The organism is Chitinophaga sp. YR627, assembly GCF_900114995.1.
In the GTDB taxonomy this organism is placed as follows: Bacteria; Bacteroidota; Bacteroidia; order Chitinophagales; family Chitinophagaceae; genus Chitinophaga.
In genome coordinates this window covers 115,343-230,685 of sequence record NZ_FOUX01000008.1, presented here as the reverse complement: position 1 = coordinate 230,685, position 115,343 = coordinate 115,343, and the positions used below count along the sequence as shown (strand labels likewise).

The window sequence follows — 115,343 nt, the reverse complement described above, 5'->3', positions numbered from 1 at the left end:
CCTTTGAACCGGAAGCTTTAAGCATTAGCCAGATTACTGAATCAGGTTTATATACAGAAGAATCCACCCTTTTCAAAAGAAAATTATACCCCTACCAAAAGGAAGGATTACAGTGGTTACAATACTGCTGTATCAACAGAATAGGTGGCATTCTGGGAGATGACATGGGATTAGGTAAAACCGCCCAGACCATTGCACTGATTGCCTGGCTGATAGAGAAAGATATTCTGGAGAATGTATTGATTATATTACCTTCTACCCTCATGGAGAACTGGAAAAGGGAATTTGCCTTCTTTACACCATCTATCAAACCTTACGTGCACCATGGCTCTCAGCGTACGGGTAGCAAATTTACACTGGCAAAGGAGAAGGTGGTCATCACTTCCTATTCCATCCTCATGAATGATCGTTATCTGTTTGCCCAACAGACCTGGGGATTATTACTGATGGACGAGGCCAGTCTGGTTAAAAACCCGGATGCCGAAAGACGGAAGGCGCTCACCGAGATTCCTGCCCATGTAAGAATCGCCATGAGTGGCACCCCAGTAGAAAACTCTCTCATGGACCTCTGGTCGCTGGCTGACCTTGTGAATCCTGGTTACCTCGATACCAGACAAAATTTCGCTAAAAAGTATATTTCAAAGGACCTGACAGCCACATTGAATAATACAGGTATCAGTGAACTGCGTGATACAGTCTCCAGAATTATGTTACGCAGGAAAAAAGAGGAGGTACTGGATTCTCTTCCTGAAAGAATTGATATTCATCAGGTATTGGAGTTGAATCCCGCTGAAACTAACTTATATGAAGGTCAGCGTATACAGGTACTGAGTCAGCTGAAAGGTATGACAGAAACAATGATGAGTATCAATGTCCTGAAACAGATTCAGCTGATGCGTCAGTATACAACTCATCCATTTATGAAGGAACCTGAAAAACTCGCAACCGCATCATTCGGCGCTTTACGTGACAGCAGTGTCAAATTTTCCCGTATGGCACAATTGCTGGATGAGATTAAAGAAAGAAACGAAAAGGTGCTCATCTTCACAGAATACCTGCACATGATTGATGCACTTAAACGTACACTTTCCTTCCATTATAACTGTAAAGTGTATACTATAGACGGACGGGTGGCCATCGCACAAAGACAGGAGAACATCGACCTGTTCTCCGCTCAAGATGGATTTAGCATTATGGTACTCAACCCACGTTCTGGCGGTATGGGATTGAATATTACCGCTGCCAGTCATGTTATCCACTATACCCGGCAGTGGAACCCTGCGCTTGAAGAACAGGCCTCTGCCAGAGCATATAGAAACGGACAAACAAAAGCTGTTAATATCTATTATCTGTACTATGCAGATACCATTGAAGAAGTCATTGATAACCGCCTCAGAGACAAAAAGCAGTTATCCGGAGAAGTAATAAGTAATACTGATACAAGGCAGAATATGGCCTTCTACCTCGATGCGTTAGAAAAATCCCCTTTATAAATCACAAACAATGATGAATATGGAAAATGTTCAGAGAAACAATCAAATTATTAAGGAATGTTTACCCTCTGCGGCACGACTGATCTTAGGTATGAGAGATACCGGCTATACCTTTACTTCAGCAGTTGCTGATATTGTGGATAATGCTGTGGCAGCGGGTGCGACTACCATCAGCATACAACTTGAAATTACCCGCAGGGGAAGACTGATTTTTATGCTGGCAGATAATGGGCATGGAATGGATAAGAATAGTCTTGAAAATGCCATGCAATATGGATCTCAACGCCGTGTTGATCCATCTTCACTGGGAAAGTTTGGACTTGGTTTAAAAACTGCTTCTACATCTTTTTGTAAAAAATTGACAGTCATGTCCAGAAAAGATGACCAGGTGAATATTTTGCAATGGGACCTGGATCTGGTGGAAAAAAAGGAAGAATGGCTGCTGGTAGTACCGGATCTGACAACCTATGAAGAACCACTGGAATTCCTCAATGAGGTAACAGCTGGTAGTACTGGTACTGTTGTAATATGGGAAAACATTGACAGACTGATCAAAGCTGATAATGAAAGATATAAAAAGGAGCAGGTGATAGCCAGACATCATGAACTGGAACAACATCTCTCTGGTGTGTTCTACAATTTCCTGGAAAAGCAGAATGATTTTCCGGATATACAGATCCTGATTAATGGGAAAAATGTAGCTCCATGGGATCCTTTCTGCCGCTGGCTCAATACTGCTGAAAACCCTACAAGACTTGAAGTACACAATCAAAAGCCGCTCAAAAGGGTGAATGAACAAAATGAAACCATTGGTGAGATTGCCGTGAACGTGTATATTCTACCTACTAAAAACGAACTTTCCAAAGAGGAAGTGGACCGGGCCAGATATGGTCTGGATAACCAGGGTTTTCATATCTTCAGAGAAGGACGTATGATCTATTCAGGTGGTTGGCCAAACAGACTGTTTGTAAAAGATCCTCACCTTAACCTGGTAAGAGTGGAGTTGAATTTTGATCATCGGCTGGATGATTATTTTCAGATAGATATCAAGAAGTCCAGAGTAGATCTGCCGGCAGAATTGAAGGATCAGTTGAAAATGATGATAAATCCTGCCAAACACGAAGCAGACAAAAGGTACAGAAGAGATGGGCATAAAAGGAAAAACGGGAATAGTGTTTCCCATGAGAATTCGAGCAACTCTATCAAAGGGCATCATGATGATACCACTTCGGGAGTAGCTGTACTAGATGTTAATAATGTAACAGGCGAAGTAGATATCAGAAACAAGTTTGATACTTCCAAAGTGAGATTGCTCATAGATCAGGAAACAAACAAGCTGGTACAATCAAAGGATACCCTGGAGGATGGTGTACTATGGGCACCTGGTCTGGTGAATGGCAATTTGCATGCGGTGTTTCTGAATGAGAGCCACGAATTTTATAAAAAGTTTTATCTGGCTAACCGTGATAAACCTGCGCTCATTCTTGCTATGGATGCTGTGTTGTGGAGTTTGAGCGAGGCAGAACTAAGTGTATTCACAGATAAGGTAAAAAGAAACCTGGAGGATTATCGGATTAATGTGTCCAGAATTCTCCGTCACCTAGCGGAAGATCTTCCGGAACTGAATTTGCCTGAGGATATAAATGATACTGAAGACGAAGAATAAAAGATAAAAACAACCTATATGAAACAATACTTACCAGATAAATATGGCTTTAAAGATTATCTTTTGGATAATCTGACGGATGCCCGACAGGAGGAATTGATATTCTGGAAAAAAAACATTCCCATGCCGGTAGATCTGATCTACGGCATTTATGAAAAGAGAGGCATTTTGCTGGCTAAATATCTGGATCATGTCGGCACTGCTTTTCTATATACTTACGTGCAACGGGCAAAGGGGGATCGGGACTGGAAGTCCGCCCCGAAAAATGCACCGGAAGAGACATTTAAGGATAAGCGGGCTGAATTGAACAGTGACTTTAAACAGTATTACAAACAATCGCAGGTAGAGGATATGTTGGCTACCCTGGCTGATGTATTCATGCTGGAGGGATATTCCTGTACTGCTGAGCGGATGGTGGAAGCGATGATGCATCAAGGGAAAAAGTATCAGCGATTGTATATCCCAAAAGCTGCAGATGAAAGAATACATGTCTTCTTCCCTGAGCTATGTGCTATACTTAAACAAAATCAGAAGGATATGTTTTCCAATGTGGTGGCGGATGAATTGCAGATTTACAGAATGGGATTTGCAGATGCCTTTGCAGGTATTTTCAACAAATTGATTGATTTTGTACTGGATTTCTATCAAAAAGGGATATTTAATACCAGCCATACGACGATCTCTATTATCCAGGATCCATCTGCGCCTGATACTTTAAGGCCTGAATATGGGGTAATCCATGACGGCTGTATTTGGGAACCTGCCTATGTGCAATCTGCTGTCGGGGTAAAATTGAATGAAAACCATCCTTTTGTTGCAGCTGTGCTAAAAGGAGGGAATCAGTCTGAGGCGCTGGTCTCTTCCATGTTGCAGGTGATGTCTGAAATAGAATACAAGACACCAAGAGATACAGAAAAAAAGTTGCTGGAGAAGTTCAGACAGGAGGTGTCCAGGGAGCTAAGAATAAAAATGGAGAGCATATTATAAAAGCAGGGATACGTTCCTGCTTTTATAATATGAATTTTCCTGCCTTTGTTGTATGAGCTTCAACGGTATGAGTGCACGAATTCGGCAACTACCTTGTTGAAGATACCACCACTGAATTTCCAAACTGTCTGGCTTGGGCATTAGACGAGGGAATTTTGAACACATTACCCCCTGGTGCATCAAAACCTATCAATCTTAGACATTCCCTTGCTGTCAGTATTCTGGGACGATCACCATTCTTGTGAATCACGATTTCAGATCCATTCTAATGGTATCTGGTAGACAGCTTTCCTGTCACATCATCAGAGCCAGATACACTGAAGCCAAAACCATTGCCTTTGGCAACATGTTTTTCCCGGTATTACTGCAGGTATTCCGATAAGCTCGGAATGAGCAGGCTAATCTTTTTTCATTCGTATATACTTCCTCATTCACGTCTCTATTTTATGAAGGAGAGTATCGTGATAGTGTCATTAATATTTAACTATAGTTTTAAAATAGAGCTGTAACTGCCTAATCAAATTTTATAATAGTTTTTGCTAAAACATGCATGAATTTCAGATAAATCGTCTTAAAAAAGTTCGAAACTTATCCCTCTTTTTCCGCAAAACAAAAAAACCTTCAGATATATTCTGAAGGCTTTTTGTTATTATAATAATTTCTACGTGATTAACTCCGCTTAAAATTAAAATTTGAAGAGCCTATTAATTAAGGCTGGTCATGAAATCATACGAAATCTCCTCAGAAACATGAACCGCTTTCCTTTTTTACGATACTCTCTTATAGAAGAGATAAGCCATTTCGAATAGTAAGAAAAGTCTGCATCATTATATTTAGAAAAAAGTTCAAATACTTCACCGTGCCAGTCTACTACAATATAGGAGTAATAGTCATCAACTTTTCCTGTTCCCCATAAGAGACTATCTGTGGTCCTATACAGCTGGTATCCAATTCCTTCCGCAACGTACTGTTTATACTTATCGTCATTCCATTTGCAGTCGCCATCATAGGATCTAAAATACATATGCATTTGAAAGACGTCCTTGCCGTTAGAATATCTATCATCTTCTCCCGTTAAATTATCACCTTCTATTAATTTAAAACCCTTAGGAAAGGTTGCTTGCCCTAAAGCAGACATTGTGTAGAGCAGGAAGAGAACACTAAAAAGATATTTCATATATTGGTATAAGTTAGTTTCTCAATATATCATCTACAATTGAATTTTAGTGTTATCTATTCTTTTTCCTCTGGAATACTTGCCAACTCATTGTCACAAGGTAGACTGATAAGATACTTTAAAACAAAAAACTGTTAGCGCATCTGCTGAGTAGTTTATATAACTCTATGTAACATAACCATCCACGTTAAACTATTCTCATCCCTAAATTGAGTACCCTGTTTCCTAACCGCTGCACCCTTCCTCAATTTGTAACTCCCTTTTCCCCAACATGTAACCGCTTTGTCATCCTATATCACAACACGTAGAAACAGACAATTAGTTGAATGTTATCCATTTTAGACCTTATACTTCTATTCTATATGTGTGTGGCGTGATTTCCACCATCAATCATTTTTACATGTGATTTTCAAATAGTTACAATATACATTTCTATATCTCACTTATTATTCGCCGTAACCCGTCTGTTACGCTTCCACACCTACTAAAACCAATAATTCAATCGCGTTAATTAGTAATCAATCTATTACGAGATTAAGTACAGTACAAACCATTCGGGATGGCACCACAGTCATCAGCTACGGCATACTTATTGGCTAAAACATCAATGCGTTTATTTTCTATATATTTTTTTACGCAAATATTTGGTAATACCTATGCTACAGCAACTTACAAATTTGCCGGACAATGAACTGATGGCCAGAGCAAGAAAACTGAAAGATGAAGAAGCAGCAGGAATATTGCTCGAAAGATATAGTCATTTACTGGCAGCCGTCTCTTTACCTTCTTTGAATAGTTACGGTAATACACCGGACGACTTCTTCCCTTCGCTTTTGCGACGACTGTTTTACAGTCTGCAAACGCAGACCATTCCCAAGCTGGGCGAATGGATGCAGTTCTTCATCAAGTCACAGGGGAATAGAACAACAAAGAACACTTTCTTTTTCCCTTCCTCAGCATCGAGTGATATCACGCGGCTGGAGTATAAAGTGGAAAAAGCAAACACAAACCTCCTGCAGAAACAACAGCTAACATCCACTATGGATGCAGCGTTTGATCAGCTGGATGTAGCCGACAGGGACTTGCTACATGAGTTCTATTTCGAGCAGAAAACATTCGCAGAAATAGCTGCAGAACAGGGCTACACCATCGAAGAGGTCAGAACAATGGTGAAGAATGCCAAACAGGAACTGGCGTCTCTTTCCCTCGCCAACCTGGAAACAGTCAAGGTAAGACAGGAAAAACCTGCAGTAGAGATTACACCTGAGCCAATTGTAACACCGCTGTATGCAAGAGCTGCAAAACGGGAAAAAGAAAGCGATCAGGGCGGAGCTACACTGGAAATACAGGGACAGGTCATCACTTCCGTACACGCTAAATCTACAAAGCGGAAAAAAGAAATAATTCAGGAAGGAGCAGTACTGGAAATACAGGAAGGCGTTGTTAATCCTGCCCCGGCAAGATCTACGAGAAGAAAAAAAGAAACGATACAGGAACACGCAACACTGGAAATACAGGAACAGTCTGTTAGTGTGCCGCCTGTAAGATCAACCAAAAGGAAGAAAGAAATCAGTCAGGAACAGGAAATACAGCAGCAACACACGACTATAGTATATACAGTACCTGAGACACAGGAACCGATGATTCAAGGATACGAAAAACTGGGAAAACGGACACACCATAGAAATCTGGGATACATAAAAATTGAAAAACAAGAACAAGTTATAACTCCGGGATATGCAAAATTTGGACAACAAGGACAAGATATTAAAGATCTTCAGCAGGGTTCATTGTTTTAATAAAGATCAGTTGCCACGCTACGTAGATGGCCGTTTAACACACGTTGAAAAACACCTGCTGGAACAGCACCTCGTCAATTGTGAACTTTGTAGTGATGCCGTCGAGATTCTCCAAAAGCCCAAGTTCAATACGCAGTACCAATCGATGGGTCAGAAAGTACAACAATACATTCGTAATAGTACCGATATCGCGCCCCAGCTGCATGAAACAGAACGTTACCAAAAGAAAATAGAAATTACAGAAAGCTTTTTAACTTATTTCTGGGGGGCAGTAGCAGGTGTGCTTGTACTGGGTCTTTTCTACATTATCCAGAAACAGGTAAAAAAAGAAAACAAACAACACTCATTTGCCAACATAGAAAACATTCATACCCCTGCTGCCAGCACTGAAGTTCCGGCAACAATTGGTAAAGCCCATGCCGTGCCTGTGGCTACGCTTCCCACAAACACTGCCCGGCAACTACCGAAAGACACAGGTAAGGTAGCAATGGCATCCAGTGTGATAGCAGATGAAGATACAGATCAGGATAAGGTGCTTTATAAAACGGCGATGAATTACTACCATGACGGCAGTCTTGATGAAGCGATGTCCCGTTTTACACAGCTAACCGCCGATTCAGGCAGTCGTTACAGGGAACTGGCACACTATCAGCTGGCGATGTGTTATAAGTTCAGGCATCAAAAATCCAAAGCGCGTCATATGTTCAAAGAGCTGGTAGAGATGAATGGCCGGATGAAAAAAAGGGCGCAGTTAGCACTAAACAAGCTTTAACTATTGTTCGTGATACAGCAAACAAAGAAGCTGTCTGCTATTGTGAAGCAGCTTCTTTTGTTTATTTATTCAGTACATACAATGTCAGTTCATCTCTGGACAAGACATATAGTTGTTCACCACTGATGTGATAAGACAAGACTTGTCTTTTATCCACAGGAATATAAAAGCTACCTGTGTACGTACCTGTTTCAAGATCATAGGTATCCAGTACAGGGTATTGTCTGAATGCGTTTTCATCTTCATTATCTGCACGAAGGTCAGATTCTATAAACAACAGACGATCATTTGCAAAGGCCCGTTTATTCACTTTTGCGCGTGGTGCGGATGCATACAGTTTTTGCATGCCTCCGCTTCCCCTTTGAGTGATCTGGACGTTGCTATTAAAGACGGTATCAATGGTGGGCTGTTTATATTTTAATTTCATTTCACCATCTATACAGTATATGCCATTCTCAAAATAAGGTATGTAAAACAGCTGTTTCTTTTTTGCATCAGCACATAAGATACCGTCGCTGGAGAAACCAGCATCTGACCTTTCAGATAATACATCAGATTTGAGTCGCAGACCGCTGCGGGTGTTGATACGTATAAAGAAAGGTCGCGCACTACCAGCTTCAAAACCTCTTATTACAATAAGAGAATCGGATAACATCAGCGATTTTATAAAAGGTGCGGGCGACAATTTTATGGAATCTATCCCTGGTTGGTGTGTGACTTTCAAAAACATCATACCACTATTATACTCATGCACAAAGATATAATCGGCGTGAGCGAAAAAATTTACCGGAGGTCTCAACTGCCTATCGATGCCGAGTGCTATCGTATCGATGATATGCAGGTCTTTATCCAGACGATACACCTGTTGATGCGCCGGTGTTGATAAATAAAGGGCATCATCTGTACCAAATAATCGCTCTGCTATGATTGGCAGTCTGGATGAAGTTTGTTGATAAACATTCATTGTCAGCCATTGCCGGTTGAAACCATTCTTTTTATCATTAGGCAAACCGGATACAGTCACGAGTATTACCAGGCAGGTCAATGCAGCCAGCATTGTACAGCTAATAAGTATTAAGGTCCGTTTCATATTTTATAAAAGCTAGCTGAACGGAGACTACCCGCCAGTAGTCTCCGTTGATGAATAGGTGACCGGGCAGTTCATCGCTATCCGGCATCGTTGCGTCGCATTTCCTTCAGCGGCATTGCTACTGTGAGCTGCGCCGGTAATGATCAGAGATCAGTCAGAAATACTTCCCAAACGTATGTATTACCAGCTGACTGGAAAGTAGTAGCACAGCAGAAATAACCATCCCCACTGCAATTGGCGGACGTGTTAGGGTCTGCTGCATTTTTCACTGTGTTACCGAAAGACAGGATGAGGTTACCACCATAAGTAGCGGTACGATCTGCCGGCAATCCTGGAATAGTGACAGTTCTATAGCAAACATCCTGTGCCTTTTTAATAATTGTTCCTGCGTTGGTAGAGAGGGTTAATCCAACGGCAGCAAAAGCCACCAGGGCAGCAAAGCTGATCTTCATCTTTTTCATGACGTATGGTTTATTTTGTTAGGAAATTAACACAGCCAGATAGACTGCCTCTGCTTATTCAGGAGCAAAGGTTCCTGTTTTATTGATCAATAAAAGCGTTAAGGCAATGATATACTTCGTTGCTGTGAAATATCGAGTTTGCTTTGTAGTATCAACGCGAGTGCCGTCAGCAAAGTCAGCATCAGATTCACCAACAGGTGTTGTTCCCAGGTCAGCAGTTCGATGATTCCGCCACAGCTACAAGGCAGATCATAGGCATACTGTAACATGATATACACATATCCTGTGAACAATGTCATGGCAAATAAAGATGCATATAAACCAGCTACGCGCGTCCGTTTAAAAATCAGTAATATAGCTGTGATGAGTTCACCGGCTGGTACTAATACTGCTACCAGCGGAGAAATGTGTTGCAAGAAAGGAGAACGGCCTGCTTCAAAACTAAACTTATCATAGTGTATCACTTTATTAAGGCCAGTATAAATCCAAAGTAAAAGTAATACAGCTATAATTGCTTCAATAGCTAAATTGAAAGCTCTGGTTTTCATAAATAAAGATGTAATGAAGAATGAAAAACAGCTGGCGGGTCTAGTATTTCATTGGATTTGTAATGGAAATTTATTGGGCTGACAAGTCAACTGCACGTGGTTATCTACCAGATAAAAATAGTAAAAGCTGCTGAGAATTACAACAGTTTTTCACATTAAATGTACATTTCGATCCGGATTATTTTTTGCTTTGTTTATCGGACCTTTTTTCCAGCTGACCATCCGGCAAAATGGTCCAGTATTCTTTAACGGTAGCTGAAGGTCCGCCGTTATCAACACCTTCGTATGTTTCAGTAGTAAGGACAAACTCCTGCTTACCTGTAAATGCAAAAGAGGTATGGTCTTGCGACTGATCGTCCATATCACATGACACTTCTATTTCCTTTTCACTCAACTTATTAAAAGAATGGCTATTGATGATATACAATTGTGATTTGGCACAGTTATTATCACTCTGATGCACAATAGCAATCAGTAGACTATCCCCCAGCGAATCGACACTTGCCAGCGTAGATGTTACATTAAATAATGCGTAGTAAGCAGTATCAGCGTGGAAATATAATACCATTTGTTTGTTGGTCAGTTCGGTTCCGGCACTGATACCATCCAACAGGACCTTAGGTTCCTCTTTGGGTATAGTTGCAGGTTGTATTGCAGCGATTGGTGCTACAGTAGAATCCTGAGGAGGGGCAGCGACAGTAGACTTATTCTCCTCTGATACACAGGAAAGTAAAAAAAGCAGGGAAGCAAAAATGATATATTTCATAAGTCACTTAGGTTAGGGATCGTCCTGCTAAATTGATAAAAAAAGCGGGGCTTTACAATAGAAAGCTCCGCTTTTTTTTAAATATACACTCAACATACTTAATGGATCGCTACAGGGTTTATATTGACCTGTGTAGAACCTACATATAACGGTTGTCCGAGTACGAACAGGAACTCCCACACTTTATCTCTTACCAGCGCACGGCTGTCTATCAATTCCAGATTATAAATTCCACGTTTCGCGAGCATAAACTGATTGACCGGAAACTCTTCATTGCTCTTCGGGTTAGGATATACTTCGGAGGCCCAGGTATCTCCGCCAAAAGCAACTATTCCCTGATCTGCCAGCCATCTGGCGGCTTCTATACCGATACCTGGTTCTACTTCCAGGAACTGTTTATTATCCTTTCCTATCAGCTCCAGCCAACCCGTATTAAACAATACCACATCCCCTTTCCGGATGCTTATCCCCTGTTTCTTCAGGACCGCCTGAATATCGGCTATCGTAAACGCTGTGCCGCCCGGTACGATCGGCTTTCCATAATAAGCAACCATATCCAATACAATTCCACGGGTGACAATAGGTGGTACTTTTTCAATACCCAGCTTTTTCACCCCTTCAACAGTAACGAAGTCGGCGGCCCTGTTTCCGTTATAATAAACGTTATCTATACCAATGTGACCGATACCGTTTAACTGTGTACCGACACCTGTCCACCCGTTTACCAGTTCATCGTTAAAGCTGAACTTATTAGGTCCCAGTGTCTGGCCACCTTGTTCGCCGGGCTGAATATTATACAGATGAAAGCTGCGGTGTCTGAATGCAGGCAGGTTTTTATCAACCGGCACAGCCAGTGGATAAGTCTTCCCTGTCTTCACCAGCCTGACTGCCTTCATAACGATCTCCTGATTCAAGAGATTAAGCGCTCCTATCTCATCTTTCGCACCATAAGCAGACGGATACCAGGCAGTATCTCCTGCTGTGCCTTGTGCATATAATGATGCACTTGTCAATAAGATTCCGGCTAATCCGGCTATGTTTATAAAGTGTTTTGTTTTCATGATTGCCTATTTGAAGTTTTCTATTGCGGTTATCCACATACAATTACTGATTGTAGATATTCTCGCTTATTACACCAGCGTCGTCAATAATACAACCGGCGGTTCCTGTAACTTTTCAGCCGCCATTTCAACGAATGCTTTGATATACGGCTGTTGATTATGTGCGTCCAGCCCTTCCTGACTTTTCCATATCTCATAAAAAGTAAACAGGTTCTTGTCCTCTATTCCCTGGTGCAGGCTGTATAGTTCGCAGGCGTCCTCTTTACGCGTATGTACGACCATATTCTGCAATACAGCGCCTACTTCCTCTCTGTATATATCTTTTGCTTTGATAACAGCTGTTAAATAAATTTTCATGATACCATTGCTTTTTGACTACTGATTAATTAACAAACACAAAATTAGACTGCCTGTGACTATCAGTAAAATAAGACGATTAATATCGCAGTATTATAATACTGATACTTTTCGCTCCTTCTGCTTTCATTATATTTGATAACAATAACCTCTTTTCCTTTTAACACCTTCACTTCATGCAACCGAAAAAAGCCACTGCCTGGAAAAGAAATAGAAAGTTCGGCGATATCATGGGCGGATGTATGCGCACAAAACTTGACAGCGGCATATTTCAGCGGATTCATAGTCTTACGGCGCCAACGCCAGGTACTGAATTACCCATATTCATACAGGATAATCCATCTAAAGCCTTCTATTATCCACTAAATATTGAAGAAATTAAAGCCATATTAGCCATGCCCCCAACAGCACATACACAACCGTTGACGCATATCTGGCTTGCGAAAGTCAGGAAGGTGTCGTACCTCTCAGGCGAGATTCCAAGGGGCCATTTTATCCATGGTAGCAGGGTATATCTCATTAAACTTTATGCTGTCTCAAAAGATAATCGTCTGTACTTCGGACGACAAAAACCGGACACAAAAGTCCTCTCCTTTTACGCAGAACACAGTACAGACCTACGTAAGGACGGAAACGGGTACTACCTGCAATTCAATGAGGTAACAGTAAGAATGAGCTACCGGAAGGTGTTGTTGCACGAAATCGGTCACTGCGCAGACCTTGTGTATAAAGGAGGATGGAGCCCTGCCAATCGGCGGAAAACTGAGAACTTTGCAGATGATTATGCGACCACCTGGGAAAAGAATCAATAAAAAGATTTACACATTTTAGAAAAATATTTGGTGATTCGAGTTCACTACTATTATTTTGCACCCGGAGAAATGGCAGAGCGGTCGATTGCGGCAGTCTTGAAAACTGTTGACTGTAACAGGTCCGGGGGTTCGAATCCCTCTTTCTCCGCAGAAAGTTAAAAGCCTTCAGAGTGATCTGAAGGCTTTTTTCATGGCAGATGATCGAAGCGAGGTCTTAACTAAAATGATTGTGACTGTCAAAGGTCCGGGGGGGCGAATCCCTGTTCCGTTTTGCCAACAAACGTTATTCGGGATCAAGTGAATTCATTCATGTCGCCATTTACTCAAACGTTCTGAACGTTTTCTGAGTAGCGTCCTGTTCCTCTGGTATATATGTAGGCATAATAGGCTGGACCATCTCTCCATTGTCACCAGGAGGTTTTAATCCAAAGCTCGACCAACCTGAGCTCCAATACAGTATTAATTCCTTCCAATATGGAATATCTTTGCCGGGTAACTTTTGTTGTGCAAGGTCAAACACTTTCCTTAATTCATCCCTATACTCAGCATAATAGCATTGATCTTCTTCGTCAAACACCGGCATGTAGAGATCCAAATGATCTGTGATCTCATTGAGCAGATACAACCGGAGATCCCATCCATATATAATAGTATCTGACCCATAAACAGAGAGTACCGGACGATCAGCCAGACCTGCCTGACTAACTAAAAATCTATGTGAAGTAAGCGGTAGTAATTTTGGTGCTTTCGCATACCAGTCGGCAAAAATGCGTTCTTTCTCTTCTACAGACGCTGGCCTGGCGCCCCAAGACTCTAGCCATACACCTTTGGATGGTGATACATCCTCAAATATGGTCCGATAAGGCCAGTCCAGTTTAGAAACGATTTCATCCTCATCTTCCAGCCAATTGTAAAAAAAAGACCTTTGATAAGTTTGGGTTTCACCTCCTTCTTCATACTCATTTACCTCTTTCCTGTCTATGGTATGCAGAATGTGTAAGAAGGCTCTATGCGCTGGCATAAACGTGATGCCATACTTTGCTTCGATGGAATCAATCTGTTCATTAGTCATTCCGATCCATTTTGCCCCTTCTACCCATTCAGGACAGGGATATCCTTCAGTATTGTTTGAGGATTTGCTTTTACTCCAAAATGTTTCCGTTCTTTCCTTCACCCAGTAAAAAAACTCATTATAGTCTTCAGGAATGAGCAATGCTTGTTTTTTATGCATAAGGGACTTAAAAAAAGTGAGGATATTGATAGGGATCAAATTTAACATGACTAAAAATTATTCTCTAAGAAAATTGATTTGGAAGGTGTGGGCTTTCGATATTTTATCTTTTACTTATCGTGAATGTGAATTAATCCATCAGCATCCAAAAAACAGGCAATAATTATTGCTCCTGAAAAGCAGTATAGAAAACAGTATCAATAAAGAAAAGTGTATTGGATTTGACTATAACATTTTCGTCGTGTATATCCTCAAGGATCAAACCTAGTTCCTTGTTATAATAGTTATTAGTGGGCAGTCCTTTTCTTAATGTATTTTCAAAACCGTTGTATGTCAGTAGTTTCTTAACATCTGATAAGTCAACTACATCGTCTGCTGTCACAAATGGTTGTCTTAAGACGGCAAAGAAATCATCTCCAATTTCAATAAATCCAAGAAAACTATAAGCTGTATTGGGGAAAAGGAGATTGTGAATCACTATGCTGTTAAAGAACTCCAGCCAGGTAGCATAGTAAATTCCATCATTGATTTTAATGACACTTTTTGTTTCTGCCTCAAAATAAACTTTTGCTTCACCTCCTCTGGCAAGAAATTGGGATTCGCTTGGGGCTTGTTTTATTAATAGAGCGTTTTCTGAGGCATATTTCCTTAAGAATTCGACCTGCTCTTTTTTTGAGATTGATTTACTTTCGAAATCTCTCTTAACCGTTGTACTTGTGCTAAAGCTTGAGCATAGGATATTTCTGGTTGCTGTGCAATTATCTGTTGCCCCCTCAATGATAACTCCGTCAATGATATTTTTAAGTTTACTTCTGGTATCATTAATATTCATTTGAAGTAAAATTACCAAAAAAATAGAAAACACGCGAATACGCTATTCAAATGAATACAAACATTTGTAAATCAAACAAATATATCCATAAATTTAAATATACTCATTGTGAAATGAAGCTATTTTCTCCAGATCTGATAAAAATAAGTTCGAAAGTTGTCCCCGGTAGCCCGCAGAAGTTAAAAGCCTTCAGATGAAAGTCTGAAGGCTTTTTTGTTGGCGGTAATCTTTGATTAAATGATTTTGACTGTAACAGGTCCGGAGGTAATGGAGCGAGATTATTTGACCCGCAATTAGGAAGATGGAATGTACCTGACCCAATGCCAGATCAGGGTGCGGGCTGGACACCATACCGTTACGCATTTAACAATCCAATGAACTACCTTGATCCTACGGGTCTGTATGAGGTAGATGCGCAGGGGAACATTACATTTACGTCTGCTGACGAAATATCTAAAATATGGAGTACCTGACAAATCAGGGACAGGCTGCATCTGCTGAAAATGTATCAAGCTATGTTTTAGACGCAAAGAACGGTTTTAGCTGGCAACTAAAAGAAGTTACCGTGAAAGGAAACAGTTATGCCGTGTGGAACGATGCACGAATGGACGCATATACGCAGGTGGCCAGCGCCCTGGATATATTCTGGGCAGGCGGAGAAAGGACTGCAGAGGATTCAAAGAGGAAAAAACGCGCACCGGCACAGCTGTCTGAGAAAAAGGTAGCGGCAAAACCAGCCGTAGCTGCAAGCGAGGCTGCAGGTCCATCTGTTCAGACCCCGGGTGACAGGACCCGTGGAAACCTGAATATCGACGATATCGGATTTTCCACAAAGAGATTTCTGGGCTGGTCCGGATTATCGTAAATTTAACCCCTCTTATCAAGTTTTTAGATGGTAATAATATGAAGTCAAAATTTGCAGTCATTTTTTTCGCAATTGTCTCTCTGTTTTTTTCATCGTATAGCAGGGCTCAGACAAATGTTCCGGAAGCAGAAGGCATATTAACGCTTAAGACGTTTTATGCCAAATACATAGTCACTTTTTCAGAAGAGACGGACGAAGTTAAACTGACTAAACTGAGAAAGCAGTTTTGTACGGCAGGACTCCTGAAGAAATATAACAAGATGAAGAGCGATATTGATGCAGATCCGCTACTTAAAGCACAGGATTCTGACCCTGCTGCAACTACCACTTTAAAAGTCCGCAAGGACGCCGCTAAGGCAGATACCTACGTTGTAGCATATCAGGATATGTTCACTAAAAAATGGATCAACATCAAATTACACCTCATAAAAGAAGGGAATTTCTATAAGATAGACGCCATTCTTTAATGGAACAATAAGGGCCGGCATAAAACTAAGCTGGCCTATTCTCCCTGCCCCTACTTCCACTGCCGTAACACCCTTATCCTTACTCAACACACTGATTTCCTGCTGCCCATCCAGCACCCTTACCACCCTCCGTCACTGTAGCGTCTTCCTTCACCGGTATATAGCAGATAATCGAAGCGAGGTCTTAACTAAATGATTGTGACTGTCAAAGAATACAATAAGCTTCATTACGAATACCTTCAATTGATCAAAGTCTTCCCTTTCCACCCCAAACGATCACTTTGCCATCGTTTGTAAGAGCCGCAATGTGAGAACAGCCGCAAACAATAGATTTTATATTTGCAAGACCTGGAGGCGTATCAGTTTGTCCGTTGGCGTTTTGTCCCCAGGCTACTACTGTACCATTTTTCCGAAGTGCCGCCGAATAAAAGCGCCCCACAGCGATCTGCTTAACACCGGTTAACCCATCCGGCACACGACTCTGCTTATAAAGATTAGATCCCCACGCCACTACAGTACCATTTTCTTTGAGTGCCACCGAGTGAAAGCAGCCTGCAGCAATGGCCACTACATGATCAAGCCCGGCTGGCACTTCGGTCTGCCCATCACTGTTATATCCCCAACATACCACTTTCCCGTTTGTAAGCGCCATGCCATGAAAATCACCTGATGCAATAGCTTTAACACCAGCCAATCCCGGCGGAATCTTCAATGGCTGATCAACAGCCTTGCTGTTGCCTGTAGCACTCCACCCCATGACTGTTCCATCCTTTTTCAAAACTAACGTCTGATTCATACCTGCAGCCACCGTTTTTACATCAGCGATCGCAGGCGGAACGGTCATTTTCCCGAAACTAATGTACCCCCAGGCCACAACAGTTCCATCACTCTTCAAGGCTACTGAATGATAAGCACCAGCGGCAATAGCCACTACATGATTCAGTCCCTCTGGAAGAAAGCACTGGCCTTCTTTATTGGATCCCCATACTGCAACCGTACCATCCTTCTTTAAAGCCATCATATGATTGTACCCCGCCGCTATTGTAGTAACATCCTTTAATCCATGTGGTATCTGTGATTCATTGTTTAAATCGGCACCCCATACCACTACTGTTCCGTCTTTTTTTAATGCAGCGGTGAAGCCATTGCCGGCCGCCAGCATGGTTACCGTGGAAAGGCCGGGAGGCACAGGGTGCATAATTGATTTCTGGGCCTGCAAATCCAACGCAATTACACAGAAAGTAAGCAACGCACAGAAAGTATATAGTATTTTATTCATACGTGGAAGGTACAGGTTTTTTATTTCCTCAGGACTCTCCTGATGCCATTTCAGACTCCTACTTAATAAAGCCCCTAATAGCATGATATGTTTAAGGGAGATACAATTTAAGTTGAATGATAAATTCATAGATTTCTTTAAAATCCGACACAATATCGTTCGAACTTTGTCCCCTGTCGCCTACAAAAAGTTAAAAACCTTTATCTAATATCGCTGCTCCCACCAATCAAAATTGTAGTGATACCCATCCTTTATTATACTTTGTTCTTTTGATAATGATGGCGTTTTCAAACGCTCCAACTTTGTTATCGTCTTTAAGGATGTAATAAATTTATTCATGTCAATCTTCTGAAAATTCTCACAATCCCCAAAACTTAATTCAGTTAGATTAGTCAGTTGGCTAAAATCAAATTCTATGGACGCGAAATTATTGTTGGTCAGATAAATACTTTTCAAAGAGTGAAGTGTCGAAAAATAGGGAGGTATCGTCTTTAACTTACTAAATGACAGATCAAGTATTTCTAAATTTTTAAAAGGGAGCGTATCAGTATTAATTGTCTCAAAGAAACTTACATCGAGATTCAATCTATGTAAATTCTTTGCCGCTGTTAATGAGTTTGGGAAATTTAATGAATGCCCCCATCTAAAGTCTCTGAGGCTATCTAACTGTCCACAATCAATATCCAGCGATTTAACTGTTTTATTGTAGATATCAAATATTGCTAACCTTTTCAAACTCCCGATGCTGCCAGGAATAACAATCAAGTTCTGGCAATGCAAAGTCAAAGAGGTCAAATCAGGTAATTTATTGAACTGATCGGGTATGACCTTTGCATCATCTGATTGTATAAATAACCTTTTAAGTTTTGAGTTTTCAAAAATCCCCCCAGGTAATTTTTCAGTCTTGTGTATCTTCACTCCGAAATCCCCCAATTGCGGAAGCGATGATAATTTTAAATCCTCTTCTTTCAGACTATTGATTTCCAGTGTTAAATCTGTTAATGATTGTAAACTCCAGACCACATTGGGAATCTGAACCAGGTTCTCACCATAAATAGTCAATCTCTTCAGTTTTTTAAGCTTACTTAATTCATCTGGCAGTTTAATATATTTGCCTCCATAACCATCGATAAAAAGTTCCTCAAGATTGACAAGTGCCTGGATCCTTCCATCTGGAAGTGCTTTCGTGTAAGGATGATTAGAGTTGTTAAATGAAAACGCTAATTTTTTGACTTCTAATGGCCTTTTTAATGCTTCTTCGTAGTTGTAAATGGTAGTATCAAGGCCACCATATTTAGCCAATGTCGTCAGTGGAAATGATAAAGCCGTAAGGCTCATGCTAATTTGTCTTATAAAGACCCGCCGGGAATGTTTTTTTTGAGTCATTATGTTTAGGGTATAGGTATAGTAAAATTATACATTCTGCCTTAAATCTTTACATACTGTTTATTGGAAACCATCCTTCCCGGGCCGCAGATTAATCAATAGCCTTATCACCCTGAAGGCTTTTCCATAAAAGATGATGAAGCTATTTCTGAACTAAAATGATTATGGGCCCCTCTTATCCAATTAAGAAAGTAAAAGCTCACGCTTCGTGTGAGCTTTTACAGGAGGATAGCAGGACTTATTCTTTACTATCCCGGTTGTCATACAGTTGTAGGTTAAGACCCCGGGACTGCATTGGCAATCACCTGACGGTCGTTTAAAAATTCTTTTAAATCGGTAAGCCGATCGGTATTAATGAGGTCTACACCACAGTCCAATAACGCAGTCCACACTACTGGGTTTTCCGGCGAGGCCCACAGCCGTACCTTTTTGCCATAGCGATGCGCCTGCGTCACGTAATCACAAAGTATACGGCGTTCATCTGCAGGAAAATCCCCCCGGCCTGTCCATTTCAACAGACGTGCGTATTTGCAGCTGGCCGTTTGGTAGAGGTTGGCCGCCAGTGTATCATTCTTCACCTGCATCAGATCCTCATCTATAAAAACAAAACGGTTCCGCTGTGCTTTTATAGATGCAATCGGCTTGTGGCCGGTGATGACGATGGTAACCTGGCGTTGAATCACCTGTCCGTCACGATATTCAGAAAGCATTTCGTGGTATTTCCCCAATAATATATCCAGGGCCCGATAAGTACGCTCGCTACCCGACTTGATATCAATCATGAGCGTTATCGGAGCATCAGGGATGATATTTTTACAATCAGTTCCATTAATACAATTGAGTAGCGGTGCCAGATAAAGATTCTCGAGCGTTTTATGCAGGCGTAATTGTGGTATTACGTGGGCCACGACCAGTTGATTACGCCACAGGTAAATATCTGCTTCGATAAAGGTATAGCCATTTCCCAATGCTCCATACAAAGGTCGCTTGTGATGATAATCATTGTGCGCATAACCATGATGAAGCGGAAGACTCTGGGCGGCAACGGGAGAGACTGCCAGTTTTATCGCCAGCGTTAGTGTAAGTCCGAAGAGCTTCAAATAATCCATATAACATTCGTTTCTGATACAAATGAAGCAGTAATCACAAAACGCTGACGGGACAATCAGCGAGAAGCAGGCAAATAACCCGTTAAGGCGGACACACTTTAAAAAGGAAGTGATAAATTGTATACACGGTTGAATGTTTATGGTATAATATTTTCCAGCTCAGGATAAGAGCCATCCAATCGTCACATTGCTACTTTCTTTTCACTTAGAACAACAAATAGGGGTACATTAAATAGCCTCACCAATTGGGTGGTTTTGCCAATAAAGAATTGACTGGCATTGAGAAGATGGACGTAGCGGAAATAACTGCACCTATTATTACTGATATGGCGAAACATGTAATGATCAAAGTCCAGGTAATCCCCAGTTTTTTATGATCACTGTATTAATGGGAGCCTTCCAACCATCGGAGAAAATCTGATGCATTTGCTTTGCTGATGACTATTGATTCGGGCGTCTTCACAACAAGTTTAGCAAGCAACTTTCGGGGGAAAATCTTCTCTACATTGACAATAGCAAGCTTATTGATAACAAATTGGCGATTAGCGCGATAGAACACCTCCGGATCAAGCATTCTCTCCAGTTCATCAAGCGTTGAAGAAATGAAATACTGGTGATTTTTTGCTGTGCCGATTTGCACTATCGTATTTTCTAAATAAATATAAGCAATATCGTTTACGGGAAGAGGAATGATATTTTCCCGTTGTTCAACAAGTATAGATTTCTTGTAATTGTTTTTTAATTGTTGACTCAATTTTTCAATAGTAAGTGTCGCCGCGACTGATTCAAAAACTGATTTCAGCATTTGATATTTCTCCATTGCCGTTTCCACCGAATCCCTGGTAATCGGCTTTAATAAATAGCTGACTGCATTTGTTTTAAAGGCATCAAGCATATATTCATCATAGGAAGTGCAAAAAATGATAGGCGTTTTGACTGCGACTTCTCTAAAGATGTCGAAACACATTCCATCCGCCAGTTGAATATCAGAAAAGATCAGGTCTGGCAAGTTATTTTCTGTCAAAAACTTAACACTTTCTTCTACAGAATCAAGGATTGCTATTACAATATTTGATGGATCCAGATTAACCAATATCCTTTTCAACTCTCTCGCGGTATTGATTTCATTCTCTATAATCAAAATTCTCATATATCGGCAACTTTACAATAAACATTGTTGAACTTTTCTCAATTATTAAATTTCTGGAAAACAATAGCTGATAGCGGTTTAGCAAATTATTTAGTCCAACTCCCGTTGAATAATACTGTGATTTCATCGGATTAAGATTATTGCTAATAATGATAAACGATGAGTCATTATAGATCTGTATCCTCAAAGGTTTGATAACAGATGCTACATTGTGCTTAATAGCATTTTCCAGCAGAAGCTGTAATGTCAGTGGTGGTATCAGCGTCTGCATTAATTTCTCTTCAAGGTGAATGTCTATTTCAATTGCATCTCCCAGTCGTGTTTTGATAATGTACAGGTAGGACTTAATGAAATTTAATTCGTTTTCTATTAAAACAACATGCAACTTGTTATGAACCAGCATATATCTATATACACTGGCAAGATCAGCAACGTAATCTTTAACTTGTTGTTCCTGTGTTATTGAGATTAAAGTATTTAACGTGTTAAACAAAAAGTGAGGACTCATCTGCTCCTTCAAATTGGACAGGTCAGCCTCCAACTGCGCTTGCTTTAGCTTTTCTAATTCGAGAATACGATTTTGTCTTTCTCTCAATAGCTGTAAATAAAATACGACAAGGAACTGTACGGCGCTAAGTAGTACGCACCTTAATATCATCAGGTACCAGTTCAGGTCTTCTATGGCAACGGATAATGAGGAATTTTTTGATAACTTACTGAAAACAAAATCGAGTAAGATAGAAGCGAGGAAAATAGCTATGGCAACAAATATGATACTGAATAAGTAGGCAAAATATCGTACTTTATTGTGAAATAAAGCATATCGTCGATGCAACCAAAGATGTAGAAAAAAGGCAAGCAATCCCGCAGTGAAAGTATATCTGATTGTCCGTACCGCTAAATACAGACCGCCTGAATGAACATCATTTCCGGTCAATTTAATAGGCACTGCGGCCAGGCCTATTCCCAGTGAGATGATGAAGCCTAACATCCGGTATTGTTTCCACATAAAAAGTTAGCACATTACAATTTTTAAAAACGTGTGACCTGGTCAAATTGGTAATTTCTAATTATAACCGCTTTGGAACCATTTACCCCTATGTCGGTCTAAAAATTAATTGTTGTGCTTCGCCCTAACCAGCAAATGCCATGTTCAATGGCAAACGAACAGTACGTAAAGCCCGTAGAAGAATTTCATGCCCATTGACATGCAGAATATGATTTTGGCCATACAGGAATGGATGGGACTGGTAAACAAAGGTAATTTAGGGTCCATGGTGATTGTCCACAGCAATAGAAAAAGCCTTCAGAACAATCTGAAGGCTTTTTCTATCGTGTATGACCGATGTGCGGTCCCGGTTAAAATGATTTTGACTGTAGAGTCAGGAAGCACTACCATTCTCTTTGCCTCAATGCCTCTTCGATATCTATATCGATCTCAAAATGTTGTATTATTCTTTGTACAGTCTCGCCTATAGAATCTCTTGCAGCAGTTTCAAGCTCGCTCTCGTTCTCAAAGAATTCGTCTTCCAGATTATTAATTTTTACGGTCATCTGGTCAAAAGCGTCCTGGATCTGAACCCCGGTACGCTCTCCTTGTTCAATAAATGTAACCGCTTCTTTAATTGCTTCTTTTACCTTGTCAACGAGGAACCCCGGAAAATACTGATCAGCATACATATCCGGTAAATACTTAAAATCGCCGGGAAGTTTTGCGTTATTCATCAAAGTATAATTTTTGTCCTAAAGATAGCGGTTTACATGTAGAGCATAAAAAGAGTATTACCTGATAAGTTCGAATTTCAGATGCGTGTGTCCTTGCTGCTTAAAACAAAGAATGACTATTAAGGTCTGTTATAAAAGAAATCTCTTAATTCTTTTACATATAGCGCTGGCACACTCAACGCGGCAAAATGACTACCTTTTTCTATAATGTTAAATCGTTGCACATTCACTTTCCTGTTAGCCCACTCTATTGGGAAAGGCGCTTCTCCTGGAAATAAGGATACCCCTGTAGGAACTTCAACCTTCATATCTGATTTAAGTCCGCCTGTCCAGGTAGCCCTGCCTTCCTCTGCATAAGTACGGATGGAGGTATTAATGGTTTGCGTAATCCAATATATCATGATATTGGTGATCAGTTCATCCTTTGTGTAATGATCGTTAAGATTTTCAGGTTTCCCGGACCAGCCATGGAACTTTTCAATTATCCAGGATGCCAATCCCACAGGAGAATCATTTAAGCCGTAGCCCAATGTTTGAGGCTTTGTTGACTGAAGAAGGTTAAAGGCACCTTCAGTAAAAAACCATTGCTGGATAAAGCCGCCAAACTCCTGTTCCGGTGCCGACATCGTTGACCAGTCTTCCTGTCCGTTTGGATAGCCAACATCTGTTATATGAATAGCAGAGACCAGTGAAGGATACTGATTGGCCAGTGACTTGCTGATTGTTGCCCCCATATCCCCTCCCGCAGCAAAGAATGTTTGATAACCCAGTACATCCGTCATGAGCCTGGCCCATAAACGGGCAGTTTGATCACTATTTTGCGGAACACCACCTAAAAAACCAAACCCAGGTATGGAGGGGATAACAACATCAAAAGCCTCGTCTGCATTACCGCCATAGCTTTCTGGATCAGTAAGCATAGGAATTATTTTATGAAACCTGTAGAAGCTGTCCGGCCAGCCATGGGTTAAAATCAGTGGTTTGGCATCTTTAGATTTCCCTTTAACATATATAAAATGCACGTTGATACCCTCTATTTCAGTTTTAAACTGAGGGAATTTATTTAAATAGGTTTCCTGTGTTCTCCAATCGTAGTTATACTGCCAGTGATCTACCAGTTCACGTAAATAAGCCAGATTGGTGCCATAACTCCAACCAGCGTTTTCTGGTTCATCAGTCCAGCGTGTCTGTTTTAATCTTACGGAGAGGTCGTTTAATACTTCTTGTGGAATTGCTATTGTAAAGGGTGTCATCTGGGTTATTTTTAGTTTATACAAATTTAGCCGTCTACCGGCTAAGCTAATTGTATAAAATTAACCTCCCTCTCAGAAAGTTTAAGGCTTTCAGATTGCTCCAAAGCTTTAAACTGCAGATGACGATGTGCAGTACTCAGTTATTACCAGATCAGCAGCTCGGCTCAGGTGTGAGTATTTGCCAAATTCTTAGATAGAAACGATATCTTTACCTATCATCCAACATCATTTCGCCATTAATATAATCTATATGAAAAACTGGTTCTTATTATCGCTTTTCTTAGGTTCTTTTGTTGCCTGTAAACAACAGTCTGATGAGAAATCCTTCATTGCTATTGAAGGGATAGACTCAACTATCCATCCGGGCGATAACTTTTATAACTATGTAAATTTAAAATGGTATGATACCGCACAAATACCACCCAGTCAGTCGGGCGTAGGTGCATACCGGTTTATGAACTATCAGCAGCGTCTGAAGTTACAGGGCATCCTGGACAGCGTATCAAAAAGTAATAATCCGGCTGGCAGCCTTGAACAAAAGATCGGTGATTTTTTTGCCGCCGGCATGGACACCAATATGATCGATCAGCGTAGTTTTGAACCACTCAAAAACGGACTGCAAAGGATCGATGCGATCTCCAGTATTGCTGATATGACGACGTTCATCGCGGCAGAAACAAAATTGTCAAATGTATCGCTTATTGATTTTCAGGTGCTGGCCGATCAGGAAAACAGCAGTATGAATATGGGGCATATTTATCAAACGGGTATTGGTATGCCTGACAAAGATTACTACTTCAAGACTGACACAGCTACCGTTGCTATTCAGCAAGCATATAAAAAGTACCTCACAGATCTTTTTACATTGACCGGAAGCGATCCTGCATTGGCACAGAAAAATGCCATATTGGTTTACGATATACAAAAACAGCTGGCAACATCACACAAAACCAATATAGAGCTGCGGGATGTAAAAGGTAACTTCCATAAACTGGCGCTGGCTGATTTAAATAAACAGCAACCCAATATCGGCTGGGCGAGTTTCTTCCAACAGCTGGGTGCTACCATGGATACACTGGACGTTGCTCAGACAGGCTATTATGATAAACTGAACACACTATTCAAAACCATCCCGCTCGGAGATTGGAAAACATACCTGAAAGCGAATTATATCAGTAATTATGCAGATTACCTTAGCAAACCCTTTGTAAATTCAGCTTTTGAATACAACAAAGCCCTTACCGGACAAGCCGTACAAAAAACACGTGGTGAGGTGATGTCAGGTGTGGTAGATACCTATCTCGGTCAGGCCCTGGGGCAATTATATACGAAGTTATATTTTCCGGAGTCGGCAAAGGCACGGATGCTCGAGCTCGTAAATAACCTGCAAAAGGCATTCTCCAACAGAGTAGACAAACTGGACTGGATGAGTGACAGCACCAAACAAAAGGCCAAGGAGAAACTATTCGCCATCACTAAAAAGATCGGATACCCTGATAAATGGCGCGAATACAACAATGTGACTATCGTAAAGAATAAATATTTTGAAAATGTGGTATCTGCGGCGGCGAACAATTTCCAATACAACCTGGCCAAACTTGGAAAACCGGTTGACAAAACTGAATGGTTCACTACACCGTCCACAGTTACTGCTTATAATAATCCCTACGCCAACGAGATCGTCTTCCCTGCCGGGATTCTACAACCTCCCTACTTTGACAATAATGCGGATGACGCACTAAACTATGGTGGCATCGGTATGGTGATCGGCCACGAAATGACGCATACGTTTGATGACCAGGGCGCTCAGTTTGATAAAAACGGTAACGTAAAGAGCTGGTGGACACCGCAGGACTATGAAAAATTTAAGGCCAAAACACAACAGGTGATTGACCTGTACAGTACATTCACCGTACTGGATAGCATGCATATAAAAGGTGCGCTTACCGTAGGAGAGAACACAGCGGATATCAGCGGGGTTGCCGTAGCTTACGATGCCTTTAAAATGACCAAACAAGGTCAGGACACAACAAGGATCGGTGGCTTTACACCAGATCAGCGGTTTTTCTTTTCGATCGCCAGGATCTGGCGCGTGAAAATGAAAGACGAATACCTGCGCTTCTGGGTAAATAACGATCCTCATTCTCCTCCTATGTGGCGTGTAAATGGCCCATTGATGAACATGGCGGCTTTTTATACGTCCTTTAATGTACAGCCTGGAGAGAAACTGTACCTGGAGGAAAATAAGCGGATCAAGATTTGGTAAGGCGCGGAGGCCCACTTTATTTTTTACAGGCCTTTTGCTTATATTCGCTACAGTACTTTAATAATCATCTATATATGAAAGTAGTTGCCTTAATGCTGGCAATGTTTTTTGCCGTTACAGCCCGGTCACAAAATACCATCAATAATTACAAGTACGTTTTAGTACCTGAAAAATTTGATATTTTTAAACAGGAGGATCAATATGGGCTTAATACGCTTACAAAATCTTATCTGGAGAATATAGGATTTATGAGTTTCATGACGAACGACCAGCTACCGGCTGATATTGTCAATAATAAATGTAGCGCGTTAAAAGCGGAACTTGTAGAGAAAAAGAAGTTTTTGGCCACTAGTCTAACTCTGGTTCTAAAAGATTGTCAGGGCAATGTTGTCTACAAAGGTCAGGAAGGTATCAGCAGAGAGAAAGAATGGAACGCAGCTTACAGAGAAGCCTTAGCTAAGGCTTTTGTTTCTCTGACGGCCGCACAGTATAAATATGATAGCACCGGAACCACTCAGGTGGCTGTTGCTCAGCCTACACCAGCTGCTCCTGTCACTCCGCCTGCGCCGGTCGCTGCCGCGACACCTGCCACAATCACAGAAAGTAAAGATGTCTTATACGCACAGGCGAATGCCAATGGCTATCAGCTGATTGACACCTCTCCCAAGAAAGTAATGACATTACTGAAAACTTCACAACCTGATAATTTCATTGCTGACAATGGTGTAGAAAAAGGTATTGTATTTAGAAAAAACGGCGAGTGGTTTTTTGAATACTATAAGAATGATAAGCTTGTTTCACAACTGCTTATTATTAAATTCTAACAGTTAGTTCATTCCAGATATTTATCTCTCCAACTCCGGAGAAAGTAAAAAAGCCTTCAGCATCTAGCTGAAGGCTTTTTTATTGTATGCAGTAATACACGTTTTCGGACTGAGATGATCCTGACAGCTAAAAGAACAATAGCTCCTGCCAATAGCATTAACAATGATTTTTTGTATATTTAGCTAACGAGGTCCCAACCTGAAGGAGCACCGTATTCCACGACATTGACAATACGCTAATGCTATTTCCAAACCCAGCCTTATACCAACATGAAACTAAAATTCCTGATCTCCCTGCTTTTGTTTACGACTGTAGTATTCGGACAAAAGTCATTACATCTCTATGGTGGCCAAGACCATGACGTCTATTTAGGTTGTCTGAACTGCGACGATATAAGTCAAAATTCGATCTGGAACAGCATAGGCATCTACGGTTCAAATATAAGTAGCACATCTATCTGGAACAGTATTGGAATTTATGGCAGTGATATCAGCAGCTATTCGCCTTTTAACGCAATAACCAGTCATCCACCGGTGATAGTTGATAAGGAAGGCAATTTCTATGGTTACTTAACCGCCAATAACATAAAAAATGACCGAGCTGATTTTAAACTCGCTTTGAACATTTGTAAATACTATAAAGAGATTCAGAAAGATGTTGCAGGTTGGTACAAAAAAAATCTTCAATTAATATATCCTGGCGAGCAGGTTAACAGCATACGAACAGGATATAAAAAATGAGAACATGCTATTGTGGTCTGACCCATAAATGACTGGAGTCTGCAGCGATATCATACTCGTAAATTGCACGACTCAGGGTATCGACGTATATCCATTGGGCAGTTGAGAATATCATTCCTTCTCCATTGTTAACATCCGCACCTAGTTGCACCCTAACACAGTTACCGATATCTGTATGCTCAAATCCGTCGTACATAAACACAATAGAACTATCCCTCAGATAAGACTTCACCATTTCATTTGTTGATAGCTGAATATAACTGCGGATAGTATCTCCCATCCACGGAAACTGATCATTTATCTTAAAAAAGGAGCTATCCGTAATATTGATTGGTTCCCGTGTGACATTGTCATATGTAAGGGTATCCTGCTCCACCTGGGCAGCAGCTGTATCTGATTGATCATTGTTTACACTATTACTATGACAAGCCGTAAACAACAAAAATACACACGCAACGAAAGCTTGTTTCATAAAAATGAGATTTACATTGCAATGGATTAATTGGATCCCGAGTATCTGTCCAGCAAATCTTTTTCCTTTTTTGTGAGGCTATTGATACCTTTCTTATGGATCTTTTCCAGTATGGCATTAATATTCTCCTGCTGATTTGCCCTGTTTATATTATACCTGTGATCAATATTGATAATGCGTGCCCCACGTTTTTTAAAAAAACGGTTATCTATCATCAGTAAATGTGGCCGGGTAATAATCAGGTAGATAAAGAAGATACCGGGTATTATAATGACAAGAATTACAATGTAATTATTGAGAATAGCAGCGGGATGTACAATAATAGCGGCTATCAATCCTATAATCGCTCCGCCAAGATGCGCTTCATGACCGATATTATCTCTTTTTGATTGAATACCGTAAACAGAATACAACACAAAAAATATCCCAAACAACCAACCTGGAACAGAGACAGGAACAAAAAACACCCCTACACCAATACCAGGCTGAAAAGCAATACAGGCGAATATAATACCGCTGACAGCTCCTGATGAACCTACCGCAGTATAATCACCATGATTACGATGTACATAAAGCGAGAATAAATTCCCTCCTATCAGGCTGACAAAGTAAATAAAGAGGTATTCCTGCGCACTGATAAATAATTCCATGCTCTCACTAAATACAAACAAGGACATCATATTAAATAAGAGATGCATCCAGTTGACATGCAGGAAACCAGATGTCACAAGGCGTTTATAATCTTTGTAAAGCAGGATGTAATCTACTTCAAACGAGTACTGATCAAATATCTCCCTGTATTTTAACCCTTTATAAGTGAAGAAGACATTAATGACAATCAGGATGATGGTCACTAACCCAATATTATAAGACATATAACAAATATAACTAAAGCATTCCTATTATTTATAAAATCCATAATTTTCCCTGACCAATTACTTTCCCCGTTTTGTGACACTGTCAATCTGTTGTCTGAGTCTGTCAACACAACCCTGGAAAACCGGCATTACCTCTTTTACCTGTTCTTCGAAAGATTTTGAAAGCGTTTTTTCATACTGCTCTCTTGTCATTGCTGCCATTATCCGATCCGCGGAGCAATCACAATATTCCTTTGCTAACTGAGGATAATTGGTCGCTGTAGGTCCGGCATCTCTCATGCAATTTTTTATAAAAATCGCTCTGTATTCCGGAGTCCATTCAGTATTCTGCTGACGGTTTCCAATGCGATATCTGTCTGGGTTAGGTACTGCCAGATCATAAGCCCCCTTTAGTATCAGGATTATAGAAGCGACTTTCATAAAGGTTCCATATTTCTCTAACATTTTGTCAGAGCGTTCTTCCTGCTCTTTATTCCTGGGCCTGGGTTTCCATATCCTGAATGAACGCAGGAACAAATAAAGTCCTATTAATAAAGATGTTAATCCAAAAATGTAAGGTAAAAACGTCATCATTGGTTGCTGTTAATTATAATTATCGAAATGATTATTGCGACCATCCCAGTAAATGTCAATAAAATATTTTTTGCCTTATTGCTTCTCAACTTCCGAAGGAAAGACAATTTGATTTAATTATCCAAACAGTGTATATTTAACTTAATAACATTAAGCACAACAGCCCCAATATATTAAGTTATACCCCGATAAACGACAGTCCTTCCAGTAACCTTTTAAATATAGGAACATGCCTATAAATTACCGTCAAAAACTGAGAGATGCGTATTTTACGCCTTATATTGTTCATCCTTTTCTGAGAGTAATAGCCTTCTTCCTGGTCTTACTCGTTATCGATCTACCACTGTCCGCACAGCCTCTTGTTAAAGTAAAAATTCCCGGCACTGCATTTTCTGCCACTAGCCCCGGCAAGAAAGTCACTGTTGAGGACTTCAATGGCGGCAGACGATTCCGTGGTCAGGCTTTTGCAAAAGTAACGCTAAGCGCCAGGCTTAGTGCTCCCCCAGCCACTGCCGCAAGTCCGGGCATGCAGCAGCTTGTCATTCGCTTCTCCACCAGTGCCTCCGGCCCTTCTTTGCGTACCGTTGAAATACGCAATGGGTCCGCCAGCTCTTTTCATATCGACACCTATCTCACCGGCAATTATACTTCAAAAGAAGTTACTAAACCAGCCACACTGGCTAATATGTGGGTTTTGAATCCGCCAGAACGGGTAAGCGCTGCAACCGTCCTTCGTATAGAGATAATATTCCCCGGCGGTTTCGATAGTCAGATCAACCCTGGCGAATTCGTACTCAACTCCGTGGAACTGGGCTTCCCAGCTAAGCTTACTACCTCTTCCACAACAGCAACAAGTAATATACCGGCTGCCTCCGTTGGCGCAGCTGCAACAAATGCAGCCGGCAGTACATCCGTAATAGCTGCTTCCTCCAGTGCGGCAAGTGGGGTCATCTACACCCTGACTGATGATAACAGTTTAATGTGGTACAAGCATACCGGACGGACAGATGGCAGCTTTAACTGGGCTACGCCGGAAGGGAAGAAAGTAGGCACCGGATGGAATTTTAAACAGATCTTTTCAGGTGATAATAACGTGATCTATGCAATAACACCCAGCAACGACCTCCTGTGGTTCAGGCATGACGGACACAATGATGGCAGCTTCCGGTGGGCAACTAACGAAGGTAAGAAAGTAGGAAACGGATGGAACTTTAAGCAGGTATTCTCAGGTGACAATGGCGTCATTTATGCCATCACCACCAGCGGCGACTTATTGTGGTTTCGCCACGATGGTCGTAATGATGGTAGTTTCCGGTGGGCAACTGCTGAAGGCAAAAAGATAGGCAACGGATGGAATTTCAAACAGGTGTTTTACGGCGGCAATGGGATCATCTACGCTATTACCCAGAACGGCGATCTATTATGGTTCCGCCATGATGGACGCAATGATGGCAGCTTCAGATGGGCGACCGCTGAAGGCAAAAAGATAGGAAATGGATGGAATTTCAAACAGGTATTTTACGGTGGAGACGGAGTAATCTATGCTATTACGTCTGCCGGTGATCTATTATGGTTCCGACACGATGGACGCAATGATGGTAGTTTCCGATGGGCGACTGCTGAAGGCAGGAAAGTCGGAAATGGATGGAATTTCAAACAGGTCTTCTCACGATAATAACAAAAATCCTTCAGTTGTAGCTGAAGACTTTTTGCTATGAGCAACAGTCATACTCATTATGTTATCAACCTATTTTATACCATAAAGACACCAGTCCGGTATTATAGGTTTTACTATCCAGTAAAGTAAGTGGAGTTCGGTTATCCTGCATACGAAAAAGCGGCTTACCAGCGCCTAAAATTATAGGATGCACGGATAACCATAACTCATCTACCAACCCCTCCTTCATTAACGCATCAGTCAGCGATGCGCCTCCAAACAGCCAGATATCTTTACCTGGTTGTTCTTTGATACTACGTATCTCAGCAAGGCTATCGCCAGCAATAAGAATGGCCCCTTCTTTCACGTCTTTTAGCGTATTCGAAAATACATATTCTTTCATACGTGGCATACCAGGCACCACTTCTCCGTTGTTATTCTCAGCATGTTGCTGTGCCATTTCATAACTCTTACGCCCAATGAAGATGGTATCCACACGGGAAAAGAAGTCATTCAGACCATAATCCTGGTCATTAAAACACCAGTCATACTCTCCGTTAGGACCTTCGATAAAACCATCCAGGCTTATGGCCAGACCTAAAATTACTTTACGCATATACTCTTTTTTATAGCACAAAGCTGCACAACATAGATCTCCTGAAATTGTACAAAACGGACCTTAATATAAAATATGCTGTGACTGAGCAACTTCTCTGGGTGTATGGCCTGAATAGACGTTGTAATCTCGTATAAAATGCGCCTGGTCATAATACCCGCTTTCGTAAGCGATGTGTGTCAGTGATTGATGGGGATATTTTTTCAAATGTTGCAAAGACCGCACAAACCTGTTTACCTTCAGATACTCCTTTGGTGAAAGACCCACGTATTGCTGAAATTTACGCAAAAGATAGCGCTGACTAATCCCTGCATTTTTAGTAAGCTGTTGTACAGACAGTGGTTCAGATGAACGCTGTGCCAGCAGCAAACAATTTGTTATCTGCCTGTCATCCTTACTGTTTGCCAGCTGCCGAAGCAGATATTGTTGTACGATGGCTACACGGGTAACGTTATCGCCCGCGTCTGCCAGCTTTTCCTCCATTTCTATCGCCATACCCTTCCATACATCTGCCAGCTCAGCTGTAGTATCGGTTAATGTGTGCATAGATAAATGGAAGAATTTATACGCCATGCCCGGTTGAAAGCAAATAGCAATCACACCAGCCCCTTTACGCATCTGCACATCCATCGGCTGACTCATGCGGGATGTGATAATGCTACACTTATACAACTCATTATCTATAATAGCCAGCGGAGTCGTCGTATAGTTAATAAAAAGCTCCGTACAGGTATCGGGCAGTACGCGTACATGACGGATATCGATGTCATCATCACACTCCATAGTACATATCAACCTTATATAAGGCTGTAATTGCACTATGGCATTATATAGTTGAAGACGCATACCCTGCAAATATACGCATCAGGTCAGGAAAGAAATTTACACTTTTTGATAGTACTCCCCCTACTGAGATAAAGCGAAAAATCTCCTGGCCACTAATGATGCTATAATTGCCATCAGGCCAAATATCCGTAGTGTTTCCACAAGTCCTGTTGAGACCAGCAGGCTAAATAACAAACTCCCGGAACCATAGCCCATAAAAAGGAAAAATGCAAATAAACCAGTTGAGCCACCCGCATGCTTTTTACTGAATGAAGTCACAATGGTCGCTAAAGATGGATGTGTTAAGTCAAAGCTTAGCGACAATATTGTTACTAACAGACACGCTACGAATAAAGCCGGTATACAGCTCAGCAGTATAACCGTGATACCCCCTAATACTATACCCAGCGGAATGATCCGTCTTCTGCCAATCCGGTCTGCCATACGACCAAGCGCAGGCCCCAAAAGCAAACCAGGTATACCATATCCTAAAAGTGCCAATCCAATACCGCGCTCATCGAGATGATAAACATCATAAAAGTATACTCCTAACCAGGCAAAAACCCCGCTATGAAAAAGCCCATTCTCAAAAACAAAAAAATAGGTACCCTTTGCTCCCGGGGTTGATAATATTTCCCTGAAGATGGTTAAAAGTGATAGCTGAGATGAAGATTTGGGAAGATCAGGGAAAAGACGACGGCGGTAATAAATGTTAAACAGCAACACAATACCACCAGAAAATGCAACAAGGGAAAACAAGGTCCTCCAACCTATGATACCAGCCAGCAACGCTCCTACACTTGACCCAAAAGCCATCCCACCTGCCATACAACCAAAGAAGATACCCAATGCGTACCCCCGCTCTGCATAAGGAAAACGATCACTGATCCAGCTGATCGTTGTAGGCGCTATGCCCGCGGCACTGATTCCCGTCAACAGGCGTAACAGAATCATCTGGCTTGTATCCTTTACAAATGCTGTACAAAAAGAAAAAATAATGAAGAGGCATAAAGAACATACAATGATGCTGAACCGCCCATAACGGTCACTTAATGGTGCATATACCAGCGTAAATACACCATATCCCAATAAGTATACAGGCTCAATAAAACTGGTTTGCCGGACAGTACTGCCAAAAAGACTGGCCAGCTCCGGTAATAACGGCGCTACCATAAATGCCTGAAAGAAGATGATAAATGTGGCAAGTGAGACAATCACAACTTCTCCCTTCGTTGCCTTATTATGCGGAGAAGATATATTGACAGCAGATGAATCTTTTGTTTCGACAATCATAAAAACAGGTATAACAGCATGGCAATGCCACAGATCAATGAACATCATTGTCAGTGATCCGGGATCATTCGCCAATTAATCATCAGAAATATATAGTATAATGTGTGAGATATACCCCGATCAGGTACTATGCAATCAGACACACAGATGTAACGGGTAGCTCATCAAGCTGGAAGGCCTCCTCCTGCCTGGAAAATCCTTTACTTTCAAAAAATCCGAGCAATGGATTGTTGCTATGTTCATTTATCCAGATACCTTCATAAGACCGGCATGCAGCAAAACACTTTGCAATAAGTGAATCTTTTACAGCGGCCTCCTGGTATTTCCGCAACACGCCGAAATCTGCAATACGGATGGCCCGTTTACCATCCAGCGCCCGGGGCCGTTTGCCTTTAGAGGTTATCCGGGCATATCCTGCCGGTTGATCATCCACATAAACCACCAGCCATTGATTCGACATATTATTGGTTTCAGCAATAAGGGCTTCCTTATTGAAATGTTGAGCGATATAACTGGCAAGTAATTTTTCTTCCAGCATAGATGAATACTTTTCTATCGCCAGTTCCTTCGTTAGCATCAAAAGCACGTCCACTCCTGTGCTCAATGTAAATTTTGTAATTATGTTCATGACCTGTTGTAATATATACAGGCAAAATTATAGGGTTTGCAGTCTGCCGGACTTGTACACATTTTGAAAATACAACCGGTACAGATGCTAGCGAAATAGCTTTCCGGCAAGCCTGATCGCCTCAACCCTTTTGGGAGAATATTTATCTGCAAAGACCAGTCTGAAATACTTATCGAATGTGCCTGAAAAAGAAAAGGTATAGCCAGGCGTAAACCTTACTCCGATTTTCTCACATTGATCGTAGAAGTAATGTATATCGGTATGATCAGGCATCTTTACCCAAAGATTATATCCGCCTGCAGGCGTTACAATAGCTGTTCCTTCCGGAAAATTTTCTGATATTAAATCAACAGTGAAATAAGCATTTCTGGCCAGTTGCATTCTGAAAGTACGGATATGCCGGTCGTAACTGCTGCCGCTTAATAAACGGTTAACCGTCTCCTGATATAATGGCGAAACTGTACTACCGAGTGCAAACTTGATCTGTTCTGCCCGTTGCATAAACTTCCCGGCGGATAACCAGCCAAGGCGTATTCCCGGAGCAAGCGTCTTTGAATAGGATGAATAGGTCAACACAAGCCCACTGTCATCAAGTCCTTTTATAGTAGAAGGCCGGGGGCCATGAAAATTAAGGTCGCCATAAATATCGTTCTCAATCAATACAACATTATACTGATTCGCAATGGATAACAGCACCCCCTTCTGCTCATTTGTCAACAATGTGCCTGTAGGGTTATGAAAGTTAGGCGTTACCACCACCGCCTTAACAACGTTATTTTGACATGCTTTCTTCAGGAAGTCAACATCAAAACCGGTATGTACGTCAACCGGGATTTCAATCACCTTCAGGTTGAGCATCCTGATCACCTCCAGTACAGAAAATACACACGGACTTTCTATAGCAATTACATCACCGGCATTACACACCGCTGCCAGTGCGATATAAAGCGCCTGCAAAGCGCCATCTGTAATCAGCAATTCCTCCGGATTGATGATCGTTTGGTGAGCGACAGCTCTTTTAGCGATGTTGTGCTTCAGTTCTGCCAAACCACTGGAAGGATAATAGCGTAATAACTCCGCTCCTTTCTCTCTGATCACCTGCTGCATGGTACGCAGCAATAGCTTTTGAGGCATCAGCAGATCTCCCGGCGCCGCTACATTAAATTCCGACAATTTTCTCCCGGCCCGTAATGAGGTGGTGAGTCCCAGATGCTGTTTAAAAATAGCATCCCTGACCACAGGACGGGGTTTGGCTTTTACCTGTTGAGCAGGCATCTCCCGTCTGTTGCTGACAAAATAGCCCGATTTGGGCACACTCTCTACCAATCCACGGATAATAAGGTATTCGTAGCCATTCTGTATAGTACTGGTGCTTGTCTGATACTGCTCCTTCAGTTCACGGACAGACGGCAATTTATGACCTGGTTTGAATACCCCTTCTATGATATTCTTTTCAATGGCGGCGGTAAACACCTCAAATTTATACGTTCTCACATCTGTATCACTAATATTTACATTTTCTGTATCTGTACTGTAAATCTATGCAATTTAACTTTGAGAAAAAGAATACTACATGCAAGGGCAACTGATCATTGATACTCCTGATGAACTGAGAAAATTACCCATTTCAGACCTATATCAGCTATGTGAAGAACTACGGATCTATTTAATTGATCATGTCGCTACAAATGGAGGACATTTCAGTTCCAGCCTGGGTGTTATCGAACTTACAGTTGCGCTTCATTATGTATTTAATACACCAGTAGACAAGCTCGTTTGGGATGTCGGTCATCAGGCATATCCACATAAATTATTAACGGGCAGAAGGAATCGTTTCCACACTAACCGTCTGGCAGGGGGAATCAGCGGGTTTCCCTGTATGGAAGAGAGTGAATTTGATGCTTTTGGCACAGGTCATTCATCCACCTCTATTTCAGCAATAGTGGGAATGGCCTGTGCAGCCAGATACCGGGGAGAAAATAAGCGTCAGCATATAGCGGTTATTGGCGATGGCGCCATGACGGCAGGACTGGCATTTGAAGCATTGAACAATGCAGGATACGAACAGCCAGACATGCTGGTCATATTGAATGACAATAATATGTCGATCGATGCCAATACAGGAGCATTACAAAACTATCTTACAGCCCTGACAACTGATAAGTATTATAATGCCATCAAATCACACATCAAAAAACTGCTATCGCTGAATAGAGGTATTGAAAAGGGGCCGGTTGACATCATAAAGAAGCTGGAGAAGGTCATAAAAGGAGGACTACTACGTTATAGTAACCTGTTTGAAGCCCTCGGCATCCGGTATTTCGGCCCTGTTGACGGCCATGATCTTAAAAAGCTGATCAGCGTTCTGGAAAACCTGAAACATATCCCGGGTCCCAAGCTACTACACTGTGTTACCGTTAAAGGAAAGGGCTTTGCTCCGGCGATGGCTGATAAGGCAAAGTGGCATGCAACTGGCACATTTAACAAATACACAGGTCTGGCAACAAATAAGACACCCGCCAATCATACAACAACTTTCCAGGAACTCTTCGGCAATACACTTATTGAGCTGGCCCAAAAGAATCCCCGTATTATAGCCGTATCCCCGGCAATGTTGTCCGGAAGCGCCCTCACCAGCATGAAACAGGAAATGCCCTCACGAGTTTTCGATGTTGGTATCACAGAGCAACATGCAGTCACCTTTTCAGCTGGTCTGGCCGCCGATGGGATGTTACCTTTCTGCACAATATATTCTACCTTCCTCCAGCGCGCCTATGATCAGGTGATCCACGATGTCGCCTTGCAAAAACTCAATGTCGTATTTTGTATCGACCGTGCCGGTGTAGTGGGTCCGGATGGCCCTACGCACCATGGCGCCTTTGATATCTCCTTTCTGAGATGCGTTCCAAATATCACCGGTGCATCTCCTATGGATCTGGAGGACTTCAGAAACCTGTTATTTACAGCTCAGACCAACACTGTAAACGGACCTTTTGCCATCCGTTACCCTAAAGCTGCCGGAGCAGGTAATCCAGCTGTCGCTCCCTTTAGACAACTTGAACTAGGTAAAGGCAGAAAGATCAGGTCAGGCAGGGATATCGCTATACTGTCTCTCGGACCAGTCGGTCAATATGTAATAGATGCCTGTAAGGAACTGGAAGCAGATCAACTGGAAGTTGCCCACTATGACCTGCGCTTCTTCAAACCACTTGACGAAGCCTTACTACACGAGGTATTCCAGCAGTTTTCAACAGTGATCACCGTCGAAGATGGTTGCATTTCCGGTGGAGTGGGTACCGGTGTGATGGAGTTCATGGTAGATCAGGGATATCAGGCTACACTTAAACGCCTTGGATTACCAGACACATTTGCTATGCAGGGAACACAGCAACAGTTGCATGAATTGTATCGCTATGACAGGAAAGCGATTGTCTCCCTGGTCAGGACATTGATGCTGAAAGCTGAAAAGGTGGTGATTTGCTAACTGTGTGTATTATAAATCACTACTGATAAAGTGTGAATATCATTCAAAAGCCGGACATTTGCCTCAATGCTTCGTTAAGCAGTAGCTCATCTTATTTTCCTCAAATAAATTCAAGAGAAATGAAGATAAGAAAAAACAGCAGACAGCGGTCATTCATACAGGACAAACAAATACGTAAAACGCTGCATGCACATTGGCTGGCGTCAGCAGCTGGCGATATAGCCGCAGAACATGACATCTATGATGACAATGTCATTTGTGATTATCCACAATCAGGAGAACGTATAAAAGGACGAAGCAATTTACAGGCCCTGAGAGGCCATCACCCTGGTAAACCATCCGGCTTTGTAGTCAGACGAATTGTCGGGAGAGGCAATCTCTGGATCACCGAATACACAATCACCTATCAGGGACATCCTGCGTACACCGTCAGCATGATGGAGTTTCAAAATAATAAAGTGGTGCATGAAACACAGTACTTTGCGGAGCCTTTTGAAGCGCCCGCCTGGCGAAGTCAATGGGTACAGATGATGAATAAATGAACAATAAAGCCTCCAGCAATTGCTGAAGGCCCTGCACTATAATATCGTATTTAATACCCCTCCATCCGCTCTTACAGCAGCACCGTTTATAGCAGTAGACAAGGGACTACAAAGATAAACGGCCAAACCTGCGATTTCTTCCGGCACAATAAATCGCTGTAATAGTGAATGTGCGTTTGTACTTTGCAAAATAGCTGCCTTCATCTCTTCCTCAGCGATATTACGGGCCTGCGCGATCTGCTTTACGGCAACTGCCACACCATCTGAATAGGTAGGTCCCCCAAGAATAGTATTAACTGTTACTGCCGTACCACGGGTAAGCTTAGATAAGCCATTGCTAAGTGAAAGCATAGCCGTTTTTGTCGTGCCGTAGTGAATCATATTAGCCGGCACATTTACACCTGACTCACTACTGATAAAAATGATCCGGCCCCATTTTCTTTCAATCATCGCTGGTAATAAGGCCCTTGACAAACGTACACCGCTCATGACATTTACATCAAATATAGATTGCCACTCGCTGTCTGTAATGTCTCCAAAGTCCTTTAATGCAAAGACACCGACATTATTCACCAGGATGTCCACAGCAGGCAGTGTTTCCAATAACTGATACACCTCCTGCTCTTTTGCAAAATCAGCCGCAATACCAGAGACATTACCTGCTGGTTTTCCTGACAGGAGTTTACCGACTGCTTCATCTACTCCTGTTTTTGTTCTCCCGTTGATAATAACATGCACACCTTCCTCCAATAGCTGTTGCGCTACAGCAAAACCAATTCCCTGTGTAGACCCGCTGATAAAGGCCGTTTTCCCTTTCAATTGTAAATCCATATCTATTTGTTGACTATTTTTGTAATGATCAATACAAAAATGGTTAAAAAAAATGTCAGCTTATCACTGACAGTTGCATTTCGATTAATTTCTGCAAGGCCTGTTTACTGGGATACATCCTTCTGGTGATATTCAGTCCGTTCCATACTGTAATCAGATAACGCGCCAGTAAGTCCGGCGCATCCTGGTTCTTTATCTCCCCACTCTCCTGCCCTTTCTTTATGGCCGCAGCAAACATCTTCTCCACTTCTTTTAATATCGTCACCGCTTCGGTTTCCAGTTCATCATCCAGGAAAGTCATTTCCACCACCGTATTAGATATGATGCACCCTTTCAGATGCTCCTCTTCACTAGCCGTGGCCAATGACAAAAAGAAAGTCCTGATCTCAGTAATAGGAGATGTACTATTCTTTAAGAGCACCTTAAAGTCCATAAAAGCCTGTCTACGCTGCTGTATAGCCTTACTGAACAACTCCTTTTTTCCGCCTTTGAACGTGTTATAGAAACTGCCGCTACCCATTTCTGTTGCCTTCAGCAGATCGTCCAGCGATGTAGCCGCAAAGCCTTTTTGCCAGAACACAGATTGCGCTTTTTCCACAACACGCGCATGGTCAAATGTGGATGGTCTTCCTTTCATATTTTTGTATCAATCACTACAAAAATAGTAAAAACCGGTTAATTAAAAAGTTTTCTGTAAGCAAGCGGGGTATATTGGGTTTTGTTCTTAAACAGTTTATTGAATGATTGCGGATACTCAAAACCAAACAGGTAGGCTATTTCAGCCACCGATAGATTGGTGGTCGTAAGGAGTTCTTTTGATTGCTCGATCAGTTTGTCCTGTATATGTTGCTGTGTGCTTTTACCCGTGAGCGAACGAAGCATATTACTCAGGTAATTGGGAGACAGGTGTAGTTTATCGGAGAAATACTGTACCGATGGCAATGTTATATTTTCCGTACTTTTCTCTGCGAAATATGCTGACAATAGTTCATCGAACTTCACTAACAGATCACTGTTCATTGTTTTACGGGTGAGGAACTGCCTGTTGTAAAACCGTTCAGAATAACTCAATAACAGGTCGATATAAGACAGTATAACACCTTCACTATAGTGGTCTATACCCTTTTCAATTTCTGTACGGAGCATCTGCATAATGGCGATCACCATCTCTTCTTCTTTTTCAGAGAGATGAAGCGCTTCATTTACCGCATAACTGAAAAATTCACAACTCTTAATTCTCGTATTCAAGGGATGCCTGCGGATAAAATCAGGATGAAATACCAGGCTCCAGCCTTCAGGCCGGTGATCATCAGGGATATTAGAGACAATCTGTTTCGGGGCCAGAAAAGACATTACACCCTCATCAAAGTCATAATGGCTTTGTCCATACCGCACCTTCTGGGTCACACACCTTTTAATAGAAATACAGTACAGGTCGAGCATAACACTCCGGTATCGCTCATCAGTATCATATTGCATATCTGCAAAATTAAATACACTGACGAGCGGATGATATGGCCTGGGTAAAGACAATATCCGGTGTTGTTCGGATACTGTCTTTACATGATATGGAGATTCTTTCTTCATTCCATATAATTGATTACAAAAATAGACATTACTGATCAATGTTATTCATCGACACCGCATCGTACCTGTCGCCCAGATCGGTCCCCAGGGGAATGATCGATTCCAGCCTGTTCATATCCTCACCGGATAACTGAATAGCAGCGGCCGCTATATTCTGCTCCAGGTATTTTGGACGTTTGGTACCAGGAATAGGCAGATGTCCTTTCGCTAACACCCAGGCAATCGCTAACTGAGAAGGTGTAATGCCTTTTTCTGTTGCCATCGCAGTGATCTTCCTGACCAGCCCAAGGTTCTTCTCCAGTTGTTCTCCCTGAAAACGCGGCATGCTCTTTCTGAAGTCATTAGCAGACAGGTCTTCTACCTTTGTAATATTACCTGTAAGATATCCACGACCCAAAGGAGAATAGGCGACCAGACCGATACCCAGTTTTTGAAGGGTGTCAATAATACCCGCGGTTTCAATACTCCTTTCGAAAATGGAGTATTCAGACTGTACCGCTGTAACAGGATGTATCTGGTGAGCACGGTGAATAGTTTCACTGGATACCTCTGATAAACCGATATACCCTACCTTACCCTCTTTGATAAGATCAGCCATGGCGCCAACCGTTTCTTCAATAGGGGTATTCGGATCGAGGCGATGCAGATAGTACAGATCGATATAGTCTGTTCCAAGATGGCGAAGCGACCTTTCTACCGCCTTTTTTACATATTGTTTCGTTCCGTTGATCTGCCAGGTAGCCTGTCCCTCGTCATCGATCTCATAACCAAACTTAGTAGCAATAATATACTGACTTCTCTTTCCCTGGATCGCCCTGGCGATCAACTGTTCATTTAAATACGGGCCGTAAATATCAGCAGTGTCCAGGAAATTACAACCCAGCTCCAGCGCCCTGTGAATAGTATGTATGGCTACTGCTTCGTCAGCGGCCCCATACAGATCACTGCCTCCGGCGAATCCTGTCATCCCCATACAACCAAGTCCAATAGTGGGTACCTCTAATCCCCAGCTACCTAATACGCTTTGTCCGATATTATTCATAGTCATTACTTTATGACTGCAAATGTCCGTCCGGCTGAAATCAGAAAAGTAGCCGTATCTCAGTAATATGTATCCAAAGCCACCTGCCTTTCCTTCCCTGATCCGGAAAATCCCGAAAAAGCATACAAGCATCCGGAATTCGTATTATGTGCCGCTCCCCCTTTCATATGACCTTTACATCATCATCTTAAACATCAGAATCATGAATAAAACGATCTTCATTACCGGTGCAAGTACAGGTCTGGGCAATGCAACTGCCAGGCTTTTTCAGACAAAAGGATGGAATGTAATTGCCACCATGCGTAACCCTGAAAAGGATACCGAACTAAAAGCTTTAGACAATGTACTGGTTACCCGGCTCGATGTACTGGACATCGCCTCTATAGAAAATGCCGTACAGGAAGGTATCCGGAAATTCGGCCATATCGATGTACTGGTAAACAATGCCGGATATGGTGCTTATGGCCCTTTAGAGTCCTTTCCAAGGGAAAAGATCATTCGCCAGTTCAATACCAATGTGATCGGGCTGCTGGATGTGACCAGGGCTGTATTACCTTATTTCCGCCAGCAGAAAAGCGGCACCATTATCAACATTTCCTCTATCGGTGGTAAAATCACCTTCCCATTAGGTGCTTTATATCATGGGACTAAATTCGCTGTCGAAGGCATCTCAGAAGCCCTGACCTATGAAGTGGAACAGTTTAACGGAAAAGTAAAAATCATTGAACCAGGTGCTATTGCTACTGATTTCGCCAGCCGTTCCTTTGATTTTAATAATGATGAATCACTCAGCGAGTACCAGTCACTGGTAGGAAAAGTAATGGAAGCTACCTCCGCTTTATATCAGCACGCATCCTCCGGAGAAACGATCGCACAGGTTATCTATGAAGCGGCAACCGATAATAGTAATCAGTTAAGATATGCTGCCGGAGAAGATGCAAAGGTCTTTATAGGCAACCGCCTGCAACTGGACGATGCTACCATACTCGGTGGAATAAAACAACAGTTTGGCATATAAACCATACTACGATAAATGAGCGTCATTGCATACAATGATGCTCATTTATCCACACAACATCCGGATATTCTGAAGTATATTTAGGCATAAACACATACACATCATCAGCCATGAGCGAGTTTGTTCATCTACAGACGATAGCAGATCTATTGAAGTTGTTTCAACCGGGAGAAAATCTGCACCACCCGCTGATCACTATTATAGATTTCGGTAAAGTAAAGGGACATGTCGGCGATGGAACGAAGATTGCAGCGGACTTCTATTCCATCATGTTCAAAACCTACGCGAATAACTATGTGAAATACGGTCGCAAGAACATTGACTTCCAGGATGGCAGTCTTATTTGTATGGCGCCCGGCCAGGTCATAGAAATGGATAGTGAAATTGAAACCTCAGATAGTATGGCAGGATGGGGAATATTCTTTCATCCCGATCTGATTAGGGGTACGTCTCTCGGTGACAAAATGAAAGAATATAATTTCTTCTCTTATGAAATATCTGAAGCGCTTCATTTGTCTGAAAAAGAAAGACAGATCTTATATGACTGTGTGCTAAAAATTGAAGCTGAATTAAGGGAAAACATTGATATCTATAGTCAGAACATCATTGTCTCCACACTTGAATTGCTCCTGAGTTATTGCATCCGGTTTTATGGCAGACAATTCATCACCCGAAAAAGCTCTAACAATGCCGTCGTGGCACAGATAGAAACAATGCTGAATGAATATTTCAAGCAGCATGATATACAGGAAAGAGGATTGCCAACTGTCAAATACCTGGCAGAACAGGTACACCTCTCTCCCAGCTACCTCAGCGATCTGCTTAAAAAAGAAACGGGTAAAAATACACAGGACCACATCCACTTCCACCTGATCGAAGAAGCAAAGAACATCCTCTTAAGCACCAATAAATCCGTGAGTGAAATAGCCTATTCTCTGGGCTTCGAATATCCCCAGTATTTCAACAAACTTTTCAAGCAAAAGACCGGAAAAACGCCCGTCGAGTTCAGGAATATGAACTAGCAACAAAATCATCCCCTTATTCTGCCCGAAGTTTTCTTGTGCACGATCATTCAGGCTCCCGCTGTCATCACCATTACTGCGAATGCCTTAAATTGCAGTATCACTCAAAACGAACGCCATGCAGACGTATGAAAGAAAAACACCTGAAGATCTGGACTGTGGTATTACCGTGTTTATGAAAGTACTTGGCGCTAAATGGAAGCCCTGCATTGTTGACCTGATCAACCGCGGTTATAAAAGACCCAGCGAAATACAGAAACAACTGATCACTGCAACTCCAAGGGTCGTGGAAATGCAGCTAAGCGAACTGGAGACCTTCGGTATTGTCAGTAAGAAAGTACATAAAGGATTCCCGCTACACGTAGAATATTCATTGACCGCCATGGGGCACAGCATTTTGCCAGTGATCCTGTCCATGGACCAATGGGGAGCCACCTATTCAGATAAAGTCAAAAAGGTGGTCAATGGAAAGACAATGACAACTCAATCCTTGCCCTGCCTGCATCCCGCTACCGAATAATTTTTCGGTTATTGATTCCCCCCTCCGCATACCTGATTTTTGTGTTCAATCAACGACGTATCGAACATGAAAAATTTAATTTCACAAGCTGCCTGGGGACTCAATGATGTATTCAAAATATCCCTGTGGGCTGTCATCGTATATATCACCTGGTCTTTTATGCACGGCGCCGATCATTTCCTGACACTCACACAGGAAGCGCTTGGCAAATACTTTGACCTGAAATGGATACTCATCCTCCATATTACTGCCGGCGGCGGTGCATTAGTACTGGGACCTTTACAATTCTGGGAAAGACTACATGCCAAAAAATGGCTGCTGCACCGCATATTGGGCACCCTTTATCTGTTTGCTATACTGGCCAGTAGCTGCTGTGCTGTTATTCTATCTTTTACAACCGCCTATAAGGTCAACTGGGCCTATGCTTTTTCCCTCCAGGTATGGGTAAGCGTCTGGATGTCCGCTTCATTTATTGCCTGGTGGGTGGTGCGCAAAAAACAGATCAAGCTGCATAAGGAATGGATGACAAGAAGTTATATAGTGACAATCGCATTTGTTATCTCCGGTCTGAGTTTCAGACTCCCCTTCGTACAGGCACTGGGAAGTTTTGAAGAGGTCACGCCTTCTCTCTTCTGGATGGGATGGGCAGTACCATTGTATGTGTATGAAGTGATATTGACACTCCGGCAAAAGAAAGCACGTTAATCAGCAGCTACTTCGTCTTCGCTGTTACCCGTTTCAGAAAGTCCTGCATCAGACTCAAAATAACCGGCTCAGCTTCATCGAGCGCAAAATGCCCTCCTTCAACAATATGTACTTCTGCATCCGGAACATTCTCCTTGTATTTCCAGGCGCCGGCTACCGTAAAAGAAGGATCATATTGTCCCCATATGACCTGCATGCTGGGTTGATGTTTGCTGAGCCATTCCTGCCATTTAGGGTATGACCGGACATTACTCTGATAATCATAAAACAGCTCCAGCTGAATATCTGGCATACCAGGTTTATTTAAGAACAGGTATTCGTCCGTGTAATTATCAGGGTTAATTCGTTCCGGTACGGGCGTACTACCGATATGCCTTTGTTTCGTCGCTTCAAAGCTGATAAAGTTCTTCTTCACAGCATCGTAGTATTTCTCCTTATCCGCCCAGAAAGCTTTCCTGGTTTCCCATAAAGGTGACAATCCTTCCTGATGGCTCACGGCATTCTGTACAATGATCGCCTGTATTTTCTCCGGATGCTTCTCAGCGATCCGCATACCAATAGGTCCACCATAATCCTGCTGCACCAGTATAAATCGCTCTAAACCCAGCTGTGTGATAAACCTGTCTGTATATTCCGCCAGGTTATCAAAAGTATAATCAAAGCTATCCACCGGAGGCTGACTGCTATGCCCAAAGCCGATGTAATCAGGAGCAATTACATGGTAGTCAGCCGAAAGCTTTTCCAGTAAAGGCTGCCACATCCGGGATGAAGATGGAAAACCATGCAGGAAAACAATGGCTGGTTTATCACTACTCCCGCCTTCCCGGTAAAAAATGTTATAGTTACCGACTGACACTGTTTTATATAAAATAGTGCTGGTATTACCGGCAGTCGCTTGATTGCCTGCTGATCGTAACTGTTCCATCTTTTGATCTTTGTGTTGAGAATAGAGGAGTGTATTTCCTATGATCAGGAAAAATGACAGAATGATTGCACGCTTAGCTAAGAATTCCATATACATGCTTTTATCACACCTCTAATGTACAATAATCGCCTCATTCACCGGCTTACGCCATTGGGGGTCTATTTTCGCATCGTTTGCTCTCTTGCCTACGGCGATAACCACCGGAATGACCGAGCCATAAGATAAGCCCAGGATCTTCGCTATAGCAGGCGCTTTAAATCCCTCCATCGGACAACTATCATAGCCTTTAGCCGCTACTGCCAGCATCATATTCTGTGCAGCATAGATCGCATTTCTGGCCATCCATTGCCGCATACCCGCCGGTGACAGGGGAAATAATGTAAACACCGGCATCAGCTGACGGATAATCCATAATAAAGGCGACCAGACAGGTAATCCGCCGATATTCAGAAAACTGCGCATGGTTTTTATATTCTTCAGATGATAGGCCCTGGTACGCTCATCCAGCTGATCCGTTTTCTGAATATAATCGAGTTGGCCGTCAATCGCATTTCGGGTAATCTTTTTACTGGCCACAACGACTACGAGATAAGTAGCCGTCATTGCTGCCCGCTGACTATTACAGGCCTTCGCAACCAATGATTTAACCGCAGGATCTTTCACCCAATGTAACTCGTAAGGTTGTGAATTTGCACTGGAAGGCGCCAGCATTGCTGCTTCCAGTATCTCCTGCATATCATTGTCAGGAATAGATTCTCCCGTAAAATCCCTGACAGATCTCCTGCTGGCATTAAGCGACTGAAAATAAGTCCACGTTGCCCCCGCTGTTGTTTGCATAGTATTGCTGCTGTTTAAATTCTAAACAAACTTACTTAGCTTTATCTACCGAAAACAGATTACTAACCTTCATGAAAGGACTTATGTCTGACAAAGCAGCAGTAGCGGAAGTAAATACAGGGGAAAAATGCTCCTACGAGAACAGTCAGGACGCAGTGAGATCAATCAGGGACGCATTTGATGCTATACAAGGCAGATGGACACTTCCAATACTGATATCGCTGGCATACGAACCAAAGCGTTTTATGCAGCTATCCCGTGATATACCCGGCATATCTGATAAGATCCTGTCCAGAGAATTAAAGCAGATGGAAATGAATCAGCTGCTTTGCCGTACTTCCAGTGAGGAGTTTTCTTCCGTAGTAGAATATGCACTGACGCAACATGGAAGATCAGTAGAAAAACTAATGAAAGAGCTAAAGACCTGGGGAGATACACACAGAAAACAAATTTTAGGCAGATAAGCAATACCTATGCAATACATATTAATGGACACTAACCATAAAATGGTCAGTGCCTGGAGAGAATTCTTCTCAGATGCAACAGATGTTACTATCAGAGAAGGTGATATCACAAAACTGGCTGTTGATGCAATCGTAAGTCCGGCCAATTCCTTTGGCTTTATGGATGGCTCTCTTGACTATGCTATCTCAGAAAGACTTGGCTGGCATCTGGAGAAAGAATTACAGGCGAAAATAAAAGCATCTCCTGAAGGAGAATTGCTGATCGGTCAGACCATCGTAATGGAAACCGGAGACAAGACGATTCCTTATCTTATCTCCGCCCCTACAATGCGTATCCCTACCAATTTTAATATCGATACTTCCATCAATGCCTACCTTGCAATGAAAGCATTGCTGATAGCTGCCACCAGAGACGAGCGGATCACCAGTGTCGCTATACCCGGACTATGCACAGGTGTAGGACGTATGCAACCCATTATTGCTGCCAGACAGATGTTCGTCGCTTATGAAGAAATCGTACTGGGGAAAAAACAGGATTTCAGCAGCTTTGGTGAAGCACAGAAATATCACTGGAACCTGAATCCACAGGGGATGATATGGACGCACTAAATACGTTCATTATTCCTCTGCATGCAACCCTAACCTGTTTCCTTCAGAATCAATAATTACCGCAATATATCCCGCCGGGATCTGCGTCTTCGGTACAACTACTTTTCCGCCCGCTCCTGCTATTCTGTCCAGTACAGTTTGTAAGGAGGGGCTTGCGTTAATGTACACCATCGTACCATCTGCGGAAGGCTTGTTTTTCTCTGATTTTGATAATACCCCGGTTACCCTGCCGGACGTAGCCTGCACCGTATTGGGGTCATAAGGGAAAAAGACAGCCTCATTTCCCCCGTCATTACGGATCGTCATTGTGATGTCCAGTATCGTCTCATAAAACTGCTTCGCTCTCTGAATATCTGTTACAGGAATTTCAAACCAGGTAACGACATTTGTCTGCGCATCTATCTTTTTAAGCTTTCCCATTTTCTTACATTTTATAGTTAAAGTGATCTATCTACAGATATTCAAAAAGCAGGCCTGTATGGCATACAGCATCAGCCCTGCAACGCAGGACAAAAGTCTGATTTCAGCATATTTTCTACCTGTGACGATCGTCACAAAATGTAATCAGGGAACTCTTCTTTTCCGTATACGGCTCAGCGTTTCTCTTGCTACGCCAAGAAAAGAAGCCAGTTGTGTCTGGGAGACTCTTTGTAAAAGCTGTGGATGCTTCTCCTCTATGTAGGCCAGACGGTCTTTAGCAGAATAGATATTAAATAAGGTTGCAAACTCATCCTGTTTCGCGGCAAAGAGCCGGATGCAGTTCCTTCCCAGGGCCTCTATTTCGGGCGTCTGCCGGGCCGCTTCAAATAATAAGACTTTATCAAAAACAATCGCTGTAAGTGGTTCACAGGCTATAATACTGGCAGCAGACTTTTCTCCGCTACCAAAACTTCTGATATTGGTAGCGATATCATTCTCCAGATAAAAGGCAGTATTCTTTTCAATACCATCTATTTCATGAAAACTGCGGCAGTAGCCTTTTTCAATAAAAAAGAGCGATTGACAAACCGCTCCTTCCTTTAATAAAAATTCATTCTTCTTAAATTCCTGTGTCGACAGTGCCGGTTGTAAGCGTATCCAGCTTTCCTCAGAAAAGATTGTCAGCGCATGAATAAATCGTAATAAAGACTCCATATTCAATAATTTACACCTGCCATCCTAAGCTGCTTCCTTTACCTGAAAATCCTCAGCGCTTGACCCATAATGCAGTGATAATATCCAGATAACCTCCACCACAATACCTATTTTCTGCACTACAGGTAAGATCTCCATAAATTGCTGGCTGTAATAAATGTACGTCATCAGATAAGAAAGCAGCAGGGTGATCACAGAGATGATACCCAGCAGATGCAGTTTGGCTTTGAAGCTAAACACCATAATATAGAATGCACAAAGCAATCCCAGTGTATCTGCAATGGTCACCATGATATCATGATAAGGTGTTACCGCCAGAAATGCAAATACCATCGCTCCGATACCTGTATATCTGATAATACTGGCAGCACCTTTTGCCGGTATCCTTTTCGAAAAATCAATGAAAAAAGCCACATAACAGGCACACAGCAAACACCAGCCGCTGATCGCCCAGATACGGGACGTATTATCTGCACCGTTGATGGCCTTCGGACTAAACAAATTACATAAGTAGTTATTTCCCCAGTCAAAACCGGTAGTAGTGGCACTTGCATAAGAACCGCCGGGGTAAACAATTGTGGCTATTATCAACAGGGCCAGCGAAATGATGACGCCATAGATCAGCCAATACTTTCTGTTCATGTGTAAAAGATTAGGGATTTGATCATCGAATTTAAGGTTTATTGCAGTTATCCACAATCTTTCGGAGATTTATTCCCCTATCTTCGCAAAAGCCATTACCTGATAAGTATGTTTTTCCATTTCAGAAATAAGTTTCCCCGCCTTAATGTCTACTGGGATAAATATCTGGAATTTCAGCAGCGGCTGGATGTTCCGGCTAAAACCATCTTACTGGATGAAGGCAAAATATCACAAAACTACATCTATATAGAAAAAGGCTGTGTCAGAAGTTATTTCAACAAAAACGGAGAAGACAAGACCGTACAATTCTTCTTCGAAGAAGAAGGTTTAAGTTCGCTGGAAAGCTTTGTGAATAACCTCCCCAGTCAGTTCACCATCGAAACCATCGAACCCTCTGTTATTTACTTATTACCCAAACAGTATGTGGCGCAACTGATCGCAGAACTCAGCAACGAGGCCGACTTCACACAGATGATATTATACATGTCCGCACAACGGCAGACGCACTATATCAACGAATTTGTGTCCTTTATCCGCGATACACCGGAAGAACGTTATCAACATCTCCTGCAGGAACGACCGCATATCGTACAACGGGTACCACAGCATTATATCGCCTCCTATCTCGGTGTCAGCACGGTACACCTTAGCCGTATTAAAAGTAAACTGGCAAAAGGGAAAACCCGTTTCTGAAGTTGATAACATATGTTATCGTCCCGACCCTCGCTTCCACACTAATTTTGTGTAAAACAAACAAAATGATGAAAGCAGCAGTAATGTATCCACAGGAAGCACTTCCTAAATATGTGGACTTTCCCGAACCGGTTGCACAGGAGCATGAAATACTCGTAACCGTAAAAGCAGTCGCCATTAAACATTTTGATAAACGCAGAGCATCTGGTACACATTATTCAGCAGAAACACCACAGACCAATGGCCGTTTAATTGGCGGAGACGGCGTTTGTCTGTTGCCCGACGGAACAAGAGTATATGGCATCGGTGAAGGTATGATGGCAGAAAAAGCAACGATAGATAAAAACAGGTTTGTACCATTACCAGCCGAACTGGATGATGCAACCGCTGCCGCGCTGCCGAATGCCGTATTTGGTTCAGCCATGGGACTAAAATTCAAAGCAGATATACAACCCGGAGATGTAGTCCTGATCAATGGTGCCACCGGATTCACCGGACGTACAGCCGTACAGATCGCAAAACATTATGGCGCCGGAAAAGTCATCGTTACAGGACGAAATAAAGAATCACTGCAGGACCTATTAACACTTGGTGCTGATATTAGTATCTCGCTGTTGCAGGAAGACGAAGACTTTAAAAATCAGATCAGATCCATCCATACAGACACCCCCATTGACATTGTTGTTGATTATCTGTGGGGCCATAGTGCGGAAATGATCCTTTCCTGTTTTAAAGGTGATGGCTCATTTACCAATCGTATCAGGTATGTATCTATAGGTAGTATGGCTGGCGATGTGATACAATTATCAGCGGCCAACCTCAGAAGTGTAGATTTGCAGTTAACCGGCTCCGGACTTGGCGCATGGTCCCGTGCACAGGTGGCACAGCTTTTCAGCGAAATACTCCCTGAAATGTTCCAGCTGGCCGCCACAGGCAAACTAAGCATATCCAGTACAACCGTTCCCCTGAAAGATGTCGCCTCACTCTGGGATATGGAGTTAACCAACAGCAAACGCGTTGTCGTAACCATCTGATTCCTCCGTTTACAATCACATACAATATCTGTTATGATAGCTGCACTATTCGTTGCCGCCTGGTCTTTTATTGTTTTGAAACTACGAAAATCAAACCGGCTGAAACATATCATGCGAAAACTGCTCAGGCAAACGGATCCTTCGGCTGCCAAAGACAAAGAAGCCTGAATCTGCCCCCCTGGTATCCTGTCCGGCCGGCCTTTCAGGTCGCAGGATGCCGGGCCTTCAGGCCAGGAAAATAATTCTGAGAAATATCTTCCGGGACTAAGGCTTTATTACCATTCTGTTCGTATATACTTACAGTACGCCCTGTCATCAACCAAACCTCAATATACCTTATGGCCTCAACTACTCAGTTTATCCTGGAACTATTATTATTTTTTGTCATCAGCAGCTGTCTGTTACTCTTTGTACTTGGATTGATCGCTCCGAAGTATTCGCTTTTCTGGTTAAGAGGAAGTAAAACCAGACTCAGGTCTTCACTGATCTATGCATTGCTCTTTTCCTCCGGATTATTAGTAGCCAATACACGATATCCGGGAACGCCCAGAACAGCACAAACGATCGCTGACGAAGCTGCTTTCAGGGCGAAATATCGCAAAACAGATGAGCAGATCGCTAAAGAAGTATTCGCAACAACAGGGAAGGTTTACACAAAAGATCTCATCAAAAGCAGCGTTGTGTACACTTATGATGCTTTGCCGGAAAGTATGCGTAAACGGGCGTTTGAATTAAGAAAAGGTTATTATGTACAGGTCGTACTGGACAATAAATTACTGGCCAAAGCCAGTGCCAGCGAGACATTTGAAGAAGATGAGCTCCTGGATGACATGAAACCTGAAAAGCTGTATGGAAGATCCCTGAATTCATTCGTGCTGTATAATGCCAGTAACGGCGAGATCGCACGGACGGATAAAACGATGGGGTATCCACTTTTTTATATCAAACGGGATTATAATATAGATACAATCTGCATTGGCCCCTGCATAGAGAAGCCGGTGAAACTCCGTATCAATTGTCATCAACAGGCCATCGCTACTGATCCTGTTGAGTATACCTTCTAAACATTGTACTATATAATATCAGGTGGACATTAAATATATCCACCTGATATTAATATTTTCCTCATGCACTTATCATGTTAAAGCTTAAGCTTGCCTTCTATAGAATCGTCCAGCGTTTGTCCGGTGACCGCCCCCATTAACTGTTTCGCAAACGCCACTATCTGTCCATGTTTGGTATCCCAGTAATATCCCTCTACAGGCGTCACTTTGATAACAGATATCCGTGGATCATCCTCCCCCTCCGTAAACCAGGTTTTAAACAAGGGACTCCACAATTCTGCAATCTTTGCCTTATCCTGACTGATCGAAGCATTACCATAAATGGTCATAAAATCAGAATGCTCACTTCCCTTGAATAACAGCTGCACAGCAGGGTCTGCAAGAATATGCGCATTCTTATGACTATCTGTAGCACTCAGGAACCAGCAATTACCATTCTCGTCCACCTGTTGCACAGCCATAGGCCGCGTATCAAATGGCTTTCCGGTACTGATCTCTGTACAGAAAAAGCAGGTGGCAGACTTATCTATCAGCTCTTTTAATTTCTTGGCAGCATCTGTACCCTGAAGATCAAGATGATTTTGTTCAGGCTGCTGGCGGTTAATACTATCCATAACGTTTTTTATAAAGTAAGGTCTGAAAATCATGCCAATGGAAAATGTGCGATCCGTACATATCTTAGTCCGATATATACATTGCACAACAGACTCATTAGCTGGAATTTCGTCCTAAATTCTACAATCATGCAAACAACAGGAAAAGTGGTACTGATTACCGGCGGTGGTTCCGGTATTGGTATGGAAACAGCCCGATTATTTGTACAGAAAGGCAATCAGGTCATCATTACCGGCAGAAGCAAAGAGAAGCTGGAGAAAGCAGCTGCACAGATAGGGGCAGCCGGTTATTTCAGCTGTGATGTGACCAGCGAACAGGATGTACAGGCATTGCTACAATATATAACAGAGCAATATGGCAAACTCGATTTCCTGATGAATAATGCAGGTTTATCTTATCTGCATCAGTTACACGATGACACAGAAACGTTTCTTAACGCATCCCGGGAGATGACGACCAACTATCTGGCTGCTGTCAACATCACCGCAAAGTTCCTTCCCCTGCTGAAAGCACAGCCAGAAGCAGGTATTATCAACATGTCATCCATTACCGGTTTTGTCCCTGCCTTTACCTTACCCACCTACTCTGCCAGTAAAGCGGCCTTACATTCCTATTCACAATCATTACGTCATAGCCTTGCCCAGGCAACCAATATCAAAGTATTCGAAGTAATGCCTTCCCTGGTAGATACTGAGTTTACCCGGGATATCCCTACCAAAGAAAAGATCACGCCCGAGGAAGTAGCCACGGCTACACTGGACGGTATTGAAAACGACCTGTATGAAATTCATGTAGGCACAACTGGTGCACTGCATCAGCACTTTTTCAGCCAGGCAGAACAGGCATTTAAAACACTGAACAGGATCAATTGACAGCTATTCGGACAGGGCAATTGCAGCCGGACTGCTTCTTTGTAAGCAATCCGGCTTTTTTGGTATCTTGCTTCCGCAAAATATTCCCTGTTTACTATGACCAAGTTTTTTAAGCAAGCCTCAATTGCTGTCTTCGTTTTTATCGGACTTCCCATCATCATTGGCCTTACACTGATTGTCCGTAAAGCCATCAAAAATGCGCCACCCCCAACCATTTCAAAGGCTGATTCAATAAAAATAAAACGTGATAGTATACAGGCCGCAACATGGGCTGCGGCAGAAGAGGAAAAAAAACATCCAAAGAACTGGTATTACCGGGCAGATGAAGATCCGATGACCTCGGATACTGTCTATTATGCGACCGTAAGTCCGAAGGAAAATATCAGCGTTAGAACGAACAGAGAAATAATGAAAGTCTCGGTCACTGAAACCGGTGGTGACAACAGATCCGGCAGGGCTTATGACGATGGTTACAGAAATGGTTACAACAACGCCAAAAGAAACACGAACAGTTTCTGGGGAAACCGGTCCTCTTCCTATACAAGCACACCTAAAAAACGTACAACTACCACCTCATCAACAAACTACGCATCCGCCTATCTTACCTTCACATTGGTAAAAAAACCAGGAAAAGAGACAGATGCATATATTGATATGGCAGACGGTGCATTCAATCCCAGCTATTTTAATGGCGGACAGGGCCTTCATATCCGTTTTGACAAAGACAAGGATGCCTACTACCCTACATTGGGTGATAAAGCACAGAGCGGGCGTGTCCTTTATCTTGCCAGCACCAAAGGATTTCTCGCTAAACTGAAAAAGGCGAAAACAATGCTTATAGAAGTAGATGTTGCCAATACCGGCCGCTTTGTACTGGAGTTTGACGTACATGATCTCGATTGGAAGCGTTCATAATTATACTATTTTACCAGAATCCTTATACTTTATTGCAGATACCTTATTAATAGCACTGCATTTTTTCCGCATTGCGTAAACCATTTTCCCAATTTGATAAACAGCCCCCTCCGCAATCCACTTAATTTTGCGGCGCGTTTACAATATTAATCAGCTAATCAGCTTATATGCATACTAAATTTAACCGACTTCTGGGGCTGTTATGTCTCCTATGTGCAATGTTTGTGGCTATGCCAGCCTTTTCAATCGATGAACCCCTTTCCGCTATCAAGGGTAAAGTAATTACAGGTGATGGTGTTGCCGTTCCTTATGTAGCAGTACAGATCAAAGAAAGAAATAAGGGAACAGTGACCAATGAAAAAGGTGAATTCATTTTCAAAAGAATGCAGCCAGGTCACTATACCATCCAGGTGATGTTAATGGGTTACAAGAGCGTTACCAAAGAAATAGATGTGGTTCAGGACCAGATCGTGCATGTAGACATTCAGCTGGAAGCTACTAACCAGCAGCTGCAGGAAGTGATCATCAACAGTAACAGGAACAAATACAAAACAGAAGATGTTTCCGGTTCACTGCGTCTGAAAACGCCTATCATGGAAATTCCTCAGAATATCCAGGTAATCTCCTCCTCCCTGATCGCTGATCAGCAGGCTTTCGATATCGTAGACGGTGTTACCCGTAACGTGAGTGGCGCTACCCGCGTTGGTCACTGGGATAACCAATATGCGCAGATCCGTATGAGAGGCTCCAAGATCCCTGCCTTCCGTAACGGTATGAACATCGAAGCAAGCTGGGGTCCTACCGCTGAAGATGCAGGTATGATCGATCGTATTGAATTCGTAAAAGGCCCTGCCGGCTTTATGCTCGCAGCTGGTGAACCAGGTGGCTTCTACAACGTGGTGACCAAAAAACCTACCGGTGTAACACAGGGTTCTGTTAACCTGAGCATGGGTAGCTTCAGCACTTACCGTGCAGCACTGGACTTTGACGGTAAACTGAGCAAAGACGGTAAACTGCTGTACAGACTGAACACTTCCGCTCAGCAGAAAGATTTCTATACCAAATACAACTATAGCAACCGTTATATGATCGCTCCGGTATTGAAATACCTGGTAGACGACAGAACATCCATCACACTGGAATATACTTTCCAGGGTTCCAAATACCTGGGTAACGGTAACTACCAGTTCTCTGCAAAGAAACTGCTGGATGAAGGTATCAACAACGACTTCTTCTATGGTGATCCTTCCCTGGAACCGGGCCGTCTGAGAGACCATAGCGCTTATGTATACCTGGATCACAAACTGAATGACAGGTGGCAGGCGCATGCGCAGGTTGCTTATTTCAACTTCAGCATGGTGGCTAACAGCGTATGGGCTAACAGCGTAACTCAAAGCGGTGATATGGATCGTTATTTCAGCATCGGTGATGAAGCAGGTGAAAACAGATTCGGACAGTTATCATTGTCTGGCGAAGAATACACCGGTAAGATCCGTCACCGAATTCTGGCTGGTATCGATATGGGTAACAAGAAATTCTGGGGCGACTTCCGTACACTGGATCAGAGCCTGGGCCTGAAAGGTGGTCAGAAGTTCAATGTGTACAACCCTGTTTACGGTATTCCATTTGACTCAATCCCTACTATCGACCGTTCTAAAAGTGTAAGAACAAGAGCAGGTGCAAGTGCTTACCTCTCTTCTGTAAACTACACTTCTATATATGCTCAGGATGAGCTGGCATTCTTCAACAACAACCTGCGTCTGTCCCTGGGTATTCGCTTCACCCGTGCGGAAACGGTAGGTCAGACTAAAACTGCAAGCCTCCTGAACAATGTCGTTTCACCAAGAGTTGGTCTTAGCTACTCTGTGAATAAATCTACAACTGTATACGCTTTATATGATCAGTCTTTCGTTCCTCAAACAGGACTTGATTCTAACCTGAAAGCATTCGAACCTGTAAAAGGTAATGACCTGGAAGCAGGTATCAAGAAAGAATGGTTCCAGGGTCGCTGGATGACCTCTGTAACTGCTTACCGTATTGCCCGTCAGAACGCTAAAGTAGCGCTGGGTATCAAAGACAGCCGTGGTGCAGACGTATCTGAAACACTGGGTGAAACCGTTACCAAAGGTATTGAAGCTGATATCAACGGTGAGATCGTACCGGGTCTGAACGTTAACGTAAATTACGCTTACACTAAATCTAAAGTGACCAAAGATGCACCTAACAAAACTGAAGCTACTACAACAGTAGGTAACATCACGCCTAACACTGCAGCGCACGTTACCAACGCATGGTTAACTTACCGCTTACGTACAGGTGCACTGGAAGGTTTCGGTGTAATGGGTGGCATTCAGTGGCTGGCAGATCGCGCATACGGTACTACCAAAGTATACAATATGCCTAACTACTTCCGTGGTGATGCTGGTCTGAGTTACTTAAAAGGTAAATACTCTATCTCTGCGCTGGTAAACAACGTGGCAGATAACCGTAAACTGCTGACAGCAGCCTCTTTCTCTGCAGGTTACTACAGCTATATCGTGGAAGCACGTCGTAACTTCCGTCTGACGATCGGTTACCGTTTCTAATCAGATATTAGTTATTAAATAATATAAAAAGGCCTGTTCGCTGTAAAAGTGAACAGGCCTTTTTATTTCAGTACAATGTTATACTATTGTAAAGTACTTTGCTCCTTATCTCCTGGTAAATACATTTGCAGACTATAGTTATACTATATTGGTACGCCGTTAATGCTCCCTTTTTAAGGCAGCACTAACGGAGGATAACTATAGTCAGACTAATATCAAAGCACATTAACATTCCGGGCAATTTTGTCTGCCTGTATAAACGACTCAATATGAAGATTCTGGGAGTAATCGCTTTAGCACTTGGCATCTGTATGATGCACGACGAAATACCTGATAACCTGAAAATGAACAGGATACAGGTGATTGGTTCTCACAATAGCTATAAAAGAGCTATTGATCCTGCCTTATTTAAGATGTTCCAGCAGAAGGATTCTGTGTCAGCCAGTAAACTGGATTATGAACACATTTCCATTGCAGAGCAGCTGGATATGGGCTTGTTAAACCTGGAAGTTGATGTTTATCCGGATGAAAAAGGCGGACGTTTTGCACATCCAAAAGGACTGCAATGGGTGCCGGGACAGGCGCCGTTTGATGAAAAAGGCGTAATGAACGAACCTGGTTTTAAAGTACTGCATGTACCAGACCTGGACTTCCGTAATGACTACCTTACATTAAAGAATCTCCTCGCCGAACTGAAAAACTGGTCAGATAAACACCCTGACCATTACCCGATCTTCATTACCCTCGAACCAAAGGATGGTACTCCTAAAAATGCGGAAATGACCGTTCCGGAGCCTTTCACGCCAAAAACGTATGAAGAACTGGATAAGGCTTTGATCGCAGGACTGGGTAAAGAGCACATCATTACACCGGACCTGGTAAGAGGTAAATATAAGACCCTGGAAGACGCTGTATTACATGACAACTGGCCTACCCTGAAAGATGCCAAAGGTAAATTCGCCTTCCTGCTGGATGCCAATGATGCAAAAAGAGATATGTATATTGCTGGTCACCCTTCACTGAAAGGCAGGGTGATGTTTGCCAACGTAGATCCGGGGCACCCTGAAGCAGCTATGCTATTCAGAAATACCCCTACGAATGCGGAAATCAAGGACCTGGTAGCAAAAGGTTATATCATCCGTACAAGAGCGGATGCGGATACCAGGGAAGCCCGTCTGAACGATAAATCAAATTTCGTAGCAGCCTGCAATTCCGGTGCACAGATCATTACAACCGACTATTATAAGAAGAGTACGCACTTCGTTTCCGATTATGAGATCAGTTTTGATGGCAAAAAGTACGTACGACTCAATCCGGTACTGAATGATGTAGCAGTGGGTGGTAGTAAATAAACAATAGCCGGGGTCGTAAAACGCCTCTTCTTTGTCTTTTTCACCCCTCTTTCGAACAAGGTTCTCAGCGTAAGTTTGTATCGTTATCAACAACGAACAATCACATTAAAAACTCACTGATATGACAACGAAAACAAGGACTGCCATCACCATCGAAAGTACTGTTCAGGCGCCGGTAGCTAAAGTCTGGGATTACTGGAACCAGCCCGGGCATATCACACAATGGGCATTCGCTTCTGACGACTGGCACGCCCCAAAATCAGAAAACGATCTGCGTACCGGCGGTAAATTCAGTACCACTATGGCAGCCAAAGACGGCAGCTTCAGTTTTGAATTCGGCGGTGAGTATACAGATGTGAAAGAACATAAACTGATAGAATACACCATGGGAGATGGCAGAAAAGTAAGCGTACTTTTCACGACTATTGATGATGCGACGAAAGTGGTGGAGACATTTGAGGCAGAAGATGAAAATCCGGTGGAAATGCAGCGTGAAGGATGGCAAACGATCCTGAACAATTTTAAAAAATATACTGAAAGTCACTAAGGGAATACGTTCTCTGCAGACTGACAAAAACTGAAAAAGCCTTTTAAGATAGCTATCTTAAAAGGCTTTTTATTTTGCTATGATCGATTAATGAATCGCTAATTCTTGAAATATTCCGAAGCAGTTCTCACCTTTTCTACCCAGCAACCGGAAGACGCCTGAAGGACATACTCACTCAATCCTACCTTTTTTGATCCCGGCGCCCAATCATAGGTATACCCCATCCTGGTCCATGGATAATGGAAATCTGTTGCAGAAGTTAACGTATGGTAGTAAGCGTATATGATATAGTTATTAAACCAGCTTTCATATTCCGGCGTTACTGACTCGATCAGGTCCGCAGTAGCGGTTGTGGTCGAGATAGAAGGATTACCTGCGGGACGGTTCAGACGGGAGGCAGGTACCCATATCTCCGCAATATGTGTATTACTGCGGCTGTTTTTGGGCGGTAGACCCAGCAGCTGACAGATACGCATAACAGTATCTGAAGAAGCATTAAAGCTTTGTCCGATCCTGCTTTTCATCTGCGAAGGAATGAACAGCCAGGATTCGCCCCAGGTATTGGTGATAGAATCTCCTTCCGGATAGCTGGCAGGGAAACGCATGAAGGAAGCCATCAGTACATAGGACTGTCCATTGATAGTTTTCCACTGCAACTTTGTGTTACCGGCAGTAATAGGCCATAATGAATCAACTGCTTCAGATGCTTCTGCGTGCATTGCATCCAGGATGGAGTTCGCGTATAACTGATCGTTGGTGAGGGCTGGCGCTGGTTCTTCGTCTTTTGAACAGGCTACGAAGCCCAGACAGATCAGCAGTGTTAAAAGCAATAACTGGTGACGGGAGGTGGTGTTTATCATTGGAAATCTAAATGGTTATTTACTAAGGAGGCTAAAATTAACGGCTATTTATATTCAGGGGCCGGTCATTTCAGATCATTTTTTCCGACCGTATTCATTTTGTTCATTTACAAGGAAGTGCATCTGGTAAACACAGCTGTCTTTTATCGTCCTGAACCAGCTGGAAGACTCATTTACTTTCAGTCTGATCTGGTTTAGCATATTTTCATCCAGTTTCCCTTTGTAGGAAAGCTGAATATCCGGCCGTTTCTGCGGTAATAAGGTAAACTGTATCAGCACTTCTCCTGTATCCTTACTACCCGTCAGCTGGTCCAATACCAGGTTTTCACTCTTCCGGATATACCCCGCCAATGTATCCAGCTCAATACGTTGCTGTACTTTGGCCTGTGCGGTGAGCAATATTACCTGCTTCAGGCTATTCGGACCGGCAGACTTCTTCACTCCCTGTTCAGGGCTGTATGTTTTCCAGTCGGCTTCATATGCTTTCCCGTCAGCAGCATTCACATATGTTTTGTCGCCATTCAGGTGAGATGGATCTGATGTCGTCTTGCGGTCAGACTTTTTATCCGCGCAGGCATAAAGACAGGCAAGACTTCCGATTAGCAGGTATAACGTGGTTATTTTCTTAGGCATGGATACAATATGAGACTATAAAATTAAAATATATTGATATACATGCCTAAAAAGATCCATGAACGTCCGAAGGATCAATGTGCATGCCTTCTTCTCCTGATATGCCAGATCGGACGGTGAGGATACTTCCTGTGAGCTGTCATATTATTGAAGAGCAGGGCCACCAGCAGGAGGATCAGTACACCTGACAAAACAGGGCTCAGTACATAGAGATACCCCAGGTCTTTGATACGCTGCGTACCAATATTGGCGATCAGCGCCGTCGCTCCCCCAGGAGGATGTAAGGTTTTGGTGATCTGCATCAGTACAATGGAAAGCGCTACGGAAAGTGCCGCGGCCAGCCATAATTCATTGGGCACCAGTTTGTGGATGGTCACACCGACCAGTGCGCAAATAACATGACCTCCTACCAGGTTCCTGGGTTGTGCCAGCGGACTGTTAATAATACCGTAAATAAGGACGGAAGAAGCCCCAAAGGAGCCAATGAGGAAGATATTGTCAGCGGAGTCAAGGAATTTGCTCTGCAGAAAACCAATAAGCCCGATTCCGGTAAATGCACCCAGAAAAGTCCATAAATGTTCCCTGAAGTCCAGTAATGTCTCCTTGTACAGGACATAACGTACCCTGCGCATGTGGCGCTTTACTTTTTTTCTCATTTTCCCTGAAGTTCCCGTTTTATGAGCCGCAAAGTTACGCCAAAAAAAGTTTGAGCCACTATGAACTACCTACATGAAAAACACCCGGAAGACTCCGGGTGTATCACATAGATTCTGATTCGTTACAATCCGCTCACGGATGTATGTTGCTAGAAATTAAAATTTGCAGGGTCAGGTCCCATACGGGCCCCTTCGTCCAGACTGTTGAGGATTTCCATATCCTCCTGCGGCAACACAAAGTCAAACAACTGCGCATTTTCAATGATCCTTGCCTGACGAACGCTTTTGGGAATGATCACAATCCCTCTTTGCAGATTCCAGCGCAACAGCAACTGCGCTACCGTAATCTGATGCTTTGCAGCCATCCTTGTGAATATTTCAACACCAAATGCACGACCATGCATCAGCGGAAACCAGGATTCAAACTGTATATGATTCGCCTTTGCAAAGGCAACCAGGTCCGGCTGTTGCAGGAATGGATGAAACTCCACCTGATCCACCATTGGTGTAACATGGGCGCTTTCCATCAGATCTTCCAGCTGGAAGGGAAGAAAATTGGATACCCCTATCGCCCTGACCTTCCCCTCCTGGTATAAAGTTTCCATGGCTCTCCAGGTCTCCTTATACTTCCCTTTTACAGGCCAGTGTTGCAGATAAAGGTCAAGATAATCTGTACCCAGCCGGCGTAGCGAATCATGAAAAGCCCTGATGGTAGTGTCGTATCCCTGATCTGAATTCCAGACCTTCGTAGTAATGAAGATGTCTTTTCTGTCTACCGGATGATTGGCAATAGCTGCCCCAACGCCTTCCTCGTTATAATAGGCAGCGGCCGTATCGATATGTCTGTAACCTGCGTCCAGTGCATAGGTTACTGCATCGTACACTTCCTGTCCGTTCTTTGTTTTATACACACCGAGTCCCAGGTAAGGCATATGCACGCCATTAGCCAGTGTGACGGCGCCATTTATATCTGTTATGTTCATCGTTATAACTTTTACGTATTGAATGGTACTGCAAACTTAGCACGTATCCTCACGTAAATTGCTACATTAAACAAACTAAAAGCTGTAAAAATCAATCAATCGATTTCCGGAAAACAGAGGGGCTGATCTTCGTGTTCTTTTTGAAGAAATTGATAAAGTGCGGCAACTCCTCAAAGCCGAGACTCCAGCCTACTTCCGATATGTTCCAGTCGGTATGCTTCAGCAGGGAGCGGGCTTCCTGGAGAATACGTTCACCGATCAGCTGTGAGGTGGTCCGGCCGGTCGTCTCCTTCAATGCTTTGTTCAAATGATTGACATGGACGGATAACTGATTAGCAAAATCGGTTGCTGAGCGCAACCGCATCTGTTGTACGGGAGATTCCACGGGAAACTGCCTTTCCAGCAATTCCATAAAAAGAGAAGAAATACGCGTAGCCGCGTTGGTATTGGTATATAATGTAGCTGCAGGCTGTAAACGAATGGCTTCATGCATCAGTTCGAAGACACATGTTCTTAATACATCATATTTATAAGCAAAATCAGAAGCGATCTCTCTCAGCATCTTCTCAAAAATGCCCCGGATCTTTTCAAACTGTTCGTCAGACAATACATAGATCGGCTGACCGCCCGGTTTCATCACCGGATATTCATGGAGCCGGCTGGCGCCGAATTGCTGGAAAAAGGCTTCCGTAAAAATGCAGAAGTACCCATCATGCTCCTCGTCTGGTACATCATAATGATAAGGCACCTGCGGATTCGAAAAGATAAGTGCATTCTTCTCAGTCTCAATCACTTTATCTGCATACTCGTACCTGTTGCGCCCCCTGATCAGACTGATCTTATAATATTCTTTCCGGTTGTGGCCAGAACACTTTCTGCCCGCAAAGTCTTCCAGTTTGAATACATTGAAATGCCCCAGCTCTTTCTTTAGATTGTCAGGCATCCAATTCAGTTTGGAACGATAAAAGGTTTCGATACTTTCTACGCTTTCCATCCTGCAAAGTTACAAAATTCAATCAAGACACCGGGAATAGCACTCACTACCTCCCAATAAGGTCTACCTGCCATATACAGGCACAATACCGGCATTTCTGATCTTTTCCACCACCTTCTCCCCTACCTTATGCCCCTGGTCAACACCGTTCTCTATGGCATCACGGAAATGAATCCCTCCATATAAACGGGAAATAGCAGCTTCATTACAGGCAGCCTGGAAGGAACTGAATTTGCGGGTGGCTATTTCAAACATCTCCTCCGTATTGTCTTCATATTCAAAATTGTCCCCCATCATGTAGGTCAGCACCGTTGCGACCGCAGAGGAAACGACACTATGTCCGCTGGTATATTCAGGGAAAGGCGGGGTTTGTAACAGCGGTTTCCAGCGCACGTCCATATACTTGTTGATATAGGTTTCCGGTCTGATACGGTTGCTGGTATATTTGGAATCCCAGCAACTGATAAAAGCGTCCATCATCGTCACCGCTGCCACCGCATGTACCAATACCGTCTTATCAAAATCCAGCTGTGCTTTCCGGGCAGCTATACCGGTAATGTTCATCCAGTGACCACCCGGGGTGATCTTCTTAAAACCAATGGCCATATGTCCGTAGGTACTCACGGCAAACGGATTACAATCCCAGAAAGATGCGATCACGCGCTGCTCCATATTCAGGTTCACACCTGCATCACGCACCTCCTTATTCAGCGCATAAAAAGCACTGGTAGTATCCTTGCTGAAAGGTACCGGTGGCAAAGGGAGGAACTGATTACAGGAATCGATCACCATCGGACGGAGCGTTTTCCAGTGAGGTTCCACGGCTTCAATATAGGCAGGTGGTGTAGGATACCAATAACCCTCCCCTTTTACAGGTGTATAGCGCACCCGCGTGCTCAGCTTAGTATATCCATCAGGCCTTGACCACTGCACGGCCTGTTTTGCCACATCCACCGCTACCGCAATAGAATTACGGATGATGCTGTCCGGCACTTTATCTTTTTTAAACAACAGCACCAGTTTCTCTTCATCCTTCTCCAGCATAAACCCCGATGGCAGCATCAGTTTGCCGGTCTCCAGGATACTGTATACTGCTGCAATGCGGTAGTCATACACCCTGCCGCTATCGTGTACCGCAATGCCAGGATAGGAAGCGATAAAGCGTTTTGCATCAGGGATCTGTTTATTATGCGCTGCTACAATGCTGTAGGCCGACATCATCGCATAACTATAGAAACGGCAGGCAGCAGGTGGATTCACTACATCATGCATCATCACCATTGACAATGAAAACACAGCTGGCTGTATATATTCGGTAAACGTATTCTTATGTTGTTGTGCATATCCTGTCTGACACAGCATCAGCAGTATGATCATCCAATTTTTCATAGCTTAGTTCACTTTAAACAGGGTTATTCCTTTATTGTTGATACCGATCATAACATAGGGGTTGCTGCCAATGTTTATCACAGCAGCAGACTTCACGTCCCCTTTTACACACAGACCGGATTGCGTTTGTGGCACATAGGTAAAACCACCTTTTCCATCTCCTTTCAGCAGACAACCATAACCGGCATCAAAACTGCCCAGCTTAAGCCGATTGTCGCTATGGTTCCCCAATAGCAACAGGTCCATTTTACCGTCTTTGTCATAATCTGCCGGTAATATCTTAGATACCACAGAGAACTGTGCTTCCACCGGTAAAGGGGCCGCCACAAACTTACCATTGCGGTATAACAAACAGCGGGTCTTTGTATCAGTCACCGTTAGCTTACCAGCCTGACCCAGTTCTTCCGCAGAAAAGATATCCTTCATGGTCGCATTGGAGTAATTGCGGTAAGAAGAGAACTTACGTCGCATCGGGTAAATCTGGTCATTCAACTCGTCCCGGCTGACAAAAGGATAACTCACACCCTCAATGTAGAAATTCAGGAAAGGATCAATAGAACCATTCTTATCAAAATCCGCGTAATACAATTCCGCCGGTTGTTTTGCAGACGCGTGGAGCTGTGTGTTTTCACCCATATTCCCGGCAATGATATCCTCATGTCCGTCGCCATCTACATCTGCCAGCGTCAGACCAAACCATAAGCCTCCTTCCGGCTGCTCAAAGTACCGGGACGTAGCATCCTGAAAACCACTCGTTTTATTAAGATAAACAGTCAGGGGCATAAACTCTCCGCACAGGACAATGTCCTTCCGGCCATCTCCATCGATATCGGTCCAGTGGGCATCCGTGATCATGCCACTGTTGGCAAAAGGAACACTGGCAATGGTAAACTGCCCCTTGCCATTATTGACCAGCAGAAAGGACGTCGGCGGTACCGGATATTTACCGGGAATCACTCTCCCTCCTACAAACAGATCGATATCTCCGTCATTGTCAAAATCACAGGGGCGCACACAGGACTTACTGCTTGCGCTCACATCCGGTAATGCGCCTTTAGAAAGCATAAAATTGCCTTTTCCGTTGTTCAGGTATAACTCGTCCTGTAAAGCCGGCGTATTGGGCTCAAAAAGGCTATAACCGCCCTTTGCCACATAGAGATCAGGAGCTCCGTCTCCATTCGCATCAAAAAAGGCGGCTGCCGCTACCTGGGAAGCCACATCTGTCCCTGATACGATTTTGGTACCGGGTGTAAAACCACCACCTGTTTTTTGCAGATAAATGGCGGCTGCCTGTTCATTATCTCCCGCGATGTACAGATCTTCCAGACCGTCTTTATTCACATCCGCCTTTTCAAACACAGGTCCTGTTTTGGAATACATGAACAGCATCAGCAGCTGACGTTTGAAATCATTCTCAGAAATATCGCTATGCTTATAGGTAAAGAGACTGTCCGCATTCCGGAACCAGGTGGGGGTTGTATTATGTGGTGCAGGTAAAACTGCATCCGGCGCATAAGCGACTGTCAGCAATTGATTGGCAGCTACGTTTGTCAGCCGTTGTACCTTATTATCCGGCCAGACGATCCGTACAGAATCCACCTGTGTGTTATCCCCCAATCCAAACAGCAAACGGGTAGAGACCGCCGAAAGATACCCCCGGTTAGGATTGACTTCCTGATATTGGGTATTTCCCTTACTATACACATATACCTTGGCGCCTACCGCAACGGTATTCATACCTGTCCCTTTTAATTGCAGGGAAAGGTAAGCAGCGGATTTGCCCTGTTCGCGGCTCATGTTCTTATACACCGCTGCCGGTTCGTTGATCTTATTGATCACAAGATCGAGATCACCATCATTATCCAGATCAGCATATACAGCGCCACTGGAAATACCACCGGCATCAAATCCCCATTTCTGCTGCATATTGGAAAAGGTGAGATCCCTGTTATTGCGAAAAACGTAGTTCTGCAAAGAGGTAGACGGCATAGCTGATACCAGGTCCATCAGCAAAACTGGTTCTCTGTCGATGGCCTTCTTCACTTTATAATCGCCCCAGTAACGCAGGAAATCCTTGTTGGTATAATCCCGGAGATAGCCATTGGTGACAACAATATCCTTATACCCGTCATTGTCCAGGTCTGCTATCAACGGACACCAGCTCCAGTCAGTATTGGATACACCAGCCAGTTGTCCGATTTCACTGAAAGTACCGTCACCATTATTCAGCTGGAGCATATTGCGCATGTACTGTTTATACAGATCCTGGGAAATCATCAGTTCAAACGACTCATAATTCTCCTGCAACTGTAACAACTTCTGCCGCTGGTTATCTTCCGGCAACATATCCAGGGTCATGACATCCGGCAGTGCATCATTGTTGAAATCAGCAATGTCAACCCCCATGGAAAAATGAGACAGGTGACCAAAACAATTGGTAGCATCTTCTGCAAACGTGCCGTCATGTTTATTTATGTAGAGGTAATCGCGTTCGTTGTAATCGTTGGTGACATAAATGTCCTGCCAGCCATCCTGGTTAATATCAGCAATGGCTACGCCCAATCCGAAAGTCAGTGGGTTTTGTATGATCCCCGCCTGTTTGCTGACTTCCATAAAGTGGTTATGATCGTTTCGGTATAGTTTATTGCCTGCCAGGGGATCTGTTTCATTTTTGTACCTGGCAAACTCCATATTGTCGATCTTGATCACGTTGTGGTTCAACAGGAACATGTCAAGATCGCCATCATTATCATAGTCAAAGAACACTGCATTCGTACTATAACCTGGATCATCAAGACCGTATTCTTTTGCTTTTTCTGCGAATCTGGCGTTACCCAGGTTAATGAACAGCTGATTCCTCCTTAGTTCGTCGCTCTTCTTACCAGAGTAACAAACGTATATATCCAGTAATCCGTCTCCATTCACATCGGCCATGGTCACCCCTGTTTTCCATCCTTCAGGTCTGCCTTCCAGTTCTTTGGCAGCACTGCGGGTAATGTCTGTAAAGACCATATTGCCTTTATTCAGATAAAGCTTATTAGGTCCCATATTGGCGGTAAAGAACAGGTCCTGTAAACCATCATTATTGATATCGCCTACAGCAACACCTGCCCCATTATAGAAGTATTCATATGCCAGTACGTTTAGTTTCTCCGTTTCATTCAGTGCATTGCTAAATTTAATATTGGTAGTTTTAACCGGTAACTGCTGAAACAACGGTTGCTGGGCAATAACAGCAGGGACAATGAGTGTGAGTAACAGTGTAAGAAAAATACCTGGTTTGACTGCGGAGCATGGACTGTATTGGTGTATTGCTGTGGAATAGCTTATCATTCGGGTAATTTTTTGCTGAGGGCGGTATGTAGGATAAAAGCTAATGCGACCACTGAGGGTCGCATTAGCATAAGTTCAATAGTTATATTACTGTGCATCCCACCATATCCTTGCAGTATAGGTATCACCTCCCTGCAGGCGGCCTACGGCAGCTGCGTAATTAACAGGATTGGTTGACCCCTCGGTTGACTGATAAGCAATTCTCCTTGGTATGGTACCACCGGTGAAGTTACCTATATAGTTAACCGGAGTCAGAACTGGATAACCGGATCTTCTCCAGTTTGTCCAGGCTTCAATGAAGTTAAATAATAAACCATTTGTGGCCCAGTATTGTTCATTGATCTGTTTCATTGATGCAGCAGTAGAACTTACATCCAGCGGATGAGCAGTTGCATAGGCATCAGCTGTAGCTGCAGAAATAGCTGCGGCAGAACTGAAAGTAGCCAGTGACTGTAAGGCAGCGGATACTCCATTGGCATAGTGCGTGGCAGCAGACCCTGTTACGGTCCATCCACGTACAGCCGCTTCTGCCAGCAACAATTCTGTCTCAGCGTAAGTCAGTACAAATTCTGGTGCACTACGGCCAAGATAAACAGCGGTAGTCGGACGGGAATATTTACCCAGTGGATATACATCACTACCTGTACCAGTGCTGCCAGGATAATCAGATCTTTTGGTAATGTCTGTCGTACCACCTGCCAGGTCATAACCATTTGGCATACCTACCTGTACACCAGGGGTTTTATTCCCCGGCAGCGCGCTGTTCGTGCCATCTTTCAGACCAACCGGAGGTACCTCAGAGGCAACATTCAAACGAGGGTCGTTATTTGCTTTCAGATAGTCGATCAGTGGTTTAGACCATTTTACCTCTCTGTAATCTTCTACCACCAGCAGGGCGCCGCTTGTACCGTTACCATTACCGGTAGAGTTATCCGTAGGACAAACCGCATTATCAGAGATACCTGCAAACGTACCGCCTGCGGCTGCTTTTTCAGCATACTGACGGGCCAGTGTAGGATTAGCCTTTACAATACGCATAGCAGAACGCAGCATCAGTGAATAACCGAACCTTTTCCATTTAGCGATGTCACCACCGTAGAACAGATCTGAAGTCAGCTTATCAGCAGCCGGATCAAACGCATTGATAGCAGTTTCCAGTTCTGCCAGCATAGAAGTGTAGATTGACTCCTGTGTATCATACGCCGGCGTAAATGATCCGGTCTTACCTTTCAGGGCCTCAGAATAAGGCACATCACCATAACAATCCGTAATATGCTGTATAAGCAGTATTCTCATGATCGTACCGGCGGCTGCCAGGTTGGTCAGGCCCTTCTCATTAGCCAGGGATACCATTTCATAGGCAAAGCTGGCACCTTTATAATCATCATTCCACAGCTGGTTCTGATAACCAATGATACCAGAGGATGCCACGTACTTATCCCCATTACTATAGTAGTTATAAGTAGAAGATAACAACTGCGCCCACATACTCTGGAACAGCAATTGTGCATACCCTGTATTAGCATACTGATACTGAGATTTTGCCAACAGCAGGTTCGCATTATATTTGGAACCATCCACAGCAACAGGGTCGGAGTTGATCTCATCAAAGTCATGGGTACAACCTGTCGAAAACAGTGTCAGACCCAGTGTTATATATAGCAGACCTTTTTTCATGTTCATTATTTTTTAAATTTTACGTTCACATTCACACCATACGTACGGGTACTTGGTAAACTGGTACCTTCAATACCTGCGTAGTTGATGAGTGAAGAAAATCCGGATTCTGGGTCTATGTTGTCAGATTTGCGCATGAGCGTAAGCAGATTACGCGCAACCAGCGATATACCGATAGATTCGAATGGTGTTTTACCCATTACTTTACTACCCAGTGTATAACCAAATGTCAGCTGACGCAGTTTTATGAAGTCTGCATCCAGTACACTGTTTTTGGAGATCTTATTCGCATATGCCTGGTAATAGGACTGCGCATCTACTCTTGTTGTATTTTTTTGTCCGGTGCTTTCAATGATACCGTCAACTACGATACCACCTTCCCTGCCTTCCAGCGTTGATTTATCCAGACCACGGAACACCGCGTAGTCTTTTGTAGCAGACAGGATCTTCGCACCAAACTTGCCATCGATCAGGAATGACAGGTTGAAGCCTTTAAAGGAGAAATCGTTATTGATACCACCAAAGAACTTAGGCAGTACGCTACCCATTGGACGCAGTACACCATCGTTGATCGGCAGACCGGAATTATCCAGCAGCACTTCACCTTTACTGTTACGTTTGAAATCGTATGCAAGGATCTGTGGACCAGCCAAACCTTTTACAAGCGCTGTGTTGGCATTCAGCGGACGGTAAGTACCCAGTGTCAGGATAGTACTGCTACTGTTATCACCATAAATATCCAGGATCTTGTTCTTGATGTAAGTACCGTTCACAGAAGCATTCCAGGTGAAACTGGAGCTGGATACGATCGTACCATTGATCTGTGCTTCAAAACCAGTGTTCTGTGTAGAACCGGTTGGGAAGTAGGCCTTTTCATAACCAGTTGCCGGAGAGATGGTACCCTGGATGATCTCATTCTTCGTCTTACGGTGGAAGTAAGCGAGATCAACTCCCAGTCTGTTATTGAAGAATTTCAGTTCCAGACCAACTTCCGCTTCTTTCAGCGTAAATGGTTTCAGGAACAGGTTAGGCAGTGTGGAAGAGAAATCACCTGTGCTGACGCCGCCAATTGTACTTCCTACATTGTAGTAAGACTTGGTGATATAGGCATCTACCGGTTCACCGCTCGCATTCGCATAAGACGCACGTAACTTACCGTAGGTCAATTTCGGAATGTTCAGCAGCTCAGAAAAAATAAAGCTACCTGATACGGATGGCACAAAGATGCTTCTGTTATCAGAAGGCAGCGTAGAATACACATCATAACGACCGGTTGTTCCGATGGTCAGGAAACCTTTATAGGAGAAGTCAGCAGTGTAATAGGCAGACTGTGATTCTCTTGACTCATAGTCATAGTTTCTGCTAAAGTTGGTGACGTTGCTGTAAGAATATACATAAGGAATGATATACTGGTTACCAGCTACACCTACCATTTCCCAGGTTCTTTTACGAAGATTACCACCGACAGCCACATCCACCTGCAGGTCTTCCACGATGTTCTTCTTAAAGCCGATCAGACCATCCGCGTTGAACTCAGTGGATTGCTCATTACGCAGGTCCAGGTCACCACTCACCGTTGTACCATTTGGCAGTGTGCTTGTAGAGTAAGCAGTTCCCCATGGCGTTACCTTGAATTTGCGGTCGTTGATATTATCATAACCAACACGTCCCTGTGCATATAAGAAGTCAAAGAAATCGTAGCGGACAGTCAGCGCAGAGATCCAGCGTCTTCTGTCGATGTTATTGATATACTGATTTACCACAAACCAGGGGTTGGTTACATAGTTATCATCCGTCCATACGATCTCACGGCCGTTGTTATCAGGATTATAACCCGGTTTCAGCAGATCTTCATTGATGTTTGTAGCCAGGAAGACACCGTTGTTCGCATTCAGCGGACCATCACTCAACTGAGGACGGTTCTGGGAGCGGTCATCGATATAGTTTACCATAGCGCTCACTTTCAGTTTGCTGGTCAGGTTCTGATCCAGATTCAGGTTGAAAGTTTTACGTTTCAGACCACTGTTCCTCAAAACGGAGTGGTTATCCATGCTGGAAGCAGATACACGGAAGGTACCTTTGTCACCACCACTGGATACGGCTATTGTATTGGTAAAGGTCGGACCTGTTCTGTAGAAACGGCTGATATTATCATCTACAGCGGAATAAGCGTATGAGTTACCATTGAACTGCGGCGTCATGGTTCCATCCAGTTTTGAACCCCAGCTTAGACGGCTACTGGCCAGTGCGTCTGTTGCGTTAGCAGGTTTTGCACCATGCTGTCCCTGACCATATTCATATTGAAACTCTGTAAAGTCTATCGCTTTATCCAGTGTGTAGTTCATGTTATATTCCACCTGCATGGAACCTTTCTTACCACTCTTGGTAGTGATGAGGATCACCCCGTTTGTAGCACGAGTACCATACAATGCAGATGCAGACGCACCTTTCAGTACGGTCATGCTTTCGATATCATCCGGGTTGATGTTGGAGATACCATCACCGTTATCGGAACCACCCCACTCACCTGCTGCACCTCTCTGAGAGTTATCCATCGGTACACCGTTGATAACATAGAGCGGGCTGCTGGCGCCAAAGCTGGCCATACCTCTTAACAGCACGCGTGCAGAAGAACCAGGACCACCGTTTGTACCACTAACACTCAGACCAGCCACACGGCCACCGAGTGAGTAAGCGACGTTGGTTTCACGCGCCTGTGTAAGTGAAGCACCATCCACTTTGGTGACAGAGTAACCGAGTTTTTTGGATTCTTTGGAAATACCCAAAGCCGTTACTGTTACTTCTCCTAACTGAGAAGAAGATTCTTCCATGGTCAGGTCGACAGTAGTCTGACCGGCAGCAACTTTAATTCCCTTTGAAGTATAACCTATCAGTGATGTTTCAAGCGTAATTTCTCCCTCAGGAGCATTCTTTAGTGTGAATGCGCCATCCGCACCGGTGATTGCAAAGATGTTCTTCCCCTGCACCTTAATACTTACAGAACCCAGTGGAGCACCGGATTTAGAATCTTTGACAGTTCCCTGCAACTGCCTTGTCTGAGCCAATGCTACCGTGGAAAGAAGCATTGCAACAAACAGCAAATGTAGATGTCTCATTATCGATTTAGTTTTTGGTTAGAGAATAAACAAGTGACAGACACTTGTGGGCATAGAAGCGCTGGTCGCCGTGCGACATTGTTTCCTTTCATTGTTCGGTCAGTTAAAAAATTTGGTTGTAGAAAAAATACTTCCCCCTTATGCTAGTTCATAGCACTGTTTACACTTTCATTGTTGCTGAATTTTGGTCTCTCTTATGTTTTTCACAACGCTACCTACCTACTATGTTAAAAAGACACTTATTATCTTTCAAACACATTATTTATGCCTTACATAGCAGGCAGATAGCTGTAAACTCAGTAGAAATTTGAGATGATTAATAATTGTTCATTGTTCTAACTTCCCGTTTGCAAATCCGATTTTGGTTTATTTGATTTGATTGCAGAAAGAAAAAAAGTTCAAATAGTTAGCTGTTCAATAGTTTATTGATCCAAAGTCGCTCTATACTCTTACGAGTAATACAATTCACTGTTACTGTTTGTTCCAAAAAATCGATAAATGACAAGTTTCTATACATGGACGGTTGTCAAACCGCGAATTTCATAACTAATTACCGCTTACGTTCTCTCGTAGTTCACGCTCGTAGTTAACGTTTTTGTTCACTGTCTCTTTTGTTCACTATTATTTAACACAATGAATGTACTTAATTTTAACGTTTCGTACAATAACAATTGCGTTGTACATAATTATAACCATTTGCGCGCATCACCAAATACTATTTTAACACTTTTTGGTTGTATGTAAACCGTTTTAGCTATTGAATAGCAAAGGGTTTCAAGGTAAACGATTACTAATATTATTTTATCAAAAAAAAGACGCTGTCGACCCATTCGGTGACAGCGTCTTTTATACACTTATTCAACAGACCGTATAGCCTGTATATGTGACACTTTATTTCAGTTTATCTGCTTTAACACCCTCTTTTGTGATCTTCACAGGAACGATCAGCCCATTCTCGTCAAAATGCATTTCGTCAATACATGTTACGCGGTTGTTAGCAGCAGTTTCTGTCAGCGGACGTCTGTGATAAATGATATACCAACGGTCTGTTCCCGGTACGTTTACTACGGAATGATGACCTGCGCTGGTTGCTACAGCAGTATCAGCCTGAAGGATCTTACCGATACGTTTAAAAGGACCTACCGGAGAATCAGCGATCGCATAGGCAACAGAATACTCCGGACCGCCCCAGCCACCTTCTGACCACATAAAGTAATATTTACCGTTGCGGATGAACATAAAAGGTCCTTCCACATAACCAGCAGGCGTTATCTCTTTAAAGGTATTACCGTCTTCAAAAGGTGTGAATCCTTTGAAGTCATCATTCAGTTTTGCGATATTACAATGACGCCATCCACCATATATAATATAGTATTGTCCGTCTTTGTCATGAAACACGAACTGGTCGATCGGTTGTGCCTTATTGTAAAATTTGTCGATCAGGGGTTTACCGATATGATCTTTATAAGGACCACCTGGTTTATCGGCTACTGCCACACCGATACCACCTTCTTCATTATCACTCTGGATATCATTGGCGGCAAAGAAGAAGTAGTATTTACTGTCTTTCTTTACAATGGCTGGAGCCCACATCGCCTTTTTAGCCCATTTTACGGCTGCTGTATCCAGGATATGCGGATGTTTGGTCCATTTGATCAGGTCCCGGGAAGAAAAGGCATCAAAAAACACCTGTTTCTCATATTTGTCAGAAAATGTAGGATATACCCAATACTCTTTACCCCATATAACTGCTTCAGGATCAGCATACCATCCCTGCACGATAGGGTTACCAGACGTTTTTTGAGCGGCTGCGGGTAAAGTGGCAGCGGCTGCCAGTAATAACAATGTTAAGACCTTTCTCATAATATAATTTCCAGTTTGAAGCACAATATAATAATTGACCATCCAGGTTGTATACTTTGCCCGGCATTCTCTGGCTAAAGCACCCGTTTCTGGCGTTAAAACACACACTAACTATTTAATAAACAACATTTTAATAGAATTTACAGCGATAGACCAGTCAGCCCCGGCAACCAGACCAGACAAATAATACTATTGGATAATATATCCGCAAATAGTCAATCGAAAACCGCTATTCTGCCAATACGCTCATCACATCGGACAGTTTCGATATCATTTTTTGTTCCTACTTTTACCGCAGCATTCAAACGATAGGAAATTGTCATATTCATCCTTACCAGAGGAGCAGGAATTATTAAGGCAGATAGCCAGGGGTGACGAGTCTGCATATACACTTGTATTTAATCATTACAGTAAACAAGTGTTCAATGTGGCCATGCTTTATCTGAAAGACACCACACCGGCCCGGGAGGCCGTACAGGAGGTTTTTCTGAAAATATGGCTGAAAAGGGAAGCTATGTCCGATGTGGAAGACCTCACCGGTTACCTCTTCATTCTCACCCGTAATCATATATATGACAATTTCAAAAAGCAAGCTAACCTCCTGAAAGCACTGGATAGCTTCATTCAGTTACAGCCTGCCGCCATTGCAGATACCGATCATCGCCTCCAGGAGCACCAGTACGACCACCTGTTGAACAAAGCGGTATCCAGCCTTCCCCCTGAACGTAAAAAGGTCTATATCGCCCGTAAAGAAGGCCTGAGCAATGAAGAGATCTCCCATAAAATGAACATTTCCATCCACACTGTCAAAAAACAGATGCAACTGGCCGTACAAACTGTCAGAAGCTTTGTGAAACAGCAGCTGCATATCTGACCTTCTCCCCTTTTTCCCGGAAAATCCCGAAAATAAAATCCCCGCTCTTACCTAATCTACTGAAAACCAATTCAGAAAAATTTTTCAACGGAATACTCCTTTCGGTTTTGACGATCGTCTTTATATCTATCAACCAGTGCCAAACTATCGTTTATGACAATACCTGAGATAAAGCGATTGCTAGAGAAGTATAAACGTCGTGAGATCACCCCGGAGGAACACCTGCAGTTAATGCAGGCCGTGCAGGATGACGCCTATACTGCTGCCATCAAAGCTGATATAATGGACACATTATACAGCGAAACGCCCGATATGGGCTGGGATGAAGGGCAGTCTGCCGCAATGCTGGAAGGTATTTTCAGCGAAGGGATGGCCCAACGCCGTCGCCTGAGGGTTGTAAAAACCAGAAGACTGGTATATCGCTCCCTGGCTGCGGCTGTATTAGCGGGTATGATCGCCACAGGGGTATATTATATATCCCGGACGGACAAACAGGTGGCTCCGGTAGTAGCTGTGAAACAAAAGCCACTGTTGCCGGGATCTAATAAAGCGATGCTGACCCTGGCCGATGGTACGGTTATACCACTGGACAGCGCAAAAAACGGCGCACTGGCGCAACAGGGTAATATGCAGATCACAAATACCAACGGCAGACTTAGTTATAACGGAAACGCCGCAGGAGAAAAAGTGATGTATAACACGGTAGTAACGCCACATGGCGGTCAATACCAGCTGACACTGGCCGATGGTAGCCGCGTATGGTTGAATGCCGCCAGCAGTATCAGGTTCCCGACGGCCTTTACGGGTAACGACAGGACCGTAGAAATTACCGGAGAGGCTTACTTCGAGATCATGCAGCAGGCAGACAAGCCTTTCCAGGTGAAAGTGAACGAAGTACAGGTGAACGTTTTGGGCACCAGTTTCAATATAATGGCCTATCACGACGAACAGGCCATCAAAACGACCCTGGTGGAAGGCGCCGTGCAATTAAAACACGGCAACGACGCCAGTTTACTGAAACCAGGCCTTCAGGCCAGCCTGTCAGCAAAAGACGATCATTTTGTGGTCTCTCCTGCTGATATGGAACAGACACTTGCCTGGAAAGAGGGTAAGTTCCGCTTCAGGAATACGAATATCCGGACCATTATGCGACAGCTGTCGCGCTGGTATGACATCCAGGTGAGCTACCAGGGAGATGTGTCTGATATCGACCTGACGGGCGTACTATCCCGGAGAGAAGAAGCCGGCAATTTACTGACCGCGCTGGAAGCGACTCAAAGGGTACAATTTGAGGTCAGCGGAAACAATGTAACCGTACGACCCTGGGGACAACGGTAAAACCTTCTGAGAGAAGGGAACCGCATTATGTAAAAACTAAAATCTTTTTCCAGTTATGACCACGTAAGAAATTAACGTCTGTCAAATTCCCGGTAGAAAAAACCGGATTCCGACTGCCATCGGAACCCGGTACAAAATGGCTACCAATTTCCTTAACGTTTTTGAAAATCGATTATTAAGCCAAGAACACAAAAGTATGGAACTACGCGAGACCTGCAAGGCCTTTCCGAAGGGAGGCTTCCTGCATAGAAAATTATTGTTAGTTATGAAATTAACTGCTATTCTAACCCTGGTATTTTCGCTCAACCTGAGCGCCAGGTCTTATTCACAATCTGTTACCATTACAGGCAGACACCTCGCCCTTTACGACATATTCAACAGCATCAGTAAGCAAACGGGCTACGAGTTTGTATATGATGAGAAAATGCTGAATGGTACAGGTACTATAGATATTAACTTAAAAGGCGCCAGCATTGCAGCTGTATTAGACAACTGTCTGAAAAACAAGCCGCTTTCTTATACTATCACCGACAAGATCATTGTCATCCGTCCCAGAGCAGACCGGAAAGAAGCAGCTGTCACAGCTGAACAACCTGCTGCTCAGGTTGAAGGTACTGTGGTGGATGGTGCAGGCCAGCCTTTGCCTAATGTTGCCATCCAGGTAAAAGGCACTACCCGTGGTGTACTGACCGATGCAAAAGGTCACTTCTCCATCCAGGTAGAAAGCACCGACGTACTGGTGTTCAACTATGTAGGTTATGACAAAAAGGAAGTACCGGTAGGTACACAAACCTCCCTGCAGGTAGTACTACAGGAGTCTAACAAACAACTGAACACAGTCGTGGTAACAGCGCTGGGTGTGAAAAGATCAGAAAAATCCATCACCTATGCGACCCAGCAGGTGAGCGGTGTCGAACTGACCAAAGCAAAAGATCCCAACCTGATGAACACCCTGAACGGTAAAGTAGCCGGTCTGAACATCTCTTCCAGCTCTTCCGGTGTAGGTGGTTCTGCAAAGGTGATCCTGCGTGGTGCTAAATCCGGTCTTGGTAGCAACCAGGCTTTATATGTGATCGATGGTGTGCCGATGAACAACTCCCTGACCTCCCAGCCTAACAGCTCATATGGTGGCAGCAGTTCCTACGATGGCGGTGACCCGATCTCCAACCTGAACCCGGACGATATCGAAAGCGTATCCGTACTGAAAGGTGCTTCCGCAGCTGCGCTGTATGGTAGCCAGGGTGCAAACGGTGTGGTACTGGTAACTACAAAAAGTGGTAAAGCCGGTCGTACCGTTGTAAACTTCTCTTCCAGTCTGCAACTGAATACCGTTGCCTACAAACCTGAATTCCAGAATACCTACGGTCAGTCTACCGCTACCAGCACACAGAGCTGGGGTAGCAAACTGGCAGGTGGCGCACAGGACAACCTCGGTTCCTTCTTCCAGACAGGTAATAACCTGACCAACTCTATCAGCCTCTCCGGTGGTACTGATAAAATGCAGACATACTTCTCTTATGCGAATACCACCGCAAAAGGTATCGAGCCTAAGAATAAACTGTCCCGTAACAACATCAGCTTCAAAGAAACAGGTCATTTCCTGAATGATAAACTGACTGCTGAAGCAGATGTAAACTATATCACGCAGACAATAGACAACACTCCGCTGAGTGGTTTCTATTTCAATCCGCTGACAGGTCTCTATCTTTTCCCTCGCGGTAAAGATCTCGCACCATATAAAAATGGTTTCGAAGTATTCGATCCGGCAAGACGTCTGGCGACGCAGAACTGGGCTTTCAACGAAGACATTCAGCAGAACCCATGGTGGATTGTCAACCGCAACCCGAACTCGCTCGATCGTAACCGTTTACTGCTGAACGCCAGCCTGAAATACGAAGTCAACAAATGGCTGAATATCCAGGGCCGTGGAAGCATTGACCGTATCAACGACGTATACGAGCAGAAAGTATATGCCGGTACAGTAACCACATTGTCTCCTGCAAATGGTGTGTATATCTATAGCAACACCACTACCAGTCAGCAATATGGTGACGTACTTGCGAACTTTAACATCCCGATCGGCGATAAGATCCGTATCACAGGTGTACTGGGCGGTAGCATCAGAGACGTAGTGACCAAAGGTGATAAATACAACTCTGGTCAGGATGGTCTGAACATCCCGAACATCTTCGTGCTGCAGAACTTTAAAGCGATCAATCCACTGAATACAGGTACCCTGCAGGAAAACCATAGCCAGGTACAGTCTGTGTTCGGTAGTGCCAACATCTCTTATAAAGACTGGGCTTATTTAGACCTGACTGCACGTAATGACTGGGCTTCCAATCTGGCATTCACACCATCAGGTTCTTATTTCTACCCTTCCGTAGGTCTGAACGTGATCCTGAGCTCCGTAGCGAAACTGCCTGAATTCATCAGCTTTGCAAAAGTTCGTGGTTCCTTCGCACAGGTGGGTAACTCTCCGCTGGCTTATCAGTCTAATCCTGCTGTGTATACATTCAGCGCAGGTGGTGGCTTCAGCATCAACCCATCCGCACCATTCACGGATCTGAAACCTGAAAAGACCAACTCACTGGAATTCGGTACTGAATGGCGTTTCTTTGACAACAGACTGAGTGCTGATCTGACCTACTACAAGACAAACACTAAAAATCAGACATTACAGATCCGTTCTCCACAGGGTGCTTACTATGATTACTACTTCATCAACGCAGGTAACATACAGAACCAGGGTGTGGAAGCGGTTGTACGATACGAAGTTTTGCGTAACAGCAAACTGAAATGGTCTACAGGTCTCAACTTTGCTACTAACCAGAACAGGATCAAAGAACTGTCTCCAAACGCAGACGAGTTTACACTCAGCGGCGCTTCCGGTTCTAACTATGTATCCAAGTTCAAGGTGGGTGGCTCCTTCGGTGACATTTACGGTACCGTATTACAGCGCGATGCGCAGGGCCGTGTAATGATCGATGCTAATGGTAACCCTATCAAACAGGGTGGTGACTTCGTATATCTGGGTAACTCCAACACCAGGTGGCAGCTTGGCTGGAACAACAACCTGGAATATAAAGACTTCACCCTGTCCTTCCTCATCGATGGTAAATTCGGCGGTAAGGTAATGTCTATCACACAGTCTGTAATGGACCAGTATGGCGTATCCAAAGCAACCGGTGATGCCCGTGATGCAGGCGGAGTTGCAGTAAATGGTGTAGACCCTAACGGCAACGCTGTTTCTAAGGTGGATGCACAGAAATGGTATTCAACTGTAGGTGGTCGTGAAGCTGCTTCCGGCGAATACATCTACAGCGCTACAACCGTACGTCTGCGTGAAGTAGCCCTGGGTTATACCATTCCGGTAAAAGGAACCAGCTTCGTAAGAGCACTGAAATTGTCACTGACAGGTCGTAACCTGCTGTACTTCTCCAAGAAGGCGCCATTCGATCCTGAGCTGACCATGTCAACTGCTAACGGTCTGTCCGGTGTGGATATCTTCATGCCGCCAGCAACCCGTAACTACGGTCTGAGCCTGAATGCTACCTTCTAATCATTGTTGCCACTAAAATGAAAAAAATGAAACGCTACTATAAAAAAAGCATGTGGGTGATCGCAGCGGCAGTATTGCTCGGCGCCAGCGCATGTACCAAGAACTACGAATTATATAACACAGATAATACCGGCATCAGCCCGGATGATCTGAAAGGAGATTTTAACGACATCGGCGCATTCCTTACAAGGGCACAGCGCTCCATTATCAACTTCTCTGATGGTGGTGATCCAAACTCTTATCAGTTACAACAAAATCTGAATGCAGACTGCTATTCAGGTTACTTTATGTCGCCGAACCCATTTAACGGCGGACAAAACAACCTCTCCTACTCCCTTATCAGCGGCTGGAACGGCGAACCATTCAAGGTAGGTTACCTGAATATCATGTCTTCCGTTAACAGACTGCGTGTAAATGGAGTGAACACCGAATATCCTGCAGTATGGGCCGTTGCTCAGATACTGCAGGTAACCGGTATGAGTCGTGTTACCGATATCTACGGTCCTGTTCCGTATAGCAAAGCAGGTTCTGACAAGAGCAATATTCCTTACGATAGCCAGGAAGATATATACAAACGTTTCTTCCTTGAACTTGACAGCGCTTCTACCAATCTGCGTGATCAGATCAATGGTGTAAATAAACCACTGCCATTCTCTTTCTCGCGTTTCGACCTTGTATACGATGGCGACTTTACAAAATGGTTGCAATTTGCAAATAGCTTACGTCTGCGTCTCGCTATGCACATCGTAAAAGCTGCTCCTGCACTGGCAAAACAAGAAGCTGAAAAAGCAATGGACCCTGCCAATGGTGGTGTGATCACTGATAATAGCGGCAACATGAAAGTGAAGATCCCCGGTTCCGGTTTCAGCAACCCACTGGTGTTTATCGCACTGAACTGGGCTGATATCCGTATCGGTGCTTCTATCATCAGCTACATGGATGGTTATCAGGATCCACGTATCAGCAAATATTTCGATAAATCTACCGATACCACCTTCGCTTCCAGATACCAGGGTATCCGCATCGGTTCTGTAGGCGGTAGCGCTGCTAAAGGCGACTATACCGGTTACTCCAACCTGAATGTGGCAAACGGTACTCCTTCCTTCTCTCTGACCACTCCGACACAGATCATGACTGCTGCCGAAGTATATTTCCTGAGAGCAGAAGCTTCCCTCAATGGATGGGCAAATGCAGGTGGATCTGTACAGACCCTGTATGAAAATGGTATCACCACTTCCATGGCGCAGTGGGGTGTAAACGCAGGTTCTTACCTGAGCGACAATACCCACAAACCAGCTGGATTCACAGATCCGAAGAACAGCGCAGCCAATGCGCCAGCTCCTTCTGAGATCACTGTGAAATGGGATGATGCAGCACTGGAAGCTGTAAAAAGAGAACGTATCAGCACCCAGAAATGGATCGCGATGTTCCCTGAAGGACAGGAGGCATGGACTGAATTCCGCCGTACCGGTTATCCAAAACTGTTCCCTGTTGTGAATAACTTCAGCGGTGGTGTGATCAGCTCAGCTACACAGATCAGACGTTTACCTTTCCCACAGAACGAGTATAACACCAATAATGCAGAAGTACAGAAAGCGATTACGCTGCTGAACGGACCAGACAATGGCGCTACCAGACTGTGGTGGGATGCACAATAGTTACCCGATATAACGCTTGGACGTTAGGATTGTCAAAAGTGAAGTTTAGTTTAAACGGAAACCATCAGTTGAGTTGAAGAATAACTGACTGGAACAAAGAGTGATGAAAAAAGGCCCGCCAGTTGGCGGGCCTTTTGTATGTATGATGTTGTCCACTAGTTAGTCAACGATCAGGGTGGCAATGGAATGCGGCAGACTGTTTGCAGCTGCTGCGGCTCCTTTTATCCACAGTTTATAAGGGATCTCCTTATCAGACAGGTTCAGTACCACAACTGCCAGTTTACCATCTTTGTTGATAAATGCAGTCGTTTGCAGATCCGTTCTGTTAGAAGAAGCGATTACACGCTTAGCACCCGGACGGATGAATTTGGAAAAATGCCCCAGGTAGTAATAAGCATTTGTGTAGATCAGTTCTCCGGTCTTTGTATCTGCATGCACAGGTGCAAAACAGAAGTTACCTACGTGATTAGGACCACCATTCTCATCCAGCAGGATGTTCCAGTCAGTCCAGGCAACAGTACCATTGTTGAAATCATTCACCAGAGAAAGACCATAGCGCTCTCCAAGGAACCATTCATTGATACGGTTGTATTTGAAAGACTCTACACAGCCTTCTGTAAATACAAGGTTCTTACCCGGGAATGTTTCTGCCACACGACGTACGTTGTCAAACATCATATTGCTGCCGGTCCATGTTTCATACCAGTGGTAACCGATACCCCATACATACTTTGCAGCAGCAGGATCCTCTAAGATAGTGCTGGCGCGCTGATATACCTGATCGCGGTTGTGATCCCATGCGATCAGTTTTTTAGCAGCCATACCCTGTTTCTGTAAGGTAGGCCCGAGATAACGCTTGATAAAATCTCTCTCCTCTTCAGCGCTATAATTACAGGATTCCCATTTCTGTACAGCCATTGGTTCATTCTGTACGGTCAGGCCCCATACAGGAATACCCTGTGCCTCATAAGCTTTGATAAACTTCACGTAGAAGTTGGCCCATGACTGGTAGTACTTTGCTAACAGTCTACCGCCATGCAGCATGTCGTTGTTGTCCTTCATCCAGGCCGGAGGGCTCCATGGACTAACATACAATGGTATCTTTCCACCGGCAGCACCTATCACCGCCTTAATAAAAGGAATGCGATACTGCTGGTCATGTTCAATACTAAATGTTTTTAACAGGCTGTCATTCTCCTTTACATAGCTGTAAGAACCACTGGAGAAATCGCAGCTCTGAATATTGGTCCTTGCCAAAGTATAACCGATACCATTCACCGGATCGTAATACGCCTTCAGCAATTCCTGTTGTTTTTCTTTTGGCAGTTTTGCCCATACTTCCGCAGAAGCATCTGTCAGGGCGCCACCGATACCAGTCAGTGTCTGGAAACTTTTGGCAGGATCTACAAAGATGCAGACCTCTGTTTCCAGCGGCTGCTTCATGGGGGCAAAAGACAGTGTAGCTGTTTCTGACAAACGCAGTTTGGTATTCTCGGCTGTTGTGTAAACCGTCACACCTTTGCGGAGGGTGGAATCCTTCCTGTTACTCAGGGCCTCACTTTTTGCATAACCGGTATATGCTACCAGCAAAAGGCCCATCAAAGCATACTTTCTCATCTATGAATACTGAATTATAATGTTACCAGATATATGTAGCTACTGCTCCATTCGTCAGGGAAGTAGTTACGATTTTCCCGTTATACTGGATATTGAACGTCTGTGGAGTAGACCCACTATTCACCACGATCAGTGCAGTCTTACCATCAGGTGTTCTGAATGCCACGTTGTCCAGCTGACTGGTGATATTAGAAGCGATCCTGACAGCACCCGGACGTACAAATTTAGAGGCATGTCCGATGATATAATATGCAACGTTACGAATTACTCCTGAACCAATTGTCAAAGCTCCCAGGCAGGTAGTACAACCACCATCTGTATGCGGACCATAATTAGCGTCAGCAGCCAGGTTCCACTCCAGTACATTACGGCTCCAGTTACGGGTAGCGCCAACGATCAGGGTACTTACATGCCATTGAAGATCATTACCGAAATTACCAGGACCACCTACCCACTGTTCAGTGAAATAGATATTCTTCTCCGGATAAGCATCATGCAACTGTGTCAGTGCCGTGATACTGCCACCATAGAGATGGAAAGCCGAGCCATCCACATAAGGATAGGCAGCAGCGTCACCCAGGATAGCAGCAGGGTATTCCGGTTTATCCGCATTATGATCATACACGATGATTTTGGTGGTCAGACCGGCAGCTTTAAAGGCTGGTCCCAGATGATTCTTAACGAAATCAGCCTGTTCATTGGCCTGCATCACCATGCTTGGATTGTTACCACCATGCAAAGGTTCATTCTGTGGAGTGATGGCATCGATGGTAATGCCTTCCGCCTTCATTGCCTGGATATATTTCACAAAATATCTGGCATAGGCGGCATAATATTCTGGTTTCAGACTACCGCCTTTAGAGGCGTTATTTGTCTTCATCCAGGAAGGAGCCGACCAGGGGGAACCCAGTATTTTAATATTGGGAGACAGGGCCACTACTTTCTTCAGAATAGGCAACAGGTCTTTTCTTTCCTTCTCTATGCTGAATTTAGTCATGTCCACGTCCGTTTGTCCGGCCGGCAGATCATTGTAGGTAAAGGGCGCCACACTCAGATCGGAGGCGCCAATGCTCACGCGCAGGTAGCTCACACCCAGATGCGCTGTATCAGGCAGGAATAATTCTTTCAGCAATGCATCCTGTGCATCAGCTGGCAGTGTATTGATCAGCATGGCGCTACCGTCGGTCAGACAGTAACCAAAGCCATCTATTGACTGGTATGTTTGAGAAGCATCTACTTTAATGGTAGGATATACATTCAGCGTATCCTTAAAAAGCAGGTTAACTTTCTGTTGCTTCAGGAGCACAGATCGGTCTCCTTTGGTCAGCCACATCAACACATCAGTAGAGTCTTTTTCTACAGTTGGATCAACAGGTCTGACAGGGGTTTCGGTACCATTATCCTTACAGCTGGCAAAAGCGATCACACCGGACAGCAGCAAAGCCGTCAGGCTGATACGGGTTTTATAGTGGAATATCATTTTTCGATCATTTTATAAACACGGACATAATCAACATCCATGGTAACGGGATAAATAGAATCATCCATACCTTGTGCGCCGCCCCAGTCACCGCCAACAGCGATGTTGAGCAACAGATGGAATTTCTTGTCGAAAGGCCACACGGTATATCCTTTTCCTTCATTTACGAACTTGAAGATTAACTGGTTGTCAATATATCCGGTAATGGCATAAGGCGTCCAGTCCACGCGATATAAATGATAATCCGTGGTAGCGTTCGCTATTTTCTTTACAGCCGTTTTCTGTGTACCTATTTTGAAATAATAGGCCTCTGTATGTGTAGTAATATGGATTACATCCGGATCATATCCCACATGTTCCATAATATCGATCTCACCTGATTTAGGCCAGTCGCCATATGCCCAGTCGGTAGGCAACATCCAGATAGCGGGCCAGGTTCCTTTACCGGCAGGCAGCTTTGCCTTGATCTCAAAGCGGCCGTACAGAAAGTCACCCTTCCCCCTGGTTACCAGGCGGGCAGAAGTATAGTTACGGTTCTCTTTTGCTTCTTTTCTGGCAGTTATGGTCAGTTTGCCATTTGCTACAGATGCGTTATCAGGACTGTTAGTATAATACTCCAGTTCATTGTTTCCCCATCCGCCACCACCGAGGTCATATCCCCATTTGGTATTATCCGGCAATCCGGTGTAATCAAATTCATCCGCCCATACGGGAGTTGTTTCAAATGTCCAGCCTTTATCAACAGGGCCCTGTGGCGTAACAGGATCAGGTGAGCTTCCACCACCATCTCCTTTTCCTGAGCAGGAAAGTATAGCTATGCCCAACAGAACAAAAGGGAGATATTTCAGTCTTTTCATAAGCGCAAATGATTTTAAAAAAATTAGGAATTAAGAATCAGCAATCAAGAACTGGTCAGCCATAGATAATTTATGTCAACCTTATGAGCAACAGACTTTTAACTAAATCATGTATTAATTAAAAGCTGTGCACATGATATTCTTAATTCCTGATTCTTAATTCCTAACTATTGGTTAAACTATATTTCTTCCAGGAACTTTACATCGTCGAATACAACACCACCAGTACCCAGTGTACCACCGGCACTACCAGCTTTAACAACGATATAGATATCTCCTGTTTTAGTAAACGACATAACACCGTTTTTGTTCTTACCGGTACCATCACAACCGATAGTCGCGAGGTCGCCTGCAAATTTCACAGCGCCGCAGCCAGACCAGGTATTCAGGGAAATGTATTTGTTTCCGCTGTAGTCAGAACCCTGCTTGGGAACTGCTGTGTCAATGTATATCTCAAACCAGGAATTGCTGGCGCCATTGCCGCTTACCTTTGCAGAGAATATATATGACTTACCAGCTACCACGCTTACTTTCTGATAGATGGCGCCGTTAGAATCACCGGTATTATCAAAATGCATTGCGCCATTTTCGATTTTAATAGCGGTTTGTGTCCCCCCTGTATTCAGTAGCGTCCAGAACTGTTCACTACCTGTTTCCATATCACCACCTTTCAGGATATCGCGGGTCTGCGCATTTTGTGCAATGGTTACTTTCTTCACCGCTTTAGCAAAACCGCCGCTGGTGAAAACCGTGAACTGGATCGTATATTCCCCTTTCTGAAAATAGCTGAGTGTATCTCTTTCGCGGGTAGATTTGTGTCCGTTATCATCGCTGTATTCAAAGAGGAATCCACCCGGAGTAGTGTTTGATACAACGATTTTATTTGCATTTCCTGCCAGTGGTTCTGCGTTAAAACTGGCGGTAGGTAAAGGCCCCAGCCCTTTGTCGGATGACTCAGGCGTGCAGGCAGAAACAGCGCCGGCCAGCAGAGCTGCCATTGCGATAGTACGTGTATTTCTGATATAGTGAAAGTTCATTTGTTGCTGTTTGTTAAGTCATGAATGCTGTTCGTACCCCTTGATTATTTCCATTCTGAGCTCTGCTCAATCTTCGTGTTCTCCATTTCCAGTAATGGAATAGGCAGAATCTCGTTTTTACCGGCAACGAAACCACGGCCGCCCAATGCAGCAACAGCTCTCTTGGTACGTACCAGGTCAAACCAGCGATGACCTTCACCAGCCAGTTCAAGACGTCTTTCTTTAAAGATGTTGTCGTCAGTAGCCTCGATCGGATTCAGTCCTACACGACTGCGTACCGCATTCAGCAGTGCATATGCACGTGTACCTGTAGCGCCGCTCTGACCAGATTTAACCAGTGCTTCTGCTTCCATCAGATAGGTATCTGCCAGACGGATCTCATACAGATTCTGTGGATAGTTCAGCTCTTTGTTACCAGGTCCTTTGGACTGATCGCCGATTTTAGCAGCAAATTTGTTCAGGAAATAACCGGTATTATCATGACCCGGTGCATAATCTGCAATACCAGCAGCTTTCAGGCTATCCATATCCAGGATGGTTGAGTTAAAGCGTGGATCGCCATGCAGCGCATCGTACAGACTTTTAGTTACTACCAGGAAGCTCCAGCCGGAAACCATATCCGGAGCAGTTGGTTTCAGTGTTTTATAACCTCTTGGGCCTACCATGATGTTCAGCACGTTACCTTCAGTACATGCAACGCAATCCCAGTTACCACCTGAATTAGAGCTGTAAGCCGCCTCCAGGATAGACTCAGAATTGAATTTATTAGTGCTGAATTTCCAGAGGTCTTCAAAATTATCCATCAGTTTGTAACCATATTTCGCACTGGTCTGACCTGGCGTAGCGCCATTTACCTCAGCAAATTCTGCTGCGGATTCAGCCCATCTCTCCTGCCACAGGTAAACTTTGCCTAACAGTGCATGTGCAGCACCTCTGGTGGCACGGCCACCTTCAGAACCTACAGGTACCTGATCAGGGAAATTGGTTTCAGCGATCGCTGCTTTCAGATCTTCGATGATCTGGTTGTATACATCAGCCGGAGGCGCCTGCAGCACATTATACATTTCCGAAGTGGATACAGGTGCAGTCAGCAGCGGAATGTTCTTGAATAAACGTACCAGGTCAAAATAGAAGAACGCACGCAGGAATTTACACTCTGCTTCAAAACGTTTCTTCAGATTTTCATCCATAGGGATACCAGGCAGCTTGTTCAGCAGGGTATTCGCGCGGAAGATCCCTGCATAACCTTTTTTCCACAGTTCTTCCTGTGGACCCTGTGCAGGGGTCATGGTGTAGTTGGTGAATACCTGGAAGGCAGACACGTCGTTAGGACCACCACCGCCGGCCAGATGGTCGTCAGAACCAGCATCCAGTGCGCCTACTTTGGTGACATAACCACCACCCTGCCAGCCTACTACATCATATACTGCAATCAAACCATTAAAAGCTTCTGTTGCGTTACGGTAATAGTTGGCCTCCAGGTCAGTACCTTTTGGTTTTACTTCGAGAAAGCTATCGCGGCAACCGCTGGCCAGTTGTAAACCAAGGGCCATTGCGATGATATATGGAATTTGTCTTGTTTTCATTTTGTAATCAGCTTTTAATAATTAGAAAGTTGCATTTACACCTAACATGAATGAGCGTGCCTGAGGATAGATACCTCTGTCGATACTAAATACGCCACCACCGATCTCTGGATCATAACCAGTGTATTTGGTCAGTGTCAGCAGGTTTTCGCTCATTACATACACGCGGAATCGCTCGATATGCGCTTTCTTTAAGAGTGAAGAAGGCAGGGAGTAACCAAGTTGCAGGGATTTGATTCTGCAGTAGCTGCCATCTTCCAGATAGAAATCTGAAGGGTTCGTGAAGTTTCTGTTGTTGTCTTTTGTAGTTAAACGTGGGTAATCATTGGAAGAACCTTCGCCTGTCCAGCGGCCCAGTGCTTTGGTCTGCCAGTTTGCTGCACCGATATCCAGACGGCGTAAGCCCTGGAAGATCTTGTTACCGGCTGCACCCTGTACAAATAATACCAGGTCAAAACCTTTATAGCCAGAGTTCAGGGTGAAACCATATGTCCAGCTTGGAGTAGGATTGCCCAGGAAAGTACGGTCACCTTCGTCAGTCAGTTGTCCGTCACCATTTACATCTACCCAGCGGAAATCACCAGGAACTGCATTTGGCTGGAGTTTTTTACCATCTTTACCTACGTATGCATCAACTTCCTGCTGATTCTGGAAGATGCCATTTGTTTTAAAACCGTAGAAGGCGTTAAATGGCTGTCCGATAGCTGTACGTGTGATAGGATAGCTGGTAGATTGCAGGGTCTGTCCACCAGACAGATACTGAATACCACGACCCAGGTTGGTTACTTTATTTTTCAGATAAGAAACGTTACCATTTACAGAGAAGTCGAACTCTCCTAATTTCTTCCGGTAACCCAGTTCCAGTTCCACACCGGTATTTTCCATATCCGCTACGTTAGCCGCAGGGTTAGAGATCGCACCTACATACAGTGGAATACGTGGGTTCTGGAGGATGTCTCTTGTTGCTTTTTTATACCAGTCGAAGGATACAGTGATATCTTTGATAACAGTTGCTTCAAAACCAATGTTGGTCTGGCTGGTAGATTCCCATTTCAGATCCGGGTTGGATGGAGCGTTAGGGCTGTAACCGATCAGGTATGTATCTCCTGTACCGAAGCTATAGTTACGACCGCCACCGATAGTGGACAGGTAAGCGAAGTCACCGATGTTGTCGTTACCAACCACACCGTAACCACCACGGAATTTCAGGAAGTTTACGATCTGATTGTCTGCCCAGAAGTTTTCACGGGAAGCTACCCAACCCAGTGAGAAGGATGGGAACACACCATATTTGTTGTTAGAACCAAAGCGGGAAGAACCATCACGACGAACGATCGCTTCTGCCAGGTACTTTTCATCATAAGTGTAGTTCACACGTGCAAACAGGGAAGAAATTCTGTGATCCGGGTTTTCGCTACCACCTGCATTTCTCTGATCCTGCGCTACGTTATAGTTAAGAGACGCGTCTTTGAAATTGGTAACAGGTAAATCCCAGTAGGTTACGTTCAGTGCACGGCTATGGTTGTCCTGGTAGGCACCCTGACCTGCTAATACAGTAACATTATGTTTGTCGAACGCTCTGGTATAAGAGATGGTATTCTCCAGGTTCCAGTTGTAACCGGAGTTAGAGCTACGGTTAAAGTTGGTACGGGAAGAAATAGTAGAAGGATTAAGGTAAGATATAGGGGTAAATGACTCACTTCCCCAGAAGGAGATCTTGGAACCAAGGGTTGAACGTAATTTCAGTCCTTTGATTGGAGATACTTCCAGGTAGGCGTTACCTACGATATTATGTGACCAGCCATAGTTGCCAAGGCGGGTTTTGATATAAGCCAGCGGGTTAGTGATTTCCTGTGCAAGTGCTCTGGAAACACCATAATAGTGACCGTTACCATCAGTTGGTGTTCTTGGGTCATAGTTAGCCGCTTCGTTCGGATCAGTTACGATCACCGGAGTGATTGGATCGAGGTTGATGGCAGAAGCCAGCGGACCACCGAATTCACTGTTTGTATTACCAAGACCGATGGATTTATCGTAAGCATAACCCACATTCTGACCAAAGGTTACCCACTGGGACAGTTTGTGAGTAGAGTTCAGACGGAAGTTTACACGCTCATATTTGGAGATGTCAGTAGCCACGATACCATCCTGTTTCAGATAACCGAAAGAAGAATAGAAAGTAGATCTGTCGTTACCGCCGCTGATGCTTACTTCATGGTTCTGGCGTTTTGCGCTGCTATTGAAGATCTGGTCCTGCCAGTCAGTGCCTTTACCGTATGACTGAGGATCAGCATATGGCAGAGAAGCATCTCCACCAGCTTTTGCAGCTTCATTTCTGAGCGTAGCATATTGTGTAGCGTCCAGCAGTTTCAGTTTACGTGCAGGAGCAGAAGTACCATAGTAACCATTGTAATTTACTTTCAGGGTACCTGCTTTACCTTTTTTGGTAGTTACCAGGATAACACCGGCAGCAGCACGGGCACCATAGATCGCCTGAGATGCCGCATCTTTCAGTACCTCGATAGATTCGATATCATACTGGTTCAGGTAACCTATACCGCCATTATCAACTACCACTCCATCTACTACCCACAGCGGATCGTTATTATTGAAGGTCGTCAAACCTCTCACTCTCACGGCAGAACCAGAACCTGGCTGTCCTGAGCTGGAAGCGATCGTCACACCGGAAGTTCTACCCTGGAGGGCGCTTTCCACACGGGTGATCGGCTGGTTTTCGAGATCAGCAGCTTTTACGCTGGAGATCGCACCAGTTACAACACTTTTCTTCTGTACGCCATAACCTACCACAACTGTTTCGGTCAGTGCAGTTTCAGCGCTTTTCAGTCTGATATTCAGGTTGCCGTTACCAACAGCCTGTGTATAGGGTGTGAAACTCAGTGCACTGAATACCAGTGTACCGTTGGAGGGTGCTTTTAAGGTGAATCTACCATTACCATCTGTAGCTGTACCGGTTGTACCGTCTTTTACACGTACACTTACTCCGGGTACAGGTTCTCCTTTTTCGTCCACGACACGGCCTGTAACAGTGATGATAGTATCTGCTGCTGCTTTATGACCAGCAGGCAGGCTTTTTACAATGATGCGGGTGCCGTCTATAGAATAATCGAAAGGCTGATTATCCAGACAAATCTCAAGTGCCTCCTGAACGGATGCATTTTTTATATCAATAGTTACAGGATTGGCTGTTGCGAGCAATGTTTCATCATAAACTATGGAAATTCCTGCCTGACGGGCCACCTGACGAAGGACTTTTTTCAGGGGAGCCTTCTTTTCTGATATAGAGATTTGCTGAGATACTCCTTTTGCGCTGATCTGTAGACATGCCACTAGCAACAAAAAGGTGGTCAGTTTCATAACGGTGACAATTTTGGTTGATAGATTTTTCCGGGTACGGAAAGTCCTACCACTAAAGTTTAATTGCATACTTTTGTAGTGTTTGGGAATTTAGAAGATCAATAGTTAATAACGTGACGTGGTTTTCAGGATGCCCCGACAATTTCTACCGGAAGTGTTGCAAGCGCTTCCGGTTTTTTATTTATCTGGGCCTGACTGCTCCTTTAATTTGTTCCGGTTACTTCCATAACGTAATTCATTTTACTTAATTAATACCCTGTCTGTCTCACGTGGATTTAGTACAGCACAGGCTTTATTTACCCGATGTAACAGTTAGTTTTCGCCCTGACAGTGAGAATGTAGGTCCATTTGCTTCCAGCATATGCAGAATATCGGATAATGGTAAGCTCCGGCTTATACGCCCCCCAAAGAGCCTTTCATTTCCCGTCTGATTGTAACTAACCTCTATATCGTACCACCTGGCCAACTGACGTAATATGTCAGCCATAGTGGCATTATCAAACTCAAAAAAACCTGTTTTCCATGCAATTACCTGATCAACGTCCGCCTTCATAACCACCATAACGCCACTGGCAGGATCTACTACTGCCTGTTGCCCTGGCTTGAGGCGTTGTTCAATTTTTCCGTATTTAACATTGACCAGTCCCTCGATCAGTGTTGTATTGATACTCTTTTCGTCGGCATAGGCCATGATATCAAACTGGGTTCCCAATACCTGTATTTCTGCGTTATTCGCTTTTACGAAAAATGGCTTACCGGCGTTTGGCGCCACCTCAAAATATCCTTGTCCCTGAATTTCGACTTCCCTGCGGTCCCCGTTAAAAGAAGTCGGATATCTCATGCTGGATGCAGCATTCAGCCATACATGGCTGCCATCTGACAGTACAATATTGAACTGACCTCCCCTTGGAACGGTCAGGGTATTATAGGTAACAACGTCGCTGCTACCCTGGGCAGCATAGTGTAGCTGACCATTCTGCTGGCGGACAACCGTTTCTCCCTGGTTGATGATCTGATTACCCGCGCTATCCAGTGTCACCACATCTCCGTTCGCCAGTGTCAATACAGCCTTATTAGTACCAGGCGCAATATCTCCGGTATCAGCTGCCAGTGAACCGGTATTTGCAGTAAGGGCCTTGCGGGAGGAGACCGTGTTCATATAATAATAGATGCCACTGCCTGCCAGCAATACTACCGCAGCTGCCGCTACCCAGCGCAAACGCGCGCGTTGCGGGAACCGGATTACCTTTTCCTGGGAAATGTCCTGTAAAAGTCTTGTTTCGATACGATCGCTCAGTTCAGAAGGAATATCATGATGCTCACTCATTGTCTTTTCGAAGTCCCGCTGCATAGCGGCGAGCAAAGAACGATTGGCTCCTGACGATTGCAGCCAGGCGTACAGCTCTTCCATTTCGGCCCTATTGCATTGACCGTCAAGGTATTTCTGTAAAAGTTCTTCGTAACGTTCCGTGGATAATGACATAAGTTATGAGCACCATTTGCGGGGCTACCTATCTATATTATCCGAAACTGACGAGGTAGGGTACCTCCACTTTAAAAAAAAGTTAAAATATTTTTCCGGCGAGATAAATGGCGAGTAAAATATCGCCATGACGATGCACATAATCGTATATAAAGCGCATACCTAAAACCATGTGTTTTTTTACCGCATTTCTGGAAATTCCCAGCAAAAGGGCTACTTCATCATAGCTTTTTCCTTCCTGACGGCATAATTTGAACACATTCAGACGCTGAGGTGGCATCCTGACCAGGGCTTCCTGAAAAAGACGGTCATATTCCTTGGTTCTTACCTGTTGTTCCGGCTGAACAGCATAAACATCGTCCAGCTGACTAAATAGCTGGTCCCGGAAGTTTTTGTCGGTGGCAAGTTTGTCGATGGTCTTAATAACATGGTTACGGGCTATCCGATATAAGTATCCTGTAAAGGACAATTCGGGGTTAATACGATCCCTAATCTCCCATACTTTCAGAAAGACATCGTGCACCAGGTCTTCTGCAAGGGATGGAACCTTGCAAAAACGCAGCAAGTAAACGTAGAGCGAGGCATGATAGTGTCGGTAAATCTTCGTGAACGCAGACTCATCTCCCTGCATCATCCTTAACAACACCTCTTCCTCGGATGGCATACGATCCATATCAAATTGAACAATTAGTAGTGGGAACCCCGTAAAGCTGTAAAACTAAAGAAAAGTAGGAAATGTACAAATTGGGTAGCTGCACAGGCTGGAAGCGTACTTAGTACACGTATTCGTATAGGGATTGGAGATGAATTTTTTAGAGTTGTAAATATTTCTGCATAATTTATTTGCACAATTGAAATAATTATTCATATATTTGCACCCCCGACGAACGGGAACACACAGTGTTGGATCAGTAGTTCAGTTGGTTAGAATGCCGCCCTGTCACGGCGGAGGTCGCGGGTTCGAGTCCCGTCTGGTCCGCAGAATAAGAAAGAAGCCGTCTCAATAATAATTGAGGCGGTTTTTTCTTTTGTATAGCGCTATACACATGGGCATATATGCGGAGCCTTAATTTTATTCAGTAAAAATATATGAAGGGCCTAGGGAGGTGGGAACAAATTTTGGGCTCTTTCAGCCCTTTCTCATGCAGTTTTCTTTCTTAAATTGTGAGCCAGAGCCAATAATCCGGCCTCAATTGTCACTTTTTCAATGCCTCGTAGCATAAACGTTTAAAGTGATGATTGTGCTTGATATTACCAAACACAGGTTCAACATCATAACAACGCTGTTTACGTTTAGCGATTCCTCGGCTGGTCTTTAGGCGCTTATCGACCTTATTTCGCAGATAATTTAGATGATGGTTAGTTGTTATGACCCGGTTGCCTTTTCCTTGATGACATTGTTCTTTTAATGGGCAGCATTTGCATTTGCTGGCTTGGTAGCATGTAAGTATTTGCTCAAAACCTGTTGATGTTGTGGATCTATAAGAACCAATGCTCTTCATTCTTTTCCCGGAGGGGCATATATAATGATCTTTTGCTTCATTATATGCCAGTTTATCAACCCTGTAGGGATTTTTATTTCTTGTTCGTTTGTGTTGATCCCTATCAAAATTTTGATGCTTTACATCGGCTGTAATTTTTTTGCTTGCTAGCCATTCGTAGTTCTGTTCGCTGCCGTAACCTGCATCTGCCGTTACATTATTGGGTTTGATTTTCGTTTGTTTTATTATTGTTGGATCAACTTTGTGATATCAACTTTATCCAAAATGTTGTTGACTGTTCTGACTGGATGATTAGCTGGAATCAGATCATTCAAATCTGGTGGTAACAGCATCCCCTGGTTCTGGTGATTGCTCTTAAATACAACTGATAATGTTTAGCCTCTTGCCATACTCCCTATAACACAATAAACATTATATGGTTAACAAAAGGGCTCCTTTTATTTAAAAAAACTGTATAAAAAGAGAAGCCGTCCCAAATTACTTTTGAGACGGCTTCGAAAAATAAATTATAATGGTTTAAAGAACGCGAACGTTCACCGCATTTAATCCTTTTTGGCCGTTTTGTACTTCATAAGACACCCTGTCGTTCTCACCGATCTCATCATTCAGGCCCGTTATATGAACAAAGATGTCTTTGCTTCCATCAGCAGGCGTAATAAAGCCAAAACCTTTAGAAGCGTTGAAGAATTTTACTGTACCTTCTTGCATTGTTACTGATTTATTGATAAAAAATTGTTTTTCCTATAGTCTTTTCGTTACATAGTGCCTCGCTTACCGAAAGGTACTGCTGCATAAATTTTTTTTTGTTCAATGCAGCAATGGCACTATCTCCTGCTATTGCTGTATGCATATAAACATACCCAAAGCCACGCGGATTATTATTTCTGTCTCTGGCAATATCTGCCCACATTACTTTACCAAACTTTGAAAACAGTTGGAAAAGATCTGATGATGCAATTTCGTATCCCAAATTGCCTATAAATATTTTCATGGTCACTTTAACTTTTGCATACCTGGTTTACATAGCTTCACTTACTTCCAGGTACTGATTCTTATAATTTAGTTCGTTAAGTGCATGTATCGCTTTTATTCCTCCCTCCTGCGATTCCATCAGCACAAATCCAAAACCCCTTGATCGGCCGTTTTTTTTGTCCATTATTATACCTGCTGAACAAACATTGCCGAATGCTTCAAAAAGCTTGGTCAGTTCTGTTTCTGATGCATTTAGGTGTAGATTCCCAATATAGATTTTCATGACGAATGTTATAGCTTGCTGGTGAATAGTTAGTATCTCCTGCGACTGAACCGATGCGGAGTTGCCGTTTTGAGACGTGCTTCGTTTACGACTACAGATTGCATTTACACACTGGTATGATTTAGCTTTTCTATTGCCTTCTTACCGGTTACGCACGCTGCCATTTCAAAAAAGCAAACCTTCTGGGATGTTTTGTGAAATTATATGTGATGGTTTACGGATTTGACTGCCCGAATTCTGCGAAGAGACCATCTAATTGTTTCTTTGTGTCATGTGATTCCGGTCTCTTATGAAAATGTTCATAATTGCTATTTGAAAAATAAAAAATGGCAACTGAGACGCAAAACTGAAGAGGAAGCTGAGACGATTGCAGTTCAGAGAGGGCAATGGCAGAAAACCAATATCTGCATGAAGGTACGTAATTATATGTATAATCCTTCATCCAATTCATAAATATAATGCATGACGCGAATCACCGGCTGTTACTCAACTAAAAAAATGGGTAAATAGTTTGATGGGGCTTACACTAAATGCATTAGGGAGCAATGCCTTTATATGGAAGCAAAAACATAATATACTGTTTTTGATGCATTAAAAATCATTAATAATTTATCTAAACTAATAAACAGCATCTGGATAATCTTTCCTGAATTGGAGCAATCTCATATTTTCGTTAGTCATGTAAGTTATAGGCTTAAATGTGAATAAAAGCTAATCACTTATTACAACTGACTTATATTGCAAATGATTTATTCAAAAATTCGTTGCTTCCTATTCCATATTTCCCAATAGTTCTCTTTATTTTCGCCGCTCAAAAACGAGCTATTAATTAGTGTATAAACCTCTGTATTGAAATTCCTAAATTTCATGTAAACATTATGCCTCACTTTTTCTGGAATATTTAATACAATCCCCAAAGCTTCAAAATCTCTTAATTTAATATTTTTCTTTTTCCCGTTGAGTAATAGGGCCATTTCTTCCTGGTCTTTTGGGAAAACGAGATTAACATTCAGCAGATCATACGCAGGACTTAATGCAATGCTATTCTCAAGATGAAGTAAGGAAAAGTTTTTAAGATGCATATCATTATTCCCTGTCAGATAGCAGAAAAGCAGTAGTTCGAAATATCTCAGAACATCAAGGCCAGAATTAGTACAATATTGAAGTATTAGCTTACCGGCCCTCTCATATGATCCTTTATACTTATTCTCTGTTAGAAAACCAGATAGCTGACAAAAGTCCTCAACATGAATCTTTTTCCCTTTTCCTCGATCAAAGCGTCTGGCAATGTAAACTAGCCTTCCATCGGTGGCTCTGAGCAGCGTATGATTACAAATGAGAATATCAAATACTTCTGCAAGGTGCATCGTAAGGTCTTCTGTTTCTGGCATGGAGTTAAGCTTTTCATGTTGAGGTTTCAATATGTATTCTCCCCATAACCCTGCTATTGTAAGTCTGCCGTCATTTTTAATTCTTTGCAGTGTAACTGATAACTTAGGCTGTACACCTGTTATTGCTATATGCTGGCTAACAGTCTTTTCTGCCAGATCTTTTAAAAGCTGTTTGTCCAACGTGAGCACTGGCATCGTATCAGTACCAAAAAAACGTTTCGCACATTTACTATGGTATTCATTGTCTCCAGAATCCTTATAGCAGAATAAACAATTAGGCATATTATTCAATTTCTTTTTCGGGTTCAATACTTACTGCACCAATAGTATCACTGCAAGTAAGTAATAATAATTCAAAGCGATCATTGCCTTTAACTTTCCAATGATCTTTTGCAATATCTAATAGCCACCCTTCAGGAATAAGCCCATCAAAAAAAGCGAACAAAGTAAAACTGTGATACGACTCCTTTTGTAAGGGCAGGGTTAGACTAATTGGTTTTGCAGATGCATCATCCAAATAACTTTCATTGTATGTAAACCTATAACCACCGTCGTATTCTATAAGAGAACCTGCAAGAATGCTGTTATAATATACTTTTGCTGTTTTACTCATTAGATTTTGATTTAGCTGCAGGTATAAGTTCCATCCCAAATAAGTTAAGTAACTGATTCACTTTGTCCATACGCATTGTTGTCTTACCCTGTTCTATTTCTCGAATCAGCCTTAATCCCAATCCTGATTTTAAGGATAGGTCTTCTTGTGTTAACCCGTTTTCTTTCCGCTTAGCTTTAATAGTCTTGGACAACAAATTCATTTTTATACCTTTTAGGGTATAAAAATAAAAATAAATTCAATTTTATACCCTAAAAGGTATAAAAAACAATAATTCAAATAAACTATACCCTTTAAGGTATATTTCATATGATAACTAAATGTACTTCAATTAATTAAATACATTTTATTATATAGTTTCGCCTATTATTATACAAGTCTTTTGTTTCTTTTTAAAGTAAACGACCAAACTGTAAAAGATGCTACCACAACTACCAGATAATCTTTATCGTATTTTACTGGCCATAGGGCTTTTTCTCATTGGCTATTCATTTTACCAATATCAGAATATTAATGTAACACATAGGGACGTTATAAAGTCAAATTCCAATATTGATGGCATCATTGATTCTGTAAGATTTGAAAATAAACTTCAAATCATCTTATCAAACAGATCTATTACTAACCTATTGGATCGACATAAATTTGGATCCCCAGTTTCGGTTGATGATAGTACGTTCCTTGAGCAAACTTATAACTCGGTAAATAATAAAAATGTTAAAGATAGTCTCCTTGTTTACTATATTGAATACCTGCAAAAATCGAAAACATATGCGATGTTATTGAGCCATTATAAAAGGGAGAAAAAAGCCGCTATAAATGAAGAGGAAGAATTTAAAACTATAAAGCTGGCTTACTATCTTATGGCATTATTTGGATCACTATCTTTTATTCTTGGCTATTATGGCATCTATCATGAACAAGCCGTCAAAGATAAAATATTAGTACATCAACAAAAGAATCTACAGCCCTTAGCCACCCGTTGTCAAAGTTGCGGCAAAGTTTTTTCTTCGATGGTCAAGTTTGGTCATGAGCAGGATGATAGCGAATCAAAATCATTTTGTAACAGCTGCTATCAAAATGGACAATTTACTGAGCCAGATATTACTTTTACTGAAATTGAGCAAAGGGCATTAGTTACGGTAGAAAGAACAAAAAAAGAAAAACGGCTATTAAGTAAATTGCTTAGGAGCTTAGAACGCTGGCGGCCTGATGCTTACTCCGATCAATAAAATTACAGACTTAATGAAATTGGAATGACTGAATTTATAAAAGCCCTCTTATTCTGAATAAGCTTGGGTCTTATCTAAAATACAAGGCCAAGGCGAGTATAAATAAACTATGATAATTTTCGCCTTCGCATTAGTTAGAAACTACGGTTGGCGGGTATTAAATTATAAGCATTCAATTTTTCATTACATTTTACTGATTAATACTGCTATTTTAGATAAATCTTCCATAAATAGGTTCGAAACTTGTCCCTCATAGCCCGCAAACGAGCAAAAGTGGATATATTTAAGCAGCAATTGCTTGATTATATCCACTTTCTTCTTTTAGACATGATGTCTATTTTAGCCCCGCATGTTAATGACCCTACTCATTTCTTCTATCATAGCAGGCCTGCGAGAATATTTCCGATTGAGTTTATTTGCTACAGCAATGACTTCATCTTTTCCTTCGGGAATAGTCTCCATTACCATTATCATTTTGATTGCCAAATCTGAATATTCACGACGGTTTCCTACAATATCACCTCTACGTTCAAATGCCGGAAGATATAATGCTAGCAGTTGCAATGGATATATATTCACTAAATAATGATGGTAATGTAATATCCGATTCAGATCGGACTCTTTACTCATTAGGCTAAGTAGCCGGTCCCAATACCTTTCTTCAATATAGATTGGGCCTAGCAGATCAAGCAGCAATGTATCTGGCGAATACCACGCTTTCCCCTTATTTTTTTGGTATTGCAGTTCTATAACGGTTATTTTTTCCGCGATATAATTTTCTATTTCCTCCTCCCATTCAACTATCGTGAAGGTGCTCTTCCACTGATTATAGTAAATTAGATGAAACCCCCGATCAAAAGCAAAATGTTTCGTATAGTGCCTGATTATTTTCTTGTCGCCCTCTAAAACAGCAATATCCAGCAGATTTTTTTCCCATTGCGCAACCGTTCCCGGATGTTCATTCTTCCTTGCAATTTCGATCCCCTCCACTATTAATTCCTTCGCCGCTTCCAACTTCTTTTCTCCTATCAAACGGCCCACCTCTCCCTTCCTTACCTCTACAACATGCAGGTTTTTGCGAACAAGCATTTCAGCTTCGCTAATCTTGCCGGTTGCTTTTAAAAAATCTATTTTCCGTACAAGGAAATAACGCTCTCTGTAAGATTCCTCATCTACTGATGACACTTTAAGTTGCTCATCAATATATTTCAAATACAATTTCTCTTTGCCAATTTTTATGGCAAGTGTATGATACACATCTACCATGCTATATCCAAAGTCGCCATACTCAAAATACACAGCACTACTTATTGCTGAACCTACAAAACTAAAAAGTTCTTCCAACAAGTCCGTTATTACACCTTCAGTTTCCGCTACCTCTTTTATCAATTCTATGGAGGAAAAAATAATGTCCCCAATAGATCCACTCGAATCATCGCTGTACGTAACAAGTTCAATAACTTCCGTCAATACTGATCGGACTAAAAGAAAAGCATTACGAAAATGACCTTTTTGTATAAGCTGGCGTCCTTCATCGAGCAATCTATTAATTTCATTGGTCAATCGATGGGTAGATCTATAATCGATATAATCTCCATCCGAATTATCCCGAATTAACTTTTTTAGATGCTTAGCATAACTTTTACCTACGTCAATATTGCTATCTTTATCTGAAAAATAACGTTCAAAGAACGATTTAAATTCTTTATCTCCCGCTGCATGGGTGAGAATAAACGTTTGATATTCCTCAATGCTGATTTTTTGTACTAATTCTCTAAAATCAATTTTAGGATTCGTCTTTTTAGGCACGGGTGCATTAACTAATTCTTCTCTCAAAACAAATAAGACAGCAACAACATGTTTGCAGACATCTCCGTCATAGGGGCAATCGCATGAATATGATTCTATCTTATTCCTTCTGAAAAGCGTTATCTCTACTTCATATGTGTCGTTTCCCATCACTTCCGCATGCCATACACCTTTCTCTGTCTCATCCAGATCTACAACAGCACCATTCTCATAGTATTCCCTTCCACGATGTATGATCTTGTCACTAACCTGCAATTCAAAATTTTTTAATGTGAACATATTACCAGTGTTTAATCATCTAAATAAATCGTCCATAGTTAAACTATTCTGAACTATACCATTAGCATAGCTATTTTTTACTATTCCAAAAGTAGAGATCATAGTCAAAAAAATAGCTTTATTGGTACGTGTTGCCGCCCGAAAGATGTCAATTTTGCTCTGCAATTCCTCTTGATATTTTTTATCGATTGTAAAGGGACTAATAGAAAACTTCATTTCGCAGATATTAATAACATCATCCTTTCTGTCTATAACAAGATCTATTTGGCTTTTATTTCCTTCCCCCATGTTTATCCAGGAAGAACTACTTGTCTGGACGCCGCTAATGCCAAGTGCATGTCTAATTTCAGGTAAATGGGCAAAACAAACCTGTTCAAAAGCATATCCACTCCAGGCTCGCTGTTGTGGAGTATTAAGTCCGCTAATCCAGCTATTTTCATTTATTGTATGGTTTCCCCGTATAAATTTGATATAAAACAAGGAATAAAAATCACTTAATTGATAAAGACTACCTTTTTCCTTTTTACCAAATGATATGTACTTACGTATGAACCCACTTTCTTCCAGTTCGTTTAATATCCTTGTTGTACTTCCTGCATTAGGCAGCTTGGTATCATCAATAATTTCGGAACGTGTTAACCCTTTTGCTTTCTTGCTTAACGTTTCTATTACTGAAAGATGCTTTTCTGCTTTATTGAATAAAGAAATATAAAGGTCTCTGAATTCCTCAGTCAATAGTCCGTCTCGCTCAAAACATAATCGACTTATATTTTGAGAAGCACTCATCCCCACGTCTACATGATCAAGATAAAAAGGGACTCCTCCCATCACCATATATAGTTGAATTAACTGGTAACGGCTAAATGCTCCGCCACGACTCTGAAAAAAAGTTTCACATTCTTTTAATGTAAAAGGTTCAAGGCGTATTCTGTGGGTAACTCTATTGTGTAGCCCTCCTTTATTATGAATCAGGATATTGATCATCCATGATGCAGCCGAACCACATACAATCAGAATAATATCCTTTCTTGCGCTGGCGTACGAATTCCAGAAATAATCGAGTGCCTGAATAAAACCAGATTGTGCAGTATCTAACCAGGGAAGCTCATCCAGGAATACTACTTTTTTCTTCTTTGGATTTTTTGATATTAACTCTTCCAATTGCCCGAATGCCGCAAACCAATTCTCCGGGATAGAAATAGATTCATCAGGACAATATTTTTGTATTGCTCTGTGAAAATTGGATAAATTCTGTTGAAGATTTACGTTAGCAACTCCAGTAAGATAAAATGTAAAATCCTGCTGAAAGGCTTCTCTGATCAAAAAGGTTTTACCTACTCTTCGGCGACCATATACAGCAATAAACTGTGAAGTGTCAGATTCTTTAGCCAGTTCTAACACTTTCAGTTCCTTCTCCCTTCCGATTAATCTGCCCATAACAAGTCAATTTGGCTCTAAATATACCCAAAAACACACTTAAAGCCAAATTGACGACCTATTTAGCTCTAACTTATCAAATCAAGCATGGTAAAGCCAAATTGATCGGAATAATATTAAATCCATAAATGAGTACTTCTTTATGCGATAGTTATACATTTAAATAAATGATTACTCAATAAATCATTGCCAAAGTTCGAAATTTGTCCCCTCTGCCCCGCAGAAACAAAAAGCCTTCAAGTCGAAAGATTTGAAGGCTTTTTGTTTATAAGCCATTTCATCAATGTCTTAATTCTTTTATAAATTCGATCATATCTGGTTTAACAATTTCCCGGCATTTCCCCTTTAAACAAATAGGATCAAAAGCATCATCGGCATCAAAACTACCCATGAACTATTTTGGAATGTAAAGAAGGAGTAGATTTGAAATAATCCAATACATCCTCATAAAAAGCTAATTCTACAGGCAGGTGAATAATACCGTTGCCATTTAATATATTAGCATTAACTGAAGTGATTTTAATGCCATTTATTCCAACATTAATTTTATCTACATAGGCAAATTCTATTATCTGATCCAGGCTGCCCCCATACTTCTGACTGGCCCTTTCGGCCCTTAATCTCATAAATGAGTTTAGTTGCGACCAATCAACCCGCCTGGCAATAACATGATCATCTATGATAAATGTAAAGGCTGTACTTAATGCTCTGAGATCGCCTTTTAAAATAGCACCCACGTACAGAAATACCAGACCAAAAACCGCTATTGCAGTCAATGGAATAGAATAAGCCTTTGATATCACACCCAATATGATAAACAAAAGCAATAAGCAGCCAAATACAATTTTAAAAATATTGAGCTGCCGCTTCAATTCTCTGCTAACAAAGCGATCTAAATTGTCCTCCTTGATTTTAAGTACTTTCTTCATATTACAATACACTGGTAAATAAAAATATTAGCTATTAATCATTTTCAAACCTCAATAACATTTAAGCATGCGCTTAACCTACTCCTTTACCACTTTCCCTTGTTTGTCGATATAGAACGAGATGCCATTATTCCATACATGTGCTACCCCCGTTTCCTCAAAGTTCGAGCAGGAATCAAATTGCACCGCTATCACCTCTTCTCCTTCTTTATTAACATAACCATATTTATGGTCCAGTTTTACAAAAGCTAAACCATTCGAGAATGGGCCCATTTCTTCATACTTTGAAAGAGATGGCAGCTCCTTACCATTTGCAGTAAAGTATATCTTTTTCTTATTTAAGAATACCACAGGAATGCCGATACTATAAATATCTGCCATGTCATATTGTATGGGAATTATCACCTCCCCTTTCCCATTAATAAACCCGCATTTGCCATTTAACGTAACGGGGCAGCAACCATCGCTAAAAGAGTAAAAGCTTCCATACTTCATAGGCGTTATCTCTTTCCCGTCAGTATTTATATAACCATATTTCTTGTCAACCTGAACGGCAGCAAAACCATCATAGAAGTCAAAAAAAGCATCATACTTTATGGGAGTAAGTTCCCTTCCCATGGTATCTATCACGCCATATTTACGATTTAAAGCAACACAGATCACCCCTCCTGAAAACGAATTCACATAATCATACTTTATGGCTGTTATTTTCTTTCCCGCTTTATTAACAACGCCCCATTTTCCATTTTTTTCCACCCTTAGATAATTAGGAGTTCCGCGAATAGCTTCCTTTTTCTCCTGCGCCTGCGTTGCTAAAACAAAAAACAAATTGATTATCAGAAAAGTAGTTCTCATCTTATTTTATTATCTACACGTATAATACAAAAAACACATATCACTACCAAATGGCCAGATAGACCTGTAACCGGCTCCCTTTGAAATATCCTGCCAATTACCGACATTCGGGCCTGATAACGCACTGATGTAGCACCCATAACACATTAGTATCGATCCCTTTACCTTAATACTTTTTACGTAAACTCACATGAACGACCAGCATAACGACTTGTTTAACAACAACTTTAATGAAGAACAGGAAACCAGTCATGTAGATCTGAAATTCGTTGTAAAACTATTTTTTGTTTCGGTCTTTTATATGCTTGTTGTAGGTATAACCGCATTTACGCTCGCACATTTTTCATTAAGTTTGCCGTCAACCTTATTAACATCATTCGTCAACCTGGCGGCCTATAGCTTGTCGCTATCGCTCATCATAAAATATGCAACGGGAGCTCCTCCTCAAAATCAGCTATTATTGATGAAACGTGCGTTCAACTGGCGCCTGCTATCGCTTGCACCAGTCTTAATTATCTGTACACTGGCATTATATGTATGGATAGACGGGGTGGCTATGTTGATGCCTATGCCGGAGGCGGTAGAGGAAATTTTCAATAATGCAATCAAAGAGGATGTTTTTTCACTATTTACGATCATCATTGTAGCACCAGTATTGGAGGAAATACTATGCCGCGGCATCATTCTAAAAGGCTTACTGAAAAATTATTCACCGGATAATGCTATTGGTATTTCTGCCCTCTTTTTTGGAGCAATACACCTCAATCCCTGGCAGGCCATCCCCGCATTAATAATAGGCATTTTTACAGGATGGGTCTTTTACAAGACGAAATCCGTTTTACCTGGTATAATTATTCACATCACAGTAAATGCGACATCCGTCCTGATATCCCTTTTCGTAACAGGTCAACAGAATATCGTCTTGAGATCAGGCATCCCTGATTATATATTACTATGTATTTTTTCAGCGGTGATTTTCGCTGCAGGATGCATATTTATCAGGAAAAAGGCAGTTCCTGAATAGCCTGACAAAGGCTATCCTCCCTACCGCTCATTCACCCGTTCGTAAACTAACTGATTGATCGCAGCTATATAAACAATATAACTGCCAGGTACTTTTCTCTCCTCCACGATCGCTGAATGCATGACCAGTCTTCCTTCCTTATCTATCCCCACCTGCGACACTGCACCGCCAGCTTTCGCAAGCTTATACGACAACAAATAACGGCCACCTTCCAGTGTATAGCGGCCACTGGCTTCACGTTTGAAATGCTGTTTTCCTGCCTCTTTTGCATAGAGCCGGAGTTGCTTATCACTTATTTGCAGAAACACGTCATCACTATTCTCTTCTGTCATAACTGGATGCTTGCGCACAATCTCATCTTTATCATATCGTGCCGAATCCTGGAAGTTTATCCTGCGGCGGGATACAGCGCGCCAGGTACCGATCAGTTGCACAGGATCAGCTATGCGCATCGACGTATCCAGTTGGGCATGCGGACTCGCAGACGGTACAACCATCCATATCTGGACACCATCCTTCTCATATGACATCCCCATTTGCGTCTTTTTTACAACAGGTGTCAGAAAATGTCCGTACACATTGTAATCACTGTCCCAATGTGCAACATCAGGCCTCGGTAATGATATCGCATAATCAAGCGGCAACGTAATGCTTTTTTTCGGCGTCACAGCCAGCTGTTCTATATTATCCTTTGATTGTGCAGCAATTGTAGTAGTTATGAGTGTCAGTAAAAACGTCACACCATATCGGAAATGTACAGGCATAGGGGCGAATTTTAAGGTTGGAATAAAGATAAAGTATTCCAAATCCCATAAACAAACCAGCAATTAAAATGCAGTGCTATTACTCTTTTTGTTACCATGGTCACTTTAAATTCAGCCTATATCTGAGCCTCGCCAATGCGACACCTAAAAACAGGGAAAAGCCGATGATCAATAACCACGAACTATCCCACGCGTCCTTTATCCTTGTCAGCAAGGGTACGGTTGGTAGCGGTTTCTCTGCATAAAAAACTTTACAAGTCAGATATTGAGGCAATGATGTGCCACATTCGGGATATTCCGTAGTATCCGGAGGAACATGATAAAACCAGATATTATTATCCTCTACCATATAAAGTTGCGCCTCTTCAGTTGCTAATATGTCCAATGCTTTAACAAATGCCCCATAATTTGAGCTATCGCCGAAATGATAATGTATACCCTGTGCAAAATTATTCTGCCGAAGGATCTCCCGTATTCTTATTTGCGCGTAGGCCAGCTTAACCTGGTCAGCATCCTGGTAACCTGTAATGTTAATATCTTCATAGCTTCTTTCGTTGATCGGAGCTACCCATTTATAGATCTCCGGAAATTTCTCTTCCAACTGCTTATTACGTATAATTACCGGTAATACATGATAGCTCCCTGGTCTTTGTGCTACACTTGCGTAGACTACAAATAAAACCGGCAGCACCAGCAGACTAATAACACCGGGTACATAATAGATTTTTTTATATCGGGGCCCTTTCATTACAAACGCAGTTAATGTAGAAAAGATGCAACTGAAAGCATATTCCATAAATGAGGCTCTTTACACTACGTTTTCCACATTCCCATCTAAATCAGTGGATAATATCACTCCTTCTCCTATCAACCCCTCCGCCGAACTATTGTAAATTCATATCTCTCAAAATACACCAATGGCCAGACAAACAGCTATCATCCTCTTTACCGGTAAACTCGGTAATAACATCGGCTATGAGCGCAATGGAAAACACTTCCTTCGCAGCGCGCCCAAAGCCATCCGGCAAACCCAGGCTACCCGACGGGCGTCCCGGCGCTTTGGCGCCTGTAGTACCAAAGGCAGGTTGATCCGTCATGCCTTTTACCCGGAACTTGATGTGAGATGCGACAGCTCACACGTCAACCGCCTGAATAAACTGCTGATTCAGGCCGCCGGCGATCACACAGCAATAAAAGACTTCCGGTTCAACAGGACGACGGGAATTGACCGCTTCCTCCCTGTAAGCCCTGAAATGAACAGGAATGAGGTACTGCACATTCCCGCCCAGCAGATCACACAACGGGAGCAATTCACCGCCCTGGAATTAAAGGTGATCGCCGTCCGCATTGACTTCAATAACCTCCAGGTTACAGGTACAGATACCATCGCAATGATGATCGATGCCGGACAACCCTTTAATGGAACTGATATCCCCTTATATGTAGCGGGTGAAGGTACCCTCCTGCTGACAATACAGATCAGAGGCTTTCACAAAGACAGCCCCTCTGCTAACAAACAATTCCTCGCTGCGGATATCATCACAGTAATTCCCCCATATGTCACCAAACCCACCAGATGGCATACACATCCACAGCGAATCATAAAACAGCAACCAGGCCCCTTAATAAGCCTGTCTATACCTATCCGTCAGATGATCACTCAACGGGAATAGACCGCTCCTGCCGGAAAGTGTATTTTGATGATTAAACATGCCATTAAACTTTAAAGACATCCACAATATGACTACAGTTACCGCTGAAGCAGTTATGCTGTTGCCTGAAATCCCCAGCATACAAAGACGTATTGCATTTATCCCCAACAACAGCACAAAAGGTCATCTCTACATCAAGTCCACGTTTACGCCGGGTGTATAACCTATATAAAGCATTATTTCCTGTACTATCTGTCCCCTTTTCCCCTTTTCCCCTTCTCCTCTTAGTACCAAACATCAGGCTATCTCTATGCTAATCATGATATCGGTCAGGCGATCTCCCATTATGAAACTCCCATTTTGCTGACCAGATCAGCAACAGAAAAACTGACACTCAATAAAGAAATCGCACGATTAACCACAAACAATACATCTCACCATAAAGTTGATCACTGCTGATTACTCCCTGCTGTATACGGACCAAACACCCGTTTTACCTGCTGCCCCTTTTTGAATGAATCCAGTACAAAAATGCGATAGCTGCCGCCATCCGGCTCCACCCGGATCACGATATGTCCCGATATGCTCTTATAAGCATTTTCCAATGCCGGTCCGATAACCAGTTTATTTGCTTCCAGCATGTTAGTCGCAAACAGATCATGTGGATATGGGTTAGTCGCTCGTGAAGTAAGCCGGTTCAACACCTCATGTCCCGGATGGTCACTTGACCAAACCTGCTCTATCCATACCCTTGGACGCAGCGTTTGTATGTAATTTATGTTCAGGGCATTCCTGTTACCATGATGACTGATCGTCGCAATATCTACACGTCCAACAGCAGGAGCAACTGCACTTTCCATATCATCACAGGCCGGTTCGCCATAGTTAACGATACCCTGAATATCCGCAGCAAAGAATATACTGAAATGACCATATTGCACACGCACACCACAACCGGCGTTATTCTCATCAGGTAATACACCACCTGTATTGGCAAAATGATTATAGACACCTTCTCCTTCACCATTCCAGACAAACCCATTTGACATAATATTCCGGATATAAAAAGCCGGATACGCTTTCGCATCTTTTAACAACACAAATTGTTCTTTACTGCCCGTCTTAAACCGTTCTGCTTTCATACCCTGCTTTGCCACCTGGTAGTCAATGAAATGGATATAATTCGCGATTTGCTGCAACTCCGCATCTTCCCGTTGTACATCTTTGGCAATCTCTTTTCTGAGGTCAAGTGGATAATTATAATCCGGGTAACCACGATCCACTAGTTTCCGGATAGGAATACGGTCACCCACCCCCGTGATACCTGTTAAATAGTATTTCCCTGAAGCCGCGGCCTGCGCAGTTTTATACATCCCACCAAAATGATCATCATGAAAATGGGTGATCATTGCATAATCTATCCATGCGGATGGATTGACAGCTTTAATATAATCCGCTATCCAGGCATAGGCCTGCTGACTGGTATCCGGCTGCAAAGGAGCGGTACGGGGTGATCGGGTACGTGCATCCACAGGATTCAGTTCTCCTGCGTCAATCAGCATAGTAGTACCATCCGGCATAATCATAAATGCACAATCTCCTCTGCCGGTATTGATAAAATGAATATCAAGATTTCCCTTATTCCAGGGAGTCAATGTCTGTGCCTTCCCGTATTGCATTGTCAAAAAACAAAACAGGATAATCACTGTACTTTTATGGAAACTGGTGAGCTGTATCATGATGATCGTTATTATGCCTGAACAATGTTTTTCACACGACAATTCAGATGGCACAATATTAAGAATGCACTTCCGCTAATTACATTACCAAATTATTAACAAAAGAATCCTGTCGCATTGCATCAACAGAAATATAGCGCTATCTTTGACCCCTCAGCAATAAATTTTAACCATGGAGTTTGATTTCCCTATCCCACAGTTTCTCACACTGAGAAAAGAGCTCGACACAATACGTCATGATATTGAGAAAGAAAAAGCAATCTGGAAAACCATCAGAGATACACTGAGTGAAGCTGACATCGAGCAGCTCGATGGTGACTTTTTCGATGTTTTCGATAGCATGTATCTGGACACCAATAACATGTCACAGGCTGCACAATCCCTGACGGAACTTGTACGAAAGGGAGCTTCCGCCAACCTGATGACCAATCATGAGCTGGATGCACATAACGTAGCCATGTTGGTGCAGGATATTCCGACTTACAAAAGTGAACAGTTAAAATCAACCATCCTTATTGTCAGAGCAGCTGTCATTGCAGGTGCAACCGTCGATCTGCAAAAAGCATATGTATTAAACGGAGGGATGAATGCATTAAACTATGTTGGCCACTATCTGGGCAGGGGCACTGCGGCGCAAACTTACTTTATGGGGGAGATCAGTTACCATACCCCGGAGCAGATCCAATGTTGCTATGATATATTCCCCTTACTGATAACCGGACCTGGCTTTGATTATCCATATCATATGTTTATAAGTTCGCTGAAATATGCGCCGGAAGTCACCGCGCTTCAGGAAAATACGATCTTAAGGATCATAGCACTTGGCTGGACGCCATTTTCTGTGGATATTGAACACTTAAACCCTGGCATTTTTAATACCATTTTCACCATCAATCCCAAATGGCTTGCCCTGCTTTTCCCATATGAACATGAACAGTTGAAATACTACATAGATGCTGTAAAGCGGAAGGCCAGTAGTGCCGCTGTAAAGATTCTGGTCAACGGCGTCACCAGCGATAACAAAGCCCGGAAAGTGTTCCGTAACTTCTTTTCGCAGAAACCTCATTGGTTCCTCAAACTGATCATCACCGGTATGCCGGAGATAGTCTTCAACCTTGTCCAGAGAAATGAACGGGATGTATTGATTCCTTTTCTGAAACATTTTAAGCGGGAAATTGCTTCGCTTCGCGATGAAAACAACTGCACGTTATTAGAATTTGCCATCAACTCAAAACGTGTAGTGGAAAATACCGTGCAATTGATACAACAGGCCATTCCTGCTGGCAAATAAAAAACCGGTCCGGGGTATATCTGCTCACCGGCGGTATCGGCTGACCAGGTATACCCATAAGCCGATACGAAAAGCCTTATCCTTATTCTCTCAACAATGCGACAACCAACTTACCTTGACGCAAATTCCCCCGTAACTTGGCCTGTCCACCTCCCCTTACATTGAACAATTCTGCCTAAGTTTGCATTATCAGTGACCAGTATATTACGTACAACAAATATCCTTTTATACAAATCCGCCGGGCTGCCATGCCACAAACACCCCGCGTAAAGGATACAGTCATCGTGATACAATGATTCGGATCAATCTGCCGTCAATTCAATAATATATATGCAAACAACCAAGCAATCCGCCATTGGCTTTATTTTTATTACCCTTTTGATCGACGTAATGGGATGGGGACTCATCATCCCCGTTATGGCCGACCTCATTGCGCAGCTGAAGCACATACCGGTCAATCAGGCCAGCACTTACGGAGCACTCCTGCTGTCTGTGTTTGCCGTTACCCAGTTCATCTTCGCTCCGGTAGTCGGCAACCTCAGCGATAAATATGGTCGCCGCCCCGTGCTCCTTCTTTCCTTGCTCGGCTTCGGAATAGACTACATTATCTTAGCCCTCGCCCCTTCATATGGATGGCTTTTCATCGGTCGTGTTATTGCTGGTATGACCGGCGCCAGCTTCACTACCGCTACTGCCTATATCGCTGATGTCAGTGTAGACGAAACCACCAGAGCCAAAAACTTCGGTATGATCGGCGCTGCCTTCGGTCTTGGTTTCGTACTGGGTCCTGCGCTTGGCGCCCTGCTCGCTCAATGGGGTATCAGAGCACCATTCTACGCTGCCGCAGTACTCTGTCTGCTGAACTGCCTGTACGGCTTCTTCCTGTTGCCGGAATCCCTCAGCAAGGAAAACCGCCGTTCTTTTGAGTGGTCCCGCGCCAACCCATTTGGATCATTAAAATTCCTTACTTCACATCCTGAGATCGGCGGACTGGCATTTGCCTTTTTCCTGATCTACCTGGGCGCTCAATCCGTACAGGGCAACTGGAACTTCTTCACCATCTATCGCTTCCAGTGGTCTGAGAAAATGGTGGGTATCTCCCTGGCAATAGTAGGCGTACTCGTGGGCGCTGTTCAGGCAGGTCTTACCAGGATCATCATTCCAAAGATCGGCAATGAAAAAAGTATCTATCTCGGCTTATCACTCTATACACTTGGTCTCGTATTATTCGCGTTCGCCACACAAAGCTGGATGATGTTCGCATTCCTAATCCCTTACTGTTTAGGTGGTATCTGCGGACCATCACTCCAGTCCGTGATCTCTGGTCATGTGCCGCCCAATCAACAGGGAGAATTACAGGGAGCGCTGACCAGCCTGATGAGTCTCACAACTATCTTTGGTCCCCTGATCATGAACGGCACTTTCGCTTATTTCACAACAGACAGAGCACCGTTCCATTTTCCGGGTGTCCACTTCCTGATCGGCGCCGTATGTATGTTGCTGAGTATTGTTATTACGAATAAAGTGCTTACAAAAGAAAAGAAAGAGAATCCTGAACTGAGAAATGTAATTGCAGGTGCTGGGGATTTTAAAGATGCTCCAATGCATTAATACACATTATACAATAAAAAGGACGGATGGAAATGAATTCCATCCGTCCTTTTTTATACAATGCTTAGAGTGAGATTTACTTAATCTGTTTAATCCGTTTACTCCGTTCAATCAAACAGTTCAATTGCGCCATAAACATCTCCGCGTCTTCCTCTGAACGAATCACCCTTGAAAGGTTATCTTCACGCGGTGGCGTATCAGTATCAGTAGTAGAGGGAGTATTATGCGTAACAAACGTCTTATACTGTTTAATTTTCTCTTCAATGATTGGATCCATAATATCAATTTAATTAATTACTAATAAGTATTTATTTTAGGCGGAATATATAGTACCTATACAAATCGTGCCTCGATCTTTGATAATCAAAAATTTCCGGTTTAGGATTAGATATAAGCCGCCCATTCTCGTCTATTTCCAATCTACCATCTCTGAGAACTCTGATAAACCAGTCGACACCAAAGACTGTAAAGAATTCACTTAAGTATTCACGATTAACCTTTGTTATCAGATGGTATAACATTGCTCTTACATCATCTGAGCCATCAATCCCTAGGACTAATGATGAATTTTCCTGTAAGAAGTTGTTGCCGTGAAATAAAACCGTTGACAACACTTTGCCCAAATCTTTGTGCTTTAATTTCACATTATCACGAAAACCACCCTTCATATCAGGCGGACCAAAGCCCATATTATATACATTCGGCGAATTAAAAGCCGGATGTCGGTCAATTTTGACTACCATAGTCTCAATAGAACCATCTTCCTGAGGCGACTCAAAAGTCATTTTTGAATAGTCTTTCTCCAACCATGTTGGAGGAAATGTTTGTTGAAAATCTAGTTTTATCATTCCCATTTATTTGAATAGAAAAATCTTGTTCGTCTACACGAATATTTAGGAGATAAACTTTAACAGTGCAGTAAAAATCTCAGGCAGAAAAACTAGTATAAATCGCTGCCTTCAGATTCAGATAGATCGAAAGTAAATAACATTTTTTAAACTAAAAAAAATCTACAATTCTGCTATCACCTTTCACTTTCCAATAACATTTCACGTCGAATATTCTCATTCTGCATTCTCTCAAAACCATTACCTTTATCAAAACAACTCTTTGCATCCATTCACCAACATACGCCATCTCTACACACCCATTCAGCCTGCTATCAAACAATCAGCTGAACACGTCACCTATCACGAATTCCTCCCCCACATTCACCTCCAACCTTTCATCTACTGCTACTGGCAATTAAAAACCACCTCTCCACTCTCCGATCAGTTCAATTACCGTGTAGTCGCCGACGGATGCATCGACATTTTCTTCGAACTCAACAACCCTACAGAAAACTACATCATGGGCTTCTGTAAAAAATACACAGAATTCGCCCTGGAACATACTTTCAACTACGTAGGCGTACGTTTTCTCCCCACTATGTTTCCACAGCTGTTCAAAGTCAATGCCGCCGAACTAAGCAACCGCTTCGAACACTTAAGC

Annotated in this window: 108 protein-coding genes, 2 tRNA genes and 1 pseudogene (2 of these 111 running past the window's edge); 42 read left to right on the top strand and 69 right to left on the bottom strand. The window is 43.0% G+C overall.

From position 1 onward, the window contains the following. The 3 genes in view from BMZ72_RS35145 to BMZ72_RS35135 are tightly spaced (at most 19 nt apart) and all read left to right on the top strand, a layout consistent with a single transcriptional unit that may run on beyond the window. Positions 1-1,493: the 3' portion of a DEAD/DEAH box helicase gene (locus BMZ72_RS35145; RefSeq protein WP_177223041.1), read on the top strand. It extends 619 nt beyond the left edge of the window; only the last 1,493 of its 2,112 coding nucleotides appear in the window; the start codon falls outside the window, past its left edge; its stop codon occupies positions 1,491-1,493. A 19-nt stretch (positions 1,494-1,512) separates the two neighbouring features. Next, the gene (locus BMZ72_RS35140; protein WP_177223040.1) at positions 1,513-3,159 is read left to right on the top strand and encodes an ATP-binding protein; all 1,647 of its coding nucleotides are present in this window, start codon (positions 1,513-1,515) and stop codon (positions 3,157-3,159) included. A gap of 18 nt (positions 3,160-3,177) precedes the next feature. Further along, complete coding sequence (locus BMZ72_RS35135; protein WP_089816043.1) at positions 3,178-4,146, top strand: hypothetical protein; 969 nt, start codon at positions 3,178-3,180, stop codon at positions 4,144-4,146. An 88-nt stretch (positions 4,147-4,234) separates the two neighbouring features. Here the strand turns inward: BMZ72_RS35135 and BMZ72_RS37265 are convergent, their stop codons facing one another. Then, positions 4,235-4,396, bottom strand: a complete 162-nt coding sequence (locus BMZ72_RS37265) for a DNA cytosine methyltransferase (protein ID WP_218155329.1) — start codon at positions 4,394-4,396, stop codon at positions 4,235-4,237. 468 nt (positions 4,397-4,864) lie between these two features. After that, the gene (locus BMZ72_RS35130; protein ID WP_089816040.1) at positions 4,865-5,323 is read right to left on the bottom strand and encodes a hypothetical protein; all 459 of its coding nucleotides are present in this window, start codon (positions 5,321-5,323) and stop codon (positions 4,865-4,867) included. Between the two features lie 656 nt (positions 5,324-5,979). Here BMZ72_RS35130 and BMZ72_RS35125 point away from each other — a divergent pair. Both BMZ72_RS35125 and BMZ72_RS35120 read left to right on the top strand, forming a co-directional pair. Continuing rightward, on the top strand, positions 5,980-7,122 hold the full coding sequence (locus tag BMZ72_RS35125) for an RNA polymerase sigma factor (RefSeq protein ID WP_089816038.1): 1,143 nt from the start codon (positions 5,980-5,982) through the stop codon (positions 7,120-7,122). Then, positions 7,061-7,894 carry a zf-HC2 domain-containing protein gene (locus BMZ72_RS35120; RefSeq protein WP_143087865.1) on the top strand — a complete coding sequence of 278 codons (834 nt, stop codon included), beginning with the start codon at positions 7,061-7,063 and terminating at the stop codon, positions 7,892-7,894. Before BMZ72_RS35125 ends, BMZ72_RS35120 begins: the two co-directional genes overlap by 62 nt. 61 nt (positions 7,895-7,955) lie before the next feature. On the opposite strand, the gene BMZ72_RS35115 is transcribed toward BMZ72_RS35120, so the two are convergent. The 6 genes from BMZ72_RS35115 to BMZ72_RS35090 form a co-directional block, all read right to left on the bottom strand. After that, a complete protein-coding gene (locus BMZ72_RS35115; protein WP_177223039.1) occupies positions 7,956-8,984 on the bottom strand; it encodes a hypothetical protein in 1,029 nt (342 codons plus the stop codon). Positions 8,985-9,127: 143 nt separating this feature from the next. Next, the gene (locus BMZ72_RS35110; protein ID WP_089816031.1) at positions 9,128-9,445 is read right to left on the bottom strand and encodes a hypothetical protein; all 318 of its coding nucleotides are present in this window, start codon (positions 9,443-9,445) and stop codon (positions 9,128-9,130) included. A gap of 98 nt (positions 9,446-9,543) precedes the next feature. Next, positions 9,544-9,993 carry a MauE/DoxX family redox-associated membrane protein gene (locus BMZ72_RS35105; protein WP_089816029.1) on the bottom strand — a complete coding sequence of 150 codons (450 nt, stop codon included), beginning with the start codon at positions 9,991-9,993 and terminating at the stop codon, positions 9,544-9,546. A gap of 178 nt (positions 9,994-10,171) precedes the next feature. Next, the gene (locus tag BMZ72_RS35100; protein ID WP_089816027.1) at positions 10,172-10,759 is read right to left on the bottom strand and encodes a hypothetical protein; all 588 of its coding nucleotides are present in this window, start codon (positions 10,757-10,759) and stop codon (positions 10,172-10,174) included. A 98-nt stretch (positions 10,760-10,857) separates the two neighbouring features. Continuing rightward, the gene (locus tag BMZ72_RS35095) at positions 10,858-11,820 is read right to left on the bottom strand and encodes a cyclase family protein (RefSeq protein ID WP_089816026.1); all 963 of its coding nucleotides are present in this window, start codon (positions 11,818-11,820) and stop codon (positions 10,858-10,860) included. 69 nt (positions 11,821-11,889) lie between these two features. Then, positions 11,890-12,177: a putative quinol monooxygenase gene (locus tag BMZ72_RS35090; RefSeq protein ID WP_089816024.1), complete on the bottom strand. Its 288-nt coding sequence runs from the start codon at positions 12,175-12,177 to the stop codon at positions 11,890-11,892. A gap of 176 nt (positions 12,178-12,353) precedes the next feature. Here BMZ72_RS35090 and BMZ72_RS35085 point away from each other — a divergent pair, with 176 nt between their 5' ends. Together BMZ72_RS35085 and BMZ72_RS35080 are read left to right on the top strand one after the other, a co-directional pair. After that, positions 12,354-12,989, top strand: coding sequence for a hypothetical protein (locus BMZ72_RS35085; RefSeq protein ID WP_089816022.1), 636 nt, complete (start codon positions 12,354-12,356; stop codon positions 12,987-12,989). Positions 12,990-13,052: 63 nt separating this feature from the next. Then, positions 13,053-13,137 (top strand) — tRNA-Ser (locus BMZ72_RS35080). A 171-nt stretch (positions 13,138-13,308) separates the two neighbouring features. On the opposite strand, the gene BMZ72_RS35075 is transcribed toward BMZ72_RS35080, so the two are convergent. Both BMZ72_RS35075 and BMZ72_RS35070 read right to left on the bottom strand, forming a co-directional pair. Continuing rightward, the gene (locus BMZ72_RS35075) at positions 13,309-14,268 is read right to left on the bottom strand and encodes a hypothetical protein (protein ID WP_089816020.1); all 960 of its coding nucleotides are present in this window, start codon (positions 14,266-14,268) and stop codon (positions 13,309-13,311) included. 115 nt (positions 14,269-14,383) lie between these two features. After that, positions 14,384-15,052, bottom strand: a complete 669-nt coding sequence (locus BMZ72_RS35070) for a putative polyvalent protein kinase domain-containing protein (RefSeq protein WP_089816018.1) — start codon at positions 15,050-15,052, stop codon at positions 14,384-14,386. A gap of 275 nt (positions 15,053-15,327) precedes the next feature. Here BMZ72_RS35070 and BMZ72_RS37260 point away from each other — a divergent pair. The 3 genes and pseudogenes from BMZ72_RS37260 to BMZ72_RS35055 all read left to right on the top strand — a co-directional run. Then, positions 15,328-15,525 (top strand): annotated as a pseudogene (locus tag BMZ72_RS37260) (RHS repeat-associated core domain-containing protein); the annotation flags it as partial. Continuing rightward, positions 15,513-15,917 carry a hypothetical protein gene (locus BMZ72_RS35060; RefSeq protein ID WP_089816014.1) on the top strand — a complete coding sequence of 135 codons (405 nt, stop codon included), beginning with the start codon at positions 15,513-15,515 and terminating at the stop codon, positions 15,915-15,917. The pseudogene BMZ72_RS37260 and the gene BMZ72_RS35060, both read left to right, overlap by 13 nt. A 38-nt stretch (positions 15,918-15,955) precedes the next feature. After that, positions 15,956-16,384, top strand: a complete 429-nt coding sequence (locus tag BMZ72_RS35055) for a DUF3828 domain-containing protein (protein WP_089816013.1) — start codon at positions 15,956-15,958, stop codon at positions 16,382-16,384. Positions 16,385-16,631: 247 nt separating this feature from the next. Here the strand turns inward: BMZ72_RS35055 and BMZ72_RS35050 are convergent, their stop codons facing one another. The 7 genes from BMZ72_RS35050 to BMZ72_RS35020 form a co-directional block, all read right to left on the bottom strand. Beyond that, positions 16,632-17,663, bottom strand: a complete 1,032-nt coding sequence (locus BMZ72_RS35050) for an RCC1 domain-containing protein (protein WP_177223038.1) — start codon at positions 17,661-17,663, stop codon at positions 16,632-16,634. Between the two features lie 204 nt (positions 17,664-17,867). Then, positions 17,868-19,049 carry a leucine-rich repeat domain-containing protein gene (locus tag BMZ72_RS35045; RefSeq protein WP_089816009.1) on the bottom strand — a complete coding sequence of 394 codons (1,182 nt, stop codon included), beginning with the start codon at positions 19,047-19,049 and terminating at the stop codon, positions 17,868-17,870. A 275-nt stretch (positions 19,050-19,324) separates the two neighbouring features. Beyond that, on the bottom strand, positions 19,325-20,158 hold the full coding sequence (locus BMZ72_RS35040) for a phosphatidylinositol-specific phospholipase C/glycerophosphodiester phosphodiesterase family protein (RefSeq protein ID WP_089816008.1): 834 nt from the start codon (positions 20,156-20,158) through the stop codon (positions 19,325-19,327). A 385-nt stretch (positions 20,159-20,543) separates the two neighbouring features. Beyond that, positions 20,544-21,308, bottom strand: a complete 765-nt coding sequence (locus BMZ72_RS35035; protein WP_089816006.1) for a LytR/AlgR family response regulator transcription factor — start codon at positions 21,306-21,308, stop codon at positions 20,544-20,546. After that, complete coding sequence (locus tag BMZ72_RS35030) at positions 21,283-22,299, bottom strand: sensor histidine kinase (protein ID WP_177223036.1); 1,017 nt, start codon at positions 22,297-22,299, stop codon at positions 21,283-21,285. Before BMZ72_RS35030 ends, BMZ72_RS35035 begins: the two co-directional genes overlap by 26 nt. Before the next feature lie 401 nt (positions 22,300-22,700). Then, complete coding sequence (locus BMZ72_RS35025) at positions 22,701-23,033, bottom strand: DUF5713 family protein (protein ID WP_089816001.1); 333 nt, start codon at positions 23,031-23,033, stop codon at positions 22,701-22,703. 119 nt (positions 23,034-23,152) lie between these two features. Then, positions 23,153-24,310, bottom strand: coding sequence for an epoxide hydrolase family protein (locus tag BMZ72_RS35020; protein ID WP_255373376.1), 1,158 nt, complete (start codon positions 24,308-24,310; stop codon positions 23,153-23,155). Positions 24,311-24,536: 226 nt separating this feature from the next. Here BMZ72_RS35020 and BMZ72_RS35015 point away from each other — a divergent pair, with 226 nt between their 5' ends. The 3 genes from BMZ72_RS35015 (at position 24,537) to BMZ72_RS35005 (ending at position 28,117) form a co-directional block, all read left to right on the top strand. Further along, positions 24,537-26,552, top strand: coding sequence for a M13 family metallopeptidase (locus BMZ72_RS35015; protein WP_089815997.1), 2,016 nt, complete (start codon positions 24,537-24,539; stop codon positions 26,550-26,552). Between the two features lie 74 nt (positions 26,553-26,626). Next, positions 26,627-27,376: a hypothetical protein gene (locus BMZ72_RS35010; protein ID WP_089815996.1), complete on the top strand. Its 750-nt coding sequence runs from the start codon at positions 26,627-26,629 to the stop codon at positions 27,374-27,376. 270 nt (positions 27,377-27,646) lie between these two features. Beyond that, positions 27,647-28,117: a hypothetical protein gene (locus BMZ72_RS35005; protein WP_089815994.1), complete on the top strand. Its 471-nt coding sequence runs from the start codon at positions 27,647-27,649 to the stop codon at positions 28,115-28,117. A gap of 7 nt (positions 28,118-28,124) precedes the next feature. On the opposite strand, the gene BMZ72_RS35000 is transcribed toward BMZ72_RS35005, so the two are convergent. The 3 genes from BMZ72_RS35000 to BMZ72_RS36760 are packed head-to-tail and all read right to left on the bottom strand — an operon-like array spanning position 28,125 to position 29,746. Continuing rightward, positions 28,125-28,589 carry a hypothetical protein gene (locus tag BMZ72_RS35000; protein ID WP_089815992.1) on the bottom strand — a complete coding sequence of 155 codons (465 nt, stop codon included), beginning with the start codon at positions 28,587-28,589 and terminating at the stop codon, positions 28,125-28,127. 26 nt (positions 28,590-28,615) lie between these two features. Further along, the gene (locus tag BMZ72_RS34995) at positions 28,616-29,464 is read right to left on the bottom strand and encodes a rhomboid family intramembrane serine protease (RefSeq protein ID WP_089815990.1); all 849 of its coding nucleotides are present in this window, start codon (positions 29,462-29,464) and stop codon (positions 28,616-28,618) included. Between the two features lie 60 nt (positions 29,465-29,524). Then, entirely contained in the window at positions 29,525-29,746 is a 222-nt protein-coding gene (locus tag BMZ72_RS36760; RefSeq protein WP_177223035.1) for a hypothetical protein, read from the bottom strand. Positions 29,747-30,269: 523 nt separating this feature from the next. Here BMZ72_RS36760 and BMZ72_RS34985 point away from each other — a divergent pair. Further along, on the top strand, positions 30,270-31,715 hold the full coding sequence (locus tag BMZ72_RS34985; RefSeq protein WP_089815986.1) for a tachylectin-related carbohydrate-binding protein: 1,446 nt from the start codon (positions 30,270-30,272) through the stop codon (positions 31,713-31,715). 67 nt (positions 31,716-31,782) lie between these two features. Here BMZ72_RS34985 and BMZ72_RS34980 read toward each other — a convergent pair whose 3' ends face one another. The 5 genes from BMZ72_RS34980 to BMZ72_RS34960 all read right to left on the bottom strand — a co-directional run bounded on the left by BMZ72_RS34980 (position 31,783) and on the right by BMZ72_RS34960 (position 36,553). After that, positions 31,783-32,313 (bottom strand): dihydrofolate reductase family protein, encoded by a 531-nt coding sequence (locus BMZ72_RS34980; protein ID WP_089815984.1) that lies wholly within the window; start codon positions 32,311-32,313, stop codon positions 31,783-31,785. Positions 32,314-32,376: 63 nt separating this feature from the next. Continuing rightward, positions 32,377-33,159, bottom strand: a complete 783-nt coding sequence (locus BMZ72_RS34975; RefSeq protein WP_089816088.1) for an AraC family transcriptional regulator — start codon at positions 33,157-33,159, stop codon at positions 32,377-32,379. A 60-nt stretch (positions 33,160-33,219) separates the two neighbouring features. After that, a complete protein-coding gene (locus BMZ72_RS34970; RefSeq protein ID WP_089815982.1) occupies positions 33,220-34,431 on the bottom strand; it encodes an MFS transporter in 1,212 nt (403 codons plus the stop codon). Between the two features lie 127 nt (positions 34,432-34,558). After that, positions 34,559-35,059 (bottom strand): GNAT family N-acetyltransferase, encoded by a 501-nt coding sequence (locus BMZ72_RS34965; RefSeq protein ID WP_089815980.1) that lies wholly within the window; start codon positions 35,057-35,059, stop codon positions 34,559-34,561. A gap of 87 nt (positions 35,060-35,146) precedes the next feature. Further along, the gene (locus BMZ72_RS34960) at positions 35,147-36,553 is read right to left on the bottom strand and encodes an aminotransferase-like domain-containing protein (RefSeq protein ID WP_177223034.1); all 1,407 of its coding nucleotides are present in this window, start codon (positions 36,551-36,553) and stop codon (positions 35,147-35,149) included. Positions 36,554-36,632: 79 nt separating this feature from the next. Between BMZ72_RS34960 and dxs the strand changes: the two genes are divergently transcribed. After that, positions 36,633-38,543 (top strand): 1-deoxy-D-xylulose-5-phosphate synthase, encoded by a 1,911-nt coding sequence (gene dxs, locus BMZ72_RS34955; protein ID WP_089815978.1) that lies wholly within the window; start codon positions 36,633-36,635, stop codon positions 38,541-38,543. A 119-nt stretch (positions 38,544-38,662) separates the two neighbouring features. Beyond that, positions 38,663-39,085, top strand: coding sequence for a nuclear transport factor 2-like protein (locus BMZ72_RS34950; RefSeq protein ID WP_218155328.1), 423 nt, complete (start codon positions 38,663-38,665; stop codon positions 39,083-39,085). Positions 39,086-39,121: 36 nt separating this feature from the next. On the opposite strand, the gene BMZ72_RS34945 is transcribed toward BMZ72_RS34950, so the two are convergent. The 4 genes from BMZ72_RS34945 to BMZ72_RS34930 are packed head-to-tail and all read right to left on the bottom strand — an operon-like array spanning position 39,122 to position 42,545. Further along, complete coding sequence (locus tag BMZ72_RS34945) at positions 39,122-39,916, bottom strand: SDR family NAD(P)-dependent oxidoreductase (RefSeq protein WP_089815976.1); 795 nt, start codon at positions 39,914-39,916, stop codon at positions 39,122-39,124. Positions 39,917-39,971: 55 nt separating this feature from the next. Further along, on the bottom strand, positions 39,972-40,553 hold the full coding sequence (locus BMZ72_RS34940) for a TetR/AcrR family transcriptional regulator (protein ID WP_089815974.1): 582 nt from the start codon (positions 40,551-40,553) through the stop codon (positions 39,972-39,974). Between the two features lie 38 nt (positions 40,554-40,591). Further along, positions 40,592-41,503, bottom strand: a complete 912-nt coding sequence (locus BMZ72_RS34935; RefSeq protein ID WP_089815973.1) for a helix-turn-helix domain-containing protein — start codon at positions 41,501-41,503, stop codon at positions 40,592-40,594. A gap of 28 nt (positions 41,504-41,531) precedes the next feature. Continuing rightward, the gene (locus tag BMZ72_RS34930) at positions 41,532-42,545 is read right to left on the bottom strand and encodes an aldo/keto reductase (protein WP_255373375.1); all 1,014 of its coding nucleotides are present in this window, start codon (positions 42,543-42,545) and stop codon (positions 41,532-41,534) included. Positions 42,546-42,747: 202 nt separating this feature from the next. Here BMZ72_RS34930 and BMZ72_RS34925 point away from each other — a divergent pair, with 202 nt between their 5' ends. From BMZ72_RS34925 to BMZ72_RS34910, 4 genes are all read left to right on the top strand, one after another. Then, positions 42,748-43,563 carry an SDR family oxidoreductase gene (locus BMZ72_RS34925; RefSeq protein WP_089816082.1) on the top strand — a complete coding sequence of 272 codons (816 nt, stop codon included), beginning with the start codon at positions 42,748-42,750 and terminating at the stop codon, positions 43,561-43,563. A gap of 110 nt (positions 43,564-43,673) precedes the next feature. Next, complete coding sequence (locus BMZ72_RS34920; RefSeq protein ID WP_089815969.1) at positions 43,674-44,585, top strand: helix-turn-helix domain-containing protein; 912 nt, start codon at positions 43,674-43,676, stop codon at positions 44,583-44,585. A 118-nt stretch (positions 44,586-44,703) separates the two neighbouring features. Then, the gene (locus BMZ72_RS34915; RefSeq protein ID WP_089815967.1) at positions 44,704-45,105 is read left to right on the top strand and encodes a winged helix-turn-helix transcriptional regulator; all 402 of its coding nucleotides are present in this window, start codon (positions 44,704-44,706) and stop codon (positions 45,103-45,105) included. A gap of 66 nt (positions 45,106-45,171) precedes the next feature. Continuing rightward, positions 45,172-45,810, top strand: a complete 639-nt coding sequence (locus BMZ72_RS34910) for a DUF2306 domain-containing protein (protein WP_089815965.1) — start codon at positions 45,172-45,174, stop codon at positions 45,808-45,810. A gap of 7 nt (positions 45,811-45,817) precedes the next feature. On the opposite strand, the gene BMZ72_RS34905 is transcribed toward BMZ72_RS34910, so the two are convergent. Together BMZ72_RS34905 and BMZ72_RS34900 are read right to left on the bottom strand one after the other, a co-directional pair. Further along, positions 45,818-46,825, bottom strand: a complete 1,008-nt coding sequence (locus BMZ72_RS34905; protein ID WP_089816081.1) for an alpha/beta fold hydrolase — start codon at positions 46,823-46,825, stop codon at positions 45,818-45,820. Between the two features lie 21 nt (positions 46,826-46,846). Beyond that, on the bottom strand, positions 46,847-47,572 hold the full coding sequence (locus BMZ72_RS34900) for a nitroreductase family protein (protein ID WP_089815963.1): 726 nt from the start codon (positions 47,570-47,572) through the stop codon (positions 46,847-46,849). Between the two features lie 71 nt (positions 47,573-47,643). Here BMZ72_RS34900 and BMZ72_RS34895 point away from each other — a divergent pair, with 71 nt between their 5' ends. After that, on the top strand, positions 47,644-48,036 hold the full coding sequence (locus tag BMZ72_RS34895; RefSeq protein ID WP_089815961.1) for a winged helix-turn-helix transcriptional regulator: 393 nt from the start codon (positions 47,644-47,646) through the stop codon (positions 48,034-48,036). A gap of 9 nt (positions 48,037-48,045) precedes the next feature. Further along, positions 48,046-48,645, top strand: a complete 600-nt coding sequence (locus BMZ72_RS34890) for a macro domain-containing protein (protein WP_089815959.1) — start codon at positions 48,046-48,048, stop codon at positions 48,643-48,645. Between the two features lie 9 nt (positions 48,646-48,654). On the opposite strand, the gene BMZ72_RS34885 is transcribed toward BMZ72_RS34890, so the two are convergent. The 3 genes from BMZ72_RS34885 to BMZ72_RS34875 all read right to left on the bottom strand — a co-directional run bounded on the left by BMZ72_RS34885 (position 48,655) and on the right by BMZ72_RS34875 (position 50,421). Beyond that, positions 48,655-49,065, bottom strand: a complete 411-nt coding sequence (locus BMZ72_RS34885) for a VOC family protein (RefSeq protein ID WP_089815956.1) — start codon at positions 49,063-49,065, stop codon at positions 48,655-48,657. 144 nt (positions 49,066-49,209) lie between these two features. Further along, positions 49,210-49,779, bottom strand: a complete 570-nt coding sequence (locus tag BMZ72_RS34880) for a Crp/Fnr family transcriptional regulator (RefSeq protein ID WP_089815955.1) — start codon at positions 49,777-49,779, stop codon at positions 49,210-49,212. Positions 49,780-49,803: 24 nt separating this feature from the next. Then, complete coding sequence (locus BMZ72_RS34875; protein ID WP_089815953.1) at positions 49,804-50,421, bottom strand: hypothetical protein; 618 nt, start codon at positions 50,419-50,421, stop codon at positions 49,804-49,806. Positions 50,422-50,529: 108 nt separating this feature from the next. On the opposite strand from BMZ72_RS34875, the gene BMZ72_RS34870 reads away from it, so the two are divergent. The 3 genes from BMZ72_RS34870 (at position 50,530) to BMZ72_RS34860 (ending at position 53,212) form a co-directional block, all read left to right on the top strand. Then, positions 50,530-51,114, top strand: coding sequence for a Crp/Fnr family transcriptional regulator (locus tag BMZ72_RS34870; RefSeq protein WP_089815951.1), 585 nt, complete (start codon positions 50,530-50,532; stop codon positions 51,112-51,114). A gap of 65 nt (positions 51,115-51,179) precedes the next feature. Continuing rightward, on the top strand, positions 51,180-52,148 hold the full coding sequence (locus tag BMZ72_RS34865; protein WP_255373374.1) for a quinone oxidoreductase family protein: 969 nt from the start codon (positions 51,180-51,182) through the stop codon (positions 52,146-52,148). A 338-nt stretch (positions 52,149-52,486) separates the two neighbouring features. Then, positions 52,487-53,212, top strand: coding sequence for a hypothetical protein (locus BMZ72_RS34860; protein WP_089815949.1), 726 nt, complete (start codon positions 52,487-52,489; stop codon positions 53,210-53,212). 77 nt (positions 53,213-53,289) lie between these two features. Here the strand turns inward: BMZ72_RS34860 and BMZ72_RS34855 are convergent, their stop codons facing one another. Beyond that, positions 53,290-53,826, bottom strand: coding sequence for a pyridoxamine 5'-phosphate oxidase family protein (locus BMZ72_RS34855; RefSeq protein WP_089815947.1), 537 nt, complete (start codon positions 53,824-53,826; stop codon positions 53,290-53,292). 129 nt (positions 53,827-53,955) lie between these two features. Between BMZ72_RS34855 and BMZ72_RS34850 the strand changes: the two genes are divergently transcribed. The 5 genes from BMZ72_RS34850 (at position 53,956) to BMZ72_RS34830 (ending at position 60,098) form a co-directional block, all read left to right on the top strand. Continuing rightward, entirely contained in the window at positions 53,956-54,699 is a 744-nt protein-coding gene (locus tag BMZ72_RS34850) for an SDR family oxidoreductase (protein ID WP_177223033.1), read from the top strand. A gap of 96 nt (positions 54,700-54,795) precedes the next feature. Continuing rightward, positions 54,796-55,614 carry a hypothetical protein gene (locus BMZ72_RS34845; protein ID WP_089815943.1) on the top strand — a complete coding sequence of 273 codons (819 nt, stop codon included), beginning with the start codon at positions 54,796-54,798 and terminating at the stop codon, positions 55,612-55,614. Between the two features lie 230 nt (positions 55,615-55,844). Then, entirely contained in the window at positions 55,845-58,199 is a 2,355-nt protein-coding gene (locus tag BMZ72_RS34840; RefSeq protein ID WP_255373373.1) for a TonB-dependent receptor, read from the top strand. A 269-nt stretch (positions 58,200-58,468) separates the two neighbouring features. Next, entirely contained in the window at positions 58,469-59,551 is a 1,083-nt protein-coding gene (locus BMZ72_RS34835) for a phosphatidylinositol-specific phospholipase C1-like protein (RefSeq protein ID WP_089815938.1), read from the top strand. A gap of 121 nt (positions 59,552-59,672) precedes the next feature. After that, positions 59,673-60,098 (top strand): SRPBCC family protein, encoded by a 426-nt coding sequence (locus tag BMZ72_RS34830; RefSeq protein ID WP_089815936.1) that lies wholly within the window; start codon positions 59,673-59,675, stop codon positions 60,096-60,098. A gap of 98 nt (positions 60,099-60,196) precedes the next feature. On the opposite strand, the gene BMZ72_RS34825 is transcribed toward BMZ72_RS34830, so the two are convergent. The 10 genes from BMZ72_RS34825 to BMZ72_RS34780 all read right to left on the bottom strand — a co-directional run bounded on the left by BMZ72_RS34825 (position 60,197) and on the right by BMZ72_RS34780 (position 75,602). Next, complete coding sequence (locus BMZ72_RS34825; RefSeq protein WP_089815934.1) at positions 60,197-60,958, bottom strand: hypothetical protein; 762 nt, start codon at positions 60,956-60,958, stop codon at positions 60,197-60,199. A 75-nt stretch (positions 60,959-61,033) separates the two neighbouring features. Further along, complete coding sequence (locus tag BMZ72_RS34820; protein ID WP_089815932.1) at positions 61,034-61,591, bottom strand: hypothetical protein; 558 nt, start codon at positions 61,589-61,591, stop codon at positions 61,034-61,036. Positions 61,592-61,665: 74 nt separating this feature from the next. Continuing rightward, positions 61,666-62,247, bottom strand: coding sequence for an HPP family protein (locus BMZ72_RS34815; protein ID WP_177223032.1), 582 nt, complete (start codon positions 62,245-62,247; stop codon positions 61,666-61,668). Positions 62,248-62,396: 149 nt separating this feature from the next. Further along, entirely contained in the window at positions 62,397-63,230 is an 834-nt protein-coding gene (locus tag BMZ72_RS34810; protein ID WP_089815928.1) for an aldo/keto reductase, read from the bottom strand. A gap of 91 nt (positions 63,231-63,321) precedes the next feature. Continuing rightward, positions 63,322-64,173: a helix-turn-helix domain-containing protein gene (locus tag BMZ72_RS34805; protein ID WP_255373372.1), complete on the bottom strand. Its 852-nt coding sequence runs from the start codon at positions 64,171-64,173 to the stop codon at positions 63,322-63,324. A 114-nt stretch (positions 64,174-64,287) separates the two neighbouring features. Further along, positions 64,288-65,613, bottom strand: a complete 1,326-nt coding sequence (locus tag BMZ72_RS34800) for a vanadium-dependent haloperoxidase (protein ID WP_089815925.1) — start codon at positions 65,611-65,613, stop codon at positions 64,288-64,290. 3 nt (positions 65,614-65,616) lie between these two features. Beyond that, a complete protein-coding gene (locus BMZ72_RS34795) occupies positions 65,617-68,946 on the bottom strand; it encodes a VCBS repeat-containing protein (RefSeq protein ID WP_089815923.1) in 3,330 nt (1,109 codons plus the stop codon). Between the two features lie 87 nt (positions 68,947-69,033). Then, on the bottom strand, positions 69,034-70,623 hold the full coding sequence (locus BMZ72_RS34790; RefSeq protein ID WP_177223031.1) for a SusD/RagB family nutrient-binding outer membrane lipoprotein: 1,590 nt from the start codon (positions 70,621-70,623) through the stop codon (positions 69,034-69,036). A 5-nt stretch (positions 70,624-70,628) separates the two neighbouring features. Further along, complete coding sequence (locus BMZ72_RS34785; protein WP_089815920.1) at positions 70,629-73,739, bottom strand: SusC/RagA family TonB-linked outer membrane protein; 3,111 nt, start codon at positions 73,737-73,739, stop codon at positions 70,629-70,631. Between the two features lie 891 nt (positions 73,740-74,630). Next, entirely contained in the window at positions 74,631-75,602 is a 972-nt protein-coding gene (locus BMZ72_RS34780; RefSeq protein ID WP_089815918.1) for a glycoside hydrolase family 43 protein, read from the bottom strand. A 316-nt stretch (positions 75,603-75,918) separates the two neighbouring features. On the opposite strand from BMZ72_RS34780, the gene BMZ72_RS34775 reads away from it, so the two are divergent. From BMZ72_RS34775 to BMZ72_RS34760, 4 genes are all read left to right on the top strand, one after another. After that, on the top strand, positions 75,919-76,476 hold the full coding sequence (locus BMZ72_RS34775) for an RNA polymerase sigma factor (protein WP_177223030.1): 558 nt from the start codon (positions 75,919-75,921) through the stop codon (positions 76,474-76,476). A gap of 153 nt (positions 76,477-76,629) precedes the next feature. Beyond that, positions 76,630-77,814: a FecR family protein gene (locus BMZ72_RS34770; protein WP_089815914.1), complete on the top strand. Its 1,185-nt coding sequence runs from the start codon at positions 76,630-76,632 to the stop codon at positions 77,812-77,814. A 265-nt stretch (positions 77,815-78,079) separates the two neighbouring features. Continuing rightward, entirely contained in the window at positions 78,080-81,376 is a 3,297-nt protein-coding gene (locus tag BMZ72_RS34765) for a SusC/RagA family TonB-linked outer membrane protein (protein WP_089815912.1), read from the top strand. Between the two features lie 26 nt (positions 81,377-81,402). Next, a complete protein-coding gene (locus tag BMZ72_RS34760; protein WP_177223029.1) occupies positions 81,403-83,034 on the top strand; it encodes a RagB/SusD family nutrient uptake outer membrane protein in 1,632 nt (543 codons plus the stop codon). Positions 83,035-83,193: 159 nt separating this feature from the next. Here BMZ72_RS34760 and BMZ72_RS34755 read toward each other — a convergent pair whose 3' ends face one another. The 8 genes from BMZ72_RS34755 to BMZ72_RS34720 all read right to left on the bottom strand — a co-directional run bounded on the left by BMZ72_RS34755 (position 83,194) and on the right by BMZ72_RS34720 (position 95,142). Beyond that, a complete protein-coding gene (locus BMZ72_RS34755) occupies positions 83,194-84,651 on the bottom strand; it encodes a glycoside hydrolase family 30 protein (protein WP_089815908.1) in 1,458 nt (485 codons plus the stop codon). Positions 84,652-84,673: 22 nt separating this feature from the next. After that, positions 84,674-86,131: a glycoside hydrolase family 30 protein gene (locus BMZ72_RS34750; RefSeq protein WP_089815906.1), complete on the bottom strand. Its 1,458-nt coding sequence runs from the start codon at positions 86,129-86,131 to the stop codon at positions 84,674-84,676. Continuing rightward, the gene (locus BMZ72_RS34745; RefSeq protein ID WP_089815904.1) at positions 86,128-86,988 is read right to left on the bottom strand and encodes a glycoside hydrolase family 16 protein; all 861 of its coding nucleotides are present in this window, start codon (positions 86,986-86,988) and stop codon (positions 86,128-86,130) included. The genes BMZ72_RS34750 and BMZ72_RS34745 overlap by 4 nt, the downstream gene beginning before the upstream one ends. 179 nt (positions 86,989-87,167) lie before the next feature. Beyond that, positions 87,168-88,025 (bottom strand): hypothetical protein, encoded by an 858-nt coding sequence (locus BMZ72_RS34740; RefSeq protein ID WP_089815902.1) that lies wholly within the window; start codon positions 88,023-88,025, stop codon positions 87,168-87,170. Positions 88,026-88,069: 44 nt separating this feature from the next. Further along, complete coding sequence (locus BMZ72_RS34735; protein ID WP_089815899.1) at positions 88,070-89,611, bottom strand: RagB/SusD family nutrient uptake outer membrane protein; 1,542 nt, start codon at positions 89,609-89,611, stop codon at positions 88,070-88,072. A 21-nt stretch (positions 89,612-89,632) separates the two neighbouring features. After that, entirely contained in the window at positions 89,633-92,986 is a 3,354-nt protein-coding gene (locus tag BMZ72_RS34730; protein WP_089815897.1) for a TonB-dependent receptor, read from the bottom strand. A 292-nt stretch (positions 92,987-93,278) separates the two neighbouring features. Continuing rightward, positions 93,279-94,397 carry a FecR family protein gene (locus tag BMZ72_RS34725; protein WP_177223028.1) on the bottom strand — a complete coding sequence of 373 codons (1,119 nt, stop codon included), beginning with the start codon at positions 94,395-94,397 and terminating at the stop codon, positions 93,279-93,281. Between the two features lie 154 nt (positions 94,398-94,551). Next, on the bottom strand, positions 94,552-95,142 hold the full coding sequence (locus BMZ72_RS34720; RefSeq protein ID WP_089815893.1) for an RNA polymerase sigma factor: 591 nt from the start codon (positions 95,140-95,142) through the stop codon (positions 94,552-94,554). A gap of 232 nt (positions 95,143-95,374) precedes the next feature. Between BMZ72_RS34720 and BMZ72_RS34715 the strand changes: the two genes are divergently transcribed. Further along, positions 95,375-95,448: transfer RNA gene (locus BMZ72_RS34715), tRNA-Asp, on the top strand. Positions 95,449-95,665: 217 nt separating this feature from the next. Here the strand turns inward: BMZ72_RS34715 and BMZ72_RS37255 are convergent. From BMZ72_RS37255 to BMZ72_RS34680, 7 genes are all read right to left on the bottom strand, one after another. Then, a complete protein-coding gene (locus BMZ72_RS37255) occupies positions 95,666-96,196 on the bottom strand; it encodes a transposase (RefSeq protein WP_410492825.1) in 531 nt (176 codons plus the stop codon). A 291-nt stretch (positions 96,197-96,487) separates the two neighbouring features. Then, positions 96,488-96,679 (bottom strand): cold-shock protein, encoded by a 192-nt coding sequence (locus BMZ72_RS34705; RefSeq protein ID WP_089815889.1) that lies wholly within the window; start codon positions 96,677-96,679, stop codon positions 96,488-96,490. Between the two features lie 10 nt (positions 96,680-96,689). Next, positions 96,690-96,962 carry an RNA recognition motif domain-containing protein gene (locus tag BMZ72_RS34700; RefSeq protein ID WP_089815887.1) on the bottom strand — a complete coding sequence of 91 codons (273 nt, stop codon included), beginning with the start codon at positions 96,960-96,962 and terminating at the stop codon, positions 96,690-96,692. A 27-nt stretch (positions 96,963-96,989) separates the two neighbouring features. Then, positions 96,990-97,226: an RNA recognition motif domain-containing protein gene (locus tag BMZ72_RS34695; protein WP_089815885.1), complete on the bottom strand. Its 237-nt coding sequence runs from the start codon at positions 97,224-97,226 to the stop codon at positions 96,990-96,992. Between the two features lie 749 nt (positions 97,227-97,975). Beyond that, on the bottom strand, positions 97,976-98,899 hold the full coding sequence (locus BMZ72_RS34690) for a HipA domain-containing protein (RefSeq protein WP_089815883.1): 924 nt from the start codon (positions 98,897-98,899) through the stop codon (positions 97,976-97,978). Position 98,900: 1 nt separating this feature from the next. Then, the gene (locus BMZ72_RS34685; RefSeq protein ID WP_089815881.1) at positions 98,901-99,230 is read right to left on the bottom strand and encodes a HipA N-terminal domain-containing protein; all 330 of its coding nucleotides are present in this window, start codon (positions 99,228-99,230) and stop codon (positions 98,901-98,903) included. Next, a complete protein-coding gene (locus tag BMZ72_RS34680) occupies positions 99,223-99,432 on the bottom strand; it encodes a helix-turn-helix transcriptional regulator (protein WP_089815879.1) in 210 nt (69 codons plus the stop codon). The genes BMZ72_RS34685 and BMZ72_RS34680 overlap by 8 nt, the downstream gene beginning before the upstream one ends. Before the next feature lie 217 nt (positions 99,433-99,649). Between BMZ72_RS34680 and BMZ72_RS36445 the strand changes: the two genes are divergently transcribed. Further along, on the top strand, positions 99,650-100,462 hold the full coding sequence (locus BMZ72_RS36445; protein WP_143087863.1) for a zinc ribbon domain-containing protein: 813 nt from the start codon (positions 99,650-99,652) through the stop codon (positions 100,460-100,462). Positions 100,463-100,801: 339 nt separating this feature from the next. Here the strand turns inward: BMZ72_RS36445 and BMZ72_RS34670 are convergent, their stop codons facing one another. From BMZ72_RS34670 to BMZ72_RS34655, 4 genes are all read right to left on the bottom strand, one after another. Beyond that, positions 100,802-102,550, bottom strand: a complete 1,749-nt coding sequence (locus BMZ72_RS34670; protein ID WP_089815877.1) for an SWIM zinc finger family protein — start codon at positions 102,548-102,550, stop codon at positions 100,802-100,804. A gap of 15 nt (positions 102,551-102,565) precedes the next feature. Continuing rightward, on the bottom strand, positions 102,566-103,987 hold the full coding sequence (locus BMZ72_RS34665; protein WP_089815876.1) for an AAA family ATPase: 1,422 nt from the start codon (positions 103,985-103,987) through the stop codon (positions 102,566-102,568). A 383-nt stretch (positions 103,988-104,370) separates the two neighbouring features. Continuing rightward, a complete protein-coding gene (locus tag BMZ72_RS34660; protein ID WP_089815874.1) occupies positions 104,371-104,916 on the bottom strand; it encodes a hypothetical protein in 546 nt (181 codons plus the stop codon). Between the two features lie 78 nt (positions 104,917-104,994). After that, entirely contained in the window at positions 104,995-105,771 is a 777-nt protein-coding gene (locus tag BMZ72_RS34655) for a WG repeat-containing protein (protein WP_089815871.1), read from the bottom strand. A 190-nt stretch (positions 105,772-105,961) separates the two neighbouring features. Here BMZ72_RS34655 and BMZ72_RS34650 point away from each other — a divergent pair, with 190 nt between their 5' ends. Continuing rightward, a complete protein-coding gene (locus tag BMZ72_RS34650; RefSeq protein WP_089815870.1) occupies positions 105,962-106,795 on the top strand; it encodes a CPBP family intramembrane glutamic endopeptidase in 834 nt (277 codons plus the stop codon). 20 nt (positions 106,796-106,815) lie between these two features. Here BMZ72_RS34650 and BMZ72_RS34645 read toward each other — a convergent pair whose 3' ends face one another. Further along, the gene (locus BMZ72_RS34645; protein ID WP_089815868.1) at positions 106,816-107,559 is read right to left on the bottom strand and encodes a hypothetical protein; all 744 of its coding nucleotides are present in this window, start codon (positions 107,557-107,559) and stop codon (positions 106,816-106,818) included. A 100-nt stretch (positions 107,560-107,659) separates the two neighbouring features. Further along, entirely contained in the window at positions 107,660-108,307 is a 648-nt protein-coding gene (locus BMZ72_RS34640) for a hypothetical protein (RefSeq protein ID WP_143087862.1), read from the bottom strand. Between the two features lie 169 nt (positions 108,308-108,476). Between BMZ72_RS34640 and BMZ72_RS34635 the strand changes: the two genes are divergently transcribed. Next, positions 108,477-109,232 carry a hypothetical protein gene (locus BMZ72_RS34635; RefSeq protein ID WP_089815864.1) on the top strand — a complete coding sequence of 252 codons (756 nt, stop codon included), beginning with the start codon at positions 108,477-108,479 and terminating at the stop codon, positions 109,230-109,232. 67 nt (positions 109,233-109,299) lie between these two features. Next, positions 109,300-109,434: a hypothetical protein gene (locus BMZ72_RS37080; protein ID WP_255373371.1), complete on the top strand. Its 135-nt coding sequence runs from the start codon at positions 109,300-109,302 to the stop codon at positions 109,432-109,434. Between the two features lie 226 nt (positions 109,435-109,660). On the opposite strand, the gene BMZ72_RS34630 is transcribed toward BMZ72_RS37080, so the two are convergent. Next, complete coding sequence (locus tag BMZ72_RS34630) at positions 109,661-110,950, bottom strand: ComEC/Rec2 family competence protein (protein ID WP_089815862.1); 1,290 nt, start codon at positions 110,948-110,950, stop codon at positions 109,661-109,663. 172 nt (positions 110,951-111,122) lie between these two features. Here BMZ72_RS34630 and BMZ72_RS34625 point away from each other — a divergent pair, with 172 nt between their 5' ends. Together BMZ72_RS34625 and BMZ72_RS34620 are read left to right on the top strand one after the other, a co-directional pair. After that, entirely contained in the window at positions 111,123-112,241 is a 1,119-nt protein-coding gene (locus BMZ72_RS34625) for a hypothetical protein (protein WP_089815860.1), read from the top strand. Between the two features lie 330 nt (positions 112,242-112,571). After that, positions 112,572-113,852 carry a TCR/Tet family MFS transporter gene (locus BMZ72_RS34620; protein ID WP_089815858.1) on the top strand — a complete coding sequence of 427 codons (1,281 nt, stop codon included), beginning with the start codon at positions 112,572-112,574 and terminating at the stop codon, positions 113,850-113,852. A 76-nt stretch (positions 113,853-113,928) separates the two neighbouring features. Here the strand turns inward: BMZ72_RS34620 and BMZ72_RS34615 are convergent, their stop codons facing one another. Then, positions 113,929-114,129 carry a hypothetical protein gene (locus BMZ72_RS34615; protein ID WP_089815856.1) on the bottom strand — a complete coding sequence of 67 codons (201 nt, stop codon included), beginning with the start codon at positions 114,127-114,129 and terminating at the stop codon, positions 113,929-113,931. A gap of 31 nt (positions 114,130-114,160) precedes the next feature. Beyond that, positions 114,161-114,700: a DUF6934 family protein gene (locus tag BMZ72_RS34610; RefSeq protein WP_089815854.1), complete on the bottom strand. Its 540-nt coding sequence runs from the start codon at positions 114,698-114,700 to the stop codon at positions 114,161-114,163. Positions 114,701-114,962: 262 nt separating this feature from the next. Here BMZ72_RS34610 and BMZ72_RS34605 point away from each other — a divergent pair, with 262 nt between their 5' ends. Then, a protein-coding gene (locus BMZ72_RS34605; protein ID WP_089815852.1) for an AraC family transcriptional regulator crosses the window boundary here: on the top strand, positions 114,963-115,343 show its 5' end (the start). The gene runs 435 nt beyond the window's last position; 381 of the gene's 816 nt are visible here — the first part of the coding sequence; it begins with the start codon at positions 114,963-114,965; its stop codon lies off the right edge, out of view.

Bases quoted from the DNA above. Each gene is read 5' to 3' on its own strand.
- BMZ72_RS35105 (WP_089816029.1), bottom strand. From the start codon at position 9,993: ATGAAAACCAGAGCTTTCAATTTAGCTATTGAAGCAATTATAGCTGTA.
- BMZ72_RS35090 (WP_089816024.1), bottom strand. From the start codon at position 12,177: ATGAAAATTTATTTAACAGCTGTTATCAAAGCAAAAGATATATACAGA.
- BMZ72_RS34810 (WP_089815928.1), bottom strand. From the start codon at position 63,230: ATGAACATAACAGATATAAATGGCGCCGTCACACTGGCTAATGGCGTG.
- BMZ72_RS34965 (WP_089815980.1), bottom strand. From the start codon at position 35,059: ATGAACATAATTACAAAATTTACATTGAGCACAGGAGTGGACGTGCTT.
- BMZ72_RS34790 (WP_177223031.1), bottom strand. From the start codon at position 70,623: ATGAAAAAAGGTCTGCTATATATAACACTGGGTCTGACACTGTTTTCG.
- BMZ72_RS34770 (WP_089815914.1), top strand. From the start codon at position 76,630: ATGACAATACCTGAGATAAAGCGATTGCTAGAGAAGTATAAACGTCGT.
- BMZ72_RS34935 (WP_089815973.1), bottom strand. From the start codon at position 41,503: ATGAAGAAAGAATCTCCATATCATGTAAAGACAGTATCCGAACAACAC.
- BMZ72_RS36445 (WP_143087863.1), top strand. From the start codon at position 99,650: ATGCTACCACAACTACCAGATAATCTTTATCGTATTTTACTGGCCATA.
- BMZ72_RS34765 (WP_089815912.1), top strand. From the start codon at position 78,080: ATGAAATTAACTGCTATTCTAACCCTGGTATTTTCGCTCAACCTGAGC.
- BMZ72_RS34995 (WP_089815990.1), bottom strand. From the start codon at position 29,464: ATGTCTTATAATATTGGGTTAGTGACCATCATCCTGATTGTCATTAAT.
- BMZ72_RS35025 (WP_089816001.1), bottom strand. From the start codon at position 23,033: ATGAATAACGCAAAACTTCCCGGCGATTTTAAGTATTTACCGGATATG.
- BMZ72_RS34650 (WP_089815870.1), top strand. From the start codon at position 105,962: ATGAACGACCAGCATAACGACTTGTTTAACAACAACTTTAATGAAGAA.
- BMZ72_RS34625 (WP_089815860.1), top strand. From the start codon at position 111,123: ATGGAGTTTGATTTCCCTATCCCACAGTTTCTCACACTGAGAAAAGAG.
- BMZ72_RS34890 (WP_089815959.1), top strand. From the start codon at position 48,046: ATGCAATACATATTAATGGACACTAACCATAAAATGGTCAGTGCCTGG.
- BMZ72_RS34870 (WP_089815951.1), top strand. From the start codon at position 50,530: ATGTTTTTCCATTTCAGAAATAAGTTTCCCCGCCTTAATGTCTACTGG.
- BMZ72_RS34670 (WP_089815877.1), bottom strand. From the start codon at position 102,550: ATGTTCACATTAAAAAATTTTGAATTGCAGGTTAGTGACAAGATCATA.
- BMZ72_RS34645 (WP_089815868.1), bottom strand. From the start codon at position 107,559: ATGCCTGTACATTTCCGATATGGTGTGACGTTTTTACTGACACTCATA.
- BMZ72_RS34740 (WP_089815902.1), bottom strand. From the start codon at position 88,025: ATGAACTTTCACTATATCAGAAATACACGTACTATCGCAATGGCAGCT.
- BMZ72_RS34805 (WP_255373372.1), bottom strand. From the start codon at position 64,173: ATGCCTGACAATCTAAAGAAAGAGCTGGGGCATTTCAATGTATTCAAA.
- BMZ72_RS35075 (WP_089816020.1), bottom strand. From the start codon at position 14,268: ATGTTAAATTTGATCCCTATCAATATCCTCACTTTTTTTAAGTCCCTT.
- BMZ72_RS34695 (WP_089815885.1), bottom strand. From the start codon at position 97,226: ATGAAAATCTATATTGGGAATCTACACCTAAATGCATCAGAAACAGAA.
- BMZ72_RS34705 (WP_089815889.1), bottom strand. From the start codon at position 96,679: ATGCAAGAAGGTACAGTAAAATTCTTCAACGCTTCTAAAGGTTTTGGC.
- BMZ72_RS34730 (WP_089815897.1), bottom strand. From the start codon at position 92,986: ATGAAACTGACCACCTTTTTGTTGCTAGTGGCATGTCTACAGATCAGC.
- BMZ72_RS34825 (WP_089815934.1), bottom strand. From the start codon at position 60,958: ATGATAAACACCACCTCCCGTCACCAGTTATTGCTTTTAACACTGCTG.
- BMZ72_RS34690 (WP_089815883.1), bottom strand. From the start codon at position 98,899: ATGCCTAATTGTTTATTCTGCTATAAGGATTCTGGAGACAATGAATAC.
- BMZ72_RS34875 (WP_089815953.1), bottom strand. From the start codon at position 50,421: ATGAACAGAAAGTATTGGCTGATCTATGGCGTCATCATTTCGCTGGCC.
- BMZ72_RS34755 (WP_089815908.1), bottom strand. From the start codon at position 84,651: ATGAGAAAGTATGCTTTGATGGGCCTTTTGCTGGTAGCATATACCGGT.
- BMZ72_RS34900 (WP_089815963.1), bottom strand. From the start codon at position 47,572: ATGCAAACAACAGCGGGGGCAACGTGGACTTATTTTCAGTCGCTTAAT.
- BMZ72_RS34665 (WP_089815876.1), bottom strand. From the start codon at position 103,987: ATGGGCAGATTAATCGGAAGGGAGAAGGAACTGAAAGTGTTAGAACTG.
- BMZ72_RS35060 (WP_089816014.1), top strand. From the start codon at position 15,513: ATGGAGTACCTGACAAATCAGGGACAGGCTGCATCTGCTGAAAATGTA.
- BMZ72_RS34660 (WP_089815874.1), bottom strand. From the start codon at position 104,916: ATGAAGAAAGTACTTAAAATCAAGGAGGACAATTTAGATCGCTTTGTT.
- BMZ72_RS35135 (WP_089816043.1), top strand. From the start codon at position 3,178: ATGAAACAATACTTACCAGATAAATATGGCTTTAAAGATTATCTTTTG.
- BMZ72_RS35000 (WP_089815992.1), bottom strand. From the start codon at position 28,589: ATGAAACAAGCTTTCGTTGCGTGTGTATTTTTGTTGTTTACGGCTTGT.
- BMZ72_RS34865 (WP_255373374.1), top strand. From the start codon at position 51,180: ATGATGAAAGCAGCAGTAATGTATCCACAGGAAGCACTTCCTAAATAT.
- BMZ72_RS34930 (WP_255373375.1), bottom strand. From the start codon at position 42,545: ATGAATAATATCGGACAAAGCGTATTAGGTAGCTGGGGATTAGAGGTA.
- BMZ72_RS34920 (WP_089815969.1), top strand. From the start codon at position 43,674: ATGAGCGAGTTTGTTCATCTACAGACGATAGCAGATCTATTGAAGTTG.
- BMZ72_RS34880 (WP_089815955.1), bottom strand. From the start codon at position 49,779: ATGGAGTCTTTATTACGATTTATTCATGCGCTGACAATCTTTTCTGAG.
- dxs (WP_089815978.1), top strand. From the start codon at position 36,633: ATGCAAGGGCAACTGATCATTGATACTCCTGATGAACTGAGAAAATTA.
- BMZ72_RS34945 (WP_089815976.1), bottom strand. From the start codon at position 39,916: ATGGATTTACAATTGAAAGGGAAAACGGCCTTTATCAGCGGGTCTACA.
- BMZ72_RS34905 (WP_089816081.1), bottom strand. From the start codon at position 46,825: ATGGAATTCTTAGCTAAGCGTGCAATCATTCTGTCATTTTTCCTGATC.
- BMZ72_RS34680 (WP_089815879.1), bottom strand. From the start codon at position 99,432: ATGAATTTGTTGTCCAAGACTATTAAAGCTAAGCGGAAAGAAAACGGG.
- BMZ72_RS34940 (WP_089815974.1), bottom strand. From the start codon at position 40,553: ATGAAAGGAAGACCATCCACATTTGACCATGCGCGTGTTGTGGAAAAA.
- BMZ72_RS34610 (WP_089815854.1), bottom strand. From the start codon at position 114,700: ATGATAAAACTAGATTTTCAACAAACATTTCCTCCAACATGGTTGGAG.
- BMZ72_RS34830 (WP_089815936.1), top strand. From the start codon at position 59,673: ATGACAACGAAAACAAGGACTGCCATCACCATCGAAAGTACTGTTCAG.
- BMZ72_RS34750 (WP_089815906.1), bottom strand. From the start codon at position 86,131: ATGATATTCCACTATAAAACCCGTATCAGCCTGACGGCTTTGCTGCTG.
- BMZ72_RS34845 (WP_089815943.1), top strand. From the start codon at position 54,796: ATGACCAAGTTTTTTAAGCAAGCCTCAATTGCTGTCTTCGTTTTTATC.
- BMZ72_RS35125 (WP_089816038.1), top strand. From the start codon at position 5,980: ATGCTACAGCAACTTACAAATTTGCCGGACAATGAACTGATGGCCAGA.
- BMZ72_RS35115 (WP_177223039.1), bottom strand. From the start codon at position 8,984: ATGAAACGGACCTTAATACTTATTAGCTGTACAATGCTGGCTGCATTG.
- BMZ72_RS35120 (WP_143087865.1), top strand. From the start codon at position 7,061: ATGCAAAATTTGGACAACAAGGACAAGATATTAAAGATCTTCAGCAGG.
- BMZ72_RS34635 (WP_089815864.1), top strand. From the start codon at position 108,477: ATGGCCAGACAAACAGCTATCATCCTCTTTACCGGTAAACTCGGTAAT.
- BMZ72_RS35055 (WP_089816013.1), top strand. From the start codon at position 15,956: ATGAAGTCAAAATTTGCAGTCATTTTTTTCGCAATTGTCTCTCTGTTT.
- BMZ72_RS35015 (WP_089815997.1), top strand. From the start codon at position 24,537: ATGAAAAACTGGTTCTTATTATCGCTTTTCTTAGGTTCTTTTGTTGCC.
- BMZ72_RS34975 (WP_089816088.1), bottom strand. From the start codon at position 33,159: ATGCGTCTTCAACTATATAATGCCATAGTGCAATTACAGCCTTATATA.
- BMZ72_RS34800 (WP_089815925.1), bottom strand. From the start codon at position 65,613: ATGAAAAATTGGATGATCATACTGCTGATGCTGTGTCAGACAGGATAT.
- BMZ72_RS34910 (WP_089815965.1), top strand. From the start codon at position 45,172: ATGAAAAATTTAATTTCACAAGCTGCCTGGGGACTCAATGATGTATTC.
- BMZ72_RS35035 (WP_089816006.1), bottom strand. From the start codon at position 21,308: ATGAGAATTTTGATTATAGAGAATGAAATCAATACCGCGAGAGAGTTG.
- BMZ72_RS34615 (WP_089815856.1), bottom strand. From the start codon at position 114,129: ATGGATCCAATCATTGAAGAGAAAATTAAACAGTATAAGACGTTTGTT.
- BMZ72_RS34785 (WP_089815920.1), bottom strand. From the start codon at position 73,739: ATGAGACATCTACATTTGCTGTTTGTTGCAATGCTTCTTTCCACGGTA.
- BMZ72_RS35095 (WP_089816026.1), bottom strand. From the start codon at position 11,820: ATGAAAACAAAACACTTTATAAACATAGCCGGATTAGCCGGAATCTTA.
- BMZ72_RS34655 (WP_089815871.1), bottom strand. From the start codon at position 105,771: ATGAGAACTACTTTTCTGATAATCAATTTGTTTTTTGTTTTAGCAACG.
- BMZ72_RS36760 (WP_177223035.1), bottom strand. From the start codon at position 29,746: ATGAGAGATGCCGGACCTACAGCGACCAATTATCCTCAGTTAGCAAAG.
- BMZ72_RS34950 (WP_218155328.1), top strand. From the start codon at position 38,663: ATGAAGATAAGAAAAAACAGCAGACAGCGGTCATTCATACAGGACAAA.
- BMZ72_RS35070 (WP_089816018.1), bottom strand. From the start codon at position 15,052: ATGAATATTAATGATACCAGAAGTAAACTTAAAAATATCATTGACGGA.
- BMZ72_RS34620 (WP_089815858.1), top strand. From the start codon at position 112,572: ATGCAAACAACCAAGCAATCCGCCATTGGCTTTATTTTTATTACCCTT.
- BMZ72_RS34795 (WP_089815923.1), bottom strand. From the start codon at position 68,946: ATGATAAGCTATTCCACAGCAATACACCAATACAGTCCATGCTCCGCA.
- BMZ72_RS34970 (WP_089815982.1), bottom strand. From the start codon at position 34,431: ATGATTGTCGAAACAAAAGATTCATCTGCTGTCAATATATCTTCTCCG.
- BMZ72_RS35140 (WP_177223040.1), top strand. From the start codon at position 1,513: ATGGAAAATGTTCAGAGAAACAATCAAATTATTAAGGAATGTTTACCC.
- BMZ72_RS34980 (WP_089815984.1), bottom strand. From the start codon at position 32,313: ATGCGTAAAGTAATTTTAGGTCTGGCCATAAGCCTGGATGGTTTTATC.
- BMZ72_RS35005 (WP_089815994.1), top strand. From the start codon at position 27,647: ATGAAACTAAAATTCCTGATCTCCCTGCTTTTGTTTACGACTGTAGTA.
- BMZ72_RS34835 (WP_089815938.1), top strand. From the start codon at position 58,469: ATGAAGATTCTGGGAGTAATCGCTTTAGCACTTGGCATCTGTATGATG.
- BMZ72_RS34720 (WP_089815893.1), bottom strand. From the start codon at position 95,142: ATGGATCGTATGCCATCCGAGGAAGAGGTGTTGTTAAGGATGATGCAG.
- BMZ72_RS34855 (WP_089815947.1), bottom strand. From the start codon at position 53,826: ATGGATAGTATTAACCGCCAGCAGCCTGAACAAAATCATCTTGATCTT.
- BMZ72_RS34840 (WP_255373373.1), top strand. From the start codon at position 55,845: ATGCCAGCCTTTTCAATCGATGAACCCCTTTCCGCTATCAAGGGTAAA.
- BMZ72_RS35010 (WP_089815996.1), top strand. From the start codon at position 26,627: ATGAAAGTAGTTGCCTTAATGCTGGCAATGTTTTTTGCCGTTACAGCC.
- BMZ72_RS34925 (WP_089816082.1), top strand. From the start codon at position 42,748: ATGAATAAAACGATCTTCATTACCGGTGCAAGTACAGGTCTGGGCAAT.
- BMZ72_RS35110 (WP_089816031.1), bottom strand. From the start codon at position 9,445: ATGAAAAAGATGAAGATCAGCTTTGCTGCCCTGGTGGCTTTTGCTGCC.
- BMZ72_RS35130 (WP_089816040.1), bottom strand. From the start codon at position 5,323: ATGAAATATCTTTTTAGTGTTCTCTTCCTGCTCTACACAATGTCTGCT.
- BMZ72_RS34735 (WP_089815899.1), bottom strand. From the start codon at position 89,611: ATGAAAACAAGACAAATTCCATATATCATCGCAATGGCCCTTGGTTTA.
- BMZ72_RS34640 (WP_143087862.1), bottom strand. From the start codon at position 108,307: ATGAAAGGGCCCCGATATAAAAAAATCTATTATGTACCCGGTGTTATT.
- BMZ72_RS34820 (WP_089815932.1), bottom strand. From the start codon at position 61,591: ATGCCTAAGAAAATAACCACGTTATACCTGCTAATCGGAAGTCTTGCC.
- BMZ72_RS35040 (WP_089816008.1), bottom strand. From the start codon at position 20,158: ATGGATTATTTGAAGCTCTTCGGACTTACACTAACGCTGGCGATAAAA.
- BMZ72_RS34780 (WP_089815918.1), bottom strand. From the start codon at position 75,602: ATGAGAAAGGTCTTAACATTGTTATTACTGGCAGCCGCTGCCACTTTA.
- BMZ72_RS35050 (WP_177223038.1), bottom strand. From the start codon at position 17,663: ATGAATAAAATACTATATACTTTCTGTGCGTTGCTTACTTTCTGTGTA.
- BMZ72_RS35045 (WP_089816009.1), bottom strand. From the start codon at position 19,049: ATGACTCAAAAAAAACATTCCCGGCGGGTCTTTATAAGACAAATTAGC.
- BMZ72_RS34895 (WP_089815961.1), top strand. From the start codon at position 47,644: ATGAAAGGACTTATGTCTGACAAAGCAGCAGTAGCGGAAGTAAATACA.
- BMZ72_RS34850 (WP_177223033.1), top strand. From the start codon at position 53,956: ATGCAAACAACAGGAAAAGTGGTACTGATTACCGGCGGTGGTTCCGGT.
- BMZ72_RS35030 (WP_177223036.1), bottom strand. From the start codon at position 22,299: ATGTTAGGCTTCATCATCTCACTGGGAATAGGCCTGGCCGCAGTGCCT.
- BMZ72_RS34630 (WP_089815862.1), bottom strand. From the start codon at position 110,950: ATGATACAGCTCACCAGTTTCCATAAAAGTACAGTGATTATCCTGTTT.
- BMZ72_RS34745 (WP_089815904.1), bottom strand. From the start codon at position 86,988: ATGAAAAGACTGAAATATCTCCCTTTTGTTCTGTTGGGCATAGCTATA.
- BMZ72_RS34685 (WP_089815881.1), bottom strand. From the start codon at position 99,230: ATGAGTAAAACAGCAAAAGTATATTATAACAGCATTCTTGCAGGTTCT.
- BMZ72_RS34860 (WP_089815949.1), top strand. From the start codon at position 52,487: ATGGCCTCAACTACTCAGTTTATCCTGGAACTATTATTATTTTTTGTC.
- BMZ72_RS34725 (WP_177223028.1), bottom strand. From the start codon at position 94,397: ATGGAAGAGCTGTACGCCTGGCTGCAATCGTCAGGAGCCAATCGTTCT.
- BMZ72_RS35100 (WP_089816027.1), bottom strand. From the start codon at position 10,759: ATGAAATATATCATTTTTGCTTCCCTGCTTTTTTTACTTTCCTGTGTA.
- BMZ72_RS34760 (WP_177223029.1), top strand. From the start codon at position 81,403: ATGAAACGCTACTATAAAAAAAGCATGTGGGTGATCGCAGCGGCAGTA.
- BMZ72_RS34700 (WP_089815887.1), bottom strand. From the start codon at position 96,962: ATGAAAATATTTATAGGCAATTTGGGATACGAAATTGCATCATCAGAT.
- BMZ72_RS34915 (WP_089815967.1), top strand. From the start codon at position 44,704: ATGCAGACGTATGAAAGAAAAACACCTGAAGATCTGGACTGTGGTATT.
- BMZ72_RS34815 (WP_177223032.1), bottom strand. From the start codon at position 62,247: ATGAGAAAAAAAGTAAAGCGCCACATGCGCAGGGTACGTTATGTCCTG.
- BMZ72_RS34885 (WP_089815956.1), bottom strand. From the start codon at position 49,065: ATGGGAAAGCTTAAAAAGATAGATGCGCAGACAAATGTCGTTACCTGG.
- BMZ72_RS35085 (WP_089816022.1), top strand. From the start codon at position 12,354: ATGCAACCGAAAAAAGCCACTGCCTGGAAAAGAAATAGAAAGTTCGGC.
- BMZ72_RS37080 (WP_255373371.1), top strand. From the start codon at position 109,300: ATGACTACAGTTACCGCTGAAGCAGTTATGCTGTTGCCTGAAATCCCC.
- BMZ72_RS34985 (WP_089815986.1), top strand. From the start codon at position 30,270: ATGCCTATAAATTACCGTCAAAAACTGAGAGATGCGTATTTTACGCCT.